Below are 115,343 nucleotides of genomic sequence, written 5' to 3' on the forward strand. Positions count from 1 at the left end.
CGTCGGCCTCGCTCGGCGCGCCGGATGGCGTCACCGGCAAGCGCAAGGCGCTCTACGAGCCGGTGCATGGTTCGGCGCCGGACATTGCCGGCAAGGGCATTGCCAACCCGATCGCGATGATCGCGTCGTTTGCCATGTGCCTGCGCTACTCCTTCAACCTCGTGAAGGAAGCCGACAATCTGGAGAAGGCGATCGCCAACGTGCTCGACCAGGGCATCCGCACCGGCGACATCATGGCCGAAGGGGCGAAGAAGGTCGGAACGACCGAAATGGGCGACGCCATCCTTGCCGAGTTCAAGGCGCTGTCGGCGTAAGCTATAAGCAACACCTCAAGGCGTCGACCTGGCGCCTGCCGAAGCCACGACAAACAAACACCTCCAGAGCGCATCCGGAGGTGTTTTGCGTTTACGGCCTTGAATTTGCCAAAAGAACCGACACATCGGGGAAGACAGACCGGGCCGCCTGGCGCAGCGAGCGCCCTGCACCAAGCCCCGACGGGAGCACACAATTGCCGCGCGATCTGGCCGGCAGGACAGGAGAACCATGAACCGACCACTTGCGGCCACCGGATGGATCGTGCTGACGACTGCCGTCCTCGTGTTCGCGCTCATCCCGCTCGATCCGTTCCTGTCGCAGCGCGCTCAGGGCCTGCCGGACAGCATCGTCACCTTCAATGAACGGATCACCGATTTCGGTACCTTTGGCTGGATGATCTATCTTTCGGGTATCCTGCTTGCGGGGGCCTTCGTGCTGCGCCGGGCGGCAGGCCAGGGGCCGCTTCAGAACAAGGCGCGCGCCGCCGGCGATCTCGCCGCCTATTTCCTGCTGACGATCGGCACGGCCAGCGGCCTCGTGCACACGCTGAAGCTCCTGATCGGACGGGCACGACCGGAACTCTTTGCCGAGCTCGGCGCCTACAGCCTGACGCCGTTCGCCACCAGTGATCTCTATGAAAGCTTTCCGTCCGGGCACTCGACCGCGGCCGGTGCGTTTTTCGGCGTCTTCGCCATGCTGCTGCCGAGACTGAGGCCACTGTTTCTGGTCCTGGCGCTGATAATCGGTGTTTCCCGCGTCATCGTTGGCGCACACTATCCGAGCGACGTCGCCGCCGGGCTGCTGCTCGGCCTTTGGACATCGGTGATGATGGCGTTTGTCTTCGCCAAATACGGTCGCCTGTTTCGCCTCGGCCCGGGCGGTTGGCCGCTTGCCGGACGCAGCGAGCCGACCCAATAAAAAAGCCGGCGCGGAAGACCGCGCCGGAGTCAGGAGAGCCATAATAGCTCGGGGAAGATTTGAGGTGCTCCCGGGATTTGTTCTCTCCGGGAGCGCCAGGCTTAATCCATCGCGTGGATGTCGCGATCCTTCGTTTCCGGCAGGAACAGGAGGCCGATGACCAGCGTGATCCCTGCAAAGACGATCGGGTACCAGAGGCCGTAGTAGATATCGCCCTGGGCAGCACTCATCGCGAAGGCCGTTGCCGGAAGCAGCCCGCCGAACCAGCCGTTGCCGATGTGGTAGGGCAGCGACATGCCGGTGTAGCGGATGCGGGTCGGGAAGAGTTCGACCAGCAGGGCTGCGATCGGGCCGTAGACCATCGTCACGTAGATGACGAGCACGGTGAGCACCGCGATGATCGTCGTCCAGTTGACGTTGGCAGGATCCGCGACCATCGCGTAGGTGCCGCCGCCGGCGATCGTGTAGACGGCCATTTCCGTGGCAGCGCCCACTTCATCCTTGGTCAGCAGCTTGTCAGCGATGAGCTTTTCGGCCGGAACCATGGTCTTTTCACCGCCGCGCACTGCGGCTGCGTCAAGCGACAGTTCCGGGTTGGCGGTGACAAAACCGTCAAGCTTGGCGTCCGGAACCTTTGCCGCGCCACGAACCAGCGGGTAGCCGGCATTGTGGAGCGCCATGTTGATCTGCTTTTCGAAGGCGGCGTTGGCGGCCTTGGCACCATCGCCAGCAGCGACTGCGTCGTAGCTGTTGATCGTGGTGTCGCCGACCTTGACCGTCGCCGCCGTGCCCGCTGCTGCCGTCGTGACGACGTCGTAGGGAACGGAGTTCTTGGTGAGGAACGCGGTTGCGATGTCGCACGAGGTTGTGAACTTCGCCGTGCCCGTCGGGTTGAACTGGAATTTGCAGTCGCCGGGAGCCGCGGTCACCGTTGCGCGAACGGTTGCCTGGGCTTGGGCGAGTGCAGGGTTACCGGCCCAGGTCAGCGCCTTGAACAGCGGGAAGTAGGTGAGCATCGCAAGCAGCAGACCGGCCATGATGATCGGCTTGCGGCCGATCTTGTCGGAGAGCCAGCCGAAGAGCACGAAGAAGCCCGTGCCGATCAAAAGCGAGGCGGCGACCATGATGTTGGCCGACTGACCGTCCACTTTCAGCACGCCGGTCAGGAAGAACAGCGCGTAGAACTGACCGGAGTACCAGACCACGGCTTGTCCGACGACGGCACCGAACAGCGCCAGAAGCGCGATCTTGGCGTTCTTCCACTGGCCGAAGGCTTCTCGAAGCGGCGCCTTGGAGCCCTTGCCCTCTTCCTTCATTTTCTTGAAGGCCGGGGATTCGTTCATCTTCAGACGGATCCAGACGGAAATGCCGAGAAGGACGCAGGACAGCAGGAACGGAATGCGCCAGCCCCAGGCGGCGAAAGCTTCCTTGCCGAGCGCGAACTGCACGAGCAGGATCACCACCAGCGACAGGAACAGACCGAGCGTCGCCGTGGTCTGGATCCAGGACGTGAAGTAGCCGCGACGCCCATGCGGCGCGTGTTCGGCCACGTAGGTTGCCGCACCGCCATATTCGCCGCCGAGCGCCAGGCCCTGCAGCATGCGCAGCACGATGAGCAGGATCGGCGCGGCAATGCCGATCGAGGCAGCGCCGGGCAGGATGCCGACCAGGAAGGTCGACAGACCCATGATCAGGATCGTCACGAGGAAGGTATATTTGCGGCCAACGAGGTCACCCAGGCGACCGAAGACGAGCGCGCCGAACGGGCGAACCAGGAAGCCCGCGGCAAAGGCCAGAAGCGCGAAGATGTTACGCGTCGTTTCCGGGTAGGAACTGAAGAAGGTCGCGCCGATGTAGACGGCGAGCGAACCGTAGAGATAGAAATCGTACCATTCGAAGACGGTACCGAGCGACGAGGCGAAGATGACCTTCTTCTCCTCGCCGGTCATCGGACGCGTTTTTGCGTCGTCCGCTGTCGCGACATTTGCCATTTTGATAATCCTCCACTCCAAAGGAGCGCCCATTGGCTGGTCCAGCATTCCTCCCTCGAACGTCCGGACGTGGTGCGCCTGAAATGAGGATGTCAGAAAAGTGTCATCACAGGCAGAGATGCTTTCGGCTTATGACTTTCGTCTAATGCGGCGATCGATCGCGGGCAGGGCTGGGAGCGTGCCGGCGCGCGGCAATGTCTTGACTCTTCCCCAAAACCGCGTAAGAGCAGCGACGAACGAGGAAATCACCACCATGCGACCGATCGGTCCAGCCATCGCTGCTTTGATCCTGCCGGCTCTTGCCGCGGGGCAGGATGTCGATTTTTCGTTCGCTTGCAAAACAACGGCCAAAACGACGACGAAAACCGTCTGACGTCTCTGGCCCTCCGCTCTCTCCCCGGTTTGGCTGGGGACAGGAACCCTCGCGGCAGGTCGCGCGGTTTCCCCCTCACCCGACGAGGAGAGACAGAAAAGAGAGCTTAGATCATGGGTTTCAAGATTGCAGTCGCAGGCGCCACCGGCAACGTCGGCCGGGAGATGCTGAACATCCTTTCCGAACGCGGCTTTCCCGCGGATGAAGTGGTCGCCCTTGCTTCGGCCCGCTCCCAGGGCACGGAAGTTTCCTTTGGCGACAAGACCCTCAAGGTTAAGAACCTCGAAAACTACGACTTCTCCGACACCGATATCTGCCTGATGTCGGCCGGCGGCGCCGTTTCGCTGAAGTACTCGCCGAAGATCGGCCAGCAGGGCTGCGTCGTCATCGACAACTCCTCGGCCTGGCGCTACGACGCCGAAGTGCCGCTGATCGTGCCGGAAGTGAACCCGGACGCGATCGCGCAGTTCACCAAGAAGAACATCATCGCCAACCCGAATTGCTCGACCGCCCAGCTCGTCGTCGCGCTGAAGCCGCTGCACGACCACGCCAAGATCAAGCGCGTCGTCGTCTCGACCTACCAGTCGGTTTCCGGCGCCGGCAAGGACGGCATGGACGAACTCTTCAACCAGACCCGCGCCGTCTTCGTCGCCGATCCGATCGAATCGAAGAAGTTCACCAAGCGCATCGCCTTCAACGTCATTCCGCACATCGACGTGTTCATGGAAGACGGCTACACGAAGGAAGAGTGGAAGGTTCTGGCCGAAACCAAGAAGATGCTCGACCCGAAGATCAAGGTGACCTGCACGGCGGTGCGCGTTCCCGTCTTCATCGGCCATTCGGAATCGGTCAACATCGAGTTCGAAAACGAGATCACCGCCGACGAAGCGCGCGACATCCTGCGCGAAGCGCCGGGTTGCCTGGTCGTCGACAAGCACGAGAACGGCGGCTACGTCACCCCTTACGAATGCGCCGGCGAAGATGCGACCTACATCTCGCGAATCCGCGAGGACGCGACCGTCGAGAACGGCCTCAACCTGTGGGTCGTCTCCGACAACCTGCGCAAGGGCGCTGCTCTCAACGCCATCCAGATTGCCGAGCTCCTGGTCAACCGTGGCCTGATCAAGCCGCGCAAGCAGGCTGCCTGAAAACGGCACTAGAACCATTCACTCCCGCCAGGCTCTTTCGGGCCTGGCGGGTTTCCTGTTTCACGAGGGGCCGATCCTTCCCGGATTCACGTGAAACCACGATAAAGTTACCTGCCGCTTGCGGGAGGTGACACGGCCGGCGAAGGCTGGCATTTTTAAGAGCAACGAGATTCGGGCTATGACGGGGTATTTCATGCACAGGGCGAAGTGCGCAGCAGTGGGGCTTGTCGCCCTGATTTCGACTGCAGTTTTTCCGGCGGTGGCATCTGCCGCCCAATGCGGCAATGACGGAAGCGGCTTTGAAGCCTGGGTTCAGAACTTTAAGCAGCAGGCTTCCGGCAGCGGCATCAGCCCGCAGGTGCTTGACCGTGCACTCTCCGGCGTCTCCTACAACAAGGCGACGATCCGCGCCGACCGCGGCCAGAAGAGCTTCAAGCTGTCGCTGGACCAGTTCATGCAGAAGCGTGGCGGCCAGGTGATCATTTCCCGCGGCAAAAAGATGAAGCAGCAGAACGCTGCCCTCTTTGCCAGCATCGAGCGGCGCTACGGCGTACCGGCCGGCCCGCTGATCGCCATCTGGGGCATGGAAACCGGTTTCGGCGGCTTCATGGGCAAGGAGCACACGCTCTCGGCCGTTTCGACGCTCGCCTATGACTGCCGTCGCTCGGACTACTTCACCAACCAGCTTTATGCGGCCCTGCAGCTTGTGCAGCGCGGCGACCTGAGCCCGGATGCGCGGGGCGCCGCCCACGGCGAAATCGGCCAGACCCAGTTCCTGCCCGCCAACGTCCTGAAATACGGCGTCGATGGCGACGGCAACGGCCATGTCGACATGGTTCGCTCCAAGGCCGACGCGCTGGCGTCCACCGCCAACTTCCTGCGCGGCCATGGCTGGCAGCCGGGCGCCGGCTATCAGCAGGGTCAGGCGAACTTCGCCGCGATCCAGGGCTGGAATGCGGCAACCGTCTACCAGCAGGCGATCGCCATCATCGGCGCCGAGATCGACGGTCTCTAGGATTTGCGTCTTTCGGAACACTTAGTCGTTCCAAACAGACAAAAGGCCCGGTTCGGAAGAGCCGGGCCTTTTTGCTGAGCGATTACATTCCCGGGCGGGAGAAGTCGCCGGTAACCGGGTCCATCACCCAGAGTTCGCCGGTCGAGATGTCGAACCAGGCGCCATGCAGGTGGAGCTTGCCCTTGGCTTCGAGGATCTGGACGCATGGGAACGTACGCAGATTGGCAAGCGAGTTGCGGATCGAAACCCGCTCAAGCGCGCGCTGGCGCTCAGCCTGAGTCATCACGTCATTGCTCTGGATCTGCTCGGCCGAGGGCTTCAGAAGATGCATCCAGCGTCCGATGAAATCGCCCGGCGACAGCGGCTCGGCATCCGGATCGAGTGCCGCCTTGATACCACCGCAGCGGCCATGGCCCATGACGACGATGTCGCTGACGCGCAGCGACTGTACGGCGAACTCCAGCGCCGCCGAAGTCGAGTGGTAGTGCCCATCCGGCTCGTAGGGCGGCATGAGATTGGCGACGTTGCGCACGACAAAGAGTTCGCCAGGGCCGCTGTCGAAGATCGTTTCCGGCGCAGCGCGCGAGTCGCAACAGGCAATGACCATTGTCTTCGGCTTTTGCCCGGTTTCCGCCAGCGCCTTGTAGCGTTTCTGCTGTTCGCTGAAGCGACCGTTCATGAAATTGTGGTAGCCGTTCAGAAGATAGTCCGGAAAACGCTGCTGCTGCTTGTCCATCGATTGCTCCGCTCGTGCTTCAAGGCGGCATGGCCGGCTTTCGCCCACCCGCACCTCCGTCATGAAAATGATCGCGATCTAAAATTCAATCCACGATGCCATAGGGTGGCGGTCCGTGAACAGCTTCTTCACTTGCGCCGCATCTGATTCGGATGAACCAGCCGGCGCATCTGCACCATCGCCATGGGCGTCGAGAGGCTCGACGCGTCCTGCTCGATGGTCAATTCATCTGCGCCGCGCTTGACGCTCCGCGCGATGATCTCAAATACGCTCGCCGTCGCCATCTGCAAGGCGCGTTCCTCTGAGAGTCCTTCAAGGATCCGGGCGAGAAACACCGCCGCCAACAGGTCACCCGTGCCGTTCGGCGGGTTTTCGACCAGACGATGTTCGGCAAGCAGCGCGTGGTTGCCCGAAAGAAAGAGATTGCCGGTCCCGCCGCTCATCATCGGTACGGCGGACGTGACCAGCACGCGGGCCGGACCGAGGCCGAGCGCCGCGTCGAGGATCGCCGTGTTCGTCTCCAGCGTCGCGCCAGCGAGCCAGGCAAGCTCGTAGCGGTTCGGGGTCGCAAGATTTGCAAGCGGCAGCAGGCGGTCGCGAATGGCAACCGCCGTGGTTTCCGGCAAATAGAGACCACCGGCATCGCCGACCACGGGGTCGCAGGCATAGATCAGCTTGGGATCGCGCTCCTTCAGCGCCGTCACCAGCCGCGCCACGGCTTCCGCCTGTCCCGCCGAGCCGAGGTAGCCCGAAAGCACGGCGCGCACCTCTCCGGCCCAGGGTGCTGCAATAAGGTCATCGATCACCGCCCCGAAATCCTGATCGGAAATGGCGATCCGCGTCGAGGGGCCATGACCCGGATGCCAGGGGAGGATGACGGTCGGCAGGGCCCAGACCGGATGCCCCAGGGTCTCCAGCGCGAAGACCACGGCCCTGTTGCCCACCTTGCCGCGCACGACATGGCTCGAGATGACGATGACGGCGCCGGGCAGGGAAGGCATTTCGGGCATCGACCAGTCCAATCCTACGATCTCGAAACTCTGTTCACCCGACTGTCACCGCCCTGTCAACAGCCGATGGCAGATAGGCTCCGGAGAAGCCTCTGGCGTTTTCGTGCTTTTTCTTCGATTTTCGAGCAATTTTCGCGAAATTACCTTCGATTTAAATGGATTTAAGCTGTTTTCACGTGAAATTCTCCGATTTTGGGCTCGATTTTGCCGAAATCAGCGTAAAAAGCGGTCGCCATTAGCCATGGTTCTGATAGGGTTTGGCCTATCATGAATGGGAGAGACTTCATGGGCGTGAAATACAATCCGAAGCGGGACAGACACATCGACGCAGCGAAGGCGGCCGCCATCAAACTGGGCGTCGAGGCGCTGGCGCCGGAGATCCTCTTCGGTGGGGCCAGCAACGATGACCTCGATCTCTATTCGGCGGACATGCTGGCGCTGACCGCAGCCCATGCGGCTCGTGAACTCGCCCGCTGGGATGGCGGCAAGCCGCAGGTTTCGGTCGAAGCCGTCGCCGGCATCGTGCCGGGTGGTACCGAGGTATCGGTCATCGCCGTAACCGAACGCAACATGCCGTTCCTCTATGACTCGGTCATGGGGGAAATCACCAGCACCCACCGTGACATTCACCTCGCGATCCATCCCATCCTGGTCAAGGAACCGGGCAAGCCGGCAAAGCTCTTCGATCCGGAAGAGGAAAGCGATCCGTCGCACCGCGTCAGCCATATCCAGATCCACCTGACCAAGCTTGCGCCCGTCGAGGCGGAGCAGCTCAGCAACCGCATCCGCGACGTGCTGGAGCAGGTCCACCAGACCGTGCACGACTGGCCGGCGATGACGACCTTGCTCGATCAGGCCATGTCGGAACTCGAAACCTACAACGCGACGCGCAAGAAGAGCGATCGCGACGAGGCGCTCGCCTTCCTTCGCTGGCTGCGAGACAACAACTTCACCTTCCTCGGCATGCGCGAATACACCTACTCGGGCAAGGGCGAGAAGGCAGCCGTCGAACGCGGCAAGGGCAGGGGCCTCGGCATCCTCTCCAACCCGGATGTGCGCGTTCTGCGCCAGGGCAAGGACGCGGTGCTGACCACACCTGAAATTCTCGCCTTCCTCGATGGCCCCGATTTCCTGATCGTCACCAAGGCCAACGTCAAGTCGGTCGTCCATCGCCGCGCCTACATGGACTACATCGGCGTCAAGCGCTTCGACGCCGATGGCAACGTCGCTGGCGAGTTGCGCATCGTCGGCCTGTTCACCTCCTCGGCTTACACCCGCCAGGCGGCTGAAATTCCGCTTCTGCGCCACAAGATCGAAAAGATCGTCGATCACTTCGGTTATGATCCGCAAAGCCATTCCGGCAAGATGCTGGCCAACACGCTGGAATCCTATCCGCGCGACGACCTGTTCCAGATCGATGTCGGCCTGCTGGCCGCCTTCTGCGAACAGATCAACGAGCTCGGCGATCGGCCGCGCATCCGCGTGCTGCCGCGTATCGACCATTTCGACCGCTTCGTGTCGGTCATCGTCTTCGTGCCGCGCGAGCAGTACGATTCGGATGTTCGCGAAAAGATCGGCGACTATCTGAAGACGGTCTATGACGGCCGCGTCTCCGCCTACTACCCGGCCTTCCCGGAAGGCGGCCTTGCCCGCGTCCACTTCATTATCGGCCGCTCCGCCGGCAAGACGCCGCGCATTCCGCAGGCAAAGCTCGAAGAGGCGGTTCGCGGCATCGTCACCCGCTGGATCGACCGGTTCGACCTGCTTGCCCGCAAGGACGGCATCGAACTCGATGTCGACAATGCCTACCAGTCGTTCTTCACGCCGGCCGAAGCCTATGCCGATCTGGCCGACATCGCGGCGTGCAAGGGCCCGGATCCGATCCGGATCGAGTTCTATCACTATCCCCGTACCGTTTCGCGGGCCGATACCGCCGAGCTCAAGATCTTCCACGCCAGCGAACCCGTGTCGCTGTCGCGCCGCGTGCCCTTGCTTGAAAACCTCGGCTTCCGAGTGATCAGCGAACAGACCTACGACATCGGCGTCAACGCCCATGGCGAAGAGAAGCGCAAGGTCGTGCTCCACGACATGGAACTGATACATCGTGACGGCCACGCGCTGAACCTTGAAAAATCCGGACCGGCGCTCGAAGAAGCGTTCCTGGCCGCCTGGAACGGCACGACCGAGGACGACAACTTCAACCGGCTGGTCCTGCTTGCGGGCCTCAACGCCCGTGAGGTGACGGTGTTGCGCGCCTATGCCCGCTATCTGCGCCAGGCCGGCATCACCTACTCGCAGGGCTATATCGCCGACACGCTGAACAAGTATCCGGCGATTGCCGCCGACATCTTCAAGCTGTTCGTGACCCGCATGGATCCGAAGCTCGAGGAAAAGCCGCGCGCCAAGAAGTGCAACGCGCTGCTGTCGGCGATCGAGGACGCGCTCTCGGCCGTTCCGAGCCTCGACGAGGACCGGATTCTGCGACGCTACGTCAACGCGATCGAAGCAACGCTCCGGACCAACTACTTCCAGCATGACGCCGACGGCAAGCCGCGCGCGGTCCTCGCCTTCAAGCTGGACCCGAAGCAGCTCGACGGCCTACCGGAACCGCATCCGTTCCGCGAAATCTTCGTCTACGGCACCGAGGTCGAGGGCGTGCACCTGCGCTTCGGCAAGGTCGCCCGCGGCGGCCTTCGCTGGTCGGACCGCGCCCAGGACTACCGCACGGAAGTGCTCGGCCTCGTCAAGGCGCAGCAGGTGAAGAACGCCGTTATCGTGCCCGTTGGCGCCAAGGGCGGCTTCTATCCGAAGCTGCTTCCGGTGGGCGGCACCCGCGACGAGGTCTTCAAGGCCGGTACCGAAGCCTACAAGACCTTCATCCGCACGCTTCTGTCGGTCACCGACAACATCGTCGGCCAGGACGTCGTACCGCCGGCCGACACGCAACGCCATGACGGTGACGATCCCTACTTCGTCGTGGCCGCCGACAAGGGCACTGCGACCTTCTCCGACACGGCCAACGGCCTGGCGCAGGAAGCAGGCTTCTGGCTCGACGACGCCTTCGCATCGGGCGGTTCGGCCGGTTACGACCACAAGAAGATGGGCATCACCGCCCGCGGCGCCTGGGAAACCGTCAAGCGACACTTCCGCGAGATGGACATCGATATCCAGACGACGCCCTTCACCGTTGCCGGCGTCGGCGACATGTCGGGCGACGTCTTCGGCAACGGCATGCTGCTCTCCGAAAAGATCCGCCTGATCGCCGCCTTCGATCACCGCGACATCTTCATCGATCCGTCGCCGGATATCGATGCCTCCTTTGCCGAGCGCAAGCGCATGTTCGACCTGCCGCGTTCGAGCTGGCAGGATTATGACCGCAAGACGCTTTCGGACGGCGCGATGATCATCTCGCGTGCCGAAAAGTCGGTGACGCTGACGCCTGAGGCGATGGCCGCCATCGGCCTCGACAAGCAGAAGGCAACGCCCTTCGAGATCATGAACGCGATCCTGAAGAGCCAGGTCGACCTGCTCTGGTTCGGTGGCATCGGCACCTATGTGCGCGGCAGCAACGAAACGGACGCCGAAGTCGGCGACCGCGCCAACGATGCCATTCGCGTGGCAGCCGAAGAGGTCCGCGCCCGTGTTATCGGCGAGGGCGCCAACCTCGGCGTTACCCAGAAGGGTCGCATCGGCTTCGGCCTCAACGGCGGCCGCTGCAACTCGGATGCCATCGACAACTCGGCGGGCGTCAACTCGTCCGACGTCGAGGTCAACATCAAGATCGCGCTTGCCTCCGCCATGCGCGACGGTCGCCTGACCCGTCCGAAGCGCAACACGCTGCTCGCCTCGATGACCGAGGAAGTGGGCCACCTGGTGCTGCGCAACAACTACGAGCAGTCGCTGGCGATCTCGCTGACCGCCATGCAGGGGCTTGGCAACCGCACGACACTTGGCCGGCTGATGACTCGCCTCGAGGCCGACGGCCATCTCAACCGCAAGGTCGAGACGCTGCCGACCGACCAGGCGATGACCGAGCGTTACCAGGCGGGCAAGCCTTTGACCCGCCCGGAAATCGGGGTGCTGCTCTCCTATTCCAAGCTCGTTCTCTTCGATGAGCTGATTGCAAGCGAGCTGCCCGACGATCCGTACTTCACGGCAACGCTCGAGCGCTATTTCCCGGGCAAGATGCGCAAGGCCTATGCCGGCGACATCCACGGCCACCGCCTGCGCCGGGAAATCATCGCGACGATCCTCGCCAACGAGGTCATCAACCGCGGTGGTCCGGCCTTCGTTTCGACCCTGACGGACGCCACGGGTTTCCTCTCGGCCGACGTCGTCAAGGCGGCCGTGCTGGCGCTCGACGGCTTCGACCTGCCGCGGATCTATGACGAGATCGACGCGCTCGACAACAAGATCGGCGGCGGCCTGCAGAACATCCTCTACCAGGAAGTGGGCCGCATCTTCACGCTCGTCACCGAGCGGACGCTGCGCACCCATGCGGCGACCGGCTCGGTCTCCGAGGCCGTGTCACGCCTCGGCGATGGCCTGCAGAAGCTGCGCGCGACCATGCGCACTGCAGTCTCCGGCGAAAGCGCCGAAGAAGCTCGGTTGAAGACCGCAGCCTTCGTCGAGGGCGGCGTCCCCGCCAAGCTCGCCGAGGAAATCTCGGAACTGGCGCTGATGACACTGGTGCCCGAGATCATGCAGATCGCCGCGGAAACCGGCGAGACGCTGAGCCGCACGGCGCAAGGCTACTTCGCCGTCACCGACACGCTTCGGATCAACCGCCTGCTGGCGGCATCCGATCGGGTTCCGGCAACCGAGCAGTTCGAGGCCATGGCTCTGTCACGCGCCGTCTCCGATATCGCCGCCGCACGGCGGGATATCACCGCGGCGGCCCTGCGCGAGCAGAAGAAGGAGCGCAATCCGGTTGCCGCCTGGGAAGAAAGCGAGCGCGTTCGTGTCGCCCAGGCGACCGGCCAGTTGCGCCTTCTGACCGAGAAGGGTGAAACGACGCTTGCCAAGATCACCGTTGCTGCGGGTCTCCTCAACGACCTCGCACGCGGCAGGGCGAAGTAACGGACAAAAATGCGGGCAGTTTTTTCGCCCGCATCCGGTTCCAGACCTTTTGGAATCGGTTCAATTGAAGATAGGCTGCGCCGCGCGTTCGAGGGGACGCGCGGCGCAGTCGTTTCGGGAGGGGACTTTGCAGATTTCGGCCGAGAGGACTGAAGACCAGCCACGCACGTCCAGTGCGGGCATTGCCGGCTGGATGCTGTTCGATTGGGCGGCGCAGCCCTTCTTCACCGTCATCACCACCTTCATCTTCGGCCCATATTTCGTATCGCGGCTGACGGAGGACCATGCGGTCGGCCAGGCGATGTGGGGCTACACACTCACCGTTTCGGGCATCGTCATCGCGGTGCTTTCGCCGGTGCTTGGCTCGATCGCCGACGCCACCGGGCCGCGCAAGCCCTGGATCGCCTTCTTCGCCGTCATCAAGATCGGATCGCTGGCTATGCTCTGGTTCGCGGCCCCCGGCTCGCCGATCCTCTATCCGGCGATCTTCATGATCCTTGCGACGGTCGCAGCCGAATTCTCGATCGTCTTCAACGATTCGATGATGCCCCGTCTGGTGCCGGAGAAGGACGTGGGGCGCATTTCCAACATCGCCTGGGGGCTCGGCTATCTCGGCGGCATGATCGTGCTGGTCGCCGTCGTGGCCTTGCTTGCCGGAAGTCCTGAGACCGGCAAGACGGCCCTTGGCATCGACCCATTGTTCGGCCTCGATCCGGCTGAGGGCGAGGATGCGCGCATCACCGGCCCGGTCTCCGCCGTCTGGTACCTCGTCTTTATCCTGCCGATGTTCCTGTTCACGCCCGATGCCACCAAGGCGGCGATGTCGCTCGGCAAGGCAACCGTCACTGGCCTCAGGGAACTCAAGGGCACGCTCGTCGAGCTTCGCGAACGACGTGGCATCCTGCGCTTCCTGATTGCGCGCATGATCTTCCAGGATGGGGTCAATGGTCTGCTGGCGCTCGGCGGCACCTTCGCAGCCGCGATGTTCGCGTGGCAGACCCTGGAGCTCGGCGTCTACGGCATCATTCTCAACGTCGTCGCGATCGGCGGCTGTCTCTGCGCCAGCTGGCTGGATGCACACCTTGGCTCCAAGGTGATCGTCACCGCCAGCTTGATCTGCCTGACGATTGCCACGATCGGCATCGTCTCGACGGGCCCCGGCTTCACGCTGTTCGGGCTGCTGCCGCTGTCGATGGAAGATACCGGCGGCCTGTTCGGCACCGCCGCCGAAAAGGCTTACATTCTCTACGGCCTGCTCGTCGGTGTCGCCTTCGGCCCCGTTCAGGCCTCGTCGCGCTCCTACCTCGCCCGCAGCGTCAGCCTCGACGAGGCCGGTCGCTACTTCGGCCTTTATGCGCTGTCCGGCCGTGCCACTTCGTTCCTCGCTCCCGCAACCGTTGCCACGATTACGCTTGCCACCGGCTCGGCAAGGATCGGCATGATGGCGCTGATTGCTTTTCTGGTGATCGGCCTGCTGATCCTTCTGCGCACGCCCTATCCGGCCGATGACGGTCGCAAAAAAGCCGCCGCGTCCTGGGGAAGCGACGGCTTCTGACTGTTGGGCCTTAGCGGCCAATTCCGGACAGACGCCCAGCGCCCGCCCCGACGATCTTAGTGGCGGAAGTGGCGCATGCCGGTGAAGACCATGGCGACGCCATGCTCGTTCGCAGCCGCAATTACCTCTTCGTCACGCATCGAGCCGCCCGGCTGGATGACGGCGGTGGCACCCGCCGCAATCGCCGAGAGCAGACCATCGGCAAACGGCAGGAAGGCTTCGGAGGCGACAGCCGAGCCCTTGGTAAGCGGCGTTGCAAGACCCAGTGCCTTGGCGGCTTCTTCGGCCTTGATCGCGGCAATACGGGCGGAATCGACGCGGCTCATCTGGCCGGCGCCGATACCGGCGGTCTGGCCGTCCTTGGCGTAAACGATGGCATTCGACTTCACGTGCTTGGCGACCTTGAAGGCGAACTTCATGTCTTCAAGCTCCTGCACCGTCGGCGCGCGCTTGGTGACGACCTTGAGCTCGAGGTCCTCGACCATGCCGTTGTCGCGCGTCTGCACGAGCAGGCCGCCCGAGACGGTCTTGGCGGCAAGGCCCGGGATGCGCGGGTCCGGCAGGCCGCCGGTCGCAAGCAGGCGCAGGTTCGGCTTGCGTGCAATCACGGCCTTGGCTGCGTCGCTGACAGCAGGCGCGATGATCACTTCGGTGAAGAGCTTGACGATCTCTTCGGCCGTCTCCGCGTCGAGTTCCTGATTGAGCGCGATGATGCCGCCGAAAGCCGAGGTGGAATCGCAGGCAAGCGCCCGGCGATAGGCTTCGGCGAGCGTCGGAGCAGTCGCGACGCCGCAAGGGTTGGCGTGCTTGATGATGGCGACAGCCGGTGCCTTCTCAGGCAGGAACTCGGCCACCAGCTCGAAGGCCGCATCCGTGTCGTTGATGTTGTTATAAGAGAGCTGCTTGCCCTGCAGCAGCGTCGCGGTGGCGACACCCGGGCGGTTCTCGCCGGTCAGATAGAAGCCCGCCTTCTGGTGCGGGTTCTCGCCGTAGCGCATCTCTTCCTTCAAGACGCCGCCGATCACCCGGTGGCGCGGCATCGGTGTGTCGAGCGCTTCGGCAAACCAGTTGGAAATGGCGGCGTCGTAAGCCGCGGTGCGGGCATAGGCCTTGGCGGCCATCTTCTGGCGGAAGGCGTAGGTCGTCTTGCCGGAATCAAGCTCTTCGAGCAGCACCGGATAGTCGGCCGGATCGGTGACGATCGTCACATAGGCATGGTTCTTGGCCGAAGCGCGGATCATGGCCGGACCGCCGATATCGATGTTTTCGACGGTTGTCGGGTAGTCGCCGCCCTTGGCCCGGACTTCCTCGAAGGGATAGAGGTTGATGATCGCAAGATCGATGGCGGTGATGCCGTGCGTCGACATGGCGGCAACGTGATCCGCATCGTCGCGGATCGCCAGGAGGCCGCCGTGAACGCCCGGATGCAGCGTCTTCACGCGGCCGTCCATGACCTCGGGGAAACCGGTCAGCTCGGAAACGTCGCTCACCGGCAGGCCGGCCTCGGAGAGCACCTTGTGCGTGCCGCCCGTCGAAACGAGCCGGATGCCCTTTTCGTTAAGAGCGCGCGCGAGCTCGACGACACCCGTCTTGTCGGAGACGGAGAGGAGGGCGGTGCGGACCGTAACCTCGTTCGGGGCGGGGATTTTCTTGGAGGCGACAGCCACAACCATGCTCCTTTGGCGGCGCCGGACGCCCCGGGAGGAAGCTCCGGCGGTTGAGATGGCTGCCCGTTAGCATAGCTTGCCGGGCGAAGGAACCTCGCGGGGCCCTAAGATCGCGATGAATTTGGATCGGATCGATCCAAATTCATCAATGCCATCGCTCCTGAAACGCGGGCGGAAAACCTCAGGCGCTTTTCCTGCGCGCGCCCGACCTCAAGACAGGCGGACAGGCGGCTCAGTTGGCGCGCGAAAACGTCCACTGGATCTCCGGCTGCTGCGCGATCGCAAAGGTCACCGTCAGCTGCTGCGAGGCCCGGATACCCGAGGGATCGGCAAAGAAGATATCCTCCTCGACCGCAAGGTCCCCGTCTTGGCAAGCAAACAGCCAGATCTCGCCGTCGGGCGCCGTCAGGAAGATCTCGCGCGCGCTGTTCTGGCGAATGGCGACCGCGGGGTGAATGTGGAATCGTGCTACGGCAACCCCCGTATCGCCTGCCTCAGGGTCGCTGCCGTCTGCGCGCGACAGCCGGTCGCGGCCGCGGATCATGCGGCCGCCGTTCAGGACACCGATGCCACGCTCGTGAACGAGGCCGAAGGCGGAAAGGTAGCCGTCATGGCTTGCCGTCACCGACTCGAGCCCGCCCGCCTCGTCCTTGCGAGCCGCAGTCACTTGTCTGACGCCCGACGTCATGATCGGTCCGAGAAAGCGCGACTGCGAAAAGCGTGATGACGAGGTGTCGTTGACCGTCACGGTCGAATGGGCAGCCGTCATCCGCGCCATCTGGCGGAAACGCTCCCCGGCAAACTTCGGCGCACCGGAATTGACGACGAAGCGCGTCTTGCCCGACGACATTTCGAAGGACAGGCAACCGGCATGGGCGCTGCGCGACAGGTCGACCGAAAGCGGCCGCCCGGTGTCCATGATCACGACCGTGTTTTCCATCGCCATACGTTCGTAGTGCGCGTGGGGCAGCGAGCGGAAGGGTTCGCCGGCCGTCTCGTCATAACGCAACACCGACGCCAGTTCATGCGCCAGAACCGAGGTAGCGCCATTGAACAGCGCCAACTCACCACCTTGATGCCGGAAGAAGCGCAGGGCCGGGTACATCCGGTCGATGCAGGGAATGAGGCGCGACGGCACGTCATGGCCGAGATTGACGTAGGTCTGGCGGAGCGGCAGCAGGTCCAGCAGCAGTTCGAGGCCGGCGCGCGGGCTGCGCGAGAAGTGGCTGCCGTCGGGCAGGATCTGCCGGTCGAGTTCGAGATCGAGGTGGCGCGATGCCTTGCGGATGGCGCTGGGCGATGCCGGCATGGAAACCGACGCCATGGCAAGCGCAAGCCGCACCCGAAGCCTCTGCTCGCCGTCGCGCACCGTATCGGCGATATGCCGGAGATAGCGTACCTGCAGCGCCAGGCTCTTGAGGAAGCGTCGGTAGAAGCCATGTTCGGCATTGCGCAGCACGACGGGCGAATGGGAAAGCCAGGCGATGATGCGCTGCGCCATGATATCCGCATCCCAGGCAACGCCGCCGAGATCGCGTCCATGGGTGCCGATCCAGTCGTCGACGATCTGCCGTAGCCGGACGAAGCCTGCGTCCTCGCGGATCGCCCTCAGGTGCCGCAGCCAGCCGAAGGAATGCAGCCGGGCGGCAAATTCGCGCGACGGCAGATCGATCTCGAACGGCGACTCGCCCTCCGTGTCGAGCACGCGGCCGGCAAGCGGGAAACGCCCGGCAAGAATCTCTTCCGCGACAAAGGGATCGACGGCCCTGAGATCCGTCGGCGCAACAATCAGACGATTGGGGGTGGAGCCGGTGAAGCGCAGCGTGGAGACGCGCCCGATCGACAGGCGACGCGACACACGGCGCCAGCCTTCACGCACATACAGGTAAGAAAGCCTTCGCCTGCCGGAAAACAACATCAACGCCGCCGGTTACCTCATCTCTGGCACGATCGCTCACGTCATCGGAGCCGGCCAGGACCTCGCGCCAGCGCCCGCATGGTGCCGCGAAGACCATTAAACTTTTATCAATCCTGCCATCTTTGATAGGCTTCCCGGTCGAAAGCGTCAAATGATGCGGTGGAACAGGGCCTTGAGGCCCAGTTCCAAGCGCTGAAATGCGAGTTTGCGCTGTTATTTGCGGCGAATCACCGCTGCGTAGAAACCATCGAGGCCACTCGAAAACGGAGCATCGAGTGGCAGCATGGCAGGCGTCGTCCGCATTTCGCCGATCGGCGTGATCGCGTCCTCGAGCCCCGGCCAGTCGGCGGCGGAAATCGGCACCCGCTCGTAGCTTTCGCCAGAACCGATGACCCGAGAAACGACCTCTTCACCTTCGCGCGGGTCGAGGGAGCAATTGGAGAAGACGACCGTGCCGCCGGGCTTGACCACCGTCAGCGCATGACGAAGCAGCCGCTCCTGCAGGTCGGCGAGCTTTTCGATGTCTTCCGGTCCCTTGGTCCACAGCACGTCAGGGTGACGGCGGGTCGTGCCGGTCGAAGAGCAGGGGGCGTCGAGCAGGGCGGCATCGAACAGCGTCTCCGGCTGGAAGTCCGCCATGTTGACTTCCGTGGTCTCGGCTTCGAGCCCAAGCCGCTTGAGATTGCCCTTCAGTCGACGCAAGCGGCTACCGGACTGGTCGAGCGCCGTCACTTCGGCGCCGGCGAGGATGAGCTGGGCGGTCTTGCCGCCGGGTGCGGCGCAGAGATCGACGGTCCGCTTGCCCTTAAGGTCGCCGAAGAGCCGCGCCGGGATCGATGCGGCCGCGTCCTGAACCCACCAAGCACCATCATTGAATCCGGCTAAGGAAGGAATCGAGCCGGAGAATGCGCCGAGCCGCACAGAGCCGGTCGGTAAGACTGTGCCACCAAGCCGCTCGGCCCAAGCCGCAGGCTCGGACTTGACGGAAAGATCGATCGCCGCCGGCGTCAGCTGTGCCTCGGCGATCTTCTCGGCCGCCGCTGCGCCGTAGTGGACAATGAGGCGCTCGAAGAACCATTCCGGCATCGCCGGAATGTGGCGCGTGCTTTCGAGAACGGCATCCTTTTCACGCGACAGACGCCGCAGCACGGCGTTCACGAGATTGGCGAAACGGCGGTTACGCGGATCGTTCTGTGCCTGTTCGACAGCGAGATCGACAGCGGAATGATCAGGCACGTCCAAATAGAGGATCTGTGCCGCCGCCACGGCAAGCACGTGGTCGAGCGCCCGCGCACCCTCCGGCAAGGGCGTCTGCAGCAGCGAGTTGATCGCAGCCTGCACGCGCGGCAGATGGCGAAGGGCGGAATTGAGAATTGCCCGGACCAGGGCACGGTCGGCTTCATTCAGCTCGCGATAGGCCGGGTTGCCGTGCTCGCTGTCGAGCATGCCGTCGAGCGACGTCTTGCGGTCGATAACGGCCGCCAGGATCTTCGCGGCGGCCTGACGCGCTCTCAGGCCAGGCTTCTCCGGACCACGCGGCGCCGGGGCAGGCTTCTTCGACTTTGCTGCGCCACCGTTGCGGTGCGATCGTTTCGGACGTGAATCGTTGTTGTTTTCTGCGGACATCAGGACCAGGGACCTTTGGGCGGTTCGGAACCACCGCGACCCCAACCGGTAGAGGGCACAGAGCGCGATTTGCGCACGGGATTATCAGCCCGAACCGGCGGCGTCGAGACCGAAGACATCTCCTGGGCCATCTGCTGCAGGGCAGCGATGCGGTTTTCGGTGTTCGGATGGGTCGAAAACAGGTTGTCCATGCGCTCGCCGGAGAGCGGATTGATGATGAACATATGCGCTGTAGCCGGGTTGCGCTCGGCATCGTCGTTGTGGATCTGATGGGCGGCGCCTGCGATCTTCTGCAGCGCCGAAGCGAGCGCCAGCGGCCTGCCGCAAATCTCGGCGCCGCGACGATCGGCCGAGTATTCGCGCGTCCGGCTGATCGCCATCTGCACCAGCATCGCCGCCATCGGCGCCACGATCATCGCCACCAGCGTGCCGATGAAGCCGAGCGGATTGTTGTTTTCACGGTTGCCGCTGAAGAAGAAGGCAAAGTTGCCGAGCATCGAGATCGCGCCGGCAAGGGTGGCCGTCAGCGTCATCGTCAAGGTGTCGCGGTTCTGTACGTGGGCGAGTTCATGCGCCATCACGCCGGCGACCTCGTCATAGTTGAGAGCGTGAAGCAGGCCGGTCGAAGCGGCGACGGCAGCATTCTCCGGATTGCGGCCGGTGGCAAACGCGTTCGGCTGCGGGCTGTCGATCACATAGACACGCGGCATCGGCAGCCCGGCATTGCGCGCGAGGTCGCGAACGATGCCGTAATATTCCGGCGCGCTGCGCTCATCGACCTCCTGCGCGCGGTACATGCGCAGCACCATCTTGTCGGAGTTCCAGTAGGAGAAGAAGTTCATGCCTGCGGCCATGACGAAGGCGATCATCATGCCACCGCGTCCGCCGATGGCGAAGCCTACCGCCATGAACAGGGCGGTCATGACTGCAAGCAGCATGGCGGTGCGGACAAGGTTCATCAGAAGGCTCCGGGTCGTCGACGTTTCACGTGAATCAGGGTTCCCGTACGGGGAACGGCATCCTATATGATGGGTGCAAACACCCAATTCTTCAATATTGATGCTCGAATCCGGATACCGTTCAGATGCAGAACGACAATGACAATGCCGCCGACCGCCCGAAGAAGCCGCTGCCGCCGGCCGCCGTGCGGGCGCTGAAGGAAGCGGAAGAGCGGCGTCAGGCGGAGATCAAGAAAGAGCTGCCGCCGGAGATCGGCGGGCGCGGGGGCGAAGATCCAGCCCGCTACGGCGATTGGGAGATCAAGGGTCGCGCAATCGACTTCTAAGTCCGGGTCGGTCGCCTGCGACCGCGATCTGAATCCGGCTCACGAAATTGTCCGGCTTGCCGAGACAGGTGCCGCATCGGCGACACCGGAGATCTTACATCATCTGCGACAATAGGAGAGCCGCCGCACGCCCGAGAGGCGCACGGCGGTTTTTCAAGGTCAGGCCTTGTTCTGGCGATTGGCGATCAGATCGTCGACGACGGCCGGATCCGCGAGCGTCGAGGTATCGCCGAGCGCGCCGAAATCATCCTCGGCGATCTTGCGCAGGATGCGGCGCATGATCTTGCCCGAGCGGGTCTTCGGCAGGCCCGGAGCGAACTGGATCTTGTCCGGCGTGGCGATCGGGCCGATTTCCGAACGGACATGCTTCACCAGGGCGGCGCGCAGTTCTTCGTTGCCGATTTCACCAGCCATCAGCGAGACATAGCAATAGATGCCCTGGCCCTTGATCGGGTGCGGATAGCCAACGACGGCCGCTTCCGAGACGAGGTGGTGCGACACGAGCGCCGATTCCACTTCGGCCGTGCCGAGACGGTGGCCCGACACGTTCAAGACGTCGTCGACGCGGCCGGTGATCCAGTAGTAGCCATCCTCATCGCGGCGGCAGCCGTCACCAGTGAAATACTTGCCCTTGTAGGTGGCAAAGTAGGTCTGGCCGAAACGCGCGTGATCGCCATAGATCGTGCGCATCTGACCCGGCCAGCTGTCGATGATGCAGAGGTTGCCGTCGGCAGCGCCCTCGAGCACGTTGCCTTCATTGTCGACAAGCTGCGGCTGAACGCCGAAGAACGGCCGCGTAGCCGAACCCGGCTTGAGGTCTGTCGCACCCGGGAGCGGCGTGATCAAAATGCCGCCGGTTTCCGTCTGCCACCAGGTATCGACGATCGGCGACTTCTGCTCGCCGACGACATTGTAATACCACTCCCAGGCTTCCGGGTTGATCGGCTCGCCGACCGAACCGAGCAGGCGAAGCGACGAGCGCGAGGCACGCTTGACGAAGTCGTCGCCCGCGCCCATCAGCGAGCGGATCGCCGTCGGCGCAGTGTAGAAGACGTTGACCTTGTGCTTGTCGACCACTTCCCAGAAACGCCCGGCATCCGGGAAATTCGGCACCCCTTCGAACATCACGGTGGTCGCCGCATTCGCGAGCGGACCGTAGACGATATAGGAGTGACCGGTGACCCAGCCGACGTCGGCGGTGCACCAGTAGACCTCGCCGTCGCGATAGTCGAAGACATATTCGTGCGTCATCGACGCATAGACGAGGTAGCCGCCGGTCGTGTGCAGCACGCCCTTCGGCTTGCCGGTCGAACCCGAGGTATAGAGGATGAACAGCGGATCTTCCGCCTTCATCTTCGCCGGCTCGCAATGCGGCTTCACCGTCGCGATTTCCTGGTGATACCAGAGGTCACGGCCCGGTGCCCAGGCGGTCTTGCCGCCGGTGCGGCGCACGACCAGAACCTTGTTGACGATGACATGCTGCTTGGCTGCGATGTCGATCGCCGTATCGGTGTTTTCCTTGAGCGGGACCGGCTTGCCGCCGCGAACGCCCTCGTCGCAGGTGATGACGAAGGTGGACTCACAGTCTACGATACGGCCGGCAAGTGCGTCCGGCGAGAAGCCGCCGAAGACGACAGAATGGATGGCGCCGATGCGGGCGCAGGCAAGCATCGCATAGGATGCTTCCGGGATCATCGGCATGTAGATGGTGACGCGGTCACCCTTCTTGACGCCATGCTTCTTCAGGACGTTGGCAAGGCGGCAGACCTGCTCGTAGAGCTGGTTGTAGGTGATCTTCTTGTCGATATAGGGATTGTCGCCTTCCCAGATGATGGCGGTCTTTTCGCCATGCGTCTTCAGGTGGCGGTCGATACAGTTGTAGGAGACGTTGGTAAGGCCGTCTTCATACCACTTGATCGAGACCTTCCCCTTGAAGGATGTGTTCTTGACCTTGGTATAGGGCTTGAACCAATCGATCCGTTTGCCGTGCTTGCCCCAGAACTTTGCCGGATCGGAAACGCTCTCTTCGTACCACTTCAGGTATGTGGCGTTATCAAGCAGCGTCCGGCTCTTGGCAGACTTCAACACCGGATAGATTTTGGCGGACATATTTTCCTCCCTACGCATTCCTAGTGCGGTTCGCCCCTCCTAGGGCTCCCCCGTTTCGCGCACATTCATAGCAGGTCAAATGCCCGCCGCAATTAGACAAAAGGACATTTGGAACTGAAGAATTGCAATTTCGCGACAACGACGGTATAGAGGCCCACATTTCCCGGAAATCAGTGGTAGACTCCACGGCCCGCGACACCGGCGCGGCGGACAAAAGGACTATATCCATGGCTCAGCAACTGCTTATGCCCAAGGCGACCGCCGTCTGGCTGGTTGACAATACCGCGCTGTCCTTCGACCAGATCGCGCAGTTCTGCAAGCTGCACCCGCTCGAAGTGAAGGCGATCGCCGACGGTGAATCCGCGCAGGGCATCAAGGGCCTCGACCCGATCGCGACCGGTCAGCTTTCGCGCGACGAGATCGCCCGCGCCGAAGGCAACCCCAACCACAAGCTGAAGCTGTCCGAGCCGAAGGTTCGCGTACCTGATAGCAAGCGCAAGGGCCCGCGCTACACCCCGGTTTCCAAGCGCCAGGATCGCCCGAACGCCATTCTGTGGCTGGTTCGCAACCATCCGGAACTCAAGGACGCGCAGATCTCGCGTCTCGTCGGCACCACCAAGTCGACGATCGAACAGATCCGCGAGCGCACCCACTGGAACTCCGCCAACCTGACCCCGATGGACCCGGTAACCCTCGGCCTCTGCTCGCAGATCGACCTCGACCTCGAAGTCGAACGCGCTTCCAAGGGCCGTCCGCTGCCGACTGCTGCCGAACTCGGCCAGACGCTGGAATCGGCCCAGGAAACCGAAAAACTGGGCTTCAGCTACGAGCGCGAGGAAGAGAAGGAAATCGACGCCGATGCCGTCTTCGCCAAGCTCAAGTCGCTGAAGTCGGACCGCAAGGACGAGGACGAAGACGATCAGTACTGATCGCCGTCCAGCCCAATGAAAAAAGCCCGGATCGTCGATCCGGGCTTTTTTGTTGGTCGGTGCTCGGCAACGAGTTCAGTAGGCCGAGCCGGACGGATCGTTGAGGTTGTGCCGCTCGGTCCCATTGAGGGGCGGATTGAAGATGCTGACGAGGATCAGGTCTTCGTCCTTGCCGCCGCGCAGGAAATGCTTGTCGTGCTGGTCGAGCACGTAGATGTCGCCCTTGTTGATCGGGAAGACCTTGCCCTGCATGTCCTCGACCTCGCCGTGCCCAGCGATGCAATAGCAGGCTTCGAGATGGTTGCGGTACTCGAGCAGCGATACCGTTCCGGCACGAACGACCGTGTGGCAGACGGTGAAACCCATGCCGTCCCGCTCGGTCAGCAGCCGGTGGCTGGTCCCGCTGCCCCATTCGACAAAATGGTCGGTAGCTTCGATCTGCTGCAGGCTGCGCACGAACATAGGTCTCTCCATCTGTAAGGATTTCTAATGTCTACGGATGGGAAACTCTCTCCCAATCTGGTGGTAAGCCCAGTATCCGTTGACAACGGTGACCAATCAAACGACGTTTCCTCAAGGCATTGATGAGGAAAACTTACAGATTATGTTGCCACCACTCGGCATGCTGCGCGCCTTCGAAGCCGCGGCGCGTCTGGCGAGCTTCTCCCGCGCCGGCGATGAACTGCATGTGACGCACGCGGCCGTCAGTCACCAGATCCGGCTGTTGGAGGAGTGGTTCGGCCGGCCGCTCTTCGTGCGCGAGAAGCGTGGGGTCAGGCTGGCGCCAGAGGCCGAGAACCTGGCCGCGGTATTGACATCGGCATTGGAGCGCATCGCTGCCGAAACGGAACTGCTGCGACTGAACGCCAAGGCGCAGGTGAGCGTTGCCTGCATACCCTCGATCGCCACGCGCTGGCTGATCCCGGCGCTCGGCGAATTCCTGCACCGTCACCCGGAGGTGGACGTCAAGGTCGTCTATGCGATGGCCGAGCAGCAATTGCGGGAAACCGGCTGCGACGTCCTCATCACGCTCGGGGCCGACAAGAGCGAAGGAACTCGTTCCGACCGGCTGTTCTCCCGCATCAACCGTCCGGTTGCGAGCCCTCGCTATCTCGAACGAAAAGGCGCGCTGACGTCACCGCAGGCGATCGCGTCAGCCCATCTGTTGCACGACGAAACGACGTCACGCTGGCGCGATTGGCTGGCAAGGGCAGGGCAGGAGGCCACGCAGACGTTGCGTGGCCCGGTGTTTCAGGACTTCAACCTTTTGGCAACGGCAGTCATTGCCGGCCATGGTGTGGCGCTTTGCCCGGTCGAAGTCTTCCGGCGCGAAATCGACAACGGAGACCTGGTGATCCTGTCCGATATCGCCACCCAGGAGGACGAAAGCTACTTCCTGATCACCAAAGTCACACGCTCAAAGAGCGCAGCCAGTTTCAGTGATTGGTTTGTCGCGGTCGTGCACACCTAGTTCGGCGTGCACTGCGCAAATTCATGAGCCGGCTTAGCAATCACTAGACGCCGATGCCTCGCCCATGCAGAGCGACGGTGATTTCGTCGAGGATGACAGGATCATCGATCGTCGCCGGCATTTTCCAGGGCTGACGGTCGGCGATCTTCTGGATCGTGGCGCGCAAGATCTTGCCCGACCGCGTCTTCGGCAGCCGCTTGACGCAGATCGCCAGCCGGAAGGCGGCAACCGGTCCGATGCGTTCGCGCACGAGGCTGATGACTTCGCGTTCGATCTCCGACGTTTCACGGGAAACATTGGAGTTGATGACGAGGAAGCCGGCCGGGATCTGGCCTTTCAAATCGTCGGCAATACCGATGACGGCACATTCGGCGACATCGGGGTGGCTGGAGCAGACCTCCTCCATCGCTCCGGTGGAGAGGCGATGGCCAGCCACATTGATGATGTCGTCCGTCCGCGCCATGATGAAGATATAGCCATCCTCATCGAGATAGCCGGCATCGGCAGTCTTGTAGTAGCCGGGAAACTCGTCGAGATAGGCCGCGCGGAACCGGTGGTCTGCATTCCAGAGCGTCGGCAGGCATCCCGGCGGAAGCGGCAGCTTCACGACCACATTGCCGAGCGTACCGGCGCCAACCGGATGTCCGGCATCGTCGAGGATCTGGACGTCGTATCCCGGTAGCGGAACGGCCGGAGAACCGTATTTTACCGGCAGGAGACCGAGCCCCATGGGATTTCCCGCCACGGGCCATCCGGTTTCCGTCTGCCACCAATGATCGATGACGGGCACGCCGAGGGCCTTCTCGGCCCAGTGGATCGTGTCGGGATCCGCCCGTTCACCGGCCAGAAACAAGGCGCGGAACTTCGACAGGTCGTATCGGCGAACGTGAGAGGCCTCCGGATCCTCCTTGCGGATCGCCCTGAGCGCCGTCGGCGCGGTGAACATCACCACGACGCCGTGCTCGGCGATGATGCGCCAATAGGTTCCGGGGTCCGGCGTGCCGACCGGCTTGCCTTCGAACAGGATCGACGTGCTGCCGTTCAGGAGCGGGCCGTAGACGATGTAGGAATGGCCGACGACCCATCCGATGTCCGACGCAGCCCAGAAGACTTCACCCGGCTGCACGCCGAAGAAGTTCTCCATGGACCATTTGAGCGCGACCATGTGGCCGCCATTGTCGCGCACCACCCCCTTGGGCTGGCCGGTCGTGCCCGAGGTGTAGAGCACATAGAGCGGATCGGTCGAGGCGACCGGCACGCATTCGGTTTCTTCCCCCGCCTCTTTCGCCGCGGCGAGCGCCGACGCGAAATCGATGTCGCGTCCCTCTGTCATGGCGGCTTCCGCCATCTGGCGCTGGAAGACAAGGCAATGGGCCGGCTTGTGGGTTGCGATGTCGAGCGCCGCATCCAGCAGCGGCTTGTAGGCGACAGTACGACCGGGCTCGATACCGCAGCTTGCGGACACGATCAGCTTCGCCTGGCAATCGTCGATGCGTACGGCGAGCTCATTGGCGGCAAAGCCGCCGAAGACCACGGAATGCACAGCGCCAATGCGCGCAGCCGCGAGCATCGCAACCGCCGCCTGCGGGATCATCGGCATGTAGATGATGATCCGGTCGCCCTTGCCGACCCCCAGCTTGCGGTAGGCGGCGGCAAGAGCCGCTACGTCGGCGAGCAGAGATGCGTAGGAGATGCGCTCCACCCGCCCGGTGACGGGGCTGTCATAGATAAAGGCGATCTGCTCGCCACGGCCCGCGGCCACATGGCGATCCAGGCAGTTGTAGCAGGTATTGGTAACGCCATCGGCGAACCAGTGCCCATAGATGCCGGCGTCCGCATCGAACGCCCGTGCCGGTCTTTCAAACCAGTCGATCGTATCGGCGGCATTGAACCAGAAACTCTGCGGGTCCGCTTTCCAGCCCGCGTACACTTCGGCATAGCTGCTCGCCATGTCCCTTCCTCCCTGCGCATGTTGCCGGACATGTCCGGCCTCCTCTTGCACAAGGATAGGCTAATGAGAGACGAGGGGAACCCCGACGAAAGCGGTATGTGACGAGATGACCTCAGCGTGCGCCGAAAATGGCCGAACCGACGCGAACGCCGGTGGCGCCGAACTGGACAGCCGTCTCGAAATCGCCAGACATGCCCATCGACAGCTTCTCGAGCTTGCAGGCAGCAGCCAGCTTGGCGAGCAGAGCAAAGTGCGGACCGGGATTTTCCTCGACCGGCGGAATGCACATCAGCCCCTCGATCGAAAGGCCCAGCTCGCCGCGGCAGAGTTCCACGAAGGCGGCGGTCTCGTCCGGCGCAATGCCGGCCTTCTGCGGCTCCAATCCGGTGTTGACCTGCACATAGAGCCTGAGCGTTCGGCCCTGCTTCTGCATTTCGGCCGCGAGCGCGCGGGCGATCTTCTCGCGATCGACCGTCTCGATGACATCGAACAGCGCGACGGCTTCCGACGCCTTGTTCGACTGCAGCGGGCCGATCAGGTGCAGTTCGAGACCGGGCGTCTCGGCCTTCAGCTCCGGCCACTTGCCCTGCGCTTCTTGCACGCGGTTCTCGCCGAACACCCGCTGCCCGGCCGCGATCACCGGGCGGATGGCATCAGCGTCGAAGGTCTTGGAAACAGCCACAAGCGTGACGCCGCCTTTGGCGCGACCAGCGGACTTCTCCGCCGCCTGAATCCGGCTCACGACATCCTGCAACCGCTCTTGAACTTCCATGGACCTGCTCTCCGACACGGGATTTCCAAACCACTGACCGAGCGGCTTAGGCAAAGTTGAGCCGATTGCCAAGGCCGCTCCGTCGTGGACCGGCTCAAATCCGCCAAAGTGTCGCGCCAAACCCTTCAAAAACTTGACCGTCAGGCGGTTTCGTGGTGAAGGTCACCCTAACTATCATGAGGCGCAACTATGCGCCGCAGAACTTCCGGAACATCGAAAAGACATGTCTAGCGAACGATACAATCCGCGTGATGCCGAGCCCCGTTGGCAGCAGGAATGGGAAAAGAACGAGGTCTTCCAGACCGAGAACGATGATCCGCGCGAAAAGTACTACGTGCTCGAGATGTTCCCCTATCCCTCGGGCCGCATCCACATGGGCCACGTGCGCAACTACACCATGGGTGACGTGGTGGCGCGCTACAAGCGCGCCCGCGGCTTCAACGTGCTGCACCCGATGGGTTGGGACGCCTTCGGCATGCCGGCCGAAAACGCCGCCATGGAGCGTGGCGTGCACCCGGCCAGCTGGACCTACCAGAACATCGCCTCGATGAAGGCGCAGCTGAAGGTCATGGGCCTGTCGCTCGACTGGAACCGCGAGTTCGCAACCTGCGACCCCGCTTATTACCAGCGCCAGCAGTACCTGTTCCTGGACTTCCTGGAAAAGGGCCTCGTCTACCGCAAGCAGTCCAAGGTCAACTGGGACCCTGTCGACAACACCGTGCTCGCCAACGAGCAGGTGATCGACGGCCGCGGCTGGCGATCCGGCGCGCTGGTCGAACAGCGCGAACTGACGCAATGGTTCTTCCGCATCACCGACTTCAGCCAGGAACTGCTCGACGCGCTCGATACGCTGGATCAGTGGCCCGAGAAGGTGCGCCTGATGCAGAAGAACTGGATCGGCCGCTCCGAGGGCCTTTCGCTGCGTTGGGAAATCGTCGAAGGCACCGCCGGCGACGCAACCGAACTCACCGTCTACACCACCCGTCCGGACACGCTCTTCGGCGCCTCGTTCCTCGCGATCGCTGCCGATCACCCGCTGGCAAGGCAGGTGGCGGCCAGCAATCCGGACGTCGATGCATTCTGCGAGGAATGCCGCCGCGCCGGTACCTCGCTCGCAGCCCTTGAAACGGCCGAGAAGAAGGGCATCGACACCGGCATCCGCGCCAAGCACCCGCTCGATCCGAGCTGGGAACTGCCGGTCTATGTCGCGAACTTCGTGCTGATGGACTACGGCACGGGCGCCATCTTCGGCTGCCCCTCCGGCGACCAGCGCGACCTCGACTTCGCGCGCAAATACGATCTGCCTGTCGTTCCGGTCGTCATGCCGAAGGACGGCGACGCCGCGACGTTCGCTATCGGTGACGAGGCCTATATCGGCGACGGCGTGATGATCAATTCGCGCTTCCTCGATGGCCTGTCGACGGAAGACGCCTTCGAGACCGTTGCTTCGAAGCTCGAGAAGGAAATGCTCGACGGCGCGCCACGTGCCGAGCGCAAGGTCAATTTCCGCCTGCGTGACTGGGGCATCTCGCGCCAGCGCTACTGGGGCTGCCCGATCCCGGTCATCCATTGCGAGGACTGCGGCGTCGTGCCGGTTCCCAAGGCCGACCTGCCGGTCGTGCTGCCGCCGGACGTTACCTTCGACAAGCCGGGCAATCCGCTCGACCGTCACGCCACCTGGCGCCACGTTTCCTGCCCGCAATGCGGCAAGGGCGCCCGCCGCGAGACGGACACGATGGACACCTTCGTCGATTCGTCCTGGTACTTCACGCGCTTCACCGCGCCGTGGGAAGACAATCCGACCGACCCCAAGGTCGCCAACCATTGGCTGCCGGTCGACCAATACATCGGCGGCATCGAGCACGCGATCCTGCATCTGCTCTATTCGCGCTTCTTCACCCGCGCGATGAAAGCGACCGGCCATGTGGCCGTCGACGAGCCGTTCAAGGGCCTGTTCACGCAAGGCATGGTCGTGCACGAAACCTATAGCCGCGGCGAAGGCGCCCAGCGCGAATGGGTAACGCCGGCCGAAATCCACATCGAGGAGATCGATGGACGCCGGCGTGCGACGCTGATCGAGACAGGTGAGGACATCGCCATCGGCTCGATCGAAAAGATGTCGAAGTCGAAGAAGAACGTCGTCGATCCCGACGACATCATCGCCTCCTACGGCGCCGACACCGCCCGCTTCTTCGTTCTCTCCGATTCACCGCCGGATCGTGACGTGATCTGGTCCGAAGCCGGTGTCGAAGGATCGCATCGCTTCGTGCAGCGCGTCTGGCGCCTGATCAGCGAAGCGGCCGAGAAGCTGCGCGCAATCGAGGCCGCCCCGGCGCTCGAAGGCGAGGGACTGTCGGTTTCGCAAGCCGCGCATAAGGCGCTGCGTGCGGTCGAGGCGGACTATGACAAGCTCGCCTTCAACAAGGCCGTGGCGCGCATTTACGAGCTCGTGAACACGCTTGCCGCACCGCTGACCCAGGTTGCCGCCGGCAAGGCCGACACGGCCCTGGCAAGTGCCGTAAAGGACGCAACGACGATCCTGATCGACCTGATCGCACCGATGATGCCGCACCTCGCCGAGGAATGCTGGCGCCAGATCGGCGGCGAAGGGCTGATTGCGGAACGCCGCTGGCCGGCGTTCAACCCAGCCTTGGTCGTCGAGAACGAAATCACCATGCCGGTGCAGATCAATGGCAAGAAGCGCGCTGATTTGACAATCGCCCGCGATGCGGATCAGAGTGCGATCGAAAGCGCCGTCCTGGCGCTCGATGCCGTCAAGTCCGCGCTCAACGGCAGCAGCCCCAAGAAAATCATCGTCGTGCCCCAGAGGATCGTCAATGTCGTTGTCTGATAGAGCTGGTTTCCGTATCCGGTCGATTCCGGTTCTGGCTGGCGTGCTCATGTTGACTGCGCTCGCCGGCTGCCAGGTCCGGCCGCTCTATTCCGACCCCGTCGGCACCTCGACGGCACTGGCGGCGATCGAGATTTCCGAAGCCAACGACCGCGTCGAGCAGGAAGTGCGCAACGCGCTGATCTTCCTGGCCGCAGGTGGCCAAGGCGAGCCCGCGAACCCGCAATATCACCTGGCGCTCACCGTCACCCACCGCTCGATGGGCGTGCTCTACGATCAGGCCAAGGACCGCGCCGGCGCCGGCCGCATCGTCGTCAAGGCGGACTACAATCTGACGAAGATCGGTACGGGCGAGACCATCAAGTCGGGCAACCGCACGGCAGTGGCCCTCGTTGACTTCCCGGTTCAGGAATTTGCCAAGGTGCGCGCTGTTCGTGACGGTGAAAACCGAGCGGCGAAGGAACTGGCCGAACTGATCCGGGCCGACATCGCCGCGGCTCTCAGCCGCTAACCGGTGTCGGCATGAGCGAGGTCAAGTCGCACGAGTTCGACTCCTTTCTCCAGAAGTCGGCCGGGGTCTACCGACTTTTCATCCTCTACGGGCCCGACCGCGGGCTCGTCTCCGAGCGTGCTTCGGCAATCGCCGGCCGCTGCGGCGTGCCGCTCGACGATCCCTTTTCCTTGTTGAAGCTCGACGTCAGCGAACTGACGCAATCACCCGGACGGCTGCTCGATGAGGTAAACTCGATCGGCCTCTTCGGCGGCGAAAAGCTCGTCTGGGTCCGTGGCGCAGCCAACGAAAAGCCGCTGGTCGACGCCTTGCAGATCCTGTCCACCGAACCACCGACCGGAAGCTATGTGATCGTCGAGGCCGGCGACCTGAAGAAGGGGTCGGCACTTCGAAAGATCGGCGAAAGCGCCCGTTCGGTCGCCTGTATCGCCTGTTACAGTGACGATACGCGCAGCCTGCAGGCGCTGATCGACAAGGAACTCGGCGACGAGAAGCTGGGCATCAGCCCCGCGGCGCGGCAAAGGCTGCTGGAGGCGCTCGGCGGCGACCGGCTGGCCTCGCGCAACGAGTTGCGAAAGCTCGCGCTCTACTGCCGTGGCAAGTCCACGGTGGACGAAGAGGACGTTCTCGATATCGTTGGCGATGCCAGCGCCATCTCCGTCGACGATGCCGTCGATGCGGTGCTGAAGGGCGACCTCGATGGTTTGCTGCACGCCATGCAGAAGATCACAACATCCAAGACGCGGGCCTTTCTGGTGCTGCAGGCGTGCCTGCGCCAGTTCCAGCAACTCGATGTGATGCGCGCCGAAATGGACGCAAGCCGTCAGCAGGCCGGCCAGGTGATCGCCACCCTCGGACGTGGTCTGCACTTTCGCCGCAAGCCGATCGTCGAGGCGGCCTTGAAGCACTGGTCGAGCCCGGCCATCCGTCGCGAACTCAACCGCCTACAGACGACCATTTTTCAGAGCCGCAGCCGCGCGAGCCTGGAAGAGAGCCTTGTGCTACAGAACCTGATGGCGATTGCGGTGCAGTCGGCGCGACGCTGAGCTCTCCGCCCAGGCCCATTGCTGCTTCCATGTCCGAGTTTCACCGCAGGCTTTCGGCCTGTCTGCCGGAGATGTTTGGATGCCTTCAAGTCACCAGCCGAATTAGGCTGAATGCGAAAAGATCTCGTTATATCAAACAATTAGGCGCGCCGCTCTTCGGGCGGCGCGCCATCAACGCATGAATTCGAGATCTGAAGGAGTGGCTTATCGCCGCTCCAGCAGCCGGCAGATTTCTTCAAGCTGATCCAGCGTCTTGTAGGCGATGCGCAGATGGCCACCGGACGCCTTGTGGTTCACGGTGACTTCAAGCCCGAGGCTATCGGACAGCGTACGCTCGAGCGCCAGCGTGTCTGCATCCTTCTCGTCGCGACGGGCGGTCTTGCCGTAGTTAGGATCGTTCTGCGCACGAATATCGTTCTGCGCGATACGCTCGGCGTCACGCACCGAGAGACCCTTGGCAATGATCGCCCGGGCGAGGGTGGCCGGATCCGACGTCGGAATGAGCGCGCGCGCGTGTCCGGCGGACAGCGTGCCTTCCGACAACATGTCTCGAACCGGCTCAGGCAATTTCAAGAGACGCAGGCTGTTGGCCACATGGCTTCGGCTCTTGCCGATGATCTCGCCGAGATCGTTCTGTGTGTAACCGTGCTCCGCGATCAACTGCTCGTAGCCAAGTGCTTCGTCCAGCGGATTGAGATCCGAGCGCTGGACGTTTTCAACGATGGCGATTTCGAGCGCCGTCCGATCGTCGACGTCGCGAATGATGACCGGGATTTCGGTGAATCCGGCCAACTGTGCCGCACGCCAGCGGCGCTCACCAGCGATGATCTCGTAGCGATCGGCGCCGATCGTCCGGGCAACGACCGGTTGCACGATCCCGTGCTGCCGGATCGAATTGGCGAGATCCTGCAGTTCAGCCTCGTCGAACTGACGACGCGGGTTCCGCGGGTTGCGCGATACGAACTCGATCGGCACGCGCCGATCGGGATTGACCGGGGCAGGGGCGGCCGCGCCCGTTTGCAACGGCTGATCCATCTCGCCGATCAACGCGGCCAGTCCGCGACCGAGCCGCCTCTTCGAGCTATCGTCGTTCATATCGTCACCCGAGTTAAATTACGCTACCGAAATGATTATGCTGCCTTACGCTGGCGCTCGCGCTGAATGACTTCGGAGGCCAGCTGCAGATAGGCCTGGCTACCGGCGCATTTCAGATCATACAGAATGGCCGGTTTGCCATAGGACGGGGCTTCCGAGACGCGAACATTGCGCGGGATCAGAGTGTGGTAGACTTTGTCGCCAAGATGCGTCCGGACGTCGCTGACAACCTGCTGTGCCAAGTTGTTGCGCGAATCGAACATGGTCAGGACGATACCCTGGATATCCAAGCTTGGATTCACGGTCCGGCGTATCTGATCCACCGTCTCCAGCAGCTGGCTCAGGCCCTCGAGCGCGAAGAACTCGCACTGCAGAGGCACGAGCACCGAATGGGCCGCTGCCATCGCGTTCATCGTCAGCAGATTGAACGACGGCGGGCAATCGACCAGCACGTAGGAATATTCCATTGCAGCGGGACTGACCAAGGCCTTGCGCAAACGGAAGACGCGATCCGGTTCCTGCGCGATTTCCATCTCGACACCGAGAAGGTCCATCGTCGAAGGAATGATCGCAAGGTTTGGGACCGCGGTCTCCTGGGCGATCTCTCCGATCCCGTGCGATCCCATCATCAATTCATAGGACGACAGGTTCCGATCGCGGCGCTGGATACCAAGACCGGTGCTGGCGTTGCCCTGAGGGTCGAGATCGACGATCAGGACGCGCTCGCCGATAGCCGCCAATGCGGTCGCCAGGTTGATGGCCGTCGTGGTTTTGCCCACGCCACCCTTCTGATTTGCGATTGTGATGATCCGGTTTTTGCCACCAAACATGTTTCCGCTCGCGATCACTAAGCCTTGCGTGACAGATTTGCGATCTCGAGCACGACAGAATCCGGCTCGACCACGCTTGGATGTTTTACCAGATCAAAGTGATAGCGGCCAACGGCTTTGTCGATTTCGCGCTGGTAATCCCGCCCTTTGTGAAAATACCCGACCGCTTTTTGGTCCTGTGCCGTCATCCACGGCGCAGAATAGTCAAGCAGCAGGGTCAAATCCGCGAGCGCGCGCGCAGAAACAGCATCGGCGCGGGGAATAATTGCGCCCGCATCTTCGATTCGAACCGGGTGAACGGAGCCGCGCGCGCCCGTTTCTGCCAAGGCGACGCGCAAAAAGGCAGCCTTCTTGTTGTTGCTTTCGACGAGATGCACCCAGCCGTCAGCAAGCTCAGCGAGATAGATCGCCGTGATCACACCGGGAAAACCACCACCGCTGCCGAGATCGACCCAGGTCTTCGGATCCGGCGACAGCTGCGCGAGTTGCAGACTGTCGACGATATGCCGGCGCCAAAGATCCTCGACCGTCGACGGCGCTACAAGATTGATCGACTTCGCCCACTTCTGAAAAAGCCTGGCAAAATGCTCGAGCCGTTCATTCGTTTCACGTGAAACACGCAGTCCGTTCAACACATCGATTGGACTCTCCTTCATTGTACGCTGGCCTTTTCTTCACGTTCTACGGTTCGGTTCTGTCGCTTCAGCCATGCCAGGATCAGCGATGCCGCGGCCGGCGTCATGCCATCGACCTTCATCGCCTGGGCGAGATTGCGGGGCGCCTGCTGCTTCAGCTTCTGCTTCAACTCATTGGAGAGGCCCGAGAGCATATCGAAGTCGAAGCCATCGGGTATGACGAGATTTTCTTCGCGCTGAATGCCGGCAATATCCGCGGCCTGGCGATCCATGTAGACGGCATAGACCGCATCGATCTCAAGCGCCTCAACGACGCGCGGACCAATCGACGACAGCTCGGGCCAGATGGGCTGCAAGCCGGCAATCGACTGATCGGGATAGGACAGGATCTCGAAAGCGGTACGCCGTTGGCCATCCTGATTGAGCTTCAGGCCATGACGGTTACCCTCGGCCGGGGTGACCGAGAGGCCCTTCAGCAGCTCGCGCCCTTCGTCGAAACGCGTACGCCAATCGACGAAGCGATCGCGGCGCGCATCGGAGATGCAACCAATCTCCATCGCAAGCGGTGTCAGGCGCGCATCGGCATTGTCAGCCCGCAGCGACAGTCGGTACTCCGCGCGGGAGGTGAACATGCGATAGGGCTCAGTGATCCCACGCGACGTCAGATCGTCGATCATCACACCAATATAGGACTGCGTCCGGCTGAACACGACCTCGGGACGGTTCGTCGCGATCAATGCAGCATTCAAGCCGGCAACAAGACCCTGGGCGCCCGCTTCCTCATAGCCGGTCGTGCCGTTGATTTGCCCGGCCAGGAAAAGCCCCGGCATCTTGCGCACGGCAAGGGTCGCGTTCAATTCGCGCGGATCGACGTGATCATACTCGATGGCATAACCAGGCTGGAGGATTGCGACATTCTCCAGGCCGGGGATCGTCTTGATAAAGGCTTCCTGAATGTCTGCCGGCAGCGATGTCGAAATACCGTTCGGATAGATCGTGTCGTCATCGAGACCCTCGGGTTCCAGGAAGATCTGGTGACCATCACGCTCACCGAACCGTACGATCTTGTCCTCGATGGACGGGCAATAGCGCGGTCCGACACCCTCGATTTGACCAGAATACATCGCCGACTTGCCGATATTGTCGGTAATGATCTTGTGTGTCGCTTCCGTGGTGCGCGTTACGCCGCAATCGATCTGGCGGTTCACAATCCTGTCGGTCATGAACGAGAAGGGCACCGGATCCTCGTCCGGGCCCTGGCGGCCGACATTTACCCAATCGATGGTGCGTCCATCCAGGCGGGCGGGCGTTCCAGTCTTCAAGCGGCCAAGCCGCAATCCAAACCGCAACAAGGTGCCGGAGAGCCCGACGGAAGGTTCCTCACCAACGCGACCGGCCGGGATCTTTTGATCGCCGATATGAATGAGGCCCTTCAAAAACGTGCCCGTCGTCAGGACAATGGACTTGGCTTGGAAGCTTCGGCCGTCCTTCATGAGGACACCTTGGATACGGCCCTGGTCTTCCAACAGGTCGAAGGCATCGCCCTCGATAACTGTCAAATTGTCGATGGCAGCGATCTCGCGCTGCATGGCTTCGCGGTAGAGGCGACGATCGGCTTGCGTGCGCGGTCCACGCACCGCCGGTCCCTTGCGGCGATTGAGCAGACGAAACTGAATGCCGCCGGCATCCGCAACGCGCCCCATCAAGCCGTCCATCGCATCGATCTCGCGGACCAGGTGTCCCTTGCCCAGGCCGCCGATGGCCGGGTTGCAGGACATAACCCCGATCGTCGATGCCTTGTGCGTGATCAACGCCGTGCTGGCGCCCAGACGCGCGGCCGCAGCCGCGGCCTCGCAGCCGGCATGGCCACCGCCAATGACGATTACGTCAAATTGCATCTTTGCCTCTTCTCCGGGGTTGACCCCGGCACGAATCGTTTCACGTGAAACACAATGAAAGACTCGCAAACGTTGTATTGCTCTGCGCTACTGATTATTTCCCGATACAGAATTCGGAAAATATCACATCGAGAAGGTTCTCAACATCCACGCGGCCGGTTATCCGTCCAATTGCGTCGCCAGCAAGGCGCAAGAGTTCCGCGCGTATGTCCAGCCCCAGATCCTGCCTTGCCAGGCTGTCGTCGATCGAGCGTTGTGCCTGCCGCAGGCTATCGACATGTCGCCGCCGCGACGGTAGCGACAGCGACGTCCGCCCACTGAGATCGGGCAGGTGTCCCGCGATCGCGTCCAGCAGTTGTTCCATGCCGGCGCCGGTTTTTGTGGAAACCAACACGTCGGCAGAACCATCGCGCCAACTATCACTGCCGCGATCCAGTTTGGTTCCGACGCGCAGCACCGGCGTCATCTCGGATGCAAGGTCGGATATGACATCAAATCCATCCGGCCCATCGGCCAGCAGTAGGATCAGATCCGCTCTCTCGATAATTTCTCGCGCGCGACGAATGCCTTCTTGTTCTACTTTCTCGTCGGTTTCCCGCAGACCGGCCGTGTCATAAAGTTTCACGGAGAATCCGGCTAAGGAAAGGTCAACGGAAAGGACGTCGCGGGTTGTGCCGGCAATCTCAGTGACGATGGCAATGTCGCGCCGGGCCAGCGCGTTGAGCAAACTCGACTTGCCGGCGTTCGGCTCACCCGCGATGACGATCTTCAGCCCGTCGCGGATGATCTCCGCGATCGGCGCATCAGCAATATGCGCTGCGATCTCTTGCGACAGCAGAGACATGTCCCGCCAGATGCGCTCGCTGACCGATCCCGGCACGTCGTCTTCATCGGCAAAATCGAGCTCCGCCTCGATCATCGCCCGCGCATGGGTCAAGCGCTTCGCCCAGCCGGCATAGACCTTCGACTGTCCGCCGCCGGAATGCTCGATCGCAAGCCGACGCTGCATTTCCGTCTCGGCGACAATCAGGTCAGCGAGACCCTCCACCTCGACCAGGTCGAGCTTGCCGTTCTGGAAAGCGCGGCGCGAAAACTCACCTGCTTCTGCATGGCGCAAACCCTCGAGCTTCGAGAGTTCCTCAAGCAACGCGTTGACCGCGGCGCGGCCACCATGGATCTGAAACTCGGCGCAATCTTCTCCGGTAAAGGAGGCAGGTCCGCGAAAGTAGAGAACAAGGCCGCTATCGATGACATCACCGTTACGAGACCGAATCGATCTCAATGCCGCCTTCCGCGGCGAGGGCACGTCACCACATAGTGCCTGCAGCACCGCTTCGGTGTGCCTTCCGCTGACACGCACGACTGCGACGCCGGCGGGCAGAGCTCCGCTGGAAAGCGCATAGATCGTTTGCGTCGCTGTCATGGGCTCACCTGAAAAGACCGCGGGCGCATGTAACCGCGTCGATGGTCGAAACAATGGGGATCGTCGAAGTTCCCGACCGGATCGTCCTGCTTCGCGGAGTGCGCTCACACAGAGCCAAACGGTATCTCAAAGGGTCGGCGTGCTTATGCCGAAAGAATGCTGAAATTTCAAGATGCCCCTGCATCCTCGCCTTTCACGCCTGCACGTGTTTCACGTGAATCAGCAGGAGGGACGGCGATCTAAAGGCGGGTGTAGAGCGGAGATCGTTGCGAAAGCGAATCGAAAGCGGTGGCGAATCCGGCTAAGGTTTGGAAACGAAAAAACCGGCCGACGCATGGTCGACCGGCCTTCACATTTGGCGATGAACGCGTCTTAGGTGTTCATCGAGTCGAAGAAATCGCCGTTGTTCTTCGTCTGCTTGAGCTTATCGATAAGGAACTCGATCGCGTCCGTCGTTCCCATCGGCGCCAGAATACGGCGGAGCACGAAGATCTTCTGCAGATCCTGGCGCGGAACGAGCAGGTCTTCCTTACGCGTACCGGACTTGAGAATGTCCATCGCCGGGAAGATGCGCTTGTCGGCGACCTTGCGGTCAAGCACGATTTCCGAGTTGCCGGTGCCCTTGAACTCTTCGAAGATGACTTCGTCCATGCGGCTGCCGGTATCGATCAGCGCGGTCGCGATGATCGTCAGCGAGCCGCCTTCCTCGATGTTACGGGCTGCACCGAAGAAGCGCTTGGGGCGCTGCAGGGCGTTGGCGTCGACACCACCGGTCAAGACCTTGCCCGATGACGGAACAACGGTGTTGTAGGCGCGGCCGAGGCGGGTGATCGAGTCGAGCAGAATGACGACGTCACGACCGTGTTCCACGAGGCGCTTGGCCTTTTCGATCACCATTTCGGCAACCTGAACGTGACGCGTCGCCGGCTCGTCGAAAGTCGAGGAAACGACTTCGCCCTTTACCGAGCGCTGCATGTCCGTCACTTCTTCCGGCCGTTCGTCGATCAGGAGAACGATCAGGTAGCATTCCGGATGGTTGGCGGTGATCGAATGGGCGATGTTCTGCAGGAGAACGGTCTTACCGGTGCGCGGCGGCGCGACGATCAGGCCGCGCTGGCCCTTACCGAGCGGTGCGACCAGGTCGATGACGCGGGCCGAAAGATCCTTCGAGGTCGGAACGTCGAGTTCCATCTTGAAGCGCTCGTTCGGGTAAAGCGGCGTCAGATTGTCGAAGTGGACCTTGTGACGGATCTTTTCCGGATCATCGAAGTTGATGGTGTTGACCTTGAGGAGGGCGAAGTAGCGCTCGCCTTCCTTCGGTCCGCGGATCGGACCCTCGACCGTGTCGCCGGTCTTCAGGGAGAAACGGCGGATCTGGGAGGGCGAGATGTAGATGTCGTCCGGACCGGGGAGGTAGTTTGCATTCGCCGAGCGCAGAAAGCCGAAGCCGTCCTGCAGCACTTCAACGACGCCTTCACCGATGATCTCGATATCCTGAGCCGCGAGCATCTTGAGGATTGCGAACATCAGCTCCTGCTTGCGCATCGTGCTGGCGTTCTCCACCTCGAGCTCCTCGGCGAAAGCGAGCAGATCGGTCGGCGTCTTGTTCTTGAGTTCTTGTAGCTTCATTTCAGCCATGAAGGATCCATGTTTGGTATGGGTAGTGGAGAGATGGCGAGTATTGATTAGGGAGCTGCAGCTGGAAGGGGCAGGCTCTTGTCTTTGTCACAAGCCATGAAGAGGAGATGGCAGAAAATAGCGATTCACGTGAAACCCTGCAAGGGGCTGTCGCAAATTAGAAACGCCTATGACAGGCCGCAAATCGATTAAATTCAAAATGGCTTCACGACGACCATGATGACGATGAGGATCATCAGGAGGGTAGGGGCCTCGTTCATCAACCGCCAATAGCGCGCGTCGTGCCTGTTTTCGTCGCGCTGAAAGGCGCGCACCGCACGGCTGAAACGCATGTGGACAACCGTCAGCAGCACCACGAACAGAAGCTTGGCATGCAGCCAGCCACCCTGGAAGCCATATACGCTCCAGGCGAGATAGAGCCCGAGCACCCATGAAATCATCATCGCCGGGTTCATGATGACCTTCAGGAGCCGCAACTCCATCATCTTGAAGGTTTCCGACTGGGCGGAGCCGGGTTCCGCATCCGTGTGGTAGATGAACAGCCTGGGCATGTAGAGCAACGCCGCCATCCAGGACATCACGGCGATAACGTGCAGCGCCTTGATCCAGAGATAGAGATCATCCGGACGCCAGACGAACAGACCGGCAAGAAGCGCCGCGAACGCGCCGAGCGCGATCGCTGCCCTGAGCTGCGCCCTCTTGCCGGGCGCCCGGTCGGTCTGCTTCTCCGCCATCATCTTGCTCCGCGAACCCGGGCAACCAGCGCCGAGACGTGATCGGGATCGGCCTGCGGCGTTATGCCATGGCCGAGATTGAAGATCAGCGGACCGTGACCGAGTGCCTCGAGAATGCGGTCGATGCCTTCCTCAAGCGCCACGCCGCCGGCGACCACGCGCATCGGATCGAGATTGCCCTGTACCGGCCCTTCCTTCTGCAGGTCCTTCGCGAAGGAAAGCGGGACCGTCCAGTCGAGGCCGATCGCATCAGCGCCGGTCGCCTGCCGATAGCCGTTCAGCAGCTGCCCTGCGCCCTTTGCAAAGGTAATGATCTTTGCCTGCGGCCGCTGCGCCCGAACGGAGGCGATGATCCGCTGCACCGGCTTGACGGCGTAGCGGGCGAATTCCTCCTCGCCGAGAACACCTGCCCAGGAATCGAAGATCTGCACCGCATCGACGCCGGCATCGATCTGCCGCACGAGATAGTCCGCCGACACATCCGCCAGAAACGCGAGCAGATGATCGAAGGCTTCGGGATTGCGATAGGCGAAGAGACGGGCAGGAGCCTGGTCCGGCGTACCGTGTCCGGCGATCATATAGGTCGCAACCGTCCAGGGAGCGCCACAGAAGCCGAGCAGCGTCGTTTCCGAGGGAAGTTCTGCGCGCAACCGCGAAACCGTCTCAAAGACCGGCTGGAGGTGCTCAGCGATGCCCTCTGGCTTCAGGAGACGGATACCATCCACATCGATCGGATCCATTCGTGGCCCATGGCCTTCTTCGAAGCGCACATTGCGTTTCAGTGCATCGGGAATGACCAGGATGTCGGAGAAGAGAATGGCAGCATCGAAAGCGTAGCGACGGATCGGCTGCAAGGTCACCTCGACGGCGAGATCGGGCGTGTAGCAAAGATCGAGGAAGCTTCCGGCGACAGCACGTGTCGCCCTGTACTCCGGCAGGTAGCGTCCCGCCTGGCGCATGAGCCAGATCGGAGGAGGTGACACCGTCTTCCCTGCCAAAACTTCCAGAACCTTTCTGCGCGTTTCGGTCACGGATCGTCTCTCCCAATTTAAAATCAAAGATATTTAGAAGGTTTCTATTTCTTAGAGTCGGTGGGTATCAAGGATTAAAACAACCCACCGACTTGTCCACGACCGGCGATCGCGGCGCCAACTGGCGGGACAATGAGAGCGATCTCTGGAAAAACAGCGTGGTCAATCTCGGAAACGCTTTTTGAATCATGTCTTTAAGCCGCGCTCGATTTTTGCCGCGCCTGTGGAAAAGCGGTTGATACGCGTGACACTTTGTCCGCACTGCGAGTCTTGTCCACATCCGTCCCGAAACAATGTCCGCGACAGCGCCAATTGTGAATAACTCGGCTGTTTTCCACTTGCCTGGATCCAGGCCCCGTCGTTAGCTGTGTTTCATCCCGGCTTATCAACAGCACCAGGAGAATTGCGTGGAGAACAAGAAAAACTACTTCCACCTTCACCTGATTTCGGACTCAACGGGCGAGACTCTCATTGCCGCCGGGCGCGCCGCCGCGGCCCAGTTTCAAAGCTCGCATGCGCTCGAGCACGTCTATCCGCTGATCCGAAACCGCAAGCAGCTGCTGCAGGTTCTCGACGCCATCGATGGCGCACCGGGCATCGTTCTCTATACGATCGTCGATCGCGAACTCGCTGACATCATCGATCGCCGTTGCCGCGAGATGGGTGTTCCCTGCGTCTCGGTGCTCGATCCGATCATCGACCTTTTCCAGTCCTATCTCGGATCCCCGTCGCGGCGGCGCTCCGGTGCCCAGCATGTGATGGATGCGGAATATTTCGCCCGCATCGACGCACTCAACTTCACCATGGACCATGACGACGGTCAGCTGCCGGCCGATTTCGATGACGCGGATGTCGTTCTCGTCGGCATCAGCCGGACGTCGAAGACGCCGACCAGCATCTATCTCGCCAACCGCGGTATCAAGACGGCGAATATCCCGATCGTCCCGGGCGTGCCTCTGCCTGAAAGATTGATGGAAGCGACGAAGCCGCTCGTCGTCGGGCTGATCGCGACGGCGGACCGTATTTCGCAGGTGCGCCAGCACCGGGTGCTCGGAACGACGCAAGGCTTTCACGGCGATCAGTACACAGACAAGGCCTCGATTACCGAGGAACTGAAATATGCCCGGTCTCTCTGCGCGCGCAACAATTGGCCGGTCATCGACGTCACCCGCCGTTCGATCGAGGAAACCGCGGCGGCGATCGTTGCCCTGCGTCCACGTCTGCGTTAGAGCGGATTCGAACAATTCGGGAACCTGAATGATGACATCTTCGCTCGTCCTGGCCTCGGCCAGCCCGTTTCGCCGGGCGCTCCTGGAAAATGCCGGCCTGGTCTTTAAAGCGAGGGCAGCCGAGATCGATGAGCGCGCGCTGGAAAAGCCGCTTGAAGATAAAGGTGCAGCACCCGAGACCGTCGCTCTCGAACTGGCGGAAGCAAAGGCCCGGGATGTCGCGCGGCATTTTTCAGGGGCGCTGGTGATCGGTTCCGATCAGACGATGTCCCTGGGCTCGCGGGTCTACCACAAGCCGAAGACCATGGCGGAAGCCGCGGCACACCTGCTTTCGCTTTCCGGCCAGACGCACCGCCTCAACAGTGCGATCGTGCTTCTTCGTGGTGACGAGGTTGTCTGGCGGCACGTGTCGTCCGCCCACATGACCGTACGACCGCTGACAGTGGAGTTCGTCGAGCGTCATCTGGAGCGTGTCGGCGAGAAGGCGCTTTCGAGCGTCGGCGCCTACCAGCTGGAAGGTGAGGGCATCCAGCTCTTCGAAAAGATCGAGGGCGACTACTTCACCATCCTCGGTCTTCCGATGCTGCCGCTGCTTTCCAAACTTCGCGAACTGGGAACGATCGATGCGTGATTCACGTGAAACATTTGTTAACCACGCCTTCGTCACCGGCTACCCGATCAAGCATTCCCGGTCGCCGTTGATCCATGGTTATTGGCTGAAAAAGCTCGGTCTGCCCGGCAGCTACCGCGCCCATGAGGTCAAGCCCGAAGACTTCGCCGCCTTCGTGGCCAGCCTCAAGGATGGGACATCCGGTTTCAGCGGCGGCAATGTCACCATTCCCCATAAGGAAGTGGCCTGTCGGCTGGCGGATCAGCCGGATGAGCTGAGCCAGGAACTCGGCGCTGCCAACACGCTGTGGGTTCAGGACGGAAAGGTGCATGCCACCAACACCGACGGCCGCGGCTTCGTTGCCAACCTCGACGAGCGGGCGTCCGGTTGGGACAAAACGTCGACTGCGGTCATCCTCGGCGCCGGCGGCGCCAGCCGGGCGATCATCCAGGCTGTTCGCGATCGTGGCATCAAGACGATCCATGTCGTCAACCGCACCGTCGAACGGGCGCAGGAACTTGCCGACCGGTTCGGCCCGGCGGTCGAAGCCCACCCGATGGGCGCACTCAAGGACGCAATGACCGGCGCAGGCCTGTTCATCAACACCACCTCACTGGGCATGGACGGCAGCGAAGCACCGGCAATCGACTTCGGTGTCATGGCTTCGAGCGCCATCGTCACGGATATCGTCTATGTTCCCTTGAAGACGCCGATGCTGGCGCAGGCAGAAGCGCAAGGCCTTGCGACCGTCGACGGTCTGGGCATGCTTCTGCATCAGGCGGTGCCCGGCTTCGAACTCTGGTTCGGCTGTCGGCCGACGGTGGACGCCGCACTTCGACAATTGATTATCGACGACATGGACAGGCACTGATGATTATCCTCGGGCTCACCGGATCGATCGCCATGGGCAAGTCAACGACTGCCCAGATGTTTCGCGACTTCGGGGTGCCGGTGAACGATGCCGACGAGGTCGTGCATCAGCTCTATAGCGGCGAGGCGGTTGCACCCGTGGAAGCGGCCTTTCCCGGAAGCACGAGAGATGGAAAGGTCGATCGCGCCGAACTTTCGCGCCAGCTCGTTCAGGCGCCGGAACGGCTGCGCGAACTCGAGGCGATCGTCCATCCGCTGGTGCGCAGCAAGGAGCAGGAGTTCCTTGCGGAAAACCGCGCCGCCAATGCGCCCTTTGTGGTCCTCGACATTCCTCTTCTGTTTGAAACGGGCGCGGAAAAGCGGGTCGATCACGTCGTCGTCGTGACCTGTTCGGCCGAACTGCAACGCCAAAGGGCGCTGAAGCGCCCAGGGATGACCGAGGAAAAACTTGCGATGATCCTTGCGCGGCAGGTGCCGGACAGCGAAAAGCGTAAACGCGCCGACTACATCATCGATACCAGCGACAGTTTCGACGTCACCCGGGCCCAGGTGAAGGCCGTCGTCGACCAACTCGCAGCCAGCAACGGAGACGCGGATGCGTGAGATCATCTTCGATACGGAAACGACAGGCCTCGACAATCGCGAGGACCGGGTGATCGAAATCGGCGGTGTCGAGCTCGAGAACCAGTTCCCGACCGGCCGCACGCTGCACATCTTCGTCAATCCCGGCAGCCGCAAGGTTCACCCGGATGCACTCGCCATCCACGGGATCACCGACGAGTTCCTGAAGGACAAGCCGCCCTTTGCCGATGTGGTCGAGGAGATCCTCGCGTTCTTTGGCGATGCCCGCTGGGTCGCGCACAACGCCACCTTCGACATGGGCTTCATCAACGCGGAGTTCGCGCGCTTGGGCATGCCGCCGATCGCCATCGAGCGGGTGACCGACACGCTCGCGCTCGCCCGCCGCAAACATCCGATGGGGCCGAACTCGCTCGACGCGCTTTGCCGTCGTTACGGCATCGACAATTCGCACCGCGCCAAGCACGGCGCGCTTCTCGACTCCGAGCTGCTGGCGGAAGTCTATATCGAGATGATCGGCGGCCGTCAGGCGGCCCTCGGTCTCGTGTCCAGCAAATCGAGCGATCAGGCGATCGAACTCGACGACGCGCCGATCCTTATCGGCCAGCGGCCGCGCCCTTTGCCGAACCGGCTCTCGGAGGCTGACCTGGCCGCCCATGCGGCGTTGATCGCAAAGATCGGTTCCAAGGCGATCTGGACAAAATACGAACCTCAGGAATGAGGCAGGTACGAAAAAGCCCGGCACGTTGGCCGGGCTTTTCGTTTCAGCAATCTGAAATTCGATCAGTTTGCGGTTTCGTTCGAAACCTGGGCGCGAACCTTTTCTTCGGCCATGCGCTGGGCAAACATCTGCGCGAAGTCGATCGGGTCGATCATCAGCGGCGGGAAGCCGCCGTTGCGGGTTGCGTCGGCAACGATCTGACGGGCGAACGGGAACAGCAGGCGCGGGCACTCGATGAAGAGCAGCGGCAGCATGTGCTCCTGCGGGAACCCGGCAACGCGGAAGACGCCGCCATAGGCGAGTTCGACGTTGAACAGAACGCGGTCGCCGTCCTTGGCTTCTGCGTTCAGCGAGAGCACGACGTCGAAATCGTTCTCTGCGAGCGGGTTTGCATTGACGTTGACGTTGATATTGATCGCCGGCGCCTTGTCACGGGCCTGCAGCGAACGCGGCGCGCCCGGGTTTTCGAAGGAAAGGTCCTTGATATACTGGGCGAGGATGTTCAGCGTCGGGCTCTGCTGCGCGCTGCCGTTGCCGTTGGATGCGGTATCAGTCGTCATAAGGGTTCCTCGACAAAAATAGGTGAGGCCATCTAGCATTTCGGCCTAGGGCTTACAACCCTGCGGGCCCGGCGCTTTCCAGCGGAAGCGCGGCTTTCCGCTCCAAGCGGAGAGCTGAAAGAATGCTCCGGAATATGGGCGATAGCGTGCCGTTCCTGCATTCTGCCGGCATGGCCTTGGCTAGGGCCGGCGGCGATCGCCGACCTGCGGCGGGTCCTCGTCGTCCGTCCGTGAAAATTCGCCGTCTTCCAGATCGATGACCCGCGGCGAGGGGCCCGGTTCGCGCGGCCGTGTCCAACCGGCACCGGAAGCAGTGGTCACGATCGTCATTCGCTTGCGCAGGAAACCGGCAACCGCATTGCGCACGAAAGGCAAAAACAGCAGGAGGCCGATCACGTCGCTGACGAAGCCCGGTACCACCAGCAGGATCGCCGCGACGAACAACAATGCGCCGCCAAGCACCTCCCGGCCCGGGTCGCTGCCGTTGCGCGCGGCGTCCTGCATCCGACGAATGACGGTAAATCCCTGGACTCTCAGCAGGATAACGCCGACAAATGCACTGGCAAGAACCAGAAGCAACGTCATCAGGAGGCCGATCTCTCGGCCGACGACAACGAAACCGGCGATCTCGGCCAGCGGAAGCCCGAGGATGGCAAGGGGGATAAGAAATGAACGCATCGATGCTGCCCGAAAATGTAACCTGGTGTCACATCCCCGTCTAAGGGTGCGACATCGCCATTTGAATGATCTATTCTTGCGGACTATATGGAATAGCCACGAGAAATTCTAACAGCGGTTCCGGGTGGAAATGGGCTCTTTTGACTTCATCACGTTTTTTTTCCTGATCGCCGCGGTGGTCATTTTCCTGCAACTGCGCAGCGTCTTGGGCCGCCGGACCGGGAACGAGCGGCCGCCGTTCGATCCGTATTCGCCACGCGACATGAGCCAGGGGCCGGATAACGGCGACAAGGGCAAGGTCGTGCAATTGCCGCGCCGTGAGAATGCGGACGAAGAAGCCAACCGCTACGAAGCGATCGACGCCTTCGCCAAGACCGGAACGACGCTGAACACCCAGCTGCGGGCGTTGAGCGATGCGGATCAGGGTTTCGATCCCAAGGAATTCGTCAACGGCGCCAAGATGGCCTACGAGATGATCGTCATGGCTTTCGCAGACGGCGACCGCAAGACGCTGAAGAATCTGCTGTCCCGCGAGGTCTATGAAGGCTTCGACGCGGCGATCACCGATCGCGAGCGCAAGGGCGAAGTCGTCAAGTCCACCTTCGTCGGCATCGACAAGGCGGACATCATTCACGCCGAAGTGAAGGACAGCGAAGAAAACATCACCGTTCGCATCGTCAGCCAGCTGATCTCGGCGACCTACGACAAGCAGGGCGGTCTGATCGACGGCGACGCCGAGTCGGTTGCGGAGGTCAACGATCTCTGGACCTTCGCGCGCGACATTCGCTCGCGGGATCCGAACTGGAAGCTGATCGCCACCGAATCCGAAAACTGAGCGGACGCGGTACCGATGTCCTATCGACTTGAGCCAGCCCGTTTCTCCGAGCTTCCGGGCTGGCAGGATGATGATCCGACCACGGTGATCGAGGCGATGCGTCGCTGTCACCAGCATGTCTCGACGGTCAAACCCTATCGCACGGGTTCTCTCGGGATTTCGGTCGACGATCTCGCGCCGGCCTTCTCCGCATCGCAGCAGCAGGTGGAAAGCGCAGGGAACGCGCGAGCGTTTTTCGAAGCGCAGTTCGTCCCCTTTCGGATCATGCCCGAGACGGGTTCCGGTTTTGTCACGGCCTTCTACGAGCCCGAGATCGATGTCCGCGCCGAACCGGACGAGACCTATCGTTATCCGCTCTACCGCCGGCCGGACGATCTGGTCGATGTTCATGACGGCAACAGGCCGGAGGGCATGGATCCCTACTTTGCATTCGGCCTCTCCGAGGGTGGACGGATCAGCGAGTATCCGGACAGGCAGGCGATCGAGCAGGGCCATCTGGCCGGCCGCGGTCTGGAGATCGCCTATGCGAAGTCCAAGGTCGAGATCTTCTTCGTTCATGTGCAGGGTGCCGCACGGCTCCGGTTCCCGGATGGTTCGCGTCGTCGCGTCACTTATTCGGCCAAGACCGGGCACTATTTCTCAGCGGTCGGCAAATTGCTGATCGAGCGCGGCAAGATCGATGCCGCCACCGTTTCGATGATGAGCATTCGCGACTGGCTGGAAGCCCATCCCGACGAGGTCGACGAGGTTCTCTGGCACAACCGGTCGTTCATCTTCTTCCGCGAGGCAGAGGTCGAGGACGAGCGGTTGGGGCCGATTGCCGCCGCCAAGGTCTCGCTCGAGCCGAACCGCTCGTTGGCCGTCGATCGGCTGATCCATACCTTTGGCGTTCCCTTTTTTATCGCGAGCGAGAGCCTGACGCGGCTCGATGACGGAAAGTCCTTCCAGCGTCTGATGCTGGCGCTCGATACCGGCTCGGCGATCGTCGGCCCGGCTCGCGGCGATATCTTCACCGGGTCCGGTTTCGAGGCTGGCGAACGGGCCGGAGCGGTTCGCAACGCGGCCGACTTCTACGTCTTCGTTCCCAAGGCGGCCGCGGCCCGTTACGGCCATGGCTAAGGACAAGAAGCTCTCGGCCGAGGATCGCATTCTCTGGGGCAAGGTTGCCCGTTCGGCGAGACCGATGCCCGGTCGGCTCGTCGACCTCATGGAGATTCTGGCCGAGGCCGAACAGGTAAAGCCTCCGGAAGAGGCGAAGGCCAAGCAGCAGCGGCAGCAGCCGGCAACGGTGGCGGAGCAATCGGGTATAGCGCTGACGAAGAAGCCCGGCGAAAAAGTGCATCACCCTCTGGAGCGGCCGGTCAAGCGCAAGCTGGCCAAGGGGCACCTGGTGCTCGAGGGTCGGATCGACCTGCACGGCATGATCCAGAGCGAAGCGCATGGTCTTCTTCTGCAGTTTCTGCTGAGGGCGCACGAGCGGGGCCTGCGGCATGTGCTCGTCATTACCGGCAAGGGCACCTCGTTTGGCAGTGACGGCGCCTTGAAGCGAGCCGTGCCGCTCTGGTTCTCGCTTCCCGAATTCCGGCCGCTGATCTCTTCCTATGAGCCGGCCGCCCGTAATCATGGCGGCGACGGCGCGCTCTATGTCCGCCTGGCGCGGGTGAGGGGCAGCGCGCTATGACGCCCTTCGGCCAGGCTCTGCGCGAACTCCGGCGCCGCAAGGGCGTGTCGCAGAAGGAGATGGCGAAGGCGATCGGTGTCTCTGCGGCTTATCTCTCGGCGCTCGAGCACGGAAAGCGCGGTGCACCGAGCTTCGATTTCCTCCAGCGCGTCACCGGCTACTTCAACGTAATCTGGGACGAGGCGGAGGATTTGTTCCGCATCGCCAATGTTTCCTCGCCGAAAACGGTGCTCGACACATCGGGTCTGACGCCCGAGCACACCGCATTTGCGAACCGTCTGAGCGAGCAAATTCGCGCTTTGTCTCCGGAGACGATCCGCAAGCTGGAAGATGTTTTGGAAAAAGCCACATTTCCTGATAATGACAGGGGATGAATGCTTGTTTCCGGCCGCTGCCCGGCGGTCCGGGATTTGGAACCGTGGACAAATTTCCTATAGTCCGCGAGGCGTCCGAGACGTGATTCGCAACGAATCACCATGTCCGAAGAACCTGGAAAGACCCGTACCGTATGACCGATACTCCTGAAACCGCAGCCGGCGCCAGCGCCGAATATGGTGCCGATTCCATCAAGGTGTTGAAGGGCCTCGACGCCGTACGCAAGCGGCCGGGCATGTATATCGGCGACACGGACGATGGCTCCGGCCTTCATCACATGGTGTACGAAGTCGTCGACAACGCCATCGACGAGGCGCTTGCCGGCCACGCCGACGTGGTCACGGTGACGCTCAATCCGGACGGATCCGTAACCGTGACCGACAACGGTCGCGGCATCCCGACCGGCATCCACAAGGAAGAGGGTATCTCGGCCGCCGAGGTCATCATGACCCAGCTGCACGCCGGCGGTAAATTCGACCAGAACTCCTACAAGGTTTCGGGCGGCCTGCATGGCGTTGGCGTGTCGGTGGTCAACGCACTTTCGGTCTCCTTGAAGCTGAAGATCCGCCGCGACGGCAAGATCCACGAGATGAGCTTCACCCACGGCGTCGCCGATGGTCCGCTCGCCGTCACCGGCGATGCGGGTGACGCGACAGGCACCGAGGTGACGTTCCTGCCGAGCGCCGAGACCTTCTCCAAGACCGAGTTCGACTATAGCACGCTCGAACATCGCCTGCGTGAACTCGCCTTCCTCAATTCCGGCGTCCGCATCATGCTGACCGACAAGCGCCATTCCGACGTCCGGCAGGACGAGCTGATGTATGAGGGCGGCCTCGAAGCCTTCGTCGCCTATCTCGACCGCGCGAAGAAGCCGCTGGTGCACAAGCCGGTGGCTATCCGTGGCGAAAAGGACGGCATCACCGTCGAAGTGGCGATGTGGTGGAATGACAGCTACCACGAAAACGTGCTCTGCTTCACCAACAACATCCCGCAGCGCGACGGCGGTACGCATATGGCGGGCTTCCGCGGGGCGCTGACCCGACAGGTCACCTCCTATGCCGATACGTCAGGCATCACGAAGCGGGAAAAGGTCACGCTTCAGGGCGAAGACTGCCGCGAAGGCCTGACGGCCGTGCTCTCGGTCAAGGTTCCCGATCCGAAGTTCTCGTCGCAGACCAAGGACAAGCTGGTGTCGTCGGAAGTGCGACCGGTGGTCGAAAGCCTCGTCAACGAGGCGCTGAGCACCTGGTTCGAGGAACATCCGACCGAAGCCAAGATCCTGGTCGGCAAGGTCGTCGAAGCGGCTGCCGCCCGCGAAGCCGCCCGCAAGGCCCGCGAATTGACCCGCCGCAAGGGCGCGCTCGACATTTCCTCGCTGCCCGGCAAGCTGGCAGACTGCTCCGAACGCGATCCGGCAAAATCCGAAGTCTTCCTGGTGGAAGGTGACTCGGCCGGTGGTTCGGCCAAGCAGGGCCGGTCGCGCGAAAACCAGGCGATCCTGCCGCTGCGCGGCAAGATCCTCAACGTCGAGCGTGCACGCTTCGACAAGATGCTGTCGAGCCAGGAAATCGGCACGCTGATCACCGCGCTCGGCACCTCGATCGGCAAGGACGAGTTCAACGCCGACAAGCTGCGCTACCACAAGATCATCATCATGACGGACGCCGACGTCGACGGCGCCCACATCCGTACGCTGCTGCTCACCTTCTTCTTCCGGCAGATGCCGGAACTGATCGAGCGCGGCCACATCTATATCGCCCAGCCGCCGCTCTATAAGGTGACGCGCGGCAAGTCGGCGCAGTATCTCAAGAACGAACAGGCGCTCGAAGATTACCTGATCTCGATGGGTCTCGAGGAAGCGACGCTGCAGCTTGAATCGGGCGAAGTCCGCGCCGGGCAGGACCTGCGCGAGGTGATCACTGACGCGCTGCGCCTGCGTAACCTCATGAACGGGCTTCACTCGCGCTACAACCGGGCGATCGTCGAGCAGGCGGCCATTGCCGGCGCGCTGAACGTCGAGCTCAACGGCCAGCGTGACGAATACGAAAAGACCGCCGCCGAAATCGCCCGCCGTCTCGATGTGATCGCCGAGGAAACCGAGCGTGGCTGGACCGGTACCGTTACCAGCGAAGGCGGACTTCGGTTCGAACGCATGGTGCGCGGCGTCAAGGAAGCCGCGGTGCTCGATATGGCGCTGATCGGTTCGTCCGATGCGCGCTACATCGACCAGCTGGCGTCGAAGTTGAAGGAAGTCTACTCGGCACCTCCGGTATTGCGTCGCCGTGACGGCACGCAGGAGATCAGCGGTCCGCGCGCGCTTCTCGACGCGATCTTCGCCGCCGGCCGCAAGGGCCTGTCGATGCAGCGCTACAAGGGTCTGGGCGAAATGAACGCCGAGCAGCTCTGGGAAACGACGCTCGATCCGAACGTCCGCTCGCTGCTTCAGGTCCGGGTGACCGACGCCACCGACGCGGACGGTCTGTTCTCGCGTCTGATGGGCGACGAGGTCGAGCCGCGTCGCGACTTCATTCAGGAAAACGCGCTGAGCGTCGCCAACCTCGACATCTGATCGAGGCCGTTGCACAGACAAAAAGAAAATCCCGGCCTGAGAGCCGGGATTTTTGTTTGTGCTTCACTCGCCCTTGAACCGGCCCTCGAAGGCGAATTCGTCGACCGGCTTGCGCTGGCTCGGAATTTCGCGTGCGCGCAGATCGTCCGGCAATGTCGAGGGATCGGCGAGCCGGCCGATCGCGACGGCGGCTTCGACCCGGTAGTGTTCGGGAACGCTCAGGACGTGCATCGCCTTGTCGCGATCGATGCCCGCCATGCCGTGGGTGTGCCAGCCCGCAAGCGAGGCCTGCAAGGCGAGGCTGTACCAGGCCGCCCCGGTATCGAAGGCGTGGGTATAGGCATGCCGCATTTCGCCGTTCTGTGCTGCATTATGCGTTCTTGAAATCACGATCAGCAGCGCTGCCGCGTTCTTCGCCCAGCGTTGGTTTCCCTCGTCGAGCGTTTCGAGCAGCACCGGGAAGCGATCCGTGCCGCGGCGCGCATAAACGAAGCGCCAGGGTTGGCGGTTGCTGGCAGACGGCGCCCAGCGGGCCGCTTCGAAGAAGGAAAGCAGGGTCTTTTCGTCGATTTCCTCGCTGGTGAAGGCGCGGGGCGACCAGCGCTCGATGAACATGGCATCGATCGGATGGTCAGCTTTTCTGTTGTCGGTCGCCGTCATGGACATGCCTCTTCTCGGTGTCGCGTGAACTTGGGAACGCCGCCGGACCGACGGGCGACCCATGGTTTGATTCGTTTCGAACGCTACATGAGGACGGATGGCGAAGGAACGGGTTGGATGCACGCAAACGTGAGCGCCCGCTTGACTTATGCGACGCAAGAAATTGCAGAAACGGCGACTTGGGGTCATTGCTGTTTCGAAGAAAAAAGTTGTATAAGTTCTGTAGGATTTGAGAGAGGACGGATCATGTCGTTTAAGGACCCATCATTGTTTCGCCAGGCAGCGCTTATCGGCGGCGAGTGGATCGAGGCGGACGCGGCAAACGCGATCGAGGTGAACAACCCGGCGACGGGTGAAATCATCGGTCGCGTGCCGAAGCTCGGCGCCAAGGAAACCAAGGCTGCGATCGAGGCCGCGCGTGTCGCCCAGAAGGGCTGGGCAGCGCGCACGGCCAAGGACCGCGCCGGTGTCCTGCGCAAATGGTTCGAGCTGATGATCGAGAACAAGGAGGATCTCGGCCGCATCCTGACGTTGGAGCAGGGCAAGCCGCTGGCCGAAGCGACCGGCGAAATCGTCTATGGCGCAAGCTTCGTCGAGTGGTTCGCCGAAGAGGCGCGCCGTCTCTATGGCGACCTGATCCCCGGCCACCAGCCCGATAAGCGCATTCTGGTCATGAAGCAGCCGATCGGGGTCGTCGCGGCGATCACGCCCTGGAACTTCCCCAATGCGATGATCACCCGCAAGGCCGGCCCGGCCTTTGCCGCCGGCTGCGCCATGGTGCTGAAGCCGGCCGCACAGACGCCGTTCTCGGCGATTGCGATCGCCATTCTGGCCGAGCGCGCCGGTCTGCCGAAGGGTCTTTTCAGCGTCATCACCGGCTCGGCTCGCGAGATCGGCGCCGAGATGACCTCGAACCCAGTTGTGCGCAAGCTCACCTTCACCGGGTCGACCGAAGTGGGTGCGGAACTCTATCGCCAGAGCGCGGCCACGATCAAGAAGCTCGGCCTGGAGCTTGGCGGCAACGCGCCCTTCATCGTCTTTGACGATGCCGATCTCGACGCGGCTGTCGAAGGCGCGCTGATCGCCAAGTTCCGCAACAACGGCCAGACCTGCGTCTGCGCCAACCGCATCTATGTGCAGGACAAGGTCTATGACGCCTTCGCCGACAAGCTCGCCAAGGCGGTCGCCAAGCTGAAGGTCGGCAACGGCGTCGACGAGGGTGTGATCCTCGGCCCGCTGATCGACAAGGCGGCGCTGGAGAAGGTGGAGGAACATGTCGCCGACGCCACGTCGAAGGGCGCTCGCGTCATCCAGGGCGGCAAGCGTCACACCCTCGGCGGCACCTTCTACGAGGCGACGGTTCTGGCTGACGTCACCCAGGCGATGGCGGTTGCACGCGAGGAAACGTTTGGGCCGGTCGCACCGCTCTTCCGCTTCACCGACGAGGCGGACGTGGTCGAGCAGGCAAACGACACCGAGTTCGGCCTTGCCTCCTATTTCTATGCCAAGGATCTTGCGCGTGTTTTCCGGGTGGCCGAAGCGCTGGAATACGGCATGGTCGGCGTCAACACCGGGCTGATCTCCACGGCCGAAGCGCCGTTCGGCGGCGTCAAGCTCTCTGGCCTCGGACGCGAGGGCTCGCGCTACGGCATCGAGGAGTTCACCGAGATCAAATACGTCTGCCTCGGCGGCGTTGCGTAAGATACGGTACCCAATCTGAAAAACCGGCCGGAAAGTTCTGGCCGGTTTTTTTCTTTGCCGGTAGAAATCTCGTAATTGCGGGATCGAGGCATCGCTCGTCCCGTCGCATTGCAGGAGGAGACGACCCATGCCGGCACCGAAGAACCCCTTCAAAGCAGCGCTGCGCGAAAACCGCTTCCAGCTCGGGCTGTGGGTGGCGCTTGCCAGCCCCTATGCAGCCGAAGTGGTGTCCGGCAGCGGTTACGACTGGCTGCTGCTCGACGGCGAGCACGCGCCGAACGACATTCCGTTGCTGTCGGCGCAGTTTCGTGCCGTCGCCGCATCGGCGAGCCACCCGATGGTTCGCCTGCCGGTGGGCGATACCGTGCTGATCAAGCAGATCCTCGACACCGGCGTGCAGACGCTCCTGATCCCCATGGTCGAAAGCCTGGCGCAGGCGCAGCAGCTGGTGCGCGCCACCCGCTATCCGCCGCATGGTATTCGCGGCGTCGGCGCCGCCCTCGGGCGCGCCTCTGAGTTCGGCCGCATCGGCGATTATCTCCAGACCGCCGGCGATGAAATCTGCCTGATCCTGCAGATCGAAAGCCGCGCAGGTCTTGCCGCTATCGACGAGATTGCCGCACTCGATGGCGTTGACGGCCTCTTCATCGGTCCCTCCGATCTGGCCGCCGACATGGGTTATCTCGGCAAGCCAGGCCATCCGGAGGTGCGCGCGGCGATTGCCGACGCGTTCGAGCGCATCGAGAAGGCCGGCAAGGCACGCGGCATCATGACGCTCGATCTCGAGCAGGCGCGCGACTATCGCGAGATGGGCGCTGATTTCATGGCGATCGGCACGGATGTCACCTCCCTCGTGCGTGCGACGAGGACGCTGCGCCAGGAGTTTCTCGGCGAAGAGACGTCGGCTCCGAAGAAGCAGGAATCCGGCTACTGATCGCAGATTGCCTGGAGTTCGGGCATCGCTACGCCCGGGCTCCAGCGCCGCAAATCGACGATCCGCCGCTCGATCTTTTCGCGGTGGTGGTTGGCGATATCGCTGAGGCGGTGATCGAGGAACGGGTTTCTGAAGCGTTCCAGCGTCGCGACAACATAGTCTGCCGCTTCGCTCTCCAGGCCCTTTGCAGCAAAGGCCGGAATCACGTCGGATCGATAGATACGGTCTAGCCGCATGGCGATGTCGGGATCGGCCAGGATTTCCCGCACAGTCTCCTTCGGGTCGCGGCCTTGCCTAAGCCAGAGATCGGCCAGCACCGTGTGGCCGAGATTGAGGATGTGGAGCTTCAGCTTCTCGTAAGGCGTCAGGTCATCCACGAGCTTTACACAGGGGTGGATGCATGGGGGCCGCAAGCCGGGCTGGTTTTCGATTGCCCAGAGCGCATAGGGCTCGGCAATGGCACCGGCCGGCTCGAGCGGCTCGGAGACGATGCGGTCGACCAGCGTATTCGCCCAGACGACATCCTTGTCCAGCCAGTCGGCAAAGGCTTTGTCTTTCACCCGCTGCGCCGCGAGCCGCAGCATCAGCGCCTTCAGCACGTCGCCGTTGCGCGATACCAGTTCACAGGGAAGCATCGTCAGGGGACGGCCGCCTGCATCGAAGCGCGCCTTCAAGAGCAGAAGCAGCTTGCCCGGAAAGGAACGCGGAACTTCCGCTATCGGATCGTCCTCGCCGACCTGGTAGCCCGTGTCGCCGGTGTTGGAGATCAGGATTTCGGCCTCCTCGGCGACAATCGCCCGGATTTCACTCCAGTTTTGGGCGGTTGAAAGTGCGCGCGCGACGCTTGTCACGTGCTGTGTCGCGTCGATCCTCTCGCCTCCCTGGATGCCACGAATGATAACGGGAAAGCCCTCGGGACGCGAAAGTGCCGCAAGCCGTCCGGACCGTTCGCTCGACCCTGTCGTTTGCACGATCGTGATCGAACCGGGCGCTTCTCCCTTCTTCAGTGCTTGGCTGATGAAGAGATCGGCATGCGCCTGAAGGAAACGGCTCGTCCCGAATTGCACGATCGGCGTCGGCATGCGTAGGCTCCGATAGCTGGCTATGGAATGGATTGGAGAAGGGTTTCGCGCGCCGACTGAAGGTGTCGCCGGCAGGCCTGTTCGGCCTTTGCCGGATCGTGCGAGCGCAGCGCTTCTATATAGGCGAGGTGTTCTTCCAGCGCGCGGGCGTTGCGCTGGCGGGCATTCGTCTTGTTCCACTGGTAGTGATAGTGGAAGACGATGGCGATGATGTCGTAGAAATCGACGATGAACCGGTTGCTCGATGCCTTGTGCACCAGCAGGTGAAACTGCTCGTCGAGCTCGGAGAACTCCCGGTAACGGTTGTCGATGTCGGCGAGGATGTCCCGGTGCAGGGCCTCGATTTCCCGAAGCTCATCCCAGGCCGGATGATCGTGGGGCAGGGAGACAAAGCGCGCGGCCGAGCGCAGCTCGAACATCTCGCGCACTTCCGTCAGTTCCAGCGCGAATTCGCGGGTAAAGCCTTTCAGGATCCAGTGGCTGTTCGGCCGCTTCTCGATCAGGCCGAAGCGGCTGAAGCGGATCAGGAACTCGCGCACGCTGGTCGTGCCGGTGCCAATGTCGCGTGCCAGTTCCAGTTCGTTGATCTGCATGCCCGGCTCGGCACCACCGGCGAGAATCCGGCGCATGAAGCTGCGCTCGATGATCTCGGCGAGTGAATCCGTCTCTTCCGTCGGAAAATAATCGTCGGGCCGGGGTTGGCGCAGCACGCTCTTCTTGCGTTTGTCCCAAGCGATCAGCTGCAGTTCCTCGAAGCGGCTGAGGATCGACCGTACCGTCGTCCGGCTAACGCCAAGCATCTGCCCGAGCTCCGGCTCGGAGGGCAGCGAGGATGTGTCCGCCAGCAGCTTGAGGCAGCGGTTATAAGCATCCTTGAAGACGGTGTTCTGTTTTGCCATGGGCGACGTCCGGATCGTTCGAAGTTTTCTGCGCTTACGCGGAACGCTCCTCTATCCCGTCGCTCCGGTTTTGTCTGCGTCTGTCATCCATATCTGTTCCTCCCAGCCGCTCCGGGGCATCTCGGCCGTGCCGTCGACGTTTTCGCTATAATACCCATTGACGGCAATCTGTCTATTGTAGATAAAAGACAGAACAAAAGTCGTTAGGGAGAAATCGGGTGTCTGCGCCGTCCACCATCCTGCTCGCACCGGAGGACAATGTTGTCGTGGCGACGCTGGCGATTGCCGCCGGCGATGTTCTGCCAAACGGCGTGCGCGCGGCGGCAAAGGTCGATGCCGGACACAAGATCGCCATCCGTGCCATCCGAGCCGGCGAACCGGTCGTCAAATATGCCCAGGCGATCGGCCGGGCGACCGCCGATATCGCGCCGGGTGACCACGTGCACGCCCATAATCTCGCCTTCGACAAGGACCGCTTGGCGATCAGCCCTCAAGGGGCGCCGGAAGTGGCAAGCGATGCCGACAGGGCGCGCACCTTCATGGGTTTTCGAAGAGGGGATGGCCGCGCAGCGACGCGAAACTACATCGGGGTCGTCGCCAGCGTGAACTGTTCCACCACCGTCTGTCGCGCCATCGCCGAGGAGGCGAACAGGCGCATCTTGCCGAGGTACGAAGGCATCGATGGTTTCGTGCCGATCGTGCACGATCAGGGCTGTGGCATGTCCTCGACGGGCGACGGCATGGCCAATCTGCACCGCACGCTCGCCGGCTATGCCCGCCATGTCAATTTCGGCGGCGTGCTGATGGTCGGCCTCGGCTGCGAGGTCAACCAATTGACGCTCTATGGTCAAAGCGGCGCCGGCGCGGAGAAGCGCCATTTCAACATCCAGGAAGCCGGCGGCTCGCGTCGTTCCGTCGAAAAGGCGCTGGGCATTCTCGAGGAAATCGCTGCTGAAGTCGGCAAGGAACGTCGCGTTGCTATCCCGGTCGGCGAGATCATCGTCGGTCTGCAATGCGGCGGGTCGGATGGGCTTTCGGGCATTACCGCCAACCCGGCGCTGGGTGCTGCGGTTGACATCCTTGCGGCCGCCGGCGGCACGGCGATCCTCTCCGAGACTTCGGAAATCTATGGCGCTGAGCACCTTTTGCGCAGCCGTGCCGTCAACGACGCGGTCGCGGTGAAACTCGATGGGCTGATTGCCTGGTGGGAGAACTATGTGGCGCTGCATGGCGCTTCGCTCGACAACAATCCTTCGCCGGGCAACAAACGGGGTGGTCTGACCACCATTCTCGAAAAATCTCTCGGCGCCGTCGCCAAGGGCGGTCGCTCGCCGCTGAACGCGGTCTACCGCTACGCCGAGCGGGTCACCGAGCACGGGCTCGTTTTCATGGATACCCCCGGCTACGACCCGGTATCGGCCACCGGCCAGGTCGCCGGCGGCGCCAATGTCATTGCCTTTACCACGGGTCGCGGCAGCTGTTTCGGCTGTCGCCCCGCGCCGTCGATCAAGCTTACCAGCAACACCGCGCTCTACCGGGCGATGGAAGAGGACATGGATATCGATTGCGGCGTGATCGCTTCGGGGGAGGCGAGCATAGCCGGGCTCGGCCGCGAGATCTTCGACCTGATCGTCGAGACCGCCTCGGGCCGCAAGACCAAGAGCGAGCTTTTCGGCTACGGCGATAATGAGTTCGTGCCCTGGCATTTGGGCGCAACGCTCTAAATACCTAAGGCATCCTGGGAGGAGGAAACGGGGAATGCAGACGAGACGGATCGGTCGAACCGACCTATCGGTGACCGAGTTTAGCTTCGGCGCTGCCGGTCTTGGCGGCCTCTACCGCGAATGCACCCGCGACTCGGCGATCGCAACCCTGGACGCTGCCTGGCAGTCGGGCATGCGCTACTTCGATGTCGCGCCTTTCTACGGCCTCGGTCTTGCCGAGCGTCGTGTCGGCGACTTCCTGCGCGACAAGCCGCGTGATCAGTTCGTGCTTTCCACCAAGGTTGGTCGTCTCCTTCATCCGGTGCCGGAAGACAAGGTGCCGGACTATTCCTACGTGAACCCGCTCAATTTCGACGTCACCTACGATTACAGCTATGACGGCATCATGCGCTCGGTCGAGTTTAGCTATGCCCGGCTCGGGCTCAATCGCATCGACATCCTCTATGTGCACGATATCGGCGTCTACACCCATGGAGCCGCTCGCAACGCGGTCTACCTCCGGCAATTGCTGGAGGGCGGCCTCAAGGCGTTGGAGGCGCTGAAATCCTCGGGAACGATCGCGGCCTATGGGCTCGGCGTCAACGAGGTGCCGGTCTGTCTCGACGTCCTGCGTGAGGCCAATCTCGACTGCATCCTGCTCGCCGGGCGTTACACGCTGCTCGACAGGTCCGCCGTCGCCGAACTGCTGCCGCTCTGCGAGAAGAAACAGACTTCGATCGTCGTCGGTGGGGTGTTCAACTCGGGCATCCTGGCGACGGGGCCGGTCGATGGCGCGCGTTTCGACTACATGCCGGCGACGGAAGATATCCGGCAAAAGGTTGCCGCCATGGACGCGGTTGCGCGCGGCATGGACGTGCCGCTTGCTGCACCTGCCATGCAGTTTCCGCTCGCCAGTCAGCAGGTCGCCTCGGTGCTACTCGGCACCGCCAAGCCGCAGAGCCTGGCGCGCAACATGGCGCTCGCCGAGCACCGGTTTTCCGCAGCGGATTTCGCGGCTTTTGAACCGTTCACACTGGTCGCACCGGAGCTCGGAGACGAGCCGGTTCGGGTCTAACGGACGGCACCAAAGCGCCGTCTGAAATGCTGTTCCGGCAGCTTGCCAAGCCGGGATTGTCGTATTAGCATTCCAATATGTTTTTTATCGATAAAAGGTCGATAAGCCAGCACCTGCGATCGATCTCCAAGAAGTGGAACACGGTGCACAAAGAGGAGAAACCTGGGATGAGCATTCTGAAAAGCAGCCTTAGCCGCCGCGCCTTTACCGCCTTGGCCGGCGCCGCGATGATCGCCGGCATGTCGCCGGTGGCCTCGTTCGCACAGGACGTGACGATCCCGATCATCGTCAAGGATACCACGTCCTTCTATTGGCAGATCGTGCTGGCCGGTGCCCGCGCCGCCGGCAAGGATCTCGGCGTCAACGTGCCGGAACTCGGCGCTCAATCCGAGTCCGATATCAACGGCCAGATCAGCATTCTCGAGAATGCGGTTGCCGGCGCCCCGGCTGCCGTCGTCATCTCGCCAACGGAATTCAAGGCGCTTGGCAAGCCGATCGATGAAGCAGCGAAGGCCGTGCCGATCATCGGCATCGACTCCGGTGCCGACTCCAAAGCCTTCTCGTCGTTCCTCACCACCGACAACGTCCAGGGCGGCCGCATCGCTGCCGACGGTCTCGCTGCAGCGGTCAAGGAAATGAGCGGCAAGGAAGAGGGTGAAATCGCCATCATCACCAGCCTTCCGGGTGTCGGCTCGCTCGACCAGCGCCGTGAAGGCTTCCTCGATCAGATCAAGACCAAGTATCCGGGCTTCAAAGTCGTTGCGGATAAGTATGCGGACGGCCAGGCAACCACTGGCCTCAACATGATGACCGACCTGATCACCGCCAATCCCAACCTTGTCGGCGTGTTTGCGTCCAACCTGATCATGGCGCAGGGCGTTGGCCAGGCGATCGCCGAAAACAAACTCGGCGACAAGATCAAGGTGATCGGCTTCGACAGCGATGACAAGACCGTCGGCTTCCTCAAGGAAGGCGTTCTGGCTGGTCTCGTCGTTCAGGATCCCTATCGCATGGGGTACGATGGCGTGAAGACAGCGCTCGCCGTCTCGAAGAAGGAGAAGGTCGAGGCGAATGTCGATACCGGCGCCAATCTGGTGACCAAGGCCAACATGGCCGAGCCGAAGATCGACGCTCTCTTGAACCCGAAGGTCAAGTGACGACGGCTGCGGCGGGCGTTGAGCCTGCCGCACCCGCTTGCGGCCGGAACGAGGACCGGCCGCAAGCGATCTCTGCGATGGGAGGGAATGCGCAGATGACCGACTTGCAAGAGCCACGCGACATCAGGACCGAAGGACTGCATGTGGCGACACGCCACCCGGTTCCGAAAGGCGAGCCTATCCTGGAGCTGCGCGCCCTGCAGAAAAAGTATGGCGCCGTCGAAGCCTTGAAGCCTGCATCGCTGACCTTTCTGTCCGGTGAAATTCACGCGATCGTCGGTGAGAACGGTGCCGGCAAGTCGACGCTGATCAAGCTTTTGACCGGCGTCATCAAACGCACGTCCGGCGAAATCTTTTGGTGCGGAAAACCCGTTCAGCTCGGCACGCCGCAGGAGGCGATCGAGCGCGGTATCAATGCCGTGCATCAAGAGGTCGTGCTTTGCGCTCACCTGTCGGTCGCGGCCAATATGTTTCTCGGCGACGAGATCAATCGCAACGGCCTGATGCGCAAGCGCGCGATGACCGATGCGGCACAAAGCGTGCTGGATGATCTCGGCTTCAACCTGCCGGCCGGTGCCGTGCTTGGAAGCTTGACGATTGGGCAGCAGCAGCTCGTCGCCACGGCGCGTGCCGCCATGCGCGGCACGCAGTTTCTGATCTTCGATGAGCCGACCGCCTATCTCACCCGACAGGAATCGGCACAGCTCTTCCGGCTGATCCGAAGGCTGCAGGCCGAAGGCGTGACCATCGTCTATATCAGCCACCGCATGGAGGAAGTCTTCGAGCTTGCCGACCGTGTCTCGGTGCTGCGTGACGGCACCCATGTCGGCACCCGCAAGATCGGTGAGACCAACGAGGCGGAGCTGATCGCGCTGATGATCAATCGCACGATCGAGCAGATCTATCACAAGGAACATTTTCCGCCGGGCGCGGCCATCATCGAGACGCGCAACTTGAGCGGCCCCGGCTTCCAGGATGTGTCGCTGACAGTGCGCGCCGGCGAGATCGTCGGCCTCTACGGGCTCATCGGCGCGGGACGCAGCGAGTTTGCGCTCGGCCTTTATGGCCGGCACCGGCCAACGGGTGGAGAGGTCTACTGGCAGGGCCGTAAGGTGGAGATCGCCAGCGAACGTGAGGCCATGGACCTCGGCATCGCGCTTGCGCCCGAAAGCCGACGTGACCAGGGCCTCTGCCTCAACTTGCCGATCGGCCTCAACATCAATCTGCCGGTTTTCAACCGGCTGACGCGCGGCCTGACGATCAACGGCCAGCAGGAGCGGGAAAACGCCGACCGGCAGATCCGCGACCTGAAGATCAAGACGCCGTCACGCCGCGTGCTGGCCTCCGCCATGTCCGGCGGCAACCAGCAGAAGATCGTCATCGGCAAGTGGTTGAGCCACGGCGCCAAGCTTTTCATCTTTGACGAGCCGACGGTCGGCGTCGATGTCGGCACCAAGGCGGAAATCTATCGCCTGTTCGCACGGCTCTTGGAGAACGGGGCGGGCATCATCTTGATCTCGTCCTATCTGCCGGAGGTCTACGAACTGGCGGACCGGCTGCATGTGTTCCGGCGCGGACGGCTGGTCGCCAGCCACGACTATCGTGCTGCCAGCCATGAGGAAGTGCTGACGCAGGCGATTGGCGTTTGAACCGATAAAAACAAACTTGAAGGATGCAGGGAGGAAGACGATGAGTGCGGAAACGGTGGAGAGCGGCGCCAGCGCGGCACCACGCAAGGGCGTGAGCATTCTGTTCGGCCTCACCCTCCTGGGGCTACTTCTGTTCCTGTGGATGCTGCTGGGCTTCGCGACCAACAGCTTCTGGACGCCCAACAACATCAGCAACCTGCTGCGCCAGGGGGCGATGACGGCGATCCTGGCAGTTGGCCAGACCTTCGTCATTATCACCGCCGGTATCGATCTGTCGGTCGGTGCCGTGGTCGGCTTCACCAGTGTTATCGTCGCCTGGCTGCTGGCCGCCGGCGTTCCGCTCTGGATTGCCATCATCCTGACGCTCGCCTTCGGTGTCCTGATCGGCGCCTTCCATGCCTTCGGCATCGTGCGCATGGGTCTGCCGCCCTTCATCATCACGCTGGCGACCCTGACTTCGCTGCGCGGTATCGGCCTCCTGATCACCAATGGCTCGACCATTTCGATCACCAATGAGGCCTTCACCAATTTCTCGCGGGCGGATTTCCTGGGCGTTCCCAGCCTGTTCTGGATGGTGATCGTGGTGGCGATCCCGGCCTATGTCTTCCTGCATTTAAGCCGTTTCGGTCGCTATCTCTTTGCTGTCGGCTCCAACAGCGAGGCGGCGCGTCTTTCCGGCGTCAATGTGCATCGCACGATCTATCTCGCCTACATCCTGTCGTCGACCTGCGCCGCCTTCGTCGGCCTGCTGCTTGCCTCGCGCATCGGCATCGGCAACGCCACTCAGGCGGAGGGCTGGGAACTGCAGGCGATCGCCTCGTCGGTCATCGGCGGCACCAGCCTGTTCGGGGCGGTCGGCTCGGTGCATGGGCCGCTGCTCGGCGCGTTCATCCTCGCGACGATCAACAACGGCGCCAACCTCTTGAACGTCAACTCGTTCTGGCAGCGCATCATCACCGGGGTTTTGATCATCGTTATCGTCTATTTCGACCAATTGCGTCGCCGCAGCGCCCGCTAGGCGCTGCCGTATTCGAGAGAATTGCCATGAAAGCCGTGCTCTGCCCGCAACCCGGTCGGCTGGAGGTCGTCGACCGCACGCCAATCGAAACCGTGCCGGACGGTTGGGTCCACCTCGCCGTCAGCCATGTCGGCATCTGCGGTACGGACTACCATATCTTCGCCGGCAAACATCCGTTCCTCGAATATCCGCGGGTCATGGGCCATGAGATTTCGGCAACGGTGATGGCCGGCGGGAAAGGGACGACGATGGCGCCCGGCACGCCGGTCGTGGTCAACCCCTATCTCGCCTGCGGTGCTTGCGTTGCCTGCCGCAAGGGCAAGCCCAATTGCTGCACGGCCATCAAGGTACTCGGCGTTCACACCGACGGCGCGTTCTGCGAGGAGATCGTCGTGCCGGAGGGCAACCTTTATCCGGCGCAGGGCCTTTCGCCGGAGGCAGCCGCCACTGTCGAGTTCCTGGCGATCGGCGCCCACGCAGTCCGCCGTGCATCGACGGATGCAGGGTCGCGGGCGCTGGTCATCGGTGCCGGGCCGATCGGTCTCGGCACCGCGATCTTCTCCCGGATCGCCGGCCATGACGTGGTGCTCGCCGACACCAGCGCGGAGCGGCTGGACTTTGCCGCCCGCAAACTCGGCTTTGCCAAGGGCATCGTCGTGGAAACCGATACCGCGGCGCGCGTTGTCGCGGCGACGGATGGAGACGGTTTCGATGTCGTCTTCGACGCGACCGGGCATGGCGGCTCGATGCAGGCGGCCTTCGCCCACGTCGCCCACGGTGGCACCCTGGTCTTCGTCAGTGTCGTCAAGGACGATATCCGCTTCTCCGATCCAGAGTTCCACAAGCGCGAGATGACGCTGGTCGGCAGCCGCAACGCGACCCGGCAGGATTTCGACCATGTCGTCGCATCGATCGCGTCCGGCCTGGTACCGGTGGAGGCGCTGATCACGCACCGCACCACGCTGGAAGGCGCGGTTGCCGATCTGCCACGATGGGCGGAGGAAAAGACGGGCCTGGTGAAGGCTGTCATTCAAGTGACGGCCGCCTGAGCGATGGCGGGTTTGCTGCATCGCCACAGGGATGCGCACCCCATCTTTGCCACTGAGAGGCGCCAATTATCCCAGAAAAGGCCAGGCATTGCGGCTCGACGCACGAAAATAGCGGAAAACGGCCAGTTTCGAGCAAGCTCGTTTGCAAATCCTCAGGAATCCGGATTCATTCTGGCTTCAGGCCTTGTATCGAGGCGAGACGGGTATATTTGTTGCACTGCACAAGAAAAGTGGTAGTCTGGCAGCGATTGCGGACACCAAGACAAACAATCGCAAGCTTGCGTCCGACCGGGAGCGGCGTTGTCGTTGATTGAACCAAGGGGTACGCTTCCCATGTTCTACCAGCTCTATGAACTGAACCACGCAATGATGGCGCCGTGGCGCACGGCAGCCGACGCCATGCGGCTCGCGTTCAGCAATCCGATGAACCCCGTCTCGCACACCTATTTCGGTCGCGCCGCCGCAGCCGGTCTTGAAGTGTTCGAGCGCTCCACCCGCCGTTATGGCAAGCCGGAGTTCGGTCTTCCCGAGACGGTCGTCGACGGTCAATCGGCTTCGATCTACGAACGCATCGTCTGGCGTGCGCCCTTTTGCAACCTCATTCATTTCGAGCGTGCGGTGCCCAAGGGCCGCGCCCCCGATCCGAAGGTGCTCATCGTCGCGCCGATGTCCGGCCACTATGCGACGCTGCTGCGCGGCACGGTGGAAGCCCTGCTGCCGCATTCCGACATCTATATCACCGATTGGATCGATGCCCGCATGGTGCCGCTCAGCGAAGGCACCTTCGATCTCGACGATTACATCGACTACGTCATCCAGATGCTGCATTTCCTCGGGCCTGACACCCATGTGATCGGCGTCTGCCAGCCCGCGGTGCCGGTGCTTGCTGCCGTCGCATTGATGGAAGCTGCCGATGATCCACTGTCGCCGGCGACGATGACGCTGATGGGCGGACCGATCGACACCCGCATCAACCCGACAGGCGTCAACCAGCTCGCGGAAGAGCGTTCGATCGAATGGTTCCGTGACAATGTCATCATGCCGGTGCCGTGGCCGCAACCGGGTTTCATGCGCATGGTCTATCCGGGATTCCTGCAGCTCTCGGGCTTCATGTCGATGAACCTCGACCGGCACCTGATCGCCCATAAGGAGTTCTTCGCCCACCTGGTGAAGAACGATGGTGACGCCGCCGAAAAGCACCGCGACTTCTACGACGAATATCTCGCGGTCATGGACCTGACGGCTGAATTCTACCTGCAGACGGTGCAGGTGGTGTTCATGCAGCATGCGCTTCCGAAGGGCGAGATGATGCATCGCGGCAAGCGCGTCGACACGACGGCGATCAAGAAGGTGGCGCTCCTGACGGTCGAAGGCGAGAACGACGATATCTCCGGTGTCGGCCAGACCCAGGCGGCGCAGACGATCTGCACCAACATCCCCGACCACATGCGCATGCACTACATGCAGCCGGATGTCGGCCACTACGGCGTCTTCAACGGCTCGCGCTTCCGCCGCGAAATCGCGCCGCGCATCGTCGCTTTCCACCGCGAGCACGCGCGCCACGCAAAACCGGTGAAGCAGCTGATCAAGGGCGGCAAGTCGGCCTGATCTCGGCGGCGCGGCCGTTTTGACCGCGTAGAGTCAAGGGTTTGTCCGATTCCGGGGGAGGGCGTCTTGCAGAGACAAGAGCGCCTTCCCACATCGTTTTCATCGGGCCGCATGGGCGGCCCGGATGATTGCGAGGAATCCTGAAGATGAACCAATCTGCAATGATCCGTCCGGATTGGACGCCCGCGACCATCGCCCTGATGGTGCTTGGCTTCGTGGTCTTCTGGCCGCTCGGCCTGGCCATGCTCGCCTACATTCTCTTTGGCGAAAAGCTCAAGACGTTCAAGAAAGACGCAAACGATACGGTGGATGGCATGTGCTCGGCTTTCAAGCGCGGCGGCCGCCGTTCCAACTGGACGCATCGCACCGGCAACGTCGCCTTCGACGACTGGCGCGAAGCTGAACTTACCCGTCTCGACGAGGAACGCCGCAAGCTCGACGAGATGCGCGAAGAATTCGACAGCTATGCGCGCGAGCTTCGCCGCGCCAAGGACCAGGAAGAGTTCGACCGCTTCATGCGTGACCGCAAGAACGGCGGCTCGGGCCCGATTGTCGAAGCCCACTGACCTGACGAAACCGCTTCCGGCGTTTCATATGAAACGCCGGATCACTTTTGGCATGCACCCCAACCTGTGAACTGTAGGCGAAAGCCCCGCGAATCGGTTAGAAAGCCTGCATGTTCCCTTCCTTCAAGCGGCGCATTCAACCTGCACCACCCGCAACGACGCGGCAGATCGAGGTCGCCGGCAAGTCCCTGCCGCTGACGATCAAGCAGAACGCGCGCGCGACGCGCATGACGCTACGCATCGAGCCGGGCGGCCGGGCTCTGAGGATGACCGTGCCGCAGGGCCTCCCCGAGCGAGAGGTCAACGCCTTCCTGACACGACACCAGGGCTGGCTGATGACCAAGCTCGCGCGCTTCTCTGGCGAGAGCCAGATCGAGGAGGGCGGTTCCATCCTCATTCGCGGCGTCTCCCACCGCATCGAGCGCACCGGCAAGATCCGCGGGCTCACGGAAGCGATCGTGATCGATGACGAACCGGTGCTGCGCGTCAGCGGCGGCGAGGAACACCTCAACCGGCGCATCGTCGATTTCCTGAAGAAGGAAGCCCGCCAGGACCTCGACCGGTTGGTGGCGATCTACACCGGCCGTATCGGCCGACGGGCAAAGTCGCTGTCGCTCAAGGACACGCGCAGCCGCTGGGGATCATGCTCGGCCGACGGGGCGTTGAGTTTCTCCTGGCGCATCGTCATGGCGCCGCCAAGGGTCATCGCCTATCTCGCGGCGCATGAAGTGGCGCATCTGCAGGAAATGAACCACGGCCCGAACTTCTGGGCGCTCTGCGGCAGATTGTGCCCCGATACGGAGGACGCCAAGCGCTGGCTCCGCCGCAACGGCACGATGCTTCACGCGATCGACTTCGATTGAATCCTGGAGGGCGATGAGCGGCTCGTTATGCGCGGTGGCGCAGCGCTTCGCGGATCTTCTCGTCGGTCTTGTATTGGCTGAGGGCATAGACCGACCAGATCGCCGCCGGTACCCAGCCGATCAGCGTCAGTTGCAGGATCAGGCAAATGAGGCCGGCAAAGGGGCGGCCGATGGTAAAAAACTGCAGCCAAGGCAGGATAAGCGCGAGCAACAGGCGCATCAGTCTCTCCGTTGTGGTAAAATGCATATGGTAAAAGCGCGCCTGCCGCGCAAGGGGCGCACACCCGGCGAAGGACGGGTGCAGGGGCGCTGAGTGACCGCTTTTGCGTCGGTTTTTGGCTCGACTCGCGCGGCATTTCATGCAAGGTCGCTTCTCATGAAAACCCAAGTGAAGATATGCGGGCTGAAGACCGCGGAAGCGGCGGAGCGTGCTGTCGCGCTCGGCGCATCCCATGTCGGCTTCATCTTTTTCCCGAAGAGCCCCAGGAACATCGAGCCCGACGATGCCGGCCGCATCGCCGACAGGATTCGCGGCCAGGCGAAGATCGTCGCCGTCACCGTCAATGCCGACAATGACGAGCTCGACGAAATCGTTTCGGCGCTCAACCCGGATATTCTGCAGCTTCATGGCAGCGAGGACGCGGATCGACTGCTGACGGTCAAGGCAATGTATGGCCTTCCCGTCATGAAGGCCTTTTCGGTGCGCGAAGCATCGGACCTTGAAAAGATCGATGCCTATATCGGCATCGCCGATCGCTTCCTCTTCGATGCCAAGCCGCCAAAAGGGTCCGAATTGCCCGGTGGCAACGGCGTTTCCTTTGACTGGAAGCTGCTCGATGCGCTTGACGGAAGCGTCGATTACATGCTTTCCGGGGGTCTTAACGCCGATAACATTGGCGAGGCCATGGCGCAGACCAGCGCGCGTGCCATCGATATCTCCTCCGGCGTCGAGAGCGCGCCGGGCGTCAAGGATCTGAAGCTCATGGAATCGTTTTTCAATGCCGTTCGCCAGGCAGAGGCGGACATGCCACGGTCAGGGAGCAGGACGTGAACCAGGCGCCAAAGTTGAATTCCTTCCGGGGTGGCCCGGACGAGGACGGCCGTTTCGGTATCTTCGGCGGCCGCTTCGTGGCCGAAACTCTGATGCCGCTGATCCTCGATCTCCAGAACGAGTGGGACAACGCGAAGAACGATCCGGCCTTCAAGGCGGAGCTGGAACATCTCGGCGCGCATTATATCGGCCGCCCGAGCCCGCTCTACTTCGCTGAACGGCTGACGGCGGAGCTTGGCGGCGCCAAGATCTACTTCAAGCGCGAAGAGCTGAACCACACCGGTTCCCACAAGATCAACAATTGCATTGGCCAGATCCTGCTCGCCAAGCGCATGGGCAAGACGCGCATCATCGCTGAGACCGGCGCCGGCCAGCATGGCGTGGCCTCGGCAACCGTCGCCGCCCGCTTCGGCCTGCCCTGCGTCGTCTACATGGGTGCGACCGACGTCGAGCGCCAGGCGCCGAACGTTTTCCGCATGAAGCTCCTGGGCGCCGAGGTAAAGCCGGTAACCGCCGGCAGCGGCACGCTCAAGGATGCCATGAACGAGGCGCTGCGTGACTGGGTCACCAATGTCGACAACACCTACTATCTGATCGGCACGGCTGCCGGCCCGCATCCCTATCCGGAGATGGTCCGCGATTTCCAGGCCGTCATCGGCCAGGAAGCCAAGGAGCAGATGCTCGCTGCCGAAGGCCGGCTGCCGGATCTCGTCATTGCCGCCGTCGGCGGTGGCTCCAACGCGATCGGCATCTTCCATCCGTTCCTCGATGACGAGAGCGTCAAGATCGTCGGCGTCGAAGCCGGCGGCAAGGGCATTGAAGGCGACGAGCATTGCGCCTCGATCACCGCCGGTTCGCCGGGCGTGCTGCACGGCAACCGCACCTATCTGCTGCAGGACGGCGACGGACAGATCAAGGAAGGCCATTCGATTTCGGCCGGCCTCGATTATCCCGGCATCGGTCCGGAGCACGCCTGGCTCAACGATGTCGGCCGCGTCGAATACGTGCCGATCATGGACCACGAAGCGCTCGAAGCCTTCCAGACGCTGACCCGTCTCGAGGGCATCATCCCGGCGCTCGAGCCGTCGCATGCGCTTGCCGAGGTGATCAAGCGCGCGCCGAAGATGGGCAAGGACGAGATCATCCTGATGAACCTCTCCGGCCGTGGCGACAAGGACATCTTCACCGTCGGCAAGTTACTGGGAATGGGGCAGTAAGATCATGACCGCACGCATGGACAAGCGATTTGCCGATGTCGCGGCCGAAGGACGTCCGGTCCTCGTCACCTATTTCATGGGCGGCGATCCGGATTTCGAGACGTCGGTCTCGATCATGAAGGCGCTGCCGAAGGCCGGCGCCGACGTCATCGAACTCGGCATGCCGTTCTCTGACCCGATGGCCGACGGCCCGGCGATCCAGTTGGCTGGCCAGCGCTCACTGAAGGGCGGCCAGACGCTTGAAAAGACGCTCGAAATCGCCCGCCGCTTCCGCGAGGACGACGAGCGCACGCCGATCGTGCTCATGGGCTATTACAACCCGATCTATATCTACGGCGTCGATCGCTTCCTGACGGATGCGCTTTCAGCCGGGATCGACGGCCTGATCGTCGTCGACCTGCCGCCGGAAATGGACGACGAACTCTGCATCCCGGCGCTGGAAAAGGGCATCAACTTCATTCGCCTGGCGACGCCGACCACGGACGACCGTCGCCTGCCGAAGGTGCTCGAAAACACCTCCGGTTTCGTCTACTACGTGTCGATGAACGGTATCACCGGATCGGCTCTGCCCGATCCGTCGTTGATCGGTGGCGCCGTCGGGCGTATCAAGGCACACACCAATCTGCCCGTTTGCGTCGGTTTCGGCGTCAAGACGGCGGAACATGCAAGGGCCATCGGAGCATCTGCCGATGGTGTGGTCGTCGGTACGGCGATCGTCAACCAGATCGCGTCGAGCCTGACCGAAGAGGGCAAGGCGACCGATGCGACGGTTCCGGGTGTCGAAGCGCTGGTGAGAGGGCTCTCGGCAGGCGTGCGGTCCGCACGTCTCGCAGCAGCCGAATAATTGCCTATATTAGCGCGCACAACCCGAAGGAAATCTTCAGGAGTTACTAAGTGAACTGGATCACAAACTACGTTCGGCCGAAGATCAACTCGATGCTGGGCCGCCGGGAAGTTCCGGAAAATCTCTGGATCAAGTGCCCGGAAACCGGCGAGATGGTGTTCCACCGCGATCTCGAGGAAAACAAGTGGGTCATCCCGCAGTCCGGCTTCCACATGAAGATGCCGGCCAAGGCGCGGTTGAAGGACCTGTTCGACGGCGGCATTTTTGAAGCGCTTCCGCAGCCGAAGGTTGCTCAGGATCCGCTGAAGTTCCGCGATTCCAAGAAGTACTCGGACCGTCTGCGCGACAGCCGTGCCAAGACCGAACTTGAAGACACGATCGTTGCCGGTCTCGGCCGCGTCCAGGGCGTCAAGCTCGTCGCCGTCGTGCACGAATTCAACTTCATCGGCGGCTCGCTCGGCATGGCTGCCGGCGAGGCGATCATCAAGGCGTTCGAACGGGCAATTTCCGAGAAGTGCCCGCTGGTCATCTTCCCGGCTTCCGGCGGCGCCCGCATGCAGGAAGGCATCCTGTCGCTGATGCAGCTGCCGCGCACCACGGTTGCCGTCAACATGCTCAAGGAAGCGGGCCTTCCCTATATCGTCGTGCTCACCAATCCGACCACCGGTGGCGTTACCGCATCCTACGCGATGCTCGGCGACATCCACATGGCTGAGCCGGGCGCTGAAATCGGCTTTGCCGGCAAGCGCGTGATCGAGCAGACCCTGCGCGAGAAGCTGCCGGAAGGTTTCCAGACGTCGGAATATCTGCTGGAGCATGGCATGGTCGACATGGTCGTCAAGCGCCATGATCTGCCGTCGACGCTCGCCCGGGTTCTGAAGATCCTGATGAAGAAGCCGGCGGAAGCCTCGAAGCTCAACGGCGGCACGCAGCCGGCCGCCTTGCCGGTCGCTGCCAGCGCCTGAAGTGCTGCGTCGGCTGAACTGTATAGAACAAAATGATGCATCTCCGCGATTTCTTGTGAGCGGGGATGCTGCAACTCAGGGCGTTACAGCGATCGGTAGACGGCCTATAGGGCGCGCCCTGTAGCAGCAGCGTGTCGGGGCGGGGTTAAGAGATGGCAGCGGTGGAAGCCAGCGAAGCGGGCTATGAGATCGAAAAACTTCTCGCCCTTCACCCCAAGGGCTTCGACCTGTCGCTGGACAGGATCACCCGGCTTCTCGCAGCTCTCGGCAATCCCCAGGACCGCCTGCCGCCGGTGATCCATGTCGCCGGTACCAACGGCAAGGGCTCGGCAACCGCGTTTTCTCGGGCGATCCTGGAAGCAGCCGGCCTCAGTGTTCACGTCCATACCTCGCCACATCTCGTCAACTGGCACGAGCGCTATCGCCTGGGCGTCAAGGGCGGCAAGGGGAAGCTCGTCAGCGATCCCGTTCTCGCCGATGCCGTGCGTCGCGTTGCTGAAGCCAATGGCGGCGAGAAGATCACCGTCTTCGAGATCCTGACCGCCGTTACCTTCGTGCTCTTTGCCGAGCATCCGGCCGATGTCGCGATCATCGAGGTCGGCCTTGGCGGTCGTTTCGATGCGACCAACGTCATTGCCCGTCCGGCCGTTTCGGTCGTCATGCCGATCTCGCTCGACCATCAGGCCTATCTCGGCGATCGGGTGGAGCTGATTGCCGCCGAAAAGGCAGGCATCATGAAGCGTGGTTGCCCTGTGGTGATCGGCCAGCAGGAGGAAGAGGCCGCCCGGGATGTGCTGGTCTCGACCGCCGAGCGCCTCGGCTGCCCGATGTTCGTCTACGGCCAGGATTTCATGGCGCATGAGGAGTTCGGTCGCCTCGTCTATCAGGACGAAGGCGGGCTGGCCGACCTGCCGCTGCCGAAGCTGCCGGGCCGCCACCAGTATGCCAATGCCGCAGCGGCGATCCGCGCGGTACGGGCCGCCGGTTTCGATGTGTCAGAAGCGGCGATCGAGCGTGGTCTTGCGGGCGTCGAATGGCCCGGACGCCTGCAGCGGCTGACCAGCGGCAAACTCACGCATTACGGTCCGGTTGGCGCGGAAATCTGGGTCGATGGCGGCCACAATCCCGGTGCTGGCCAGGTGATCGCCGAGGCGATGGCAACCTTCGAGGAGCGCGAATCGCGACCCTTGTTCCTGATCATCGGCATGATCAACACCAAGGAGCCGATCGGCTACTTCCGCGCCTTCCTCGATCTCGCTGAACAGGTTTTCACCGTTCCGATCCGCGGCTCCGATGCTGGGCTTGATCCGGTGGCGCTTGCCAGCGACGCCGCATCGGTCGGCTTCGAGGCGTCCGCGGTCTCGTCCGTCGCCGAGGCGCTGACGATCATCTCCAATCTGGTCGACGAAGACCCGGCGCCGCCGCGCATCCTGATCGGCGGCTCGCTCTATCTGGTGGGCGACGTGCTTGCCGACAACGGCACGCCGCCGAAGTGATCAAGGTCTGGCTCAGCCAGCCCGTTTCCAGATTGAAGACAAGAAAAAAGCCCGGCATGCCGGGCTTTTAATATTCTCAGCGGTGAATCCGCCTTATGCGACCGCCGTGGAGATCCACGAGGACAGAGCCGTCTTCGGAGCGGCGCCAACCTTGATGTCGGCCACTTCGCCGGCCTTGAACATGGCGAGCGTCGGGATCGAGCGAACGCCGTACTGGGCGGCCAGTTCCGGGTTTTCGTCGATGTTGAGCTTGGCAACCTTGACCTTGCCGGCGAGTTCGTTCGAGATTTCCTCGAGGCTCGGCGCGATCATCTTGCACGGGCCGCACCATTCAGCCCAGAAATCGACAACCACCGGCTCGGCGGAGTTCAGCACTTCCTGCTGAAAATTGGACGTATCGACCTTTACAGTAACCATAGGCTGCTCCTTGCGTTCGGAATGTCAGTATCCAGATGTTGTGTCTCATGTGAGAAGGCACCGCTGGATTTTCAATATCGGGTATCTCACTTTGTCGCGAGGTCTTCAAGGCTCCTGTCGAGCGCTTGATCGGGAACGACGTGGATTGCCGGCCCCTCGGTGAAGATCAGCACGCATCGAAACACATGCGTCGGATAAAGCGGCTGCAGGAGCGCGCGGTAGATTGCAAGCTGCGCCGTGTAGGCGAAGGGAATGTCGCCAGGCGATGGCGGCACCTGCCGATTGGTCTTGAAGTCGGCAATCGTCACGACGCCATCGCCGACGGCCAGCCGGTCGATCCGGCCGGAAACCGCGTGCTCGCGCTTGCCGAGCGTCAGCGTGCCCATGACCGAAACCTCGGCCCGGCTGCTCGCGGAGAACACTGCGCCGAGATCCGGATGGGCGAGCACCGTTTCGATGCTGGCGATCAGTGCGGCGCGCTGTGCCGGCGGCCAGTTGGGCACGGATCGTTCGAGATAGCGTTCGGCCGCGGCCCGGCGATCGTCTCCCGCCATCGAGGGCAGAACCTGCAGCAGGCGGTGCAGGATGGCGCCCCGCAGCATCGAGAGATTTGCCGGCGCCTTTTCCGAGAAAAGAGCCGAGCCGACGAGCGCATCGCCGTCATCCTCGTCGACCGCAATGCCGACGCCGGAAGGGGTGAGCGGGCGCGGTAGCCGCTTTTGCGGCGGCAACGGCGTCGAAAGCGCCTTCGGCAGCGTGGTGGTGGGACGGCCGGAATCGGCCGAGCGTGCATCGCCGGAGGGCAGATCGCGCTCGAGCTGTTTGTCGCGCCAGGCATGGCCGGACCATTCCTCGCCGCCTGCATGGAAGCTGGTCGGGTGGCCGCGGCCGCTTTCATCTCCGGCAAGGCTCGCCTGCACCATGGCATGCCATGTATCGGCAACGGCCCGCTGGCCGCGATAACCGCAGACGATCAGGCGGTCGGCGGCGCGGGTCATGCCGACATAGAGCAGGCGACGATATTCCTCCTCTGCCAGCGTCTTCAGGCGCTCGCCGTCGGCGCTGATGAGCGAGTTCGATTCCGCGCCCGGCGCGCGCCACACCGGAAGCGGCAGGACGGTGCCATCCCTCTGGGTCAGTTCCAGAAAGCGGAGAGAGGGTACATGCTGGTTGCTGAACGCCGCCCCGCCACCATCGGCAAGGAAGACGACCGGCGCTTCCAGCCCCTTGGCTGCGTGCACGGTCATGATCCGGACTTCGTCGCGTTCCTTGTCCTGCTCGCGCTTGACCGTCGGTGCTTCCATTTCCAGCGTCGAGACGAAGGCTTGTAGGCCGGGCAGGCCGCTTCGCTCCTGGTCGAGCGCGAAGGTCAGGAACTCATCGAGAATGTCGCTGACCTCGGTGCCGAGGCGCGCGAGAAAGGCGGCGCGGCCGCCATGCATGCCGAGGACGCGGGCATAGAAGTCATGCGGCGCCAGTTGGCTTGCGAGCGCCATGTAGGATTTCAGCGTTCGCGCCGTCTGGTGAAACAGGATGCCGTCATCGGCTTCGTGCTGCAGCCGCTGCCAAAGGCTTTCGCCCTCGCCGCGCCGGGCCGCGAGTTCGAACAGCGCGTCCTCGCCGAGGTTGAACAGCGGGCTCTTCATCAGCGCGGCCAGCGACAGGTCGTCCTGCGGCAAAAGCACGAACCGCCCGAGGGCGAGCAGGTCCTGCACGGCAATATGCTTGGTGAGCACCAACCGGTCGGCGCCGGCGACGGGAATGTTGTTGCGGCGCTTGAGCGCTCTCGTCAGCGCGTTGACAAAGGCGTCGCGTTTGCGAACCAGCACGATGACGTCGCCCGGACGCATCGGCCGGCGAACTCCCTTCTCGACGATCGTCTCCTTGCCGATCCAGCTTTCCAGCGTGGCTGCGATCCGGCGGGCGAGGATATTGACCGGCGCGCTCTCCGGTGTCGCGTCGAAGGCGGCGGTCCATTCCTCGTCCGTATCCACCGGTTCGGCGGCGATCACGTCCCAGATGTCGACGGCGCCGGGATGGCCGATGCGGTTCGAAGCATGCACCACCGGCTCGCTGCGGGCGCTGAGGCCCCGCGCATGCGCCGGATTGGCAAAGACGGCGTCGACGGCCGACAGCACGTCGACGGTCGAGCGGAAGGAGAGCTGCAGGCGGATCGGCTCGAAAGCCTTGCCGCCGTCGCGCACCCGCCGTTCGGTCTCCTGGCTCTCGCGCGAAAAACGCTCCGGACGCGCACCCTGGAACGAGTAGATCGACTGTTTCTCGTCACCGACGGCAAACATCGTGCGGGCCGCACCGCGTGCGCTCTCGCCCGAGAAGAAATCCGAAGCCAGCGCTTGGATGATCGTCCACTGCGCCGGGCTGGTGTCCTGCGCCTCGTCGACGAGGATATGGTCGATGCCCTGATCGAGCTTGTAGTGCACCCAGGCGCTGACATCGCCGCGGGCAAAGAGTGCTGCCGTTCGGTTGATCAGGTCCTCGAAATCGAGCTGGCTGCGCCGCCGCTTCAGTTCTTCATAGTCGGCATTCAGGCGCTCGGCGAGCGTCAACGCCGCCAGCGTCGCCTCGAACATCCGGAGGATGCTGATGTGATCGATGCTGGCGACGACATGGCGGTAGGCCTCGTCCAAGAGGTCGATGAGATCGGGGGCAGCCTGCTGCATCGCCTTGTTGAGAAAGGCGGATTGCGCCCGCGGCTTGCCGGTGCCGGTGAAGAACAGATGACGCAGGCCGTCATAGCGCGCGCCGAGGTCCGTCATCTTCGAAACGGTCCGCAGTCCCTCCGCGAAGTCGAGCACCTTCGTGCCGCCGACGCTGGCGGCGAGCGAGAAGTACCGCTCAAGCGCCGCGCCGTTCAGACCCGCCAAGGGCCAGATCGTCGCCATGGCGCTGTCGACGCTTTCCCCCGGGACTAGCTTCAACGCCCGGCGCAGCTCGGCCTCCGTGCCGCCGAGCCCGTCGGCGTGTTCGAGGAAGACCTGGATCGCGGTTCGGTTTCCGACGATTGCGGCCAGCAGTTTTTCCAGGCCGGTATCGTCGGCGATGTCGAGTACGGTGGCAAAGGCGTGGGCAAGCGCCGGATCGTCCTTGGCCGCAGTCGCGGTCAGCAGCAGCCGGCGCGCATCGGCCAGCAGAACCGCAGCCGCGCGATCGTCGAGAACTGAGAAATGGCCGGCGACGTTGGCCTCCAGCGGGAACTGGTGCAGCAGCGCCTCGCAAAAGGCGTGGATCGTCTGGATCTTCAGGCCGCCCGGGGTCTCCAGCGCGCGTGCGAACAGGCGGCGCGCCTCCTGCAGCTTCAAACGCCCAGGCCGTTCGCCCTCGATCGCCTCGATCCGCTTTTCCAGCGTCGCGTCGTCGAGCGTTACCCATTCGGCCAGCCGTTCGAAGACGCGGTTCGACATTTCGGACGCCGCCGCCTTGGTATAGGTGAGGCAGAGGATCGCCGATGGGCGGCAGCCGGCAAGCAGCAGCCGGATCACCCGCTGGGTCAGCACATGGGTCTTGCCGGAGCCGGCATTGGCCGACACCCAGGCGGAGCGGTCCGGGTCCGAGGCCAGCGACTGCCGGCGCGAGGTCCAGTCGAGCCAGCCTTGCGGCGTCGCCTGCTCGGGGCCGAGGCTGTCATCCCTCATCGCCATCCTCCTCTTCGCTGTCGGCTGTCGACCATTCGGCTACGCGCGCCAAATGGTCGTATTCGCCGCCATAATCGCGCTCCTTTTGAACAATCACGCGCGAGGCAAAGCCATGTTTTCCGGAGAGCAGCGCAGCCAGCAGCTTCCTGAGTTCGGCAAGCGACTCGTCCGCAAGCTGATCGGCCGACTTCGTCTCCTTCGACTTGCTGCCTTCGTTGTTGACCGGTTCCGATTTGAAGCGCGCGCCGGGCTTGAGCCGGACATAGAGCAGTGACTGCGGATGGCTGGGCGGCATGTCCTTGAAGGCGCCGGCCTTGAGCGCGGCCGCTTCCAGCGCCAGCTGCGGGTCGAGCAGCACGCGCGCCTCCTTGGTCGATGGGCTGGAGCCGGTCTTGTAGTCGATGATCTCGACGCTGCCGTCGGTTAGCGTATCGAGCCGGTCGGCAATGCCGGTCAGCCGCATGTCGGCGACGCCGAGTTCCATCGATGCCGCGACTTCTGTGCGCGATCGGCGGATGAAGCGTGCGCGTTCGCGCTCCCATTTGATGAAGGCCAGACCGACGGCCGCGAAGCGTGGACGCCAGATCGTGTCGATATGGGTGGGCAGTCGCGCCTCGTTAAAAGCCTCGTTCAGCAGCCGGTGCATGATATCTTCGGCCGACGGCGACATCAGATCGACGCCGGAGCGCACGAAACGCTCGACGATCTGGTGGTAGAGCGTGCCGCGCTCGGCCGGGCCGGGGTCGCTGTTGAATGGCAGCAGCGGGTGCAACCGAAGAATGCGTCGCGCATAGATCGCATAGGGGTCGCGCCGCAGTCGTGACACTTCGCTGAAGGAGTATTTGCGCGGCTGCAGGTCTGCCGGTGGCTTGGGGGCAGGGCGCTCGGCCAGCGGCTGGCGGCCGCCATCGTCCAGCATGCGGGCCCAGGCGAGATAGTCGGCGCCATTGGCATGCAGCACTTGCGTCAGCCGCTCGCCGCCGAGCGCCAGCAGCCGCTGCAGCCAGCGCGAGGCGACAGTCGGTGCAGCGCCCTGGCGCATCGAGCGGGTGAAGATCAGCCGCCGTGTGCCGCAGGCCATCTGGAAGTCGTGCGCAAGCTGGCCGATGCGTCGTTCGGGCGGCTCGAGACCGATGCCGGTCTTCATGGTGCGCGACAGGAAGGGATCGTTGGCGGTCTGGCCCGGCCAGTTGCCCTCGTTCAGGCCGCCGAGAACCACCAGGTCCATGCTCTGCAGGCGCGATTCCAACGCGCCGAAGATGAACACCCGCGGATGGCGCATGGAGCGCGGTTTGACCGAGGCGCTGGCCGACAGTGCCTCGACGACATCGCACCATTGCGGCCCGTCCGCAGTCATCTGGCCGTCGGTTTCGATGATGCCGCGAAGGAGGGTTGCGAGCGTATCGGCGGCCTCGCCGGACCAGAGCCCACCGAGGTCGCCGCGCTCATCGGCTGAGGCTGCTTCCAGGGCCTCGCCGGTGCGCATCGCCCAGTCGGCAAAGCTGAACTCGTCCGAGAACACGCGGCTGCCGTCCCGGCTGCGCGTCAGCGCGGAGGCAAGCGGTGCGACCGCGAGACTGATCTTCGCCGCCACGTCGCGGGCGGCCTGAAGCGCGTCATCACCGATTCCGATGCGCCATTCCGGCGGGTGGCGATCGGCCCTGTGCCGGACGATCGCCGCGTCGAGCACAGCTTCGAGGGTCAGCAGATCGACTGTCGCGGTGCTGCCGCGCAGTGCCATGCGTTCCAGCGCGTCGGCGCCTTCGCGCATCCTGTCGCGGGCAAGCCCGAAGCGGGCCAGCGGATGCTTGAGCAACGCGACGAACGGCACGGGATCGCCGGGGCGCAGGCAGGCTTCCAGAAGCAGCCGCAGCAGGCTGCCCTGCGGCGTCGCGGTAAGAGGCGTGCCGGCGGAATCGTCGGCCTCGATGCCGAAGCGGGCAAGCTCGGCGCCGACCCGCCGTGCGAGATTGCGGTCGGGCGTGATCAGCGCCGCCTGGCTCTCGTCGCTGCCTTCGAGCGCGAGCCGCAAGGCGACGGCGATCGCGGCCGCTTCCTCGCGCTCGTTGGCGGTTTCGATGAGCGCTGCATCCTCGAAGGCTTGCTGCAGCAACGCGGGATCCAGTTCGCTACGCATCTCGGTCCAGGCATTGGTCGCCTTGGCCGGCAGAAGTGCGTGCGACAGGATCTCGGCCCGGAAGTCGAGATCGACCTCGGCGCTGGCCAAGGTGATTACGTCGGGCCGCAGAACGGCCATGCGCTTTAGCAGCCGGTAGAAGCCGTATTGCGGGTGGCTGCGGCTTGCCGGGTCCGGCCTGCCGTCAAGGGCGGCATCAGCGACGATCATGTCCCATTCGGCCTCGCTCATAGTCTGGTCGAGGCCAGGCAGTACGATCGTGCCATTGGGCAGCTTCTGCACGGCGGCAATAAGTGCTGCCGTTGCGGGAATGGAGCCGGTCGAGCCGGCAATGATGATCGGGCCTTCGATCTTGCCGCCGGCGATGCGCTGCGTCTCGGCCTGCAGGATGGCGTTGCGGTGGCGCGCGGGCGAGGATTGTTTCAGCTCCTCGAGCCGCTCCGGCCAGTAGCTACGGGCGATCTTCAGGAATTCGAGCGTCAGCTGCCACCAGAGCGCGTGTTCGCCGGCATCGAGCTTGTCGAGCTTGTCCCAGTTGAGCTCTTCCGTCTCCATCGCATCGACGAGGTCGGCAAGGTTGCGCGCAAGCCAGATCGCATCGGCGGGACTTGCCGGCGCTATCAGCGGGCTCTCCGCATGAATGTCGAGCACCACCTTCGGCAGCCGGTTGCGCCAGGCGAGGATCAGCCGGCCAAGCTCGATCAGGCGTGCGGTGCCGGGAAGGGGCGGAGCCAGATCGAGGATCGCCGGTACCTCGGCATCGAAGAAGCCGCTGTCGTCTTCGGTCTCGCCGAGCGCCTTGATGGTGGGCAGGATGGTGGAGCGGCCGCCGAGCAGGTCGACGAACTCGGACCGGAGCACGCGGGCCGAGCGCCGCGTCGGCACGAAGATCGTCACGCCCGCGAGCGGCAGGGGATCGGCCGGGTCGTAGCGGAAGTCCGGGGTCAGGCTACCGTCACAAAGCTTTTCGGCGAGCGTCTTCAGGAAGGGGAGACCGGGCGGGATCGTGAAGACGTTGGACCGGCGGCCACGCACGCTCATCCCTCCGGCTGGTGGCGGCGGATCGCCGCCTCCGCTTCGCCGATTGCCTCGGGCGTTCCGACCGTCATCCAGTGACCGTCGAGCAGCAGGCCGTAAAGACGGCCCTCTTCGGCGGCGCGATCGAAATAGATGTTGAGATTGAAGGCGTCGTCGGGTGCGTCGGCAAAGAGCCGGGAATGCAGCGCGATTGCGCCGGCATAGACGACCGGGTTTGGCAGGCCTTCGGCGTAGCGCGTGAGCTTGCCGTCGTCACCCAGCGAGAAATCCCGCTTGCCGTTGTGTCCGGTCGTATCCTCGTCGCGCACGCACAGGAGCAGCATATCCATGCGCTCCGCGTCGAAGGCGGCGGCGAGGCGCGTCAGGTTGCTTGGCTTGCCCTTGGGCTCGCCGACCCAGAAGAGATCGGCATTCATCACCAGAACCGGACCTTCCGGCAGCAGTTTCAGCCCCTTGGCAAGGCCGCCGCCGGAATTCATCAGGGCCTCGCGCTCGTCCGAAATCACGATCTCCGGGGCACTGCGCTGGCTGAGATGGCCCTCCATCTGGTCGGCGAAATGGTGAACGTTGACCGCGGCCGTGCTGACGCCGGCCTCCACCAGGAGGTCCAGGACGTAGTCGATCATCGGCTTGCCGGCGATCTCGACGAGCGGCTTCGGCATCGTGTTGGTGATCGGACGAAGACGGGTGCCGAGGCCCGCGGCGAGCACCATCGCATTGCTGATCGACATTGATTCTCTGTCAGTTCGCTGATTCGGAAACGAGGATTCCGGTCTTCATACACCAGTCGTGCAAGGGTTTCAGCGATTCATGTGAAAGCGCCGCCTTAAGATAGGCGAAAGTGCGCGGCATGTGCTTCATGTAGCCGGGCTTGCCGTCGCGCTGCATCAGCCGCACCCAGATGCCGACGAGCTTGCAGTTGCGCTGCGCCGACATCAGGTGCCAGTCGCGAAGGAACATTGCCTCGTCGAAGCTACCACCCGCGCGCCGTTCGGCGAGATAGGTCTCCATCATCCGGCTTGCGAGCGAAGGCGGGATGGTGACGCGGGCATCCTGAACCAAGGACGCGACGTCATAGGCGGTCGGACCGATCATTGCGTCCTGGAAATCGATGAGGCCGATCCGGTCCAGACCTTCGCGTTCCCCGCGCCAGATGATGTTCGGCGAGTGAAAATCGCGCAGCAGCAGGTTCGTTTCGGATGTCTGCAGGAGGTCGATCAGGCCGTCCCAGATCTCTCCATATTCGCGCTTCTCGTCGTCGCTTGCCGGCGCGCCGCGTTTCCAGGGCAGATACCAGTCGGTCAAAAGCCGTGTCTCGATCTTCATCGCCGCCCGGTCGAAATCCGGAATGCGGTGGATCACAGTCGGCTCGACGCTGATCTCGGCCTCGGAGCGTTCCGCGTGCAGGCGGGCAAGCAGCCGTGCGCTCTCGATGTAGCGTTCGTCGATTGGTTCTCCGTCCGCATCGAGAACGCCCTCCGAGCCGAGGTCTTCGATCAGGAGGATGCCCTGGTCGAGATCGCGGGCGTAGATTTCGGGCGCTGCAAAGCCACGGGCAATGAGCATCTGATCGACGGCGACGAAGGGAACGACATCCTCGGCGATGTGCGCCAGCTGCTGATAGTACTTTCCGTGCTGAAGGATCGGGCCCGGCTTGTGCCGCGGCGAATCCATCAGAATCCGGCTAACGGAATCATCCGCCGGGTAAATGCGCTCATAGGCCCGGATCGAGGCGTCGCCGCTCAGGTGCCGGCGCCGCGCTTTCGAATGTCCGTTCGTATCGAGAAACGCGCGGATTGCTAGCGTCCGGGCGATGCGCTGCAGCGTGGCATCAGGTGCCGAAATTTCGACGCGTCGCCCGTCTTTCTCGTGGGTAATGGCCAGCGTAATGCGGCTTGAGGGCAGGGCGTCGTCCGCCCGTTCCGGCCACTCGACCAGGCAGATGCCCTGCGATAGGGCTTCATCGAAGCCGAGTTCGTCGAGTTCGCTGGAATCGGCCAGCCGGTAAAGGTCGAAATGCGCGACGGGTATGCGCAGGTCGTAGCTCTGTACCAGCGTGAAGGTCGGGCTCGGCACTTCCAGGCCGTCGTCATCGGCGACGGCTCTGAGAAACGCGCGTGCCAATGTAGACTTGCCGGCGCCGAGATCGCCCGAAAGGGCGACGCAGTCGCCAGGTTTCAAGGCGAGCGCCAGGTCTTCCCCGAGCTCGATCGTTGCCGCCTCGTCTGCAAGATGGCGTTCGATCGCCGGCATTATTCGGCCGCGACGGTCGACGGCACGTCGGCCGAGGGAATGCGGCAGGTCACTTCCGTGCCTTCGCCTTCCTTGCTGCGGATCGCGACTGTGCCGTGATGCAGGCTGACGAAGCTCTCGACGATCGAAAGCCCGAGCCCGGCGCCGCCGCGTTGGCCGTGGCTTTCAAAGCGGTTGAAGACGGTGTCGAGCACGTCCTGCGGAATGCCGGGGCCGCTGTCGGAGACCGAGAAGATGAAGTCGCTGCCCTCGCGGCGGCAGGCCAGTTCGATGACGCTGCCATCGGGCGCGAAGTTAGCGGCATTGGTGAGCAGCTTGACGAAGATCTGCTTCAGGCGCTGCTGATCGGCGACCATCCGGCCGAGATTGTCCGGTGCTGCGATCCGGAGCGTGACGCCACTCTCGATCAGCCGGTCGGCCATCTGATGGGCGATGTCGTCGAGGAAGTCCGTCAGGCTGATGTCGGTGAGGTCGAGCTGGACGATACCGGCATCGACGGTCGCCAGATCGAGGATGTCGTTGACAATCGTCAGAAGCAGCGACGAGGACGTGGCGATGTGGTCGACATACTCGGCCTGGCGCTCGTTGAGGTCGCCGAAGGCAGGCGTCTTCAAGAGATCGGCGAAACCGATGATGTTGGTCAGCGGCGAGCGCAGCTCATAGGAAACGTGATGGACGAAGTCGTTCTTCAACGCGTCCGCCTTGCGCAGCGCCTCGTTCTTTTCGGTGAGCGCGCGCTCGACCCGGACGCTGTCGGTAATGTTGACGAAGGTCAGCATCGTCTGGGCGTTCGGCAGCGGAATGACGGCGTAGTCGAGGATCAGCCCGGTTCGAAGTTCGAGGATGCCGCGGCTGGAGGGCCGCTCGTCGTCGAAGCTGGTGATGATGTGGGTGAAACGCTTCCAGCCGTCGGGCTGGTCGTAGGAGATCAGGCAGGCCTGCTCGATCGCCTTGATATGCGTACCGGGTTTGGCTTCAGCCTCGCTGATGCCCCAGATCGCCCGGAAGGCCGGGTTGGAGAGGCGGATGCGGCCGTCAGGCCCGAACACCGCCACGCCTTCGGCAAGATGGTCGATGGTTTCGCCCTGGACCTGGACGAGGGTGTTGTAGCGCGTTTCGAGATCGACCTTCTCGGTCAGGTTCTCGAACACCCAGGTAACGCCGCCCTGCGGGCGGGCGGTGGCAAAGACGCGCAATGTCTGTCCGTTCGGCAGGTGCCAAAGGTCGCTCTGCGTATCGAGCGCCTGGTAGACCGATAGTGCGTTCGCCTTCCACTGTTTCCAGTTGAGCTGTTCCGGCAGCTGGCCGCCGGCGCGCAGCCGGTCGAGCACTTCTCCGTTGTCCGGTTTGCGCTCGAGGAAGCCGATATCGAGGTTCCACAGCCGCTGGAAGGCCTGGTTGTAGAACTGCAGACGCTGGTTGCCGTCGAAGATCGCGACGGGCGTCGCCAGATGGTCGAGCGTTTCCGCATGGCTCTTGAGCGTGCGGTTGAGCTCTTCGCGCACGGCCTCGATGCCCGAGATATCGACTGCGATACCGGCCGAACCAGCAGCGTTGCGGGCGTCAACGACGTCGAAGAAGGTGCGGTTGCCGCGAACGACGGTCGAGACCTTGTCGTGGAAAGGCGTATCGAAGGTCGAGACCGACCGGATCTTTTCACGCGCGACCGTCGCAAGCAGCTCGCGCTTCTCCGCGACGGCGGTGGCGACATCGGGCGCCTCGACGGCGTCGGCATAGGCTTCGTTGACCCAGACGAGCGCGCCGTCGGTGCCGCGCTGCCAGACAGGCAGGTCGATGGCATCGAGGAGCGTGTGGAAGGAGCGAAGCGCGGCATTGAGCCGATCATGTTCGAGCTTCAGCTCGGCGAGCTCCGCCCGCATGTTGTTGAGCGCGATGAAGCGCACGAAGGCGCGGCCGCCGGAAACGCGTCCCTGGGCCTCCAGCACCTCGTTGCGCTGTGTTTCAATGACGAGATCGAAGCTGCGGGCCTGGGTGCGAAGCGCCTCGATCGATTTTTCCAGCTCGCCGGCGGACTGCGCCTTGACCCAGCGGCCGAAGGCCAGAAAGTCGCGATCGTCGGAAGGCGCGCCGGTTTCCGCCGGCAGCTGGCCGAGCAGTTCGGCGCGTTCAAGCAGTCCGTCCCAGATGACGATCCGGCGGTTCTTGTCGGCGACCAGTGCCTGGTAGCGCGAGAGGCGCTGGTTGGCGTCGGAAAGGTCGGACCTAAGCTCGCGGTTTTCGGCCTCGATGTTGCCGCGCTGGCGGATCAGCCAGATCGCCGAGATCATCGCAGCGGAAATGACGCCGATCAGCACGGAAAAGGTGACGACTTCCGACGAGCCGAAGATGCCGGCCTTTTGCGGGACAACCTGGGCGAGAGCATCCGTGGCGGTGAAAAGGGCGGTGCCGGCCAAAAGGCGGCGCAGGAATTTCGGACCCTTGCGGCGGATGGCCGGAAAATCTGTCTGGTCTTTCTTCATGGCGCTGCCATCCCCGTCTGTCCGAAGGGTGCTGCCGGCCTTGCTGCGCCTTGCACAGTTCCACCGGGGCCCTGTTCAAGGGTCCGCGTCAGTTCCGATTGCATCCCCGGTCTGTCTCCGTCTGTTTGCCGCTAATTCGACAAGACATCCCATCCGCGATGCCCAAGGTCCGCACCGGCATCACGAATCAATGGGTTAGAGCATACTTCCTAGTCGAATCGTCGGGAAGGGAGAGGCCCAAAAAAGCGGCCGCGCTCTCTTGTCAAGAACGCGGCCACAAGATGTTGTGGATTGCCCGGGTAAGGATTAGTACCGGTAGTGCTCAGCCTTGAACGGACCCTGCGTCTTCACGCCGATGTAGTCGGCCTGCTCTTCGGAAAGTTCCGAGAGCTTGGCGCCGAGCTTCTTCAGGTGCAGGCGAGCGACCTTCTCGTCGAGCGCCTTCGGCAGGACGTAGACTTCGTTCTTGTACTTCTCACCCTTGGTGAAGAGCTCGATCTGGGCCAGGACCTGGTTGGAGAACGAGGCCGACATCACGAAGGACGGGTGACCGGTGGCGTTGCCGAGGTTGAGCAGGCGACCTTCCGAAAGCAGGATCATGCGATTGCCCTTCGGGAACTCGATCATGTCGACCTGCGGCTTGATGTTCGTCCACTTGAGGTTACGCAGAGCCGAGACCTGGATCTCGTTGTCGAAGTGGCCGATGTTGCCGACGATCGCCATATCCTTCATCTCGCGCATGTGGTCCATGCGGATGACGTCCTTGTTGCCGGTCGTCGTGATGAAGATGTCGGCCGAAGAAACGACGTCTTCGAGCTGAACGACTTCGAAACCGTCCATGGCAGCCTGCAGGGCGCAGATCGGGTCGATTTCCGTGACCTTGACGCGGGCGCCGGCGCCCGAGAGCGAGGCAGCCGAACCCTTGCCGACGTCGCCGTAACCGCAGACAACGGCGACCTTGCCGGCCATCATCACGTCGGTGCCGCGACGGATACCGTCAACCAGCGATTCCTTGCAGCCGTACTTGTTGTCGAACTTCGACTTGGTGACGCTGTCGTTGACGTTGATCGCCGGGAACGGCAGCAGGCCCTTGGCCTGGAGCTGGTACAGACGGTTGACGCCGGTCGTGGTTTCTTCGGTCACGCCCTTGATCGCGTCGCGCTGCTTGGTGAACCAGCCCGGCGAAGCGGCAAGGCGCTTCTTGATCTGTGCGACGAGGATTTCTTCTTCTTCCGAACCCGGGTTCGAAAGCACGTCCTCGCCGGCTTCGGCGCGGGCGCCGAGCAGGATGTACATGGTGGCGTCGCCACCGTCGTCGAGGATCATGTTGGAAACGCCGCCGTCGGCCCACTGGAAGATCTTGTCCGTGTAGGTCCAGTATTCTTCGAGCGTTTCACCCTTTACGGCGAAGACCGGAACGCCGCTGGCGGCGATTGCGGCTGCGGCGTGGTCCTGGGTCGAGAAGATGTTGCAGGAGGCCCAGCGTACATCGGCGCCCAGCGCAACCAGCGTCTCGATGAGGACGGCGGTCTGAATGGTCATGTGCAGCGAGCCGGTGATGCGCGCGCCCTTCAGCGGCTTCGAAGCGCCGAACTCTTCGCGGCAGGCCATCAGGCCCGGCATTTCCGTTTCGGCGATCGCAATTTCCTTGCGTCCGAAATCGGCGAGTCCGATGTCGGCGACAATGTAGTCCTGAGTGGTGGTCATGGAGTTCTCCGGGCTGATCTCTTCAAGCCGCGCGGCCTTGGCCATCTCCGCGGCGCGATTATGCCTCCCACGCCTATACGACGCGGTGAGAGTGCGACCGATCTATCAGGATTCAGGGTGAAGAGCAACCGTGATATAAAGAAGTCTTTATATCTTTATATTACTGTCAGATTTCTTCGCCGAACTTGTCGGCGACCAGAGCGTCAAGCGCATTCAGCGCCTCTTCGGCCTGTGCACCGCTGGCGGTCACGCAAACGCTGCAGCCGGTGCTGGCGGCCAACATCATCAGCCCCATGATCGAGGTTCCGCCAACGGTCATGCCGTCCTTCGAGACGGTGATCTCGGCGTCATAGGCCTCGACCGTCTGCACGAACTTCGCTGATGCCCGCGCGTGCAGGCCTCGCTTGTTGATGATCAGCAGTTCGCGCGTCAGCGACATGTCGGGGCGGTGATCCATTATTTCCCACTCAGGACGCGGCTGGCGACGTTGATGTACTTCCGCCCGGCCTCCGAGGCCTCGACCAGTGCCTTGTCCATGTCGCTCTCGCCGCGAACGCCGGCAAGCTTGATCAGCATCGGCAGGTTGACGCCGGCGATCACTTCGACGGTGCCGCTGCGCATCACCGAGATGGCGAGGTTGGAGGGGGTCCCGCCGAACATGTCGGTGAGGATGATGACACCGTTGCCTTCGTCGACATTGGTGACCGCGTCGAGGATATCCTGCCGACGCTGGTCCATGTCGTCCTCGGGGCCGATGCAGACGGTCTCTATAGCTTTTTGCGGACCGACAACATGCTCAAGCGCATGTCGAAATTCCTCAGCCAGCTTGCCATGGGTGACAAGCACAAGTCCGATCATGGGTATCTTCGCTCCAACTGCACACGCAATTCACTGATGGCCAGATATCGCAATGCAGCAATTTCGTCCACCTGTTGGGGAGGGCATCTTGGCAAGGAAAAGGGGAAGTGCAAGCCAAAAATGCCGAAAAACCGGTCGCGCTGACGGTAAATCGGGCTAGAAACCTATTTTTTCAGCGATGAGCGCCTGCAAAATATTGAGAACCTGCGCACCGTCTTCAACGGGAACGCGAACAATCGGCAATGCTCGCCCGAGTGGCAGGGGCAATGTCTCGTCATCAGGCGGTAGGCGCGGGTCGAATGGGGCGCTGACGGGCAGCAAGGCCCAGTCCATCACCGCGCTGGGCACGGTTTCGATCGTGCCGATGCCGGCACCGCGGATTTCGATAAGGCCGTGAATGGAGGGCGGGCAGCGCGCCACGATCCGGTCGTGTTCGTGCGCAAGATCGACCCGGTCATCGGCGACCAGCGCTGCAAAATGTCCGGCCTGCCGGGCGGCCGTGATGCAGGCGAGCGCCAGTCTGGATTTGCCGGAGCCGGACGGCCCGGTGATCAGGAAGCCGCGCGTCCCGAGCACGATTGCAGTGCCGTGGACATTGGCGCGGGCTGTTGTCACGCGTGCGGCTCGGCGGGAAGGGACAGGATGAAGCGGGCGCCGGCGATACGGCCATCCGGTCCGGCGATGTTTTCGGCCTTGAGCGTGCCGCCATGGGCTTCGGCGATCTGCCTGGAGATCGACAGCCCGAGGCCGGAATTCTGGCCAAAGTCCTCGCCTTCCGGACGGTCGGTATAGAAGCGCTCGAAAATGCGGTCGATGTCTTCGGCCTGGATGCCAGGGCCGTTGTCCTCGACATAGACGAGGCAGCGCGAGCGCGAGCGGGTGAGGCGTACGACAATCCGCCCGCCGTCCTCGGGAACGAAGGAACGGGCGTTTTCGATCAGGTTGGTGATGATCTGGCCGATGCGCAGGTCGTAGCCGCTGACGGCAAAGCGCGCCTTGGGGCTGTCCTTGCGGTCGATGACGAAATCGAGCAGCACCGCCTTCTTCTTGCTTCGGACCTGGCGCGAGATATCGACGAGGTCGCCGAGGAGTTTTTCGAGATCGATCGTCTTGGCGTCGCTGCGGGCAAGTTCCGCGTCGAGACGCGAGGCGTCGGAGATATCGCTGATCAGGCGGTCGAGGCGCCGGACGTCGTGCTGGATGACGTCCATTAGCCGCTTCTTCGATTCGTCGGTCCGCGCCAAAGGCAGCGTCTCGACCGCGCTGCGCAGCGAGGTGAGGGGGTTTTTCAGCTCGTGGCTGACGTCTGCGGCAAAGTTCTCGATCGCGGCGATCCGGTCGTAGAGCGCTGTGGTCATTTCGCGCAGCGCGACCGAAAGGTTGCCGATCTCGTCCTGGCGCGAGGAGAAGTCGGGAATTTCCTCGCGCTCCTTGGCGCCGCCGCGGCGCACGCGCACGGCGGCTGCAGCCAGGCGCCGCAGCGGATTGGCGATCGTCGACGACAGAAGCAGCGACAGGATGATGTTGACGAGGGCCGCGACGCCGAAGACCCGGATGATGGCGAGACGTTCGGCCTGGACGATCTTGTCGATGTCGCCGGCCTGGGTCGAAAGCAACAACACGCCGAGAACGGCGCGGAAACGCTGAACGGGCACCGCCACCGAAACGATGAGCTCACCCTTCTCGGTAACGCGTTCGACATAGCCGCGCACGCCCGTCAATGCGTTCGTCACTTCGGGATAGATTGCGCCGTTGCCGCCCGGCGGCTCCTTGTAGAGCGGCAGGTTGCCCGGCTGCAAAAGCTTGTTCAGCCAGCTGTTGAGCTTCTCGCCGATGCCTGTCGATTCCGGCTCGATCGGCGGCAGGTCGAAGCGCAGCACCTGGCCGCCGCTATAGAGATGGCGCGAATCGAGCAGCAGGTCGGCATCCGCGTCGAACAGGCGGGCGCGGGTGCGCGTCGGCGAGATCAGCCGGCGCAGAACCGGCGCGACACGTTCCTGGATGATCGGGAAGTCGAGATCCTCGTCGCTCGGCAGCGGCGTGATGCTCTGGCCGGCTTGCAGTTCCAGCAGCTTTTCGGGATCGATGGTGATCGAATTGGTATCGACGGAAGCGGAAGCCGAGATCGCGCCGGCGATGATTTCGCCCTGGGTCAAAAGGCTTTCGACGCGCGCATCGATCAGTCCCTCGCGGAACTGGTTGAGGTACATGATGCCGCCGACCAGAACGACGAGCGCCACCAGGTTGAAGAAGACGATACGGCGGGTGAGGCTCGAGAAGACGGCATTGCCGAAGAGACGACGAATGAGCGTGAAGGGATGCGCCCAGCGGCGCTGGCCCTTCAGTGCCTGGGCACGCCCGTCATTGTCTTCTATGTCGCCCTGCAAGACTTCTACCAAATGTCCCGCTCCCGCGCGGACTGTCCTTCATAATCGTTCGATGGCGGCGGCTCTGCCGGCCGGTTGCGCCACCTTCCATGGTTTTGATCCGAAGACGGCGGAGATCGTGTCGAGCCTAACAAGAGGCCATCACCATCGCGCCGCTTCAAATGCGCCACTCTGGGCGCGATGGCAAGCCCCGTGGCTCAGGCACTTTCCCGGAAACGATAGCCGACACCGTAAAGCGTTTCGATCATGTCGAAGTCGTTGTCGACCATCTTGAACTTCTTGCGCAGCCGCTTGATGTGGCTGTCGATGGTGCGGTCGTCGACATAGACCTGTTCGTCATAGGCCGCGTCCATCAGTGCGTCGCGGCTCTTGACCACGCCCGGGCGCTGCGCCAGCGAATGAAGAATAAGGAATTCCGTCACCGTCAGCGTCACCGGCTCGCTCTTCCAGGTGCAGGTATGGCGCTCCTGGTCCATCACCAGCTGCCCACGCTCGAGCGAGCGCGACGGCGCGTCGGTTGCCTTGACGGTATTGTTCGTGTTGGCGGCCGCGGCTTCGCGGTTGGCGGCGCGGCGCAGGATCGCCTTGACGCGTTCGACCAGCAGGCGCTGCGAGAACGGCTTGGTGATGAAGTCGTCGGCGCCCATCTTCAGGCCGAAGAGTTCGTCGATCTCTTCATCCTTAGAAGTGAGGAAGATCACCGGCAGGTCCGACTTCTGCCTCAGGCGGCGCAGCAATTCCATGCCGTCCATGCGCGGCATCTTGATGTCGAAGATTGCAAGCTGCGGCGGCCGGGCGAGCAGACCTTCGAGCGCGGAAGCACCGTCGGTATAGGTCTCGACCTTGTAGCCCTCCGCCTCCAGGGCGATGGATACGGACGTCAGAATATTCCGGTCATCATCGACAAGCGCGATGGTCTGCATCGTGTTCAACTCCGTCTTTTGAGGTGCCGGTCCCGTCCCCGAAACTCCGGCATTCGCGAGTCACGGGTGCGTTAGTGAGTATAAAGGTGGAACAAATTGTGGCGAAGCCCAAAAAGCACCTGTCGTGACGATAGGATAGCTCCTGTCAGATCGGTCTTCGGGATGTCGATTTCAACCGATTAAAAAAACGATAATTTTCTTTAAATCGATTAATATACTGAAATCATTATTCTTTTTTTGACGTCGCCTTGTTTTTGAGCGAGCATGCAAGTAAGGTCCGGCGAAATTCAACGCCAATGGCCAAACACGAAGGAAGCTTGACCATGGAGCAACTCGGCACTCGCAATCTCGCGAACGGCTTGGAAAAACTCGGCTTTATCGACCTGGATACGGTTCGGTACAACCTCGAAGCCGCAGAGCTTTATGGGGAAGCTCTTCGCCGCGGCGAGGCCGAACTGACGGCACACGGTGCGCTCGTCGCCCGTACCGGCCAGCACACCGGTCGCTCGCCGAAGGACAAGTTCGTGGTTCGCGATGCGAACACCGACGACCAGATCTGGTGGGACAACAACAAGCCGATGTCGCCGGAGCATTTTGCTCTGCTGCGCAAGGACATGCTCGAGCATGCCAAGGGCATGTCGCTCTACGTGCAGGACCTGGTTGGCGGCGCCGATGCCGACAACGCGCTCCCGACGCGCGTCGTGACAGAGTACGCTTGGCATTCGCTGTTCATCCGCAACCTGCTGATTCGTCCGGCACGCGAAGCGCTCGGCGCCTTCCTGCCGAAGCTGACGATCATCGATCTGCCGAGCTTCAAGGCTGATCCGGAGCGCTACGGCTGCCGCACCGAGACAGTCATCGCCTGCGATTTCACCAACGGCCTGATCCTCATCGGCGGCACGTCCTATGCCGGCGAGATGAAGAAGTCGGTCTTCACCGTCCTCAACTACCTGCTGCCGAAGAAGGGCGTCATGCCGATGCACTGCTCGGCAAACGTCGGCCCGGCCGGCGACACCGCGATCTTCTTCGGCCTTTCCGGCACCGGCAAGACGACGCTTTCGGCCGACCCGACCCGCACGCTGATCGGCGACGACGAGCACGGCTGGGGCGAGCAGGGCGTCTTCAACTTCGAAGGCGGTTGCTACGCCAAGGCGATCCGCCTGTCGGAAGCCGCCGAGCCGGAAATCTACGCCACGACCCGCCGCTTCGGCACGGTCATGGAAAACGTCGTGCTCGACGAGCGCCGCGTGCCTGATTTCGACGACGGTTCGCTGACGGAAAATACCCGTTGCGCCTATCCGCTCGACTTCATCCCGAACGCCAGCGACACCGGCACCGCACCGCAGCCGCGCACCATCATCATGCTGACGGCCGACGCCTTCGGCGTGATGCCGCCGATCGCCAAGCTGACGCCGGAACAGGCGATGTACCACTTCCTGTCCGGCTACACCGCCAAGGTTGCGGGCACCGAAAAGGGCGTTACCGAGCCGGAAGCCACTTTCTCGACCTGCTTCGGCGCGCCGTTCATGCCGCGCCATCCGTCGGAATACGGCAACCTGCTGAAGGATCTGATCGCCAAGAACGGCGTCACTTGCTGGCTGGTCAACACCGGCTGGACCGGCGGCGCCTACGGCACCGGCAGCCGCATGCCGATCAAGGTGACGCGTGCTCTGCTCGCGGCCGCCCTTGACGGCTCGCTGAACGCTTCGGAACTGCGCACCGACGCCAACTTCGGCTTTGCCGTTCCGGTCTCGGTCCCGGGCGTTGACGACGGCATCCTCGACCCGCGCTCGACCTGGGCCGACGGTGCAGCCTATGACGCGCAGGCTCGCCGCCTTGTCGACATGTTCATCACGAACTTCGCCAAGTTCGAGAGCCATGTGGACGGCAGCGTCCGCGACGCTGCTCCGGGCACCAAGATCGCCGCCGAATAAACATTGTCGGCTATGATTCACGTGAAACCCGGTCCTTGTGGCCGGGTTTTTCGCGTTTGTGCCTGCTGTATTTCCCCTCGAAAGCTCTTCGATCAAAGGGGAGCCAAAGTGCTGTGGCGACCTTTGCGCCTCTGATGAGACGCGCGGCGCCGCAGTGTTTTCAACGGGTTCGCTCTGTGCCATAGATCGGGCCGAGGTGAATCATGGCCAGCGACCCGCTCTACATAAACGACAATATCGTGATTGCCGGCTGGGAGCTGACGGAGCAATTCGTGCTGGCCGGCGGTCCGGGCGGGCAGAACGTCAACAAGGTGTCGACCGCCGTTCAGCTGTTCTTCAACGTCCAGGCGTCTCCGGCGCTTTCCGATCGCATCAAGGCCAATGCCCTGAAGATCGCCGGCAAGCGCGCCTCGAAAGAGGGCGTGCTGATGATCGAGGCGAGCCGCTTTCGCAGCCAGGAGCGCAACCGTGAGGACGCGCGCGAGCGGCTGAAGGAGCTGATCCTCAAGGCCGCCGAGCCCCCGCCGCCGCCGCGCAAGAAGACCAGGCCGACGCGCGGCTCCGTCGAGCGGCGTCTCAAGGAGAAGTCCGGGCGCGGGGAGATCAAGAAGCTCAGGGGCCGGCCTGGAGGCGATTGATTCTTTTTGCGGCTCCCTTGCCTTTTGGCGGGCAGCGCCCTCTCTTATCGAGCAGTGTTTTCGCAAAAGGAGATATTCATGGGTCTTTTCAGCTTTATCAAGAACGCCGGCAAGAAGCTTGGCATCGGCGGCGACGACGATGCTCCGGATGCCGAAAGCGTTCAGAAGGAACTTGCATCCCACGATCTCGGCACGAAGGACGTGCAGGTCGAAGTGGCCGGTGACAAGGTCGTGCTGAAGGGTGTCGTGAAGGACCAGAGCGTCTTCGAAAAGGCCGTCGTCGCCGTCGGCAACACGCTCGGCGTGTCCGCGGTCGAGGCCTCCGAACTCAAGGTCGCCGATGCTGGCGCAGCACCTGCCGCAGCAAGAGCGCCCGTCTTCTATACGGTCAAGAAGGGCGACAACCTCTGGAAGATCGCCGAGGCGCAGTACGGCAAGGGCAAGGGCGCCAAGCACACGGTGATCTTCGAAGCCAACAAGCCGATGCTGACCCATCCGGACAAGATCTATCCGGGCCAGGTTCTGCGCATTCCGGATCTGGATGCGGCCTGAGCGTGTCCTTCAGGCGGTCTCTTGCAATTGCCGCGCTGGCGAGCCTCTGGCTCGCCGGCGTTTCTCTGGCGCAGCCTTTCCGTGAACCCGCCAAGGGCAGCACCGAGCGTGCCGCCATCCTCGACGCGATCCGTCCCGCGGTCGAGGCCGAGATGCGCGGTCCGGTCGAATTCGTCGTTACCACCATGCGTGCCGCGCCCAACTGGGCCTTCATGCAGGTCGAGCCGCAGCGTCCCGGTGGCGGATCGATCGAGCTGTCGCAAACCGGGTTGCGTGACGAGGCCGACATGATGGATGGTCTGACGGTGTTCGCACTCGTCAGTTTCCAAAACGGCCGCTGGAACCTCGTCGATCACGTCGTCGGGCCGACAGATGTCGCCTATGCCGGCTGGCCGCTGCGCTATGGCGTTCCGGCGGCGCTTCTCGGCCTGGAACAATAAGGACTGCCTCTCATGCAGGTGCTCCCGAAAGGGATCAGACATATTCCAAGCTATCTCGATCGTGCCCGGCAGGAGCAACTGGTGGAGACCATTCGGTCCGTCGTTGCCGAAGCGCCGCTCTTCGTGCCGGAAATGCCGAAGACCGGCAAGCCCATGTCGGTGCGCATGACCAATTGCGGCGCGCTCGGGTGGGTCACGGATCGCGATCGGGGCTATCGTTACCAGGCTCAGCATCCGGTGACCGGCCGTCCCTGGCCGGTCATGCCGGATATCCTGCTCGATATCTGGAATGCGGTTTCCGCCAGCAGCAAGGCGCCCGAGGCCTGCCTGGTAAACTTTTATTCCGAAGAGGCCCGCATGGGGCTGCACCAGGATCGCGACGAGCGCGATCTTGAAACCGCCGTCGTCTCGATCTCGCTTGGTGACAGCTGCCTCTTCCGCGTGGGTGGCAACACGCGCGGCGGCCAGACCATGTCCTTCCGGCTGGAAAGCGGCGATGTCGTGGTGCTGGGTGGGGAAGGGCGTCTCGCCTTCCATGGCGTCGACCGGATCTATCCGAGCACGTCGACGCTGCTGAAGAATGGCGGGCGGGTCAATCTTACGCTCCGCCGCGTCAATCCCTGAGGATGCACCGAAAGCTCAGAGCTTCCTGAGCGCCACCTTTTCGGTCAGATGGTTCGGGCCCTTTTGCAGGATCAGGTCGGCGCGCGGGCGCGTCGGCAGGATGTTCTGGTGCAGGTTCTTCAGGTTGATGTTGTGCCACAATCCCTCGGCAATGGCCCGGGCTGCATCCTCACTGATCGTCGCGTAGCGGTGGAAGTAGGATTCGGGGTTCTTGAAGGCGGTTTCGCGCAGCCGCATGAAGCGGTTGACGTACCAGCTGTGGATCAGGCTTTCCTCGGCATCGATATAGATCGAGAAATCGAAGAAATCCGAGACCATCGGCACGATCTTGCCGTCGGCCGGCAGGTTGCGCGACTGCAGAACATTGATGCCTTCGAAGATCAGAATATCCGGGCGGTCGATCACCGTGTACTGATCCGGCAGCACATCATAGGTCAGGTGCGAGTAGCTGGGCGCCTTGACGTTCGGCTGGCCCGCCTTGATCGCCGACAGGAAGCGCAGCAGTGCGCCGACGTCGTAGCTCTCCGGAAAGCCCTTGCGGTCCATCATGTTTTCGCGCTGGAGCACGGCGTTCGGATAGAGGAAGCCGTCGGTCGTCACCAGGTCGACCTTCGGGCTCGACGGCCAACGCGCCAGAAGCTGTGCCAGAATACGGGCCGTGGTCGATTTGCCGACGGCGACCGATCCGGCAATGCCGATGACGAAGGGCGTCTTCGTCTCGGACATGCTGAGGAAGCGCTTGCGCTGCTCGAACAGCATCTGCGACGACTCCACATGGGTCGAAAGCAGGCGCGACAGAGACAGGTAGATCTGCCGGACCTCGCCGAGATCGACCGGGTCGTTCAGCGAGCGCAGCCGCTGTACCTCGTCGGCCGTCAGCGTCAGCGGCGTATCGGCGCGAAACCGCGACCATTCCTCGGCGGTGAAGAAGTGATAGGGCGAATAGTCCCGCTTCTGCAGATTGTCCGGCAGGTCGGCCGCTTCGATGTCTTTCGCCGCTGTCGTCATGGGGTCTGCCGATTTGCCTTTTCCTGCAGGCCGGATTGGTTTGTCCGCCGCTGAAGTTCGTTGAGCACATCCTGCAACGGAACGTCGGCGATCTTCAATACGACCATCAGATGATAGATGAGATCGGCGCTCTCGGCGACGAGATTCGCGCGGTCGTTGCTGATCGCGGCGATCACCGTCTCGACCGCTTCCTCGCCGAGTTTCTTGGCCGCCTTCGGCTGGCCGCCGGCGACCAGCTTTGCCGTCCAGGATTGGTCCGGGGCCGCCTGCGCGCGTGTCGCGACGATGGCCTCGAGGTCGGAAAGTGTGAAATCTGCCATGAAAGATCCTGAAGCTCAGTCGAGGCGCATGGCGATGCCATGCTCGGCCATATAGCGCTTGGTTTCGCCAATGCTATAGGTGCCGAAATGGAAGATGGAGGCGGCGAGAACGGCGGTTGCATGACCGTCCCTGATGCCGGCGACCATGTGGTCGAGCGTGCCGACGCCGCCGGACGCAATCACTGGCGCGCGCACCGCATCGGCAACGGCGCGGGTCAGCGCGATGTCGTAGCCGCTCTTGGTGCCGTCGCGATCCATCGAGGTCAGAAGGATCTCGCCGGCGCCGAGATCGACCACCCGGCGGGCAAAATCGATCGCGTCGATGCCGGTCGGCTGGCGTCCGCCATGGGTGAAGATCTCCCAGCGATCCGCTTCGCCGTCCGCCGAGACCTTCTTGGCGTCGATCGCAACGACGATGCACTGGTTGCCGAACTTGTCGGCCGCTTCCGCGACGAATTCCGGGTTCTTCACGGCGGCCGTGTTGATCGACACCTTGTCAGCGCCGGCCAGAAGCAGCTTGCGGATGTCAGAAACCTGGCGAACGCCGCCGCCGACGGTCAGCGGCATGAAGCATTGTTCGGCGGTACGGGCGATGACGTCGAAGATCGTCTCGCGATTGTCCGAGGACGCAGTGATGTCGAGGAAGCAGAGTTCGTCGGCGCCGGCAGCGTCATAGGCGCGGGCCGCCTCCACCGGGTCGCCGGCGTCGATCAGGTCGACGAAGTTGACACCCTTGACGACACGGCCGTCCTTGACGTCGAGGCAGGGGATAACGCGGGCTTTAAGCGTCATGGTTCAAGCCTTTCTCGCGGCGCGGATCAGATCCAGCGCCTCCTGCGGGTCGATACGGCCGTCGTAGAGCGCGCGGCCAGAGATGGCGCCTTCGAGCTTGCGTGCATCCGGCTCGACCATACGCCTGATATCGTCCATCGAGGCGAGGCCACCCGACGCGATGACAGGAATGGAAACCGCGTCCGCCAGTTCCAGCGTCGAGGCCCAGTTGATGCCGGTCAGGATGCCGTCGCGGTCGATGTCGGTATAGATGATCGCCGAAACGCCAGCGCCCTCGAACTTCTTGGCAAGCTCGATCACGCCGAGTTCGGATGCCTCGGCCCAGCCTTCGACGGCCACCTTGCCGCCCTTCGCGTCGATGCCGACCGCGACCTTGCCCGGGAACTTGGCGCAGGCTTCGATGACGAGCGCCGGATCACGAACGGCGACGGTGCCGAGGATGACGCGGGCAAGCCCGCGCGACAGCCAGTTTTCGATATGGTCGAGTGTGCGGATGCCGCCGCCAAGCTGCACCGGGTTCTTGGTCGCCTTGAGGATAGCGTCGACGGCGGCACCGTTGACCGTCTCGCCGGCAAAGGCGCCGTTCAAGTCGACGACGTGCAGCCATTCAAAGCCCTGGTCTTCGAAGGCAAGAGCCTGGGCCGCCGGGTCGGGGTTGTAAACCGTCGCCTGGTCCATGTCGCCGAGCTTCAGGCGCACGCATTGCCCGTCTTTCAGGTCGATCGCGGGAAAAAGGATCATGGGTCTGTCCAATCAGTCGTGCGAAAGCTCAGGGCTTCCAGCGCAGGAAATTCGAGATGAGGGCGAGGCCGAGCGCCTGGCTCTTTTCCGGGTGGAACTGTGAACCCGCCTTGTTGCCGTTGGCGACGAAGGCCGTGACCGGTCCGCCATAGTCGGCCTCGGCGACCACGTCGGCCGCGTTCTCAGCGGCCAGATGGTACGAATGCACAAAATAGGCGTGCAGACCGGCTTCGCCAACACGGATGCCGTCAAACAGCGGATGCTCGCGCTTGAGCTTCAGCGTGTTCCAGCCGATCTGCGGGATCTTCAACGTCGTGTCGGCGGGCGTCATTTCGACGACATCGCCGGGGATCCAGCCGAAACCATGGGTGATGGTCTTCTCAAGCCCGCGCGACGACATCAGCTGCATGCCGACGCAGATGCCGAGGAACGGCCGGCCAGCCTGTTCGACCGCCTCCGTCAACGCTTGCTCCATGCCGTCGACGGCGGCCAGGCCGCGGCGGCAATCGGCATAGGCGCCGACGCCCGGAAGCACGATGCGGTCGGCGCTCGCCACCCGCTCCGGCTTGTCGGTAAGGTCGATCTCGGCTGCAATGCCGGCTTCGCGGGCGGCCCGTTCAAAGGCCTTGGTGGCCGAGCGCAGGTTGCCCGAGCCGTAATCGATAATGGCGACGCGCATCAGCGTTCTCCGTAGGAATCAAAAAGGCCGAGGCCAGGGCCGCCACTTGAGGGCTTGCGCACGGTCCAGTCGGCCGGGGAAGGGGCGGCGGGCTTGGTTTCGTTCGAAGCCAGGCTCGTGAAATAGATTTCTTCGGCCGCTTCGAGATTGGGCGCCGGCACGATGGAGCGCAGCGTCCAGTCACGGGCCGTCAGGCTGCGCGCCACCAGAACCGGTCCTTCGAGCGCCACCACCAGCCGAAGCGCGAGGTGCGACAGGAGAGACGGCAAGAAGCCGCTCTCGTGGTTCGACAGGAATATTAACGAGATCTGCAGAACAGCAACTGCGATGCCGATTGCCCATTGGCGCTTGGCCAGAAGCCACAGCGCAGGGAAAAGGAAGGCCCACCAGGAAAAGCCGTCGGCGACGAAGCGCGCCCGCTCGTCGTTGGCGCGCGCACCCGGCGGGGTGAGGATCATGTAAGAAGCCATGAGTCAAAGCCAGTGACTGGCCGCTTAGGCAAGGGTCCCCTTGGTCGAGGGAACGCGGCCGGCCTGGCGCGGGTCGATTTCTGTTGCGGTGCGAAGCACGCGGGCGACGGACTTGAAGCAGGTCTCGGCGATATGATGGTTGTTGGCGCCGTAGATGTTCTGGATATGCAGCGTGATCCCGGCGTGCTGGGCGAGCGCCTGGAAGAATTCGCGCACGAGTTCCGTGTCGAAGGTGCCGATCTTCGGCGACGTGAAGGTCACGTTCCAGACGAGGAACGGCCGGCCGGAAACGTCCACCGCCGCGCGCGTCATCGTCTCGTCCATCGCGAGGTCGAGCGAGGCGTAGCGGGTGATGCCGCGCCGGTCGCCGAGCGCCTTGGCAATCGCCTGGCCGATGGCAATGCCGGTGTCTTCGACCGTATGGTGATCGTCGACATGCAGGTCGCCGTCCGTCTTGATCTCCATGTCGATCAGCGAATGTCGGGCGAGCTGGTCCAGCATATGGTCGAAGAAACCGACGCCGGTCGAAATCTTGGAGATTCCGGTGCCGTCGATGTTGACCGATACGGATACCGCGGTTTCGTTGGTCTTTCGCGAAACCTCTGCGGTGCGGCTGGACGTGGCTTCTGCCATCGGGCTCTCCTGTATACGCTGACGCGGCTCCTTATCAGGCAAAAGCTGAAATATCCAGAACTTGAACGGTCGATTCGAATCATCCGGTGCCAGCCGCCGAACGAAGATTGCGCCGGCGGCCTGTTGCCATTTGCAAACCTGTCTGCCGTACTTACATAGGCCTCAAGCAACCAGGCTCGAGTCACGAGCCGCAATGCCCCGCGTATCAGGGGCCTACGGGTAATTTGATGAGCGAACACAATCCCTACGGAACGATGCATGCGACGACCATCATCACGGTACGCAAGGATGGCAAGGTGGTGATGGCTGGCGACGGCCAGGTGAGCCTTGGCCAGACCGTGATGAAGAGCAACGCGCGCAAGGTGCGGCGGCTTGCCAAGGGCGACGTGATTGCCGGTTTTGCCGGCGCCACCGCCGATGCCTTCACGTTGCTGGAACGGCTCGAAGCCAAGCTCGAGCAGTATCCCGACCAGCTGATGCGCGCTGCTGTCGAGCTCGCCAAGGACTGGCGCACCAACAAGTATCTGCGCAATCTCGAAGCGATGATGCTGGTTGCCGACAAGTCGATCACGCTGGCGATCACCGGCAATGGCGACGTTCTCGAACCCGAGCACGGCACGATCGCCATCGGATCGGGCGGCAACTACGCCTTTGCCGCCGCCCGCGCCCTGATGGACAGCGACAAGTCGGCCGAAGACATCGCCCGCCGGGCGCTGCAGATCGCCGGCGACATCTGCGTCTACACCAACCACAATATCGTCGTGGAGACACTGGATGCCCAATGAGCCCGCGCATGTCAGTTTCGTGCCGGTGGCCGATAGCCACCTGCCGCTGCTGCATGCCTGGCTAAGCGAGCCGCATGTGCGGCAATGGTGGGGCGACCCGGACAAGGAAGTGGAGCTGATCCGCGAAGGCTGTGCGTCGGGAGAAGTGGAAGGCTTCATCTTCCACGTGGCCGGCAAGCCGGCGGGCTACATCCAGTCCTGGGTGCCGGCCCAGTACCCGGACGACGAGCCCTGGGCGAAGGACATGCCGGCCGATGTGCCCGGTATCGACATCTTCATCGGCCCGGCGGAACTGACGGGCAGGGGCGTCGCCTCGCTCGCGGTCCGGGCCTTTGCCGGGCGGCTCTTTGCCGCCGGCGCCCCCCGCGTCGTGATCGACCCCGACGCCGGCAACCGAAGGGCTGTCAGCGCCTACACCAAGGCCGGCTTCGTGCCTTACGCAGAATGGATTGATACGTCCGGCCGCACCCTCCTGATGGAGCTGACGCGGACCGAGTTTGAGAGGACTACATGAGTACGTTTTCACCCAGGGAAATCGTGTCGGAACTCGACCGTTTCATTATCGGCCAGAACGACGCCAAGCGCGCCGTGGCGATCGCGCTTCGCAACCGCTGGCGCCGCCAGCAGCTCGGCGACGAGCTGCGCGACGAGGTGATGCCGAAGAACATCCTGATGATCGGACCGACCGGTGTCGGCAAGACCGAGATCTCCAGGCGGCTTGCCAAGCTCGCCGGCGCGCCCTTCGTCAAGGTCGAGGCGACCAAGTTCACCGAGGTCGGCTATGTCGGCCGCGACGTCGAGCAGATCATCCGTGACCTCGTCGAAGTCGGCATCGGTCTCGTGCGCGAAAAGCGCCGCGTCGAAGTCAAGGCCAAGGCCCACCAGAATGCCGAGGAGCGTGTGCTCGACGCGTTGGTCGGCGCCACTGCATCGCCGGCAACGCGCGACAGTTTCCGCAAGAAGCTGCGGGCCAACGAGCTCGACGACAAGGAAATCGAGATCGACATCGCCGAGACCGGCGCACCGGGCGGCGGCTTCGAGATCCCGGGCATGCCGGGCGCAAATATCGGCGTGCTCAATCTTTCGGAGATGTTCGGCAAGGCGCTCGGCGGCCGCACCAAGAAGGTCAAGACGACCGTCAAGGCTTCCTATGCCATGCTGATCGACGACGAGTCCGACAAGCTGCTCGACAACGAGCAGATCCAGCGTGAGGCCATGAAGGCAGTTGAGGACGACGGCATCGTCTTCCTCGACGAAATCGACAAGATCGCCTCGCGGGAAGGCGGCATGGGCGCCGGCGTGTCGCGTGAAGGCGTGCAGCGAGACCTGTTGCCGCTCGTCGAAGGCACGACGGTCGCCACCAAATACGGGCCGGTCAAGACCGACCACATCCTCTTCATCGCGTCCGGCGCCTTCCATGTGGCAAAGCCGTCGGACCTGCTGCCGGAATTGCAGGGCCGCCTGCCGATCCGCGTCGAGCTGCGCGCGCTGACCAAGGAAGACTTCCGCCGCATCCTGACGGAAACCGAGGCGAGCCTCATCCGCCAGTACAAGGCGCTGCTGGACACGGAAGAGGTCAAGCTCGACTTCACGGACGACGCGATCGACGCGCTTGCAGATGTGGCCGTGCAGTTGAACGCCACGGTCGAGAACATCGGTGCCCGCCGGCTGCAGACCGTGATGGAGCGTGTGCTGGACGAGATCTCGTTCAATGCACCCGACCGTGCAGGCCACGAGGTGACGATCGACGCCGAATATGTGCGCAAGCATGTCGGCGACCTCGCCGCCAACACCGACCTGTCGCGCTACATCCTGTGACATTTCGGTCGTAGGGCCATGCAAACGCCCGCAACCCTGAATACGCAGGCCGCCTGTCTCTCGACAGGCGGCCGCATTTTTTCTAACACGGATGCGGTTACCGATCGTGGTCCGGGCATCTTTCCGACATGATCTTGGCGTAGGAGCGCCCCGCCGACCGAGGCAGCCTCCACCAGTCACAGGAAGAAGAGATCGTGCGTTTCACCGCCTGCATGCTCGCTATCGCCACGTTTTGCCTGACCGCAAGCCAGTCATTCGCCGCGACCGACGTTCCGCCGGGCAACCGCAACGTCGAGCAACCGGCGATCCCCGGCGCATCCGTGCGCCGCACCAAGGCCGGCCGCACGTCCTTTGACGCCAAGTTCGACAAGGTCCGCGATCTCCTGGCGACCGACAAGCAGCTGATCAGCAAGATCAAGTCCGTGTCGCGCGCCTATGGCATCGCGCCGATCCACATGGTCGGCGCCATCGTCGGCGAGCACACCTACAATGTCGACGCCTACGACCGGCTGCAGTCCTATTACGTCAAGGCGGCGGCCTATGCCGGCAACAGCTTCCAGTTCGGCTATGATGGCGAGACGGTCGCCGAATTCGTGGCTCGCCCGCAATTTTCCGAATGCGGCGCCAAGAAGGGCGCCTATGCGCTGTGGAGTTGCCGCGAGCGGGTCTGGGACAACGACTTCCGTGGCAAGTCGGTGGGCGGCAAGTCCTACCCGAACAACCGGTTCAGCGCCGTCTTCTTCCAGCCGTTCTTCGCCGGCCAGACCTTTGGCCTCGGTCAGATCAACCCGCTGACCGCGCTGATGTTGACCGATATCGTCGCGAAGACCTCGGGCTATGAGCGTCTGGACGAGAACAACGCCGCGGGCGTCTATGAGGCAATCATGGATCCGGACGTGTCGCTCGCCTATATGGCGGCCTCGATCCGCCACTCGATCGATGCCTACAAGTCGATCGCCGGCGTCGATATCTCCACCAACCCAGGCGTCACCGCGACGCTCTACAATGTCGGCAATCCCGATGGCCGTGCGGCCGCACTCGCCGCCAAGATCCAGAACGGTCAGGCGCAATGGCCGGAGGAGAACTATTACGGCTGGCTCGTCAACGACAAGCTGTCGGAACTCGAAAGCCTGCTGTGATTCACGTGAAGCACTTTCCTTGATTGCGCCGTAAAAACCTGAAATCCTGGGGCAATCGAGAAAGGCAATCACCATGGACATGCGTCCGGAGCCGTTCGAACCGCCGGCTCCCGTCCCCCGTGTCGGCATTCCTTCCTACCTGAAGATCATCAGGACCGTGCTGCGCAATCCGCTCGAACTGTGGGGCGAGCCGTCCTATACGCTGCCCTGGATCGAGACGAAGTTCGTCACCCAGCGCACCCTGATCGTCAACGATCCCGGCCTCATCCGCCATATCCTCGTCGACAATGTCGCCAATTACGAAATGTCGAAGGTGCGGCGGCTCATCCTCAGGCCGATCCTGCGCGACGGGCTGCTGACGGCGGAAGGCGAGGTCTGGAAGCGTTCACGCAAGGCCATGGCGCCGGTGTTCACGCCGCGCCACGCCAAGGGTTTCGCCGGGCAGATGCTGCGCAGTTCGGAAGCGTTCGTCGAGCGCTATGCTGGAGCCAAGAAGGCACCCTTTACCACCAATGTCGCGAACGACATGACGGAGCTGACCTTCGATATCCTGGCCGAAACGCTGTTTTCCGGGGAGGTCGCCGTCGAGCGCGAAGGCTTCGTCCAGAGCGTCGAGGAACTGCTGCACCGGATGGGCCGCGTCGATCCGATGGACATCCTGCTCGCGCCGGAGTGGGTTCCGCGCCCGACCCGGATCGGCGGCAGGAAGGTGATGAACCGTTTCCGCTCGATCGTGTCGGAGACCATGGCGCTTCGCCGCCGCAAGATGGTGGAGGACCCGAAGGGCACGCCGCAGGATTTCCTGACGCTGCTTTTGGAGATCGAAGGCAGCCAGGGACTTTCGACCGCCGAGATCGAAGACAACATCCTCACCTTCATCGGTGCGGGGCATGAGACCACCGCCCGGGCACTTGCCTGGACGCTCTACTGCGTCGCCAATACGCCCGCCTATCGCGAGACGATGGAGGCAGAGATCGATGCTGTGATCGCAGGTGGTGCCGAGCCGGTCGAGTGGCTCGGCCTGATGCCGCATGTTCTCGCCGCCTTCGAGGAGGCAATGCGGCTCTATCCGCCAGCGCCGTCGATCAACCGTGCTGCGATCGAGGAGGACCAATGGACCTCGCAGTCAGGCGAGCGCGTCCGTATACCTAAGGGTATCGCCGTGCTGATCATGCCCTGGACGCTGCATCGCCACGTTCTCTATTGGGAGAAGCCGCGCGCTTTCATGCCCGAGCGTTTCCTCCCGGAAAACCGCGAAAAGCTGCACCGCTACCAGTATCTGCCCTTCGGCGCCGGGCCGCGCGTCTGCATCGGCGCGACCTTCGCACTGCAGGAGGCGGTGATCGCGCTCGCGGTGATGATGCACCGCTACCGCTTCGATCCGACCGCGGAGACCAATCCCTGGCCGGTGCAGCGGCTCACTACTCAACCGCGGGGCGGGTTGCCGATGAGGGTTTCGGTTCGCTGAAGGTCTTGCCGGGGATCGGTGACTGTACCGAACGCACCGGAGAATCCGCCGGCTTCGGCTGCTGCAGCATCTTCGACGGTTTCTTGATCGTCTTGATCTGGGCGCAGGTCGCGTCGCCGACATTGTCGCAGGGTTTGTAGACGACGATCTCGCTGCCGGCGCCATCGTCCCAGACCGCCTGGATCGTCAGCGTCTGCGCCGTTTTGGCGGGTAGCGAGATATAGACATACTCAGCTGTCTCGTCGCCAGGCAGATTGAAAGGCAGCTGCGGATTGCACTTGGCCAGCGGGAAGCGTTGGTCGAGCGCGTCCGAATTGATCGAATAGCGGATTTCCGATAGCCGGCAATGCATCGTCTGCAATGCGGTGAAATAGATCAGTTGCCGGTCGTCATAGTCGCGAAACTGGATCCAGCCGGTCTGCTTGTTGGCATCGAGCATCGCCTTGTAAATCGCGACTTCGGGAAGCTGCGGCTTGTATTCTTCCTCGTCCGTGTCCTGGGCGTGCGCCGCGCCAGTCGTAAGGCCAAGCGAAATGGCTGAAAGCAGCCAAACAAAGGCGAGTGGACGGCGGCGTTGGTGCATGCGCTATGTCTCCGGCCTGCCTTTGTGTCGCTCGACAGATCATCGATGTCTGCGGCACGATGGTTTTCCCTTGAAATATGTCATATCACCGCATCGATCCCCATTGAACCCGGGGCCTCTGCGCCCCGCGCGAATTCCGGACTGCGCGAATTGACCTCCCATTTTCTTCTCGGCATCGACACCGGCGGGACCTACACCGACGCCGCCCTCTTCTCGGAGACGCAAGGGGTGGTCGCCAAGGCCAAGGCGCTGACGACCCGTCACGACCTCGCGGTCGGCATTTCCGGTGCGGTCGAGGCGGTGCTCGATCAGGCCAAGGTGCCGGTCTCGGCAATCAGCATGGTCTCGCTGTCGACGACGCTTGCCACCAATGCGCTGGTCGAGGGGCAGGGCGGTCGCGCCGGCCTCGTCATGATCGGTTTCGGCCCCGAGGATCTGAAGCGCGACGGTTTGCAGGAAGCGCTCGGCTCCGACCCGGTGATCTTCCTGCCGGGCGGGCACAATGTGCATGGCGGTGAGACGCCGCTGGACATGAGCGAACTGGACGCTGTCCTGCCAACGCTTGCTGGTCAGATCTCCTCCTTCGCTGTTGCCGGCTATTTCGCCGTCCGCAACCCGGCTCACGAAAAGGGTGTGCGCGACCGTATTCGCGAAGTCTCGCATCTGCCGGTCACCTGCAGCCACGAACTCTCGTCGAAACTGGGTGGCCCGCGCCGGGCCCTGACGACACTTCTCAACGCCCGTCTGGTCTCGATGATCGACCGGCTGATCGGCTCCTGCGAAGGGTTCCTCAAGGCGCGCGGCATCGACGTGCCGATGATGGTGGTGCGCGGTGACGGTGCGCTGATTTCGGCCGAGGAGGCGCGACTGCGCCCGATCGAAACCATTCTTTCCGGCCCGGCGGCGAGCCTCGTCGGCGCAAGGCATCTGACCGGCCTCGACAATGCCGTGGTCTCCGACATCGGCGGAACGACGACCGACGTCGCCGTGCTCGACGGCGGGCGACCGCGGCTCGACGCCGAAGGGGCCGTTGTCGGCGGCTTTCGCACCATGGTCGAGGCGGTGGCGATGCGGACCTACGGTCTCGGCGGCGATTCGGAAGTGCGCATCAACGATCGCGGCCTCAAGGCGAAGATCGACCTCGGCCCACGCCGGCTGATGCCGCTCAGCCTTGCCGCAGCGCTCCACGGCGACGCGGTCATCGCCGTTCTTGAAAGACAGATGCGCGCCCAGCACACCGGACGCAACAATGGACGCTTTGCCGTCCGCACCGGCCTACCGGATCATCTTGCAAGCGGCCTGCAGCCACAGGAGCAGGCGCTCTACGAGCGCATCGATAGCGTCCCCGTGTCGCTGGAAACGCTGCTGGTCTCGACGCCGCAGAAGGCGACGCTCGATCGCCTGGTGGCCCGCGGGCTCGTCCATATCTGTGGTCTGACGCCGTCCGACGCCATGCACGTGCTCGGCCGGCAGTCGCAATGGAACCTGGAAGCGGCCGAACTCGGCATCCAGCTTGCCGCCCGCACCCGCGACGGCTCCGGCCAGCCGATTGCTTCTTCTCCGGAGGCGATGGCGCAGATGATCGTCGACCGCCTGACGCGGCAATCCTCCGAAGTCATCCTGCAGGCCTGCCTTGGCGAGGACGGTGCCGGTGCGATCGATCCCGCCGTGTCTCAGGCCGTCGATCGTGCGCTGACCCGGACGCCGGGCATCGTGCGTTTCGCGCTGGGTCTCGATCGCCCACTCGTCGGCCTTGGAGCTTCGGCGCCGGTTTATTACCCGGCTATCGCCGAGATGCTCGGAACCGAAGCCGCCATTCCCGAGGAGGCCGGCGTCGCCAATGCCGTCGGCGCCGTGGTCGGCCAGGTGAGCGCCACGGTCACCGTTTTCGTGACGATGCCGGAGGAGGGCATCTTCGTCGTCAACGGTGCCGGGGCCAGCGAACGTTTTCTCGATCAGGATAAGGCGTTTGATGCCGCGCGCCGGCGGGCCGAGACGACGGCACTGGAAATGGCGCGCACCAATGGTGCCGATGAACCCGCTTCTTTGTTGCGCGAGGAAATCGATGCGCCGGAAGTCGAGGGCAACCGTAAGCTCGTCGAGGCCCGGTTCATTGCGTCCGCCAGCGGTCGTCCGCGCATCGCGCACGGCTGATCTTTTCCATTTCGGAAACAATTCTTCGCATCCTTGCAGAATTGACAGGGAATGAATTGATGAGAAACTGCGGCCGTTTCACGCGCGTATTGCGCATGGGCTGGTCCGCGACCCGCTTCAGGCGCAAGATCAACATGTTGGGGCGTTTTCATCGCATCCGTTCGGATCGGTGGCGCTCCTTACGTCTATTTCAAGGAGTTGGCAGATGGACCGCATTGAGACCTATGGATTGAAGATTGATGCGGACCTCCATCGCTTCCTGGTGGAAGAGGCGATGCCGGGAACCGGCGTCGAGGCCGAACATTTCTTCGAGCAGCTTTCCGCCCTCGTGCACGACCTGGCCCCGAAGAACCGGGCTCTGCTCGCCAAGCGCGACGACCTGCAGGCCAAGCTCGACGCCTGGTACAAGCAGAACGGCGCGCCGAGCGACATGGAGACCTATCAGACCTTCCTGCGCGATATCGGCTATCTGCTGCCCGAGGGTGGCGCGTTCAGCGTTTCGACTGCCAATGTCGATCCGGAAATTGCAACCATCGCCGGACCGCAGCTCGTCGTTCCCGTCATGAATGCGCGCTATGCGCTGAACGCCGCCAATGCACGCTGGGGTTCGCTCTATGACGCGCTCTACGGCACGGATGCGATCTCGGTCGCCGATGGCGCCGAAAAGGGCCGCGGCTACAATCCGAAGCGCGGCGCCAAGGTCATTGCCTGGGCGCGCGATTTCCTCGATGCCAGCGCGCCGCTGGAAAAGGGCAACTGGGCCGACGTCACGTCGCTCAAGGTCGCCGGCAATGCGCTGACGGTCGGCCTCAAGGACGGTTCGAGCACGACGCTTCGCAACCCCGCCCAGTTCGTGGGCCACGGTGGTTCGGAAGGCGAGCGCTTCGAGATCGTTCTCCGGCACAACAATCTGCATGCGATCGTCGTTCTCGACGCGTCCACGCCGATCGGCAAGGAAGATCCGGCCGGCATCGCCGACGTCATTCTCGAATCGGCGATCACCACGATCATGGACTGCGAGGATTCGGTTGCGGCCGTCGACGCCGAAGACAAGGTCGTCGTCTACCGCAACTGGCTGGGCCTGATGAAGGGCGACCTCGAAGAAGAAGTCGCCAAGGGCGGCAAGACCTTCATCCGTCGCCTCAATCCCGATCGCATCCACACAGCCACCGCCGGCGGCACTTTGTCTCTGCCGGGGCGCTCGCTGATGCTGGTTCGCAACGTCGGCCACCTCATGACGAATCCGGCTATCCTTGATCGAGACGGCAACGAAGTGCCCGAAGGCATCATGGATGCCATGGTCACCGCGCTGATTGCCCTGCACGATGTCGGCAAGGGGGGGCGCCGCATGAACTCCCGCGAGGGGTCCATGTATGTCGTCAAGCCGAAGATGCATGGCCCCGAGGAAGTCGCCTTCGCCAGCGAGATTTTCGGCCGTGTCGAAAAGGCGCTCGGCATGCCCGCCAACACCATGAAGATGGGCATCATGGACGAGGAACGCCGCACCACGGTCAACCTCAAGGAATGCATCCGCGCTGCCCGCGAGCGCGTCGTCTTCATCAACACCGGTTTCCTCGATCGCACCGGCGACGAAATGCACACCTCGATGGAAGCGGGCCCGATGATCCGCAAGGGCGACATGAAGCAGGCGGCCTGGATCGGCGCCTACGAAAACTGGAACGTCGACGTCGGGCTTGAATGCGGCCTGTCCGGCCACGCCCAGATCGGCAAGGGCATGTGGGCGATGCCCGACCTGATGGCAGCGATGCTGGAACAGAAGATCGCCCACCCGAAGGCCGGCGCCAACACCGCTTGGGTTCCGTCGCCGACCGCAGCGACGCTGCATGCCACGCACTACCATCGCGTCAATGTCGCAGAGGTCCAGGCGAGCCTGAAGAGCCGCGCCCGCGCCAAGCTCTCCGATATCCTGTCGGTACCGGTCGCCGTCCGTCCGAACTGGACGCCGGAGGAAATCCAGCGCGAACTCGACAACAACGCGCAAGGCATCCTCGGCTACGTCGTTCGCTGGGTCGACCAGGGCGTTGGCTGCTCGAAGGTCCCCGACATCAACAATGTCGGCCTGATGGAAGACCGCGCGACGCTGCGCATTTCCGCCCAGCACATGGCCAACTGGCTGCACCACGGCGTCGTCACCGAGGCCCAGGTCGTCGAGACGATGAAGCGCATGGCGGCCGTCGTCGACGGCCAGAACGCCGACGATCCGCTTTATGTCGCGATGGCCGGCAACTTCGACGGCTCGATCGCCTTCCAGGCGGCCGTCGAACTCGTCCTCAAGGGCCGCGAACAGCCGAACGGCTACACCGAGCCGGTCCTGCACCGTCGCCGCCTGGAGCTGAAGGCGCTGAGCGCCGCCTAAGCAACTTCTGGGAAGGCCGGTCGAACCTGGCTGGCCGGCCGCTCTTGCGTCGATAGATGCAGACACTGAAAAAGAAAAAGGCCGCCGAGATGATTGGCGGCCTTTCGATTTCAGTCGATCGGACTTGTTTACTGCTGGACGACGACGCGGGCGCTCTTGCCGGGGCGAACGCGCGAATAGAGGTCGATGATGTCCTGGTTGATCAGGCGGATGCAGCCGGACGAGGCTGCGGTACCGATCGAGGACCACTCCGGCGTGCCGTGCAGGCGGAACAGGGTGTCCTTGCCCTGGTCATTGAAGAGGTAGAGCGCGCGGGCGCCAAGCGGGTTCTTGAGGCCTGGGCCCATGCCATCTTCGACATACTTGGCGACTTCCGGCTTGCGTTCCGCCATTTCCTTCGGCGGATGCCACATCGGCCATTCCTGCTTCCAGGCGATATAGGCTTCGCCTTCCCATGCAAAACCGGCCTTGCCGACGCCGATGCCGTAACGAACGGCCTTGCCGCCGGGCAGCACGTAATAGAGGAAGCGATTCGGCGTGTTGACGACGATCGTTCCGGGGCGCTCGCTGGTGGCGTAATCGACGATCTGGCGATGGAAACGAGTATCGACCTTGCTGATCGGGATGGCCGGCAGCGCGTAACCGTGGTCCTCAACTGCGCCATAATCGCCGTTAAAGATCTGATTCGTAGCAACCTGTACCGTTGCGGGCGCGGGTTCGTTCGCAGCCGTTTTGGGCTTGGACGAGGTCGTCGAGCAGCCGGCAACGGCGAGTGTCGCCGCGAGGCTGCACAAGAGGAAGGCATTGCGGAAGCGCATGGGAGTCTCTTAAAAAGAAGCGAAGTAAAACTGGGTCGCCGCGACCGACAGTGACTACGGTTATTTTCGATTAGTTTGAGCTATGCAAGAGATTGCGCGGCCACAATTTGGCTGAAAAGTGCAAATTCCATGACCCTTGTTTTTTTGCAACAAAAATGACCGGCCCAAAGGGACACCGGACGCATGACGATCCTCTCCATCCATGGCGACAACCCCTTGATCGACGGCCGCCAATCGAATCGCGCGATGATGGTGCGCCGCGGCGTGCAGCGGCTTTTCGCCGATCTGCGCCATTCCGTCCTGCCGGAACTAACCTTGGCGAGTGGGCGGCGCGCCGATCTGATCTCCTTGTCGATGAAGAGCGAGATCTGGATCGTCGAGATCAAAACCTCGATCGAGGACTTTCGCGTCGACCGCAAATGGCCGGATTACCGCCAGCATTGCGACCGGCTGTTCTTCGCCACCCATGCCGGCGTGCCGCTCGATATCTTCCCGGAGGACTGCGGGCTGCTGCTGTCTGATGGTTATGAAGGCCACATCGTTCGCGAGGCGCCCGAGCACAAGCTGCCGCCGGCGACGCGCAAGTCGGTGCTCCAGCTTTTTGCCCGTACGGCGGCGCAACGGTTGATGCTCGCGGAATGGGCGGCAGAGCGCAACGGCGAACTTGGCGATTCGATTGGCGACATCCTCTCCGGCGGTCGCGACTGAGCCTGGAGGGGAGATGACCGGAGCAGCGGTTTTGCGCCGGTCGCGGGAGCCGGTTGCTTACTTCGGCGCGCGCTTGGCGAGAATGCGCTGCAGCGTGCGGCGGTGCATGTTGAGCCGGCGTGCCGTTTCCGAGACATTGCGCTCGCACATCTCATAAACGCGCTGAATATGCTCCCAGCGGACGCGATCGGCCGACATCGGGTTTTCCGGCGGCTCGACGCGCTCGCCCTGGCGCTGCACGAGTGCCGCAAAGATGTCGTCGGCGTCGGCAGGCTTGGCGAGATAGTCGACCGCACCGAGCTTCACCGCATTCACGGCAGTGGCGATGTTGCCGTAGCCGGTCAGCATGATCATGCGCGTGTCGTCGCGCCGTCCGCGGATCGCCTCGATCACGTCGAGGCCGCTGCCATCGCCGAGCCTGAGGTCGATCACCGCGTATTTCGGCGGGTTGCCCTTGGCCTTGGCAATGCCTTCCGCGACCGATTCGGCGATGTCGACCGAAAAGCCACGGGCTTCCATGGCGCGGGCCAACCGTCTGAGAAAGGGCGCGTCGTCATCGACCAGGAGCAGGGTGCGGTCCGGCCCGATCAGTTCGGCGTCCTGTGCGGTGGTGCTGGGCGAAGCTGTCGATTTGTCGGTCATTCTCGCAATCCTTGAGCGAAAACAGAACGCTTTCGCCGAGATTATAGGTTTCTTCTGCTGTCGTTCAATAAACTGCGAAATGTCATTTCGCCAGTTTCGTATCCATCAGGGCGCGCGGCCATTCGACGCTGACCCGGGCGCCCGGCCTGTCCGGCCCGCCATTCTCGAAGCGCAGGCGCGCGCCCGAACGCTCGAGCAGCGTCTTGGCGATGAAGAGCCCGAGGCCGAGGCCGCCGGCGCTGTCATCCTTCTGCCGACGCGTCACATAGGGCTCGCCGATCCGCTGCAGGATATCGGGTGCAAAGCCGTCACCGTCGTCGGCGATCGTGACGCGAACCCGATCCGCGGTGTGCTCGACGGTTACGGTCACTTGTTTTTTGGCGTAGTCGACGGCGTTTTCCAAGAGGTTGCCGAGCCCGTAGAGAATGCCGGCATTGCGGTTGCCGACCGGCTCGGCGGCACGGTCGCCCTTTTCGATGAGCTCGATGTGGATGCCGAACTCGCGATGCGGCGCCATCACCTCCTCTATCAGTGACGACAGCGGCAAAAGCCGCATGTGCTCCTCGCTCTCGGAGGACAGGGTCGTCAGCCGCTTCAGAATATCGCGGCAGCGTTCGCTCTGGCTGCGCAGCAGATGCACGTCCTCGCCGAAGCGCGGATCGTCGCCGAGTTCGCGTTCCATCTCCTTGGCAACGACGCTGATCGTCGCAAGCGGTGTACCGAGCTCGTGGGCCGCAGCGGCCGCAAGCCCATCGAGCTGCGACAGGTGCTTTTCCCGCTGCAGCACCAGTTCGGTCGCCGTCAGCGCCTCCGACAGCTCACTCGCTTCCAGAGACACGCGGTAGGTATAAAAGGCGGCAAAGGCGGTCATCGATACGATCGCGAACCAGATGCCTGCGGTCAGCACCCGCGGCATCAGGAGAACCGTGCCCGGATACCAGGGCAGCGGAAAGGGCGAGAAGGCGAGTGCGGTGATGGCGATCACCGCAAAACCGGCGAGGATGATGCTGTGCGATTTCGGCTGCGACGCCGAGGAAATGATGACCGGTACGCAGAGCAGCGGCGCGAAGGGATTGGTGAGCCCGCCGGTGATGAACAGCAGCCCGGTGATCTGCGCGAGATCGAGGCCGAGAAGCGCGAAGGCGGCCGGCGGCTGCAGCCGGTGCGTCGGAGGATAGCGCAGTGTGACATAGGCGTTGACCAGCGCCAGGCTCGCGATCAGCACCAGGCAAGAAATCAAGGGCAGCGGAAACTGCAGCCAGAAGGCGGTGATGAGGACGGCGATCGACTGGCCGCCGACGGCCAACCAGCGCAGTCGCACAAGCGTCTGCAGGCGCAGGCTGCGGTTGCTGGTCTGGTCGTTGTTGTGTTCGAGCGCAACAGTGGTCATTCGTGCCTGCATTCCAATTATCGATGCTTTCGTCTCATGTACCACGGGGCTTGGCCCGTGTCGTCGGCGACGCGTTGGCCGGATCCTCGGGCCAGGGGTGCTTCGGATAGCGCCCGCGCATGTCAGCGCGCACGTCGCGCCAGGAGCCCGCCCAGAAGCCGGGCAGGTCGCGCGTCGTCTGGATCGGCCGATGGCCAGGCGAGATCAGTTCGAGCAGCAGCGGCAGCCGCCCGTCGCCGATCGCCGGATGGGTCTTCAGGCCGAAGAGTTCCTGCACCCGGATCGACAGCAGCGGCTCGTCGCCGTCGTAGTGGATCGGGTGCCGCTGCCCGGTCGGCGCTTCGAAATGCGTCGGGGCGAGCTTGCCGAGTTCGCGTTGCCGCTCATGCGGGATGAGGGAGAGCAGACCGTCGGAGAGATTCGATGCCTTGATGTCGGCAATCGCGGTCACGCCGTGCTGGAAAGGCACGAACCAATCGTCGAGACGGTCGAGCAGCGCTTGATCGGAAACATCCGGCCACGGGTCGCCGATCGAACGATTGAGGAAGCCGATGCGGTCGCGCATCTGCATCGCCTCCTTGGAGAAGGGGAGAACGGCGAGCCCGAGTTGGCGCACGCCGTCGGCGAGCGCGCGCGCCGCCGACGAGCCGGTCGGTCGTGCAAGCGGCGCTTCCTCGAAGATGATGGCGCCGAGCCGCGTCACCCGCCGTGCCCGCACCTGTCGGCTGGCCTTGTCGAAAAAGCTCTGGTCTTCGCGCGTAATCGCCTCGGGCATATGCGCCTCGACCTCGGCGCGCGTCAGCTCTGCCGCCGCCAGCACCCGCTGGCCACCGGCGCGGCCGGTCAGGTCGGCGATGACGAGCATGGAAGCCGCTGCCAGCCGCTCCGTCTCCGGAATTTCCGCACCCCGCCCGTTTGCCATGACGAATCGGCCACGGCCACCGCGCTGTAAAGCGATGCGGTCGGGGAAGGC

At 62.8% G+C, this 115,343-nt stretch carries 101 protein-coding genes (1 of these 101 running past the window's edge); 52 read left to right on the forward strand and 49 right to left on the reverse strand.

The genetic code is table 11. The annotated features are described in order from the left end of the window. On the forward strand, positions 1–314 hold a 314-nt coding region (locus IB267_RS32155), incomplete at its 5' end, for an isocitrate/isopropylmalate family dehydrogenase (RefSeq protein ID WP_246810926.1). Positions 315–543: 229 nt separating this feature from the next. Further along, on the forward strand, positions 544–1,233 hold the full coding sequence (locus IB267_RS32160) for a phosphatase PAP2 family protein (RefSeq protein WP_192451462.1): 690 nt from the start codon (positions 544–546) through the stop codon (positions 1,231–1,233). A 101-nt stretch (positions 1,234–1,334) separates the two neighbouring features. Here IB267_RS32160 and IB267_RS32165 read toward each other — a convergent pair whose 3' ends face one another. Continuing rightward, positions 1,335–3,224, reverse strand: a complete 1,890-nt coding sequence (locus IB267_RS32165) for an MFS transporter (RefSeq protein WP_192451463.1) — start codon at positions 3,222–3,224, stop codon at positions 1,335–1,337. A 100-nt stretch (positions 3,225–3,324) separates the two neighbouring features. Between IB267_RS32165 and IB267_RS32170 the strand changes: the two genes are divergently transcribed. From IB267_RS32170 to IB267_RS32180, 3 genes are all read left to right on the forward strand, one after another. After that, complete coding sequence (locus IB267_RS32170) at positions 3,325–3,597, forward strand: hypothetical protein (protein WP_192451535.1); 273 nt, start codon at positions 3,325–3,327, stop codon at positions 3,595–3,597. 113 nt (positions 3,598–3,710) lie between these two features. Beyond that, entirely contained in the window at positions 3,711–4,745 is a 1,035-nt protein-coding gene (locus tag IB267_RS32175) for an aspartate-semialdehyde dehydrogenase (protein ID WP_034800169.1), read from the forward strand. 193 nt (positions 4,746–4,938) lie between these two features. Next, positions 4,939–5,760, forward strand: a complete 822-nt coding sequence (locus IB267_RS32180) for a lytic transglycosylase domain-containing protein (RefSeq protein WP_043623755.1) — start codon at positions 4,939–4,941, stop codon at positions 5,758–5,760. Positions 5,761–5,842: 82 nt separating this feature from the next. On the opposite strand, the gene IB267_RS32185 is transcribed toward IB267_RS32180, so the two are convergent. Together IB267_RS32185 and pdxY are read right to left on the reverse strand one after the other, a co-directional pair. Next, a complete protein-coding gene (locus IB267_RS32185) occupies positions 5,843–6,496 on the reverse strand; it encodes a carbonic anhydrase (protein ID WP_043623742.1) in 654 nt (217 codons plus the stop codon). A gap of 128 nt (positions 6,497–6,624) precedes the next feature. Further along, complete coding sequence (pdxY, locus tag IB267_RS32190; RefSeq protein ID WP_192451464.1) at positions 6,625–7,506, reverse strand: pyridoxal kinase PdxY; 882 nt, start codon at positions 7,504–7,506, stop codon at positions 6,625–6,627. 285 nt (positions 7,507–7,791) lie between these two features. Between pdxY and IB267_RS32195 the strand changes: the two genes are divergently transcribed. Continuing rightward, complete coding sequence (locus IB267_RS32195) at positions 7,792–12,585, forward strand: NAD-glutamate dehydrogenase (protein WP_192451465.1); 4,794 nt, start codon at positions 7,792–7,794, stop codon at positions 12,583–12,585. A 127-nt stretch (positions 12,586–12,712) separates the two neighbouring features. Then, entirely contained in the window at positions 12,713–14,140 is a 1,428-nt protein-coding gene (locus IB267_RS32200) for an MFS transporter (RefSeq protein WP_192451466.1), read from the forward strand. A 56-nt stretch (positions 14,141–14,196) separates the two neighbouring features. On the opposite strand, the gene purH is transcribed toward IB267_RS32200, so the two are convergent. The 4 genes from purH to htpX form a co-directional block, all read right to left on the reverse strand. Beyond that, a complete protein-coding gene (gene purH / locus IB267_RS32205; RefSeq protein WP_192451467.1) occupies positions 14,197–15,807 on the reverse strand; it encodes a bifunctional phosphoribosylaminoimidazolecarboxamide formyltransferase/IMP cyclohydrolase in 1,611 nt (536 codons plus the stop codon). Between the two features lie 232 nt (positions 15,808–16,039). Next, complete coding sequence (locus IB267_RS32210) at positions 16,040–17,725, reverse strand: heparinase II/III family protein (RefSeq protein ID WP_192451468.1); 1,686 nt, start codon at positions 17,723–17,725, stop codon at positions 16,040–16,042. 213 nt (positions 17,726–17,938) lie between these two features. Continuing rightward, positions 17,939–19,351, reverse strand: a complete 1,413-nt coding sequence (locus IB267_RS32215) for an RsmB/NOP family class I SAM-dependent RNA methyltransferase (protein ID WP_192451469.1) — start codon at positions 19,349–19,351, stop codon at positions 17,939–17,941. Then, entirely contained in the window at positions 19,351–20,310 is a 960-nt protein-coding gene (gene htpX / locus IB267_RS32220) for a zinc metalloprotease HtpX (protein WP_192451470.1), read from the reverse strand. The genes IB267_RS32215 and htpX overlap by 1 nt, the downstream gene beginning before the upstream one ends. Positions 20,311–20,435: 125 nt before the next feature. Here htpX and IB267_RS32225 point away from each other — a divergent pair, with 125 nt between their 5' ends. Continuing rightward, complete coding sequence (locus IB267_RS32225; RefSeq protein WP_043624199.1) at positions 20,436–20,636, forward strand: DUF1674 domain-containing protein; 201 nt, start codon at positions 20,436–20,438, stop codon at positions 20,634–20,636. 159 nt (positions 20,637–20,795) lie between these two features. Here the strand turns inward: IB267_RS32225 and acs are convergent, their stop codons facing one another. Beyond that, the gene (gene acs, locus IB267_RS32230) at positions 20,796–22,745 is read right to left on the reverse strand and encodes an acetate--CoA ligase (RefSeq protein ID WP_192451471.1); all 1,950 of its coding nucleotides are present in this window, start codon (positions 22,743–22,745) and stop codon (positions 20,796–20,798) included. A 227-nt stretch (positions 22,746–22,972) separates the two neighbouring features. Between acs and IB267_RS32235 the strand changes: the two genes are divergently transcribed. Next, entirely contained in the window at positions 22,973–23,674 is a 702-nt protein-coding gene (locus IB267_RS32235) for a DUF1013 domain-containing protein (RefSeq protein WP_034800153.1), read from the forward strand. A 75-nt stretch (positions 23,675–23,749) separates the two neighbouring features. On the opposite strand, the gene IB267_RS32240 is transcribed toward IB267_RS32235, so the two are convergent. Next, positions 23,750–24,136, reverse strand: coding sequence for an ectoine synthase (locus tag IB267_RS32240; RefSeq protein ID WP_192451472.1), 387 nt, complete (start codon positions 24,134–24,136; stop codon positions 23,750–23,752). 142 nt (positions 24,137–24,278) lie between these two features. Between IB267_RS32240 and IB267_RS32245 the strand changes: the two genes are divergently transcribed. Then, the gene (locus IB267_RS32245; protein WP_192451473.1) at positions 24,279–25,145 is read left to right on the forward strand and encodes a LysR substrate-binding domain-containing protein; all 867 of its coding nucleotides are present in this window, start codon (positions 24,279–24,281) and stop codon (positions 25,143–25,145) included. A 43-nt stretch (positions 25,146–25,188) separates the two neighbouring features. Here the strand turns inward: IB267_RS32245 and IB267_RS32250 are convergent, their stop codons facing one another. Together IB267_RS32250 and IB267_RS32255 are read right to left on the reverse strand one after the other, a co-directional pair. Further along, positions 25,189–27,096 carry an AMP-binding protein gene (locus tag IB267_RS32250; RefSeq protein WP_192451474.1) on the reverse strand — a complete coding sequence of 636 codons (1,908 nt, stop codon included), beginning with the start codon at positions 27,094–27,096 and terminating at the stop codon, positions 25,189–25,191. A gap of 112 nt (positions 27,097–27,208) precedes the next feature. Further along, entirely contained in the window at positions 27,209–27,868 is a 660-nt protein-coding gene (locus tag IB267_RS32255; RefSeq protein WP_192451475.1) for a YggS family pyridoxal phosphate-dependent enzyme, read from the reverse strand. A gap of 223 nt (positions 27,869–28,091) precedes the next feature. On the opposite strand from IB267_RS32255, the gene leuS reads away from it, so the two are divergent. The 3 genes from leuS to holA are packed head-to-tail and all read left to right on the forward strand — an operon-like array spanning position 28,092 to position 32,276. Continuing rightward, positions 28,092–30,719 carry a leucine--tRNA ligase gene (gene leuS / locus IB267_RS32260; protein ID WP_192451476.1) on the forward strand — a complete coding sequence of 876 codons (2,628 nt, stop codon included), beginning with the start codon at positions 28,092–28,094 and terminating at the stop codon, positions 30,717–30,719. Next, on the forward strand, positions 30,706–31,230 hold the full coding sequence (gene lptE, locus IB267_RS32265) for an LPS assembly lipoprotein LptE (RefSeq protein ID WP_043624211.1): 525 nt from the start codon (positions 30,706–30,708) through the stop codon (positions 31,228–31,230). The genes leuS and lptE overlap by 14 nt, the downstream gene beginning before the upstream one ends. 11 nt (positions 31,231–31,241) lie before the next feature. Continuing rightward, complete coding sequence (gene holA / locus IB267_RS32270) at positions 31,242–32,276, forward strand: DNA polymerase III subunit delta (protein WP_192451477.1); 1,035 nt, start codon at positions 31,242–31,244, stop codon at positions 32,274–32,276. Between the two features lie 204 nt (positions 32,277–32,480). Here the strand turns inward: holA and IB267_RS32275 are convergent, their stop codons facing one another. The 8 genes from IB267_RS32275 to hemE form a co-directional block, all read right to left on the reverse strand. After that, entirely contained in the window at positions 32,481–33,371 is an 891-nt protein-coding gene (locus tag IB267_RS32275) for a ParB/RepB/Spo0J family partition protein (RefSeq protein ID WP_043624216.1), read from the reverse strand. A 35-nt stretch (positions 33,372–33,406) separates the two neighbouring features. Next, positions 33,407–34,201, reverse strand: coding sequence for a ParA family protein (locus tag IB267_RS32280; RefSeq protein WP_192451478.1), 795 nt, complete (start codon positions 34,199–34,201; stop codon positions 33,407–33,409). A gap of 17 nt (positions 34,202–34,218) precedes the next feature. Next, positions 34,219–34,857: a 16S rRNA (guanine(527)-N(7))-methyltransferase RsmG gene (gene rsmG / locus IB267_RS32285; protein WP_192451479.1), complete on the reverse strand. Its 639-nt coding sequence runs from the start codon at positions 34,855–34,857 to the stop codon at positions 34,219–34,221. Continuing rightward, entirely contained in the window at positions 34,854–36,734 is a 1,881-nt protein-coding gene (mnmG, locus tag IB267_RS32290; protein WP_192451480.1) for a tRNA uridine-5-carboxymethylaminomethyl(34) synthesis enzyme MnmG, read from the reverse strand. The genes rsmG and mnmG overlap by 4 nt, the downstream gene beginning before the upstream one ends. A gap of 94 nt (positions 36,735–36,828) precedes the next feature. Then, positions 36,829–38,157: a tRNA uridine-5-carboxymethylaminomethyl(34) synthesis GTPase MnmE gene (gene mnmE, locus IB267_RS32295; protein WP_192451481.1), complete on the reverse strand. Its 1,329-nt coding sequence runs from the start codon at positions 38,155–38,157 to the stop codon at positions 36,829–36,831. 372 nt (positions 38,158–38,529) lie between these two features. Further along, the gene (gene rho, locus IB267_RS32300; RefSeq protein ID WP_089044254.1) at positions 38,530–39,795 is read right to left on the reverse strand and encodes a transcription termination factor Rho; all 1,266 of its coding nucleotides are present in this window, start codon (positions 39,793–39,795) and stop codon (positions 38,530–38,532) included. A gap of 194 nt (positions 39,796–39,989) precedes the next feature. After that, a complete protein-coding gene (hemJ, locus tag IB267_RS32305) occupies positions 39,990–40,532 on the reverse strand; it encodes a protoporphyrinogen oxidase HemJ (protein ID WP_192451482.1) in 543 nt (180 codons plus the stop codon). Beyond that, complete coding sequence (gene hemE, locus IB267_RS32310; RefSeq protein WP_192451483.1) at positions 40,529–41,560, reverse strand: uroporphyrinogen decarboxylase; 1,032 nt, start codon at positions 41,558–41,560, stop codon at positions 40,529–40,531. The genes hemJ and hemE overlap by 4 nt, the downstream gene beginning before the upstream one ends. Positions 41,561–41,967: 407 nt before the next feature. On the opposite strand from hemE, the gene IB267_RS32315 reads away from it, so the two are divergent. Genes IB267_RS32315 through dnaQ form a run of 5 tightly spaced genes read left to right on the forward strand, consistent with a single transcriptional unit; the run spans position 41,968 to position 45,569 of the window. Further along, positions 41,968–42,789, forward strand: coding sequence for a pyruvate, water dikinase regulatory protein (locus tag IB267_RS32315; RefSeq protein ID WP_043624228.1), 822 nt, complete (start codon positions 41,968–41,970; stop codon positions 42,787–42,789). A 31-nt stretch (positions 42,790–42,820) separates the two neighbouring features. Further along, the gene (locus IB267_RS32320; protein WP_192451532.1) at positions 42,821–43,420 is read left to right on the forward strand and encodes a Maf-like protein; all 600 of its coding nucleotides are present in this window, start codon (positions 42,821–42,823) and stop codon (positions 43,418–43,420) included. Continuing rightward, positions 43,413–44,270 (forward strand): shikimate dehydrogenase, encoded by an 858-nt coding sequence (locus IB267_RS32325; RefSeq protein ID WP_192451484.1) that lies wholly within the window; start codon positions 43,413–43,415, stop codon positions 44,268–44,270. The genes IB267_RS32320 and IB267_RS32325 overlap by 8 nt, the downstream gene beginning before the upstream one ends. After that, complete coding sequence (gene coaE / locus IB267_RS32330) at positions 44,270–44,872, forward strand: dephospho-CoA kinase (RefSeq protein ID WP_192451485.1); 603 nt, start codon at positions 44,270–44,272, stop codon at positions 44,870–44,872. The genes IB267_RS32325 and coaE overlap by 1 nt, the downstream gene beginning before the upstream one ends. Then, positions 44,865–45,569, forward strand: a complete 705-nt coding sequence (gene dnaQ, locus IB267_RS32335; RefSeq protein WP_192451486.1) for a DNA polymerase III subunit epsilon — start codon at positions 44,865–44,867, stop codon at positions 45,567–45,569. Before coaE ends, dnaQ begins: the two co-directional genes overlap by 8 nt. A 62-nt stretch (positions 45,570–45,631) precedes the next feature. Here the strand turns inward: dnaQ and secB are convergent, their stop codons facing one another. Together secB and IB267_RS32345 are read right to left on the reverse strand one after the other, a co-directional pair. Continuing rightward, complete coding sequence (gene secB / locus IB267_RS32340) at positions 45,632–46,129, reverse strand: protein-export chaperone SecB (protein ID WP_043624236.1); 498 nt, start codon at positions 46,127–46,129, stop codon at positions 45,632–45,634. 180 nt (positions 46,130–46,309) lie between these two features. Further along, positions 46,310–46,807, reverse strand: a complete 498-nt coding sequence (locus IB267_RS32345; RefSeq protein ID WP_192451487.1) for an FxsA family protein — start codon at positions 46,805–46,807, stop codon at positions 46,310–46,312. A 130-nt stretch (positions 46,808–46,937) separates the two neighbouring features. On the opposite strand from IB267_RS32345, the gene IB267_RS32350 reads away from it, so the two are divergent. From IB267_RS32350 to gyrB, 5 genes are all read left to right on the forward strand, one after another. Then, positions 46,938–47,642, forward strand: a complete 705-nt coding sequence (locus IB267_RS32350; RefSeq protein WP_043624242.1) for a Tim44/TimA family putative adaptor protein — start codon at positions 46,938–46,940, stop codon at positions 47,640–47,642. Positions 47,643–47,657: 15 nt separating this feature from the next. Next, positions 47,658–48,761, forward strand: a complete 1,104-nt coding sequence (locus tag IB267_RS32355) for a murein transglycosylase A (RefSeq protein WP_192451488.1) — start codon at positions 47,658–47,660, stop codon at positions 48,759–48,761. Beyond that, the gene (locus IB267_RS32360) at positions 48,754–49,323 is read left to right on the forward strand and encodes a Smr/MutS family protein (RefSeq protein WP_192451489.1); all 570 of its coding nucleotides are present in this window, start codon (positions 48,754–48,756) and stop codon (positions 49,321–49,323) included. The genes IB267_RS32355 and IB267_RS32360 overlap by 8 nt, the downstream gene beginning before the upstream one ends. Beyond that, on the forward strand, positions 49,320–49,697 hold the full coding sequence (locus tag IB267_RS32365; RefSeq protein ID WP_043624249.1) for a helix-turn-helix domain-containing protein: 378 nt from the start codon (positions 49,320–49,322) through the stop codon (positions 49,695–49,697). The genes IB267_RS32360 and IB267_RS32365 overlap by 4 nt, the downstream gene beginning before the upstream one ends. Positions 49,698–49,831: 134 nt before the next feature. Continuing rightward, on the forward strand, positions 49,832–52,267 hold the full coding sequence (gene gyrB / locus IB267_RS32370) for a DNA topoisomerase (ATP-hydrolyzing) subunit B (protein ID WP_043624256.1): 2,436 nt from the start codon (positions 49,832–49,834) through the stop codon (positions 52,265–52,267). 63 nt (positions 52,268–52,330) lie between these two features. Here the strand turns inward: gyrB and IB267_RS32375 are convergent, their stop codons facing one another. After that, a complete protein-coding gene (locus tag IB267_RS32375; protein WP_192451490.1) occupies positions 52,331–52,927 on the reverse strand; it encodes a nitroreductase family protein in 597 nt (198 codons plus the stop codon). Positions 52,928–53,173: 246 nt separating this feature from the next. On the opposite strand from IB267_RS32375, the gene gabD reads away from it, so the two are divergent. After that, positions 53,174–54,628, forward strand: a complete 1,455-nt coding sequence (gabD, locus tag IB267_RS32380; RefSeq protein WP_192451491.1) for an NADP-dependent succinate-semialdehyde dehydrogenase — start codon at positions 53,174–53,176, stop codon at positions 54,626–54,628. Between the two features lie 127 nt (positions 54,629–54,755). Next, complete coding sequence (gene hpaI, locus IB267_RS32385) at positions 54,756–55,562, forward strand: 4-hydroxy-2-oxoheptanedioate aldolase (RefSeq protein ID WP_192451492.1); 807 nt, start codon at positions 54,756–54,758, stop codon at positions 55,560–55,562. On the opposite strand, the gene IB267_RS32390 is transcribed toward hpaI, so the two are convergent. Both IB267_RS32390 and IB267_RS32395 read right to left on the reverse strand, forming a co-directional pair. Next, the gene (locus IB267_RS32390; protein ID WP_192451493.1) at positions 55,556–56,644 is read right to left on the reverse strand and encodes a mannitol dehydrogenase family protein; all 1,089 of its coding nucleotides are present in this window, start codon (positions 56,642–56,644) and stop codon (positions 55,556–55,558) included. The genes hpaI and IB267_RS32390 overlap by 7 nt on opposite strands. Before the next feature lie 20 nt (positions 56,645–56,664). Further along, the gene (locus IB267_RS32395; protein WP_192451494.1) at positions 56,665–57,543 is read right to left on the reverse strand and encodes a GntR family transcriptional regulator; all 879 of its coding nucleotides are present in this window, start codon (positions 57,541–57,543) and stop codon (positions 56,665–56,667) included. A gap of 218 nt (positions 57,544–57,761) precedes the next feature. Between IB267_RS32395 and IB267_RS32400 the strand changes: the two genes are divergently transcribed. From IB267_RS32400 to IB267_RS32440, 9 genes are all read left to right on the forward strand, one after another. Then, on the forward strand, positions 57,762–59,267 hold the full coding sequence (locus IB267_RS32400) for an altronate dehydratase family protein (RefSeq protein ID WP_192451495.1): 1,506 nt from the start codon (positions 57,762–57,764) through the stop codon (positions 59,265–59,267). Between the two features lie 34 nt (positions 59,268–59,301). Continuing rightward, a complete protein-coding gene (locus IB267_RS32405) occupies positions 59,302–60,321 on the forward strand; it encodes an aldo/keto reductase (protein WP_192451496.1) in 1,020 nt (339 codons plus the stop codon). Between the two features lie 167 nt (positions 60,322–60,488). Next, entirely contained in the window at positions 60,489–61,478 is a 990-nt protein-coding gene (locus IB267_RS32410; protein ID WP_192451497.1) for an ABC transporter substrate-binding protein, read from the forward strand. A 95-nt stretch (positions 61,479–61,573) separates the two neighbouring features. Further along, entirely contained in the window at positions 61,574–63,127 is a 1,554-nt protein-coding gene (locus IB267_RS32415; protein ID WP_192451498.1) for a sugar ABC transporter ATP-binding protein, read from the forward strand. A gap of 40 nt (positions 63,128–63,167) precedes the next feature. Then, positions 63,168–64,145 carry an ABC transporter permease gene (locus IB267_RS32420; RefSeq protein WP_192451499.1) on the forward strand — a complete coding sequence of 326 codons (978 nt, stop codon included), beginning with the start codon at positions 63,168–63,170 and terminating at the stop codon, positions 64,143–64,145. Between the two features lie 26 nt (positions 64,146–64,171). Beyond that, on the forward strand, positions 64,172–65,194 hold the full coding sequence (locus IB267_RS32425) for a zinc-binding alcohol dehydrogenase family protein (protein ID WP_192451500.1): 1,023 nt from the start codon (positions 64,172–64,174) through the stop codon (positions 65,192–65,194). Between the two features lie 333 nt (positions 65,195–65,527). Beyond that, positions 65,528–66,802: a polyhydroxyalkanoate depolymerase gene (gene phaZ, locus IB267_RS32430; RefSeq protein ID WP_192451501.1), complete on the forward strand. Its 1,275-nt coding sequence runs from the start codon at positions 65,528–65,530 to the stop codon at positions 66,800–66,802. Between the two features lie 146 nt (positions 66,803–66,948). Beyond that, on the forward strand, positions 66,949–67,368 hold the full coding sequence (locus IB267_RS32435) for a DUF2852 domain-containing protein (RefSeq protein ID WP_043624293.1): 420 nt from the start codon (positions 66,949–66,951) through the stop codon (positions 67,366–67,368). 110 nt (positions 67,369–67,478) lie between these two features. Further along, entirely contained in the window at positions 67,479–68,231 is a 753-nt protein-coding gene (locus IB267_RS32440; RefSeq protein WP_192451502.1) for a M48 family metallopeptidase, read from the forward strand. 25 nt (positions 68,232–68,256) lie between these two features. Here the strand turns inward: IB267_RS32440 and IB267_RS32445 are convergent, their stop codons facing one another. Further along, positions 68,257–68,451 carry a YqaE/Pmp3 family membrane protein gene (locus tag IB267_RS32445; RefSeq protein WP_034801662.1) on the reverse strand — a complete coding sequence of 65 codons (195 nt, stop codon included), beginning with the start codon at positions 68,449–68,451 and terminating at the stop codon, positions 68,257–68,259. Between the two features lie 156 nt (positions 68,452–68,607). On the opposite strand from IB267_RS32445, the gene IB267_RS32450 reads away from it, so the two are divergent. From IB267_RS32450 to IB267_RS32470, 5 genes are all read left to right on the forward strand, one after another. After that, positions 68,608–69,282 carry a phosphoribosylanthranilate isomerase gene (locus tag IB267_RS32450; protein WP_192451503.1) on the forward strand — a complete coding sequence of 225 codons (675 nt, stop codon included), beginning with the start codon at positions 68,608–68,610 and terminating at the stop codon, positions 69,280–69,282. Further along, positions 69,279–70,499, forward strand: a complete 1,221-nt coding sequence (trpB, locus tag IB267_RS32455) for a tryptophan synthase subunit beta (RefSeq protein WP_034801666.1) — start codon at positions 69,279–69,281, stop codon at positions 70,497–70,499. Before IB267_RS32450 ends, trpB begins: the two co-directional genes overlap by 4 nt. 4 nt (positions 70,500–70,503) lie before the next feature. Further along, positions 70,504–71,343 carry a tryptophan synthase subunit alpha gene (trpA, locus tag IB267_RS32460; RefSeq protein ID WP_192451504.1) on the forward strand — a complete coding sequence of 280 codons (840 nt, stop codon included), beginning with the start codon at positions 70,504–70,506 and terminating at the stop codon, positions 71,341–71,343. 50 nt (positions 71,344–71,393) lie between these two features. Then, positions 71,394–72,308: an acetyl-CoA carboxylase, carboxyltransferase subunit beta gene (accD, locus tag IB267_RS32465; protein ID WP_192451505.1), complete on the forward strand. Its 915-nt coding sequence runs from the start codon at positions 71,394–71,396 to the stop codon at positions 72,306–72,308. A 152-nt stretch (positions 72,309–72,460) separates the two neighbouring features. Then, positions 72,461–73,804 carry a folylpolyglutamate synthase/dihydrofolate synthase family protein gene (locus IB267_RS32470; protein WP_043624311.1) on the forward strand — a complete coding sequence of 448 codons (1,344 nt, stop codon included), beginning with the start codon at positions 72,461–72,463 and terminating at the stop codon, positions 73,802–73,804. A gap of 93 nt (positions 73,805–73,897) precedes the next feature. On the opposite strand, the gene trxA is transcribed toward IB267_RS32470, so the two are convergent. From trxA to chvI, 12 genes are all read right to left on the reverse strand, one after another. Further along, the gene (gene trxA / locus IB267_RS32475) at positions 73,898–74,221 is read right to left on the reverse strand and encodes a thioredoxin (RefSeq protein ID WP_192451506.1); all 324 of its coding nucleotides are present in this window, start codon (positions 74,219–74,221) and stop codon (positions 73,898–73,900) included. Positions 74,222–74,307: 86 nt separating this feature from the next. Further along, positions 74,308–77,874, reverse strand: a complete 3,567-nt coding sequence (gene addA, locus IB267_RS32480; RefSeq protein WP_192451507.1) for a double-strand break repair helicase AddA — start codon at positions 77,872–77,874, stop codon at positions 74,308–74,310. Further along, positions 77,864–81,046 (reverse strand): double-strand break repair protein AddB, encoded by a 3,183-nt coding sequence (gene addB / locus IB267_RS32485; RefSeq protein WP_371742689.1) that lies wholly within the window; start codon positions 81,044–81,046, stop codon positions 77,864–77,866. Before addB ends, addA begins: the two co-directional genes overlap by 11 nt. 2 nt (positions 81,047–81,048) lie before the next feature. Continuing rightward, the gene (locus tag IB267_RS32490; protein ID WP_192451509.1) at positions 81,049–81,780 is read right to left on the reverse strand and encodes a nucleotidyltransferase family protein; all 732 of its coding nucleotides are present in this window, start codon (positions 81,778–81,780) and stop codon (positions 81,049–81,051) included. Positions 81,781–81,790: 10 nt separating this feature from the next. Then, positions 81,791–83,302 carry a tRNA (adenosine(37)-N6)-threonylcarbamoyltransferase complex ATPase subunit type 1 TsaE gene (tsaE, locus tag IB267_RS32495; protein ID WP_192451510.1) on the reverse strand — a complete coding sequence of 504 codons (1,512 nt, stop codon included), beginning with the start codon at positions 83,300–83,302 and terminating at the stop codon, positions 81,791–81,793. Continuing rightward, positions 83,302–85,782: a PAS domain-containing sensor histidine kinase gene (locus IB267_RS32500; protein ID WP_192451511.1), complete on the reverse strand. Its 2,481-nt coding sequence runs from the start codon at positions 85,780–85,782 to the stop codon at positions 83,302–83,304. Before IB267_RS32500 ends, tsaE begins: the two co-directional genes overlap by 1 nt. 306 nt (positions 85,783–86,088) lie before the next feature. Next, positions 86,089–87,489 carry an adenosylhomocysteinase gene (ahcY, locus tag IB267_RS32505; RefSeq protein ID WP_034801698.1) on the reverse strand — a complete coding sequence of 467 codons (1,401 nt, stop codon included), beginning with the start codon at positions 87,487–87,489 and terminating at the stop codon, positions 86,089–86,091. A gap of 166 nt (positions 87,490–87,655) precedes the next feature. Next, on the reverse strand, positions 87,656–87,946 hold the full coding sequence (locus IB267_RS32510; RefSeq protein WP_043624332.1) for an HPr family phosphocarrier protein: 291 nt from the start codon (positions 87,944–87,946) through the stop codon (positions 87,656–87,658). Further along, positions 87,946–88,347, reverse strand: a complete 402-nt coding sequence (locus IB267_RS32515; RefSeq protein WP_034801684.1) for a PTS sugar transporter subunit IIA — start codon at positions 88,345–88,347, stop codon at positions 87,946–87,948. The genes IB267_RS32510 and IB267_RS32515 overlap by 1 nt, the downstream gene beginning before the upstream one ends. Positions 88,348–88,503: 156 nt before the next feature. Further along, positions 88,504–88,962 (reverse strand): HPr kinase/phosphorylase, encoded by a 459-nt coding sequence (locus IB267_RS32520; protein WP_192451512.1) that lies wholly within the window; start codon positions 88,960–88,962, stop codon positions 88,504–88,506. Continuing rightward, positions 88,959–90,692, reverse strand: a complete 1,734-nt coding sequence (locus IB267_RS32525) for a sensor histidine kinase (protein ID WP_246810930.1) — start codon at positions 90,690–90,692, stop codon at positions 88,959–88,961. The genes IB267_RS32520 and IB267_RS32525 overlap by 4 nt, the downstream gene beginning before the upstream one ends. A 239-nt stretch (positions 90,693–90,931) precedes the next feature. Beyond that, positions 90,932–91,657, reverse strand: a complete 726-nt coding sequence (chvI, locus tag IB267_RS32530) for a two-component system response regulator ChvI (RefSeq protein ID WP_043626797.1) — start codon at positions 91,655–91,657, stop codon at positions 90,932–90,934. 323 nt (positions 91,658–91,980) lie between these two features. Here chvI and IB267_RS32535 point away from each other — a divergent pair, with 323 nt between their 5' ends. The 5 genes from IB267_RS32535 (at position 91,981) to IB267_RS32555 (ending at position 95,845) form a co-directional block, all read left to right on the forward strand. Next, entirely contained in the window at positions 91,981–93,591 is a 1,611-nt protein-coding gene (locus tag IB267_RS32535; RefSeq protein ID WP_192451514.1) for a phosphoenolpyruvate carboxykinase, read from the forward strand. Between the two features lie 203 nt (positions 93,592–93,794). Further along, a complete protein-coding gene (gene arfB, locus IB267_RS32540; protein WP_192451515.1) occupies positions 93,795–94,229 on the forward strand; it encodes an alternative ribosome rescue aminoacyl-tRNA hydrolase ArfB in 435 nt (144 codons plus the stop codon). Positions 94,230–94,307: 78 nt separating this feature from the next. Further along, entirely contained in the window at positions 94,308–94,781 is a 474-nt protein-coding gene (lysM, locus tag IB267_RS32545; RefSeq protein ID WP_192451516.1) for a peptidoglycan-binding protein LysM, read from the forward strand. Between the two features lie 2 nt (positions 94,782–94,783). Continuing rightward, positions 94,784–95,221: a hypothetical protein gene (locus IB267_RS32550; RefSeq protein WP_371742690.1), complete on the forward strand. Its 438-nt coding sequence runs from the start codon at positions 94,784–94,786 to the stop codon at positions 95,219–95,221. Positions 95,222–95,233: 12 nt separating this feature from the next. Beyond that, on the forward strand, positions 95,234–95,845 hold the full coding sequence (locus IB267_RS32555; RefSeq protein ID WP_192451517.1) for an alpha-ketoglutarate-dependent dioxygenase AlkB: 612 nt from the start codon (positions 95,234–95,236) through the stop codon (positions 95,843–95,845). A 15-nt stretch (positions 95,846–95,860) separates the two neighbouring features. On the opposite strand, the gene coaA is transcribed toward IB267_RS32555, so the two are convergent. Genes coaA through hisB form a run of 7 tightly spaced genes read right to left on the reverse strand, consistent with a single transcriptional unit; the run spans position 95,861 to position 100,488 of the window. Then, complete coding sequence (gene coaA, locus IB267_RS32560; RefSeq protein WP_192451518.1) at positions 95,861–96,853, reverse strand: type I pantothenate kinase; 993 nt, start codon at positions 96,851–96,853, stop codon at positions 95,861–95,863. After that, entirely contained in the window at positions 96,850–97,173 is a 324-nt protein-coding gene (locus tag IB267_RS32565) for a phosphoribosyl-ATP diphosphatase (RefSeq protein WP_192451519.1), read from the reverse strand. The genes coaA and IB267_RS32565 overlap by 4 nt, the downstream gene beginning before the upstream one ends. 15 nt (positions 97,174–97,188) lie before the next feature. Next, complete coding sequence (gene hisF, locus IB267_RS32570; RefSeq protein ID WP_192451520.1) at positions 97,189–97,965, reverse strand: imidazole glycerol phosphate synthase subunit HisF; 777 nt, start codon at positions 97,963–97,965, stop codon at positions 97,189–97,191. A 3-nt stretch (positions 97,966–97,968) separates the two neighbouring features. Continuing rightward, on the reverse strand, positions 97,969–98,706 hold the full coding sequence (hisA, locus tag IB267_RS32575; RefSeq protein ID WP_192451521.1) for a 1-(5-phosphoribosyl)-5-[(5-phosphoribosylamino)methylideneamino]imidazole-4-carboxamide isomerase: 738 nt from the start codon (positions 98,704–98,706) through the stop codon (positions 97,969–97,971). Between the two features lie 28 nt (positions 98,707–98,734). Further along, positions 98,735–99,385 (reverse strand): imidazole glycerol phosphate synthase subunit HisH, encoded by a 651-nt coding sequence (hisH, locus tag IB267_RS32580; RefSeq protein WP_060608913.1) that lies wholly within the window; start codon positions 99,383–99,385, stop codon positions 98,735–98,737. Next, positions 99,385–99,855, reverse strand: a complete 471-nt coding sequence (locus IB267_RS32585; RefSeq protein ID WP_192451522.1) for a DUF2628 domain-containing protein — start codon at positions 99,853–99,855, stop codon at positions 99,385–99,387. Before IB267_RS32585 ends, hisH begins: the two co-directional genes overlap by 1 nt. Before the next feature lie 24 nt (positions 99,856–99,879). Next, complete coding sequence (hisB, locus tag IB267_RS32590) at positions 99,880–100,488, reverse strand: imidazoleglycerol-phosphate dehydratase HisB (protein ID WP_043616119.1); 609 nt, start codon at positions 100,486–100,488, stop codon at positions 99,880–99,882. A 227-nt stretch (positions 100,489–100,715) separates the two neighbouring features. Between hisB and hslV the strand changes: the two genes are divergently transcribed. From hslV to IB267_RS32615, 5 genes are all read left to right on the forward strand, one after another. Then, on the forward strand, positions 100,716–101,273 hold the full coding sequence (gene hslV, locus IB267_RS32595) for an ATP-dependent protease subunit HslV (protein ID WP_051659613.1): 558 nt from the start codon (positions 100,716–100,718) through the stop codon (positions 101,271–101,273). Then, entirely contained in the window at positions 101,263–101,787 is a 525-nt protein-coding gene (locus tag IB267_RS32600; protein WP_192451523.1) for a GNAT family N-acetyltransferase, read from the forward strand. Before hslV ends, IB267_RS32600 begins: the two co-directional genes overlap by 11 nt. Further along, positions 101,784–103,091: an ATP-dependent protease ATPase subunit HslU gene (gene hslU / locus IB267_RS32605; RefSeq protein ID WP_043616115.1), complete on the forward strand. Its 1,308-nt coding sequence runs from the start codon at positions 101,784–101,786 to the stop codon at positions 103,089–103,091. The genes IB267_RS32600 and hslU overlap by 4 nt, the downstream gene beginning before the upstream one ends. 194 nt (positions 103,092–103,285) lie before the next feature. Beyond that, positions 103,286–104,230, forward strand: coding sequence for a DUF1402 family protein (locus IB267_RS32610; protein WP_192451524.1), 945 nt, complete (start codon positions 103,286–103,288; stop codon positions 104,228–104,230). Positions 104,231–104,303: 73 nt separating this feature from the next. Continuing rightward, positions 104,304–105,698: a cytochrome P450 gene (locus IB267_RS32615; protein WP_192451525.1), complete on the forward strand. Its 1,395-nt coding sequence runs from the start codon at positions 104,304–104,306 to the stop codon at positions 105,696–105,698. On the opposite strand, the gene IB267_RS32620 is transcribed toward IB267_RS32615, so the two are convergent. Next, a complete protein-coding gene (locus tag IB267_RS32620; RefSeq protein ID WP_192451526.1) occupies positions 105,652–106,281 on the reverse strand; it encodes a hypothetical protein in 630 nt (209 codons plus the stop codon). The two genes, IB267_RS32615 and IB267_RS32620, sit on opposite strands and share 47 nt — an antisense overlap. Positions 106,282–106,431: 150 nt before the next feature. On the opposite strand from IB267_RS32620, the gene IB267_RS32625 reads away from it, so the two are divergent. Both IB267_RS32625 and IB267_RS32630 read left to right on the forward strand, forming a co-directional pair. Next, complete coding sequence (locus IB267_RS32625) at positions 106,432–108,435, forward strand: hydantoinase/oxoprolinase N-terminal domain-containing protein (protein WP_192451527.1); 2,004 nt, start codon at positions 106,432–106,434, stop codon at positions 108,433–108,435. A 205-nt stretch (positions 108,436–108,640) separates the two neighbouring features. Continuing rightward, positions 108,641–110,812 (forward strand): malate synthase G, encoded by a 2,172-nt coding sequence (locus tag IB267_RS32630; protein WP_192451528.1) that lies wholly within the window; start codon positions 108,641–108,643, stop codon positions 110,810–110,812. 128 nt (positions 110,813–110,940) lie between these two features. On the opposite strand, the gene IB267_RS32635 is transcribed toward IB267_RS32630, so the two are convergent. Then, a complete protein-coding gene (locus tag IB267_RS32635; protein ID WP_192451529.1) occupies positions 110,941–111,630 on the reverse strand; it encodes a L,D-transpeptidase in 690 nt (229 codons plus the stop codon). 183 nt (positions 111,631–111,813) lie between these two features. Here IB267_RS32635 and IB267_RS32640 point away from each other — a divergent pair, with 183 nt between their 5' ends. Next, the gene (locus IB267_RS32640; protein ID WP_192451530.1) at positions 111,814–112,338 is read left to right on the forward strand and encodes an MmcB family DNA repair protein; all 525 of its coding nucleotides are present in this window, start codon (positions 111,814–111,816) and stop codon (positions 112,336–112,338) included. A gap of 57 nt (positions 112,339–112,395) precedes the next feature. Here IB267_RS32640 and IB267_RS32645 read toward each other — a convergent pair whose 3' ends face one another. The 3 genes from IB267_RS32645 to hrpB all read right to left on the reverse strand — a co-directional run. Next, entirely contained in the window at positions 112,396–112,980 is a 585-nt protein-coding gene (locus IB267_RS32645) for an ActR/PrrA/RegA family redox response regulator transcription factor (RefSeq protein WP_034802128.1), read from the reverse strand. 82 nt (positions 112,981–113,062) lie between these two features. Further along, on the reverse strand, positions 113,063–114,370 hold the full coding sequence (locus IB267_RS32650) for an ActS/PrrB/RegB family redox-sensitive histidine kinase (RefSeq protein WP_192451531.1): 1,308 nt from the start codon (positions 114,368–114,370) through the stop codon (positions 113,063–113,065). A gap of 34 nt (positions 114,371–114,404) precedes the next feature. Beyond that, positions 114,405–115,343: the final stretch of an ATP-dependent helicase HrpB gene (gene hrpB, locus IB267_RS32655; protein ID WP_371742692.1), read on the reverse strand. The gene runs 1,521 nt beyond the window's last position; only the last 939 of its 2,460 coding nucleotides appear in the window; its start codon lies beyond the right edge, outside the window — the gene reads right to left on this strand; its stop codon occupies positions 114,405–114,407.

Origin of the sequence: Ensifer sp. ENS09 (genome assembly GCF_014852425.1) — a bacterium.
Lineage (GTDB): Bacteria > Pseudomonadota > Alphaproteobacteria > Rhizobiales > Rhizobiaceae > Ensifer.

Bases quoted from the DNA above. Each gene is read 5' to 3' on its own strand.
- IB267_RS32160 (WP_192451462.1), top strand. From the start codon at position 544: ATGAACCGACCACTTGCGGCCACCGGATGGATCGTGCTGACGACTGCC.
- IB267_RS32165 (WP_192451463.1), bottom strand. From the start codon at position 3,224: ATGGCAAATGTCGCGACAGCGGACGACGCAAAAACGCGTCCGATGACC.
- IB267_RS32175 (WP_034800169.1), top strand. From the start codon at position 3,711: ATGGGTTTCAAGATTGCAGTCGCAGGCGCCACCGGCAACGTCGGCCGG.
- IB267_RS32180 (WP_043623755.1), top strand. From the start codon at position 4,939: ATGCACAGGGCGAAGTGCGCAGCAGTGGGGCTTGTCGCCCTGATTTCG.
- IB267_RS32185 (WP_043623742.1), bottom strand. From the start codon at position 6,496: ATGGACAAGCAGCAGCAGCGTTTTCCGGACTATCTTCTGAACGGCTAC.
- pdxY (WP_192451464.1), bottom strand. From the start codon at position 7,506: ATGCCCGAAATGCCTTCCCTGCCCGGCGCCGTCATCGTCATCTCGAGC.
- IB267_RS32195 (WP_192451465.1), top strand. From the start codon at position 7,792: ATGGGCGTGAAATACAATCCGAAGCGGGACAGACACATCGACGCAGCG.
- IB267_RS32210 (WP_192451468.1), bottom strand. From the start codon at position 17,725: ATGTTGTTTTCCGGCAGGCGAAGGCTTTCTTACCTGTATGTGCGTGAA.
- IB267_RS32215 (WP_192451469.1), bottom strand. From the start codon at position 19,351: ATGTCCGCAGAAAACAACAACGATTCACGTCCGAAACGATCGCACCGC.
- htpX (WP_192451470.1), bottom strand. From the start codon at position 20,310: ATGAACCTTGTCCGCACCGCCATGCTGCTTGCAGTCATGACCGCCCTG.
- IB267_RS32225 (WP_043624199.1), top strand. From the start codon at position 20,436: ATGCAGAACGACAATGACAATGCCGCCGACCGCCCGAAGAAGCCGCTG.
- acs (WP_192451471.1), bottom strand. From the start codon at position 22,745: ATGTCCGCCAAAATCTATCCGGTGTTGAAGTCTGCCAAGAGCCGGACG.
- IB267_RS32235 (WP_034800153.1), top strand. From the start codon at position 22,973: ATGGCTCAGCAACTGCTTATGCCCAAGGCGACCGCCGTCTGGCTGGTT.
- IB267_RS32240 (WP_192451472.1), bottom strand. From the start codon at position 24,136: ATGTTCGTGCGCAGCCTGCAGCAGATCGAAGCTACCGACCATTTTGTC.
- IB267_RS32245 (WP_192451473.1), top strand. From the start codon at position 24,279: ATGTTGCCACCACTCGGCATGCTGCGCGCCTTCGAAGCCGCGGCGCGT.
- IB267_RS32250 (WP_192451474.1), bottom strand. From the start codon at position 27,096: ATGGCGAGCAGCTATGCCGAAGTGTACGCGGGCTGGAAAGCGGACCCG.
- IB267_RS32255 (WP_192451475.1), bottom strand. From the start codon at position 27,868: ATGGAAGTTCAAGAGCGGTTGCAGGATGTCGTGAGCCGGATTCAGGCG.
- leuS (WP_192451476.1), top strand. From the start codon at position 28,092: ATGTCTAGCGAACGATACAATCCGCGTGATGCCGAGCCCCGTTGGCAG.
- lptE (WP_043624211.1), top strand. From the start codon at position 30,706: ATGTCGTTGTCTGATAGAGCTGGTTTCCGTATCCGGTCGATTCCGGTT.
- holA (WP_192451477.1), top strand. From the start codon at position 31,242: ATGAGCGAGGTCAAGTCGCACGAGTTCGACTCCTTTCTCCAGAAGTCG.
- IB267_RS32275 (WP_043624216.1), bottom strand. From the start codon at position 33,371: ATGAACGACGATAGCTCGAAGAGGCGGCTCGGTCGCGGACTGGCCGCG.
- IB267_RS32280 (WP_192451478.1), bottom strand. From the start codon at position 34,201: ATGTTTGGTGGCAAAAACCGGATCATCACAATCGCAAATCAGAAGGGT.
- rsmG (WP_192451479.1), bottom strand. From the start codon at position 34,857: ATGAAGGAGAGTCCAATCGATGTGTTGAACGGACTGCGTGTTTCACGT.
- mnmG (WP_192451480.1), bottom strand. From the start codon at position 36,734: ATGCAATTTGACGTAATCGTCATTGGCGGTGGCCATGCCGGCTGCGAG.
- mnmE (WP_192451481.1), bottom strand. From the start codon at position 38,157: ATGACAGCGACGCAAACGATCTATGCGCTTTCCAGCGGAGCTCTGCCC.
- rho (WP_089044254.1), bottom strand. From the start codon at position 39,795: ATGGCTGAAATGAAGCTACAAGAACTCAAGAACAAGACGCCGACCGAT.
- hemJ (WP_192451482.1), bottom strand. From the start codon at position 40,532: ATGATGGCGGAGAAGCAGACCGACCGGGCGCCCGGCAAGAGGGCGCAG.
- IB267_RS32320 (WP_192451532.1), top strand. From the start codon at position 42,821: ATGACATCTTCGCTCGTCCTGGCCTCGGCCAGCCCGTTTCGCCGGGCG.
- IB267_RS32325 (WP_192451484.1), top strand. From the start codon at position 43,413: ATGCGTGATTCACGTGAAACATTTGTTAACCACGCCTTCGTCACCGGC.
- coaE (WP_192451485.1), top strand. From the start codon at position 44,270: ATGATTATCCTCGGGCTCACCGGATCGATCGCCATGGGCAAGTCAACG.
- dnaQ (WP_192451486.1), top strand. From the start codon at position 44,865: ATGCGTGAGATCATCTTCGATACGGAAACGACAGGCCTCGACAATCGC.
- secB (WP_043624236.1), bottom strand. From the start codon at position 46,129: ATGACGACTGATACCGCATCCAACGGCAACGGCAGCGCGCAGCAGAGC.
- IB267_RS32345 (WP_192451487.1), bottom strand. From the start codon at position 46,807: ATGCGTTCATTTCTTATCCCCCTTGCCATCCTCGGGCTTCCGCTGGCC.
- IB267_RS32350 (WP_043624242.1), top strand. From the start codon at position 46,938: ATGGGCTCTTTTGACTTCATCACGTTTTTTTTCCTGATCGCCGCGGTG.
- IB267_RS32355 (WP_192451488.1), top strand. From the start codon at position 47,658: ATGTCCTATCGACTTGAGCCAGCCCGTTTCTCCGAGCTTCCGGGCTGG.
- IB267_RS32360 (WP_192451489.1), top strand. From the start codon at position 48,754: ATGGCTAAGGACAAGAAGCTCTCGGCCGAGGATCGCATTCTCTGGGGC.
- IB267_RS32365 (WP_043624249.1), top strand. From the start codon at position 49,320: ATGACGCCCTTCGGCCAGGCTCTGCGCGAACTCCGGCGCCGCAAGGGC.
- gyrB (WP_043624256.1), top strand. From the start codon at position 49,832: ATGACCGATACTCCTGAAACCGCAGCCGGCGCCAGCGCCGAATATGGT.
- IB267_RS32375 (WP_192451490.1), bottom strand. From the start codon at position 52,927: ATGACGGCGACCGACAACAGAAAAGCTGACCATCCGATCGATGCCATG.
- gabD (WP_192451491.1), top strand. From the start codon at position 53,174: ATGTCGTTTAAGGACCCATCATTGTTTCGCCAGGCAGCGCTTATCGGC.
- hpaI (WP_192451492.1), top strand. From the start codon at position 54,756: ATGCCGGCACCGAAGAACCCCTTCAAAGCAGCGCTGCGCGAAAACCGC.
- IB267_RS32390 (WP_192451493.1), bottom strand. From the start codon at position 56,644: ATGCCGACGCCGATCGTGCAATTCGGGACGAGCCGTTTCCTTCAGGCG.
- IB267_RS32395 (WP_192451494.1), bottom strand. From the start codon at position 57,543: ATGGCAAAACAGAACACCGTCTTCAAGGATGCTTATAACCGCTGCCTC.
- IB267_RS32405 (WP_192451496.1), top strand. From the start codon at position 59,302: ATGCAGACGAGACGGATCGGTCGAACCGACCTATCGGTGACCGAGTTT.
- IB267_RS32410 (WP_192451497.1), top strand. From the start codon at position 60,489: ATGAGCATTCTGAAAAGCAGCCTTAGCCGCCGCGCCTTTACCGCCTTG.
- IB267_RS32415 (WP_192451498.1), top strand. From the start codon at position 61,574: ATGACCGACTTGCAAGAGCCACGCGACATCAGGACCGAAGGACTGCAT.
- IB267_RS32420 (WP_192451499.1), top strand. From the start codon at position 63,168: ATGAGTGCGGAAACGGTGGAGAGCGGCGCCAGCGCGGCACCACGCAAG.
- IB267_RS32425 (WP_192451500.1), top strand. From the start codon at position 64,172: ATGAAAGCCGTGCTCTGCCCGCAACCCGGTCGGCTGGAGGTCGTCGAC.
- phaZ (WP_192451501.1), top strand. From the start codon at position 65,528: ATGTTCTACCAGCTCTATGAACTGAACCACGCAATGATGGCGCCGTGG.
- IB267_RS32435 (WP_043624293.1), top strand. From the start codon at position 66,949: ATGAACCAATCTGCAATGATCCGTCCGGATTGGACGCCCGCGACCATC.
- IB267_RS32440 (WP_192451502.1), top strand. From the start codon at position 67,479: ATGTTCCCTTCCTTCAAGCGGCGCATTCAACCTGCACCACCCGCAACG.
- IB267_RS32445 (WP_034801662.1), bottom strand. From the start codon at position 68,451: ATGCGCCTGTTGCTCGCGCTTATCCTGCCTTGGCTGCAGTTTTTTACC.
- IB267_RS32450 (WP_192451503.1), top strand. From the start codon at position 68,608: ATGAAAACCCAAGTGAAGATATGCGGGCTGAAGACCGCGGAAGCGGCG.
- trpA (WP_192451504.1), top strand. From the start codon at position 70,504: ATGACCGCACGCATGGACAAGCGATTTGCCGATGTCGCGGCCGAAGGA.
- IB267_RS32470 (WP_043624311.1), top strand. From the start codon at position 72,461: ATGGCAGCGGTGGAAGCCAGCGAAGCGGGCTATGAGATCGAAAAACTT.
- trxA (WP_192451506.1), bottom strand. From the start codon at position 74,221: ATGGTTACTGTAAAGGTCGATACGTCCAATTTTCAGCAGGAAGTGCTG.
- addA (WP_192451507.1), bottom strand. From the start codon at position 77,874: ATGAGGGATGACAGCCTCGGCCCCGAGCAGGCGACGCCGCAAGGCTGG.
- IB267_RS32490 (WP_192451509.1), bottom strand. From the start codon at position 81,780: ATGTCGATCAGCAATGCGATGGTGCTCGCCGCGGGCCTCGGCACCCGT.
- tsaE (WP_192451510.1), bottom strand. From the start codon at position 83,302: ATGCCGGCGATCGAACGCCATCTTGCAGACGAGGCGGCAACGATCGAG.
- IB267_RS32500 (WP_192451511.1), bottom strand. From the start codon at position 85,782: ATGAAGAAAGACCAGACAGATTTTCCGGCCATCCGCCGCAAGGGTCCG.
- ahcY (WP_034801698.1), bottom strand. From the start codon at position 87,489: ATGACCACCACTCAGGACTACATTGTCGCCGACATCGGACTCGCCGAT.
- IB267_RS32510 (WP_043624332.1), bottom strand. From the start codon at position 87,946: ATGGATCACCGCCCCGACATGTCGCTGACGCGCGAACTGCTGATCATC.
- IB267_RS32515 (WP_034801684.1), bottom strand. From the start codon at position 88,347: ATGATCGGACTTGTGCTTGTCACCCATGGCAAGCTGGCTGAGGAATTT.
- chvI (WP_043626797.1), bottom strand. From the start codon at position 91,657: ATGCAGACCATCGCGCTTGTCGATGATGACCGGAATATTCTGACGTCC.
- IB267_RS32535 (WP_192451514.1), top strand. From the start codon at position 91,981: ATGGAGCAACTCGGCACTCGCAATCTCGCGAACGGCTTGGAAAAACTC.
- arfB (WP_192451515.1), top strand. From the start codon at position 93,795: ATGGCCAGCGACCCGCTCTACATAAACGACAATATCGTGATTGCCGGC.
- lysM (WP_192451516.1), top strand. From the start codon at position 94,308: ATGGGTCTTTTCAGCTTTATCAAGAACGCCGGCAAGAAGCTTGGCATC.
- IB267_RS32555 (WP_192451517.1), top strand. From the start codon at position 95,234: ATGCAGGTGCTCCCGAAAGGGATCAGACATATTCCAAGCTATCTCGAT.
- coaA (WP_192451518.1), bottom strand. From the start codon at position 96,853: ATGACGACAGCGGCGAAAGACATCGAAGCGGCCGACCTGCCGGACAAT.
- IB267_RS32565 (WP_192451519.1), bottom strand. From the start codon at position 97,173: ATGGCAGATTTCACACTTTCCGACCTCGAGGCCATCGTCGCGACACGC.
- hisF (WP_192451520.1), bottom strand. From the start codon at position 97,965: ATGACGCTTAAAGCCCGCGTTATCCCCTGCCTCGACGTCAAGGACGGC.
- hisA (WP_192451521.1), bottom strand. From the start codon at position 98,706: ATGATCCTTTTTCCCGCGATCGACCTGAAAGACGGGCAATGCGTGCGC.
- hisH (WP_060608913.1), bottom strand. From the start codon at position 99,385: ATGCGCGTCGCCATTATCGATTACGGCTCGGGCAACCTGCGCTCGGCC.
- IB267_RS32585 (WP_192451522.1), bottom strand. From the start codon at position 99,855: ATGGCTTCTTACATGATCCTCACCCCGCCGGGTGCGCGCGCCAACGAC.
- hisB (WP_043616119.1), bottom strand. From the start codon at position 100,488: ATGGCAGAAGCCACGTCCAGCCGCACCGCAGAGGTTTCGCGAAAGACC.
- hslV (WP_051659613.1), top strand. From the start codon at position 100,716: ATGAGCGAACACAATCCCTACGGAACGATGCATGCGACGACCATCATC.
- IB267_RS32600 (WP_192451523.1), top strand. From the start codon at position 101,263: ATGCCCAATGAGCCCGCGCATGTCAGTTTCGTGCCGGTGGCCGATAGC.
- hslU (WP_043616115.1), top strand. From the start codon at position 101,784: ATGAGTACGTTTTCACCCAGGGAAATCGTGTCGGAACTCGACCGTTTC.
- IB267_RS32615 (WP_192451525.1), top strand. From the start codon at position 104,304: ATGGACATGCGTCCGGAGCCGTTCGAACCGCCGGCTCCCGTCCCCCGT.
- IB267_RS32620 (WP_192451526.1), bottom strand. From the start codon at position 106,281: ATGCACCAACGCCGCCGTCCACTCGCCTTTGTTTGGCTGCTTTCAGCC.
- IB267_RS32630 (WP_192451528.1), top strand. From the start codon at position 108,641: ATGGACCGCATTGAGACCTATGGATTGAAGATTGATGCGGACCTCCAT.
- IB267_RS32635 (WP_192451529.1), bottom strand. From the start codon at position 111,630: ATGCGCTTCCGCAATGCCTTCCTCTTGTGCAGCCTCGCGGCGACACTC.
- IB267_RS32640 (WP_192451530.1), top strand. From the start codon at position 111,814: ATGACGATCCTCTCCATCCATGGCGACAACCCCTTGATCGACGGCCGC.
- IB267_RS32645 (WP_034802128.1), bottom strand. From the start codon at position 112,980: ATGACCGACAAATCGACAGCTTCGCCCAGCACCACCGCACAGGACGCC.
- IB267_RS32650 (WP_192451531.1), bottom strand. From the start codon at position 114,370: ATGACCACTGTTGCGCTCGAACACAACAACGACCAGACCAGCAACCGC.